Source organism: Gracilimonas tropica DSM 19535 (assembly GCF_000375425.1).
GTDB lineage: Bacteria > Bacteroidota > Rhodothermia > Balneolales > Balneolaceae > Gracilimonas > Gracilimonas tropica.
In genome coordinates this window covers 1-115,343 of record NZ_AQXG01000006.1, presented here as the reverse complement: position 1 = coordinate 115,343, position 115,343 = coordinate 1, and the positions used below count along the sequence as shown (strand labels likewise).

Here is a 115,343-nt window from a genome sequence, read left to right as displayed (position 1 = left end):
CTGAAGGTTTCATGATGAATTCGGCCAATACGGAAGCGTTTCAGGAATTTGGAGAACGAAAAGCAACATATTCGATAAACTCAAATAGACTAAGGGGTGCTGAACCGGATCATCAAAAGAAGAGGGTTTTAGCAATTGGAGACTCGTTTACATTTGGTTTGCTGTTGGATCAACCTGATACCTATCTGAATATACTTCAGGAAAAATTAGATAACACCGGAAAAGACTCAATACAAATTCTGAATGCCGGCATTGGAGGATCAGGTTTGGCAGATTGGCCCGGTTGGTTGAAAGCTTATGGAGCAGATATTGATCCCGACTATCTTGTTTATTTTTTGAATACGGAAGACCTTGAGCGGGCTCTGTCTAAGAATTTATATGTCTTACAGGATAGCTCAGTTATTAAAAGTCAGCGATGGGAGCCTCGGGAGTGGATGTTCAGTTTAGGCAAACAAGCTTGGTATCAGGCTCTGCAGGCCCATTCCCACATGTTTAATCTGTTGGTTAAAGTATTATGGGCGAAGGTCTATTTTGAAGATGTAACCAACAATTTCGATCCTGAAAGGTCAAAAGTAGCGATCCCGGAATGGAGAGAACTAACAATCCAATCAGATTACTCTCTGCGTCTGGGAAAGGAACTGCTTCAAAAATTAAACGATTGGTGTACTGCAAATAATTGCAAACTAATCATTACCACTACCGGCTACTTTTCAATGAAAAACCCACCTGAGCATACATACCGGCTTTATGAGTGGTTGAAGAATGAAAAGGGAAAGTTCCATTTTTTTGATAATACCGCTTGCGTAGATTCAGTGGCAAAAGGCGGGCTTCAGTCCATTACCATTCCAGGGGATTCACATCCTGATGAACAAGGGGCTAAGATCATCGCAGACTGTACGGCAAGAAGGTTATTTGATTACTTTTGACCTTATCTTCGTCCCCGGCCCGTTGGGCTTGAGCTTCTTTCCAGGTTCTTAAGTACCGGAAGTTTTTGGAATAAACTTTGAATTTGAGAACTGTTTACACTCAAACGGAAGAAATAATACTGGAAGTCTCCAAAAGGACGGATCTGAAAAGAAAGATCCCAACATTCCAAATTCCTGCGAAGGGAGAATTCAGAGGGTAAAACCTCACCGGCAATAAAGTCATAACCTAATTCTGTGCTAAACTGCCATTTTGGAGTCAGGTTAAAAGAGATATTAGTGGCACGTAAAGTAGCCGACTTCCGCGCTTCTTGTTCAAAACGATAGGTCCAGCTATAGCTGAAATTCAGAGAAAAGCTCCAGGGTGACCGAATTGGATTGATCGGTTCCAGCCCAAAGCGAGTGTCTATGGGGTGAAAACGGGACTGATTAAAAGGGTCGTAGCGTCTGCGGTATTCGGGGGTAAATACCTCAACACCATTTCCTCCCCTGAACGAAGTACTTGCATTAACGCTAAAGTTCTGAAGCTGAGCCAGTCTTTTCCCGTCTTCAAGGTAAAACCGGTCGATCTGTTGGCCATTTTCATTCCGTTGATAAAAAGAAAAATTTGCGGAAGCACTCAGATTAATTCCCGGGATCGCATTGGAGCTGATAGAAGTATTCAGGTTGCTCAATTTGAGGCTGTCGGCTGCGAAATTATAAGAGCTGCTTAACGACAGGTTGTCGATAAATCGAACCGTATTCTCAGATACTTCTCCGGCAGAATCTCGTTTAACGACTTTTGCTTCAAACAAATTACTCAGCGAAAAATTGATGGAACGTTGTTCTCCTCTGCCGGGACCGCTAAAGATCTCATCCTCGAAAATGGAATAGGTTTGAGTGGCACCCGTAGTGTCGGCTTGAACCGTCCGGTAATATCCCCATCGTTCATCGCTGAAATCGGGGCGGTAAGACAAACTCATTCTTGGACGCATGGTATGTCGAAATCCTTCAATATTACCGATTTTGGCATTTGAAATTCCATACAGCGTAGTGCTAAAACTTAATCCGGTATTAAAATCCCGGGCTGCTTCGAATCCATAGATCTTGTTGGTTTCAATGCGATTGGAGTCTGCATTAAATGTTTTACGAATGGAAGACGGGTACCAATATTCATTCAAATTTACGCTGGCAGATATATTTAGGAACTGGCTTGGGATAAGCTGCCCAACAGAAAGTCCGGCTGTTTGCTGGAACCCAGCCTGTATATAATCCTGATCTCCCGTGGCTTGTTCATAAAGTTCACGATCGGAAAGTGCTTCAAAAAAGGTGATCTCAGAACTGTCAGCATCAATGGGGTCGAAGTCAAAGCGCGATCTCAGGGAGTTATTGTAGCTGAGGCTTATGCTCTCATACCAGGATGATTCTCCGGAAACTCCGGTATTTTTTTGAAAGGGAGAGATCGTTTTCAACCTGAAATTAGCAGAGGGACCACTCACATTGGTGGAATAATTACTGAAATTTTGAACCAACTGTGCATTGGTGCTGAATGTAAAGAGTCCTTCCGGATGCCGGTAGTTATAAGAAACTTTGGAGTTGGAGTTGGTTTCTGCTCTTTCATCAATATCATATGAATTTCGTTGATTGAACTCAGCCGTCCGGAGGTTCACATTCGCTGAAATTGAGGAGTATGGAGACAGATCCTGGTTGTGCTGAATACCCAGTGAGCGCTGTATATTTTCAGTAAAATCGGGATCAGTAGGTTCCAATCCGCGATCGTTTGAATAACCAATACGTAAACTTCCATTGTAAAAATCAGTCCGCCTGTATTGCAACAGCCCATTCAGATAAAAAGTACCGGATGTGTAAATATCCCCATCCAATTGTCCTGTCAGGTAATCATTGAAATATTGAAACCAACCTACGTTTTGCAGCCCCAACCCACGATCGTTCTGTGCCTGAAAAGCATAAGTGGGAGTGAGCAGGCCGGAACGCTTTTGCTCTATATCGGTAGGCACGTATCCAAAAGGAAATACTAACGGGTACGGAATATCCAAAATGTACAACCGGGCATTACTGAAAAACAGCTCTTCTTGATCTACCACTTTCATTTTCTTGGCTTGAATGTAGTAATAAAGGTATTCCGGTGGACAAGTGGAGTACCGGCCGTCTTCGATGAAAACCTCACTTTCATTAATATTCTTGATCTTTGAACCGATCAAATGTCCTTCCGATATCTGCACCTGCGCTGCTTCAAATTTCCCCTTTTTTGTTTTGTAGTTGAACAAGATGCGGGTACTTTTGATCTCTTCATTTCCGCGGGTGAGCACAGGACGTGATAAAGTGTCTTCGGGAGTCAGGGTACGCGCTTCAACTGTACTCCTGTCAATGTCCATGCTGATCTGCCCGGAACGGAGTTCTCCGGCTGAATGCGAAACTTTGGCTTTGCCGTATAACAAAGCCTTTTTACCATCTGTAAAATCAATTATAAGGGAATCAGATGATTGGAACTCAACGGCATCTTCAGGAATATTGCCACCCGGGGAACTCATTTGTTGTGCGGGTTGATCTTGTTGCACCTGAGATGAATCCGAAGAAACAGCGGTACTGTCGGTTTGTTGTGCAAAAGCGGGCAAGGTCATCAAACAAAAAAGGCAAATACCTGAAATGGTTTTGCCTGTATGTAGTTTGATGACAAATGACATGAGCTTAATTAATTAAGAAAAAGAATCGAAGGCCAATCCTGCCGCTCCGAGTAATGCGCTGTCATTACCAAGTTCCTCAGCTATCAATTCAAAGCCTTCTAGAAACGGCTCCATCATATGCTTTCGTATGATTTCCCGTGCAGGCTCAAAGAGAAAATCCCCGGCTTTGGAAACGCCTCCGCTGATCACAAATTTTCGGATGTCCATCATGTGCACATAATTTATAATGGCATATCCCAGCCGATGGCCACTTTTAGCGAGGATCTCAACGGCCAGTTCATTGCCTTCTTTAGCGGCATTTGTAAGATCCAATGGTTCTAACCTTTCAAAGTCTCCGGAGAACTTTTCATACAACGGATTGGAAGGATTTTGGGAAATAAGGTCGGATGCAAAGCGACTTAAAAAGCGCTGGCCAAGGTAAGCTTCAACTGTTCCGCGCGTAACACTGTTTGACAGAGGTCCATGGTAGTCAATGATAACATGACCTAATTCTCCGGCCATCCCTTGAGTTCCTTTAAATAGTTTCTTTTCAAAAATGATACCGCCGCCTACACCGGTTCCCAGTGTGATCATTATAAAACTGTCGAACTGCCGGCCTGCTCCAAAGTGCAGAGATCCAAGTGCTGCTACATTGGCGTCATTTTCTATACGGCACGGCAGATTGGTACGGTCGGTGATCTCTTTAGCGGCATTGACTACCGTCCATCCCGGAAGATTGGGGGGATTTTTTACCGTGGTTTGATCTTTAGATACCATGCCCGGCAGTCCAAGCCCAATTCCGATGATCTCATGGTTTTTAATCAGATCGTTGATGGTATCTCCAATGCGATCCAGCAAAAGGTCTTTACCGAGATTTGCTTTGGTAGGCCGCGTTACCTGATCAATAATTCCTTGTTCACTATCCACAACGGCCGCTTTGATATTTGTGCCGCCAAGATCTACACCAATGGCTTTCATGAAGTTGTCTTTACTATGCTAAGGTTCTTTTACTGAAGACAGAAGATAACAGGCTGACAAGCTCGAACCAAAAGAACCTACTCTTCTTCACGTTTTACTTTATACACCGTTTCACCCGGTTTTCGCATACCATATTCCTCCCGGGCTATTTTTTCAAGGAGAGCCGGATCGTTTTCGAGATCTTCAATTTTAATTTTGAGTTCCTCTGAAAGTTTCTGCAGTTCAAGAGTGCGTTCTTTTAACTCTTTTTTCTGCGTATAAAGATCCCATCTTGTTTTCAGGCTATAAGTGTCTATAAAGGTAAACCATACCACTACAAAAGAAATGAGAAGCAATACCAAAAATGATTTCTTCCAGCGTAATGGATTTAAAAAATGTAGGTTCATTAATTTGCCTGTAGATTTCCCTTTCCCGGTCAAAATACATTAATTTGGTTATTAAGTACAATCGGGTTCGCTATGACAAATAATTATATTTCAGTAGTACTGTTTTTTGGGTTTACAGTTCTGGGTGTTTTTTATTCGGGAAATGGTCTTTCAGCACAATCTGAAGAATGGATCGAAGCCTATTTTAATATGCCGGCTGACCATTCGGTAGCTTTTTCGGGGAATGAAAGTAATGATAGCCATGACCTTATAGGGACCCTGGAAGAACTTATTGACTCGGCCACTACCAGTGTGGATTTGTGCATCTATGATATTGAACATCCCAGAATTGCTAACGCTTTAGCGCGGGCCGCCGGTCGTGGGGTATCTGTGCGGGTGGTAACGGACGACCACAACCGTACAGATGCAGGAGCGATCGACCTTGAAGTTTGGACGACTCTGGCTGAGGCAGGCATTACCTCTATCGACGACGATGGTGATATCTACACCCCTGAAGGAGAGATCATAGATAATGACCTGGTAAACAATAGTTCCGATATGCATAATAAGTTTGCGGTCATTGATTACAAAAGTCCTTCACCCGAAGATGATTTCGTTTGGACCGGCTCCACCAATATGACCTACACCGGAGCATATAACACCAATCATACGCTGGTGATAAAAGACACCGAAGTTGCCCGTGTATATACCGAAGAGTTTGAACAAATGTGGGGTGATGATGACGAAACTCCGGAACACACCCGGGCCGCTTATCACAAAGATAAAACCAATGTAAGTCAGAATGTATTTGATGTGGCCGGAACACGGGTAGAAATCTATTTTGCCCCTGTAAACAGAGATCGCACTAAACCCAGCGTGAGTGAGCGTTTGGTTGAGTTGATTAAGGATGAAGCTCAATACGATATCAATTTTCAGGCTTTTGCCATCACGCCTGACATCCCAATCAGCCGGCAAATGTGGAAACAAACAGCTGATACAGAAATACAGCTTCGCGGCCTTATTGATCCTGCGTTTTACAGTCGGTATGAAAGTGCCGGGGAGATTTGGGGCACTCCTGATGCCACATCGCAGAACCGAAATATCATACCGGCCAAAGAGCTTCGAAAACTTCACCATAAAGTCATCCTTCTTGATGCTGAACATCCCGATTCCGATGATGTGGGCGTTACTGTAGCAGGTTCCTATAATTTCTCGATGAATGCTGAAATGAATAATGACGAAAACACCCTTATCATTTATTCCGATGAGATCACTAACCAGTTTTACCAGGATTTTTCGGGAGCTATGCAGCGTGCTAAAGGGGAATCTTTTCCGCCTGCGCCCCCAGTTGATACCGAGAAATGGTATGATATTTATTCCATCACCGACGGTAGCCGATTCGAAATAGAAATTGTTCCCGGCTTTGGTTACGGTGTTGGATTTTTAGGCGTTGATGTTCCGTCTATTTATGCAGGTGAAGATTCTGCCAGATTTTATTCCGGAACTACAGCCGACTACCTGCAAAATTTGCTGGGAGGCAGGAAGGTACGCATCAAAGGATATGATGGAGGAAAGCCTGAAGCTCACTACAATGCTTATCAGGCGTACATTGAAATGCAGTATGATGACGGACCGGTAAGCCTGAATAAATGGCTTTTGGAAAAAGGATATGGAACCACCTCACAGTTTTACCGCCAACATCCTGATTCTATCGAAGCCTTCAAAAAATATGAAGCAAAAGCACAAAAGAATAGCGAAGGACTCTGGAAGCATCCCAATAAAATTGGCACCAAAGTATTACGAGCCGAGGAAGTGGATACCGGAAACCCGGTAAGCGTAGTATTCCCCATCAACATCAATACTGCTGATGCGGCCACCCTACAGTTGCTGCCGGGAATAGGTCCGGCTTATTCAGAAAGAATTGTAGCCTGGAGGGAAGAAAATGGCAGTTTTAAAAGCGTGGATGAGATCACCAATATCAAAGGTATAGGGCCAAAAACACTGCAAAAGCTGCGTCCGATAACTACGGTGGAATGAAGCTATTTTCTTATCCATTAAAGCTTGTGCTCATAACGGTGATGTCATCGGACTGGTCGGCTTTATTCATGAATTTGAGTACATCCACAATTACATTTATAACCAGTTTATTTGGGTCATTGTCAGCTCTTTTTTGTAAGAAATCTTTGAGTCTCGGCTTTTCGCACATATTGCCATCAATACACATTAAAAATTTCTTCGGCGATATTCATGATAGAATTTCTTGTAAGAATTTTTGTGAGTTGTCATATTGCACCATTTCATTACAGTAAAACAAAAAGCAGATGTGTGAAGGTTGAATTAAATTTCACCATTAATTTTGGTGGATTTTTAACCCACTTTTTAGTTTGTTTAGAATCTATTTTTAACCAATCATCAAGATTATGAAATACGACGTTTCGGAGCGGTACAACAGTGTAATTATCTCCTTTAAGGGTAACCTGATGGGAGGGCCGGATGCCGAAGAATTTCGAGATACTCTTCATGAACTTATTGAAGAGGGTAAAAAAGAGGTGATCGTCGACCTGGGTAAGGTGAAGTTTATGAATTCTTCAGGACTTGGGATCTTGATCGGTGGGATGACCACCATGAAAAATGCAGACGGAGAATTAGTTATCTGTCAGGCTGATAAGAAAATTGAAAGCTTATTGATGGTGACACAGCTTATCAAAGTGTTCAATCACTTTCGTACCCTGGATGAAGCGGTGGACTACTTTCATCAAAAAGCTGATAAATAAAAAATCCTGCACTAACTGAATAATGCAGGATTCTTCAATTTTGTAAACCGACTGAAGTTTGATTCAGCCGGTTTTTTTATGTCTTTTAATTAGTATCGATACTGATCTGATTTGTAAGGACCGGTGATCGGCACACCAATATATTCGGCTTGCTCTTCGGTAAGTGTTTCTAATTCCACACCAATTTTGGACAAATGCAGTCGGGCTACTTTCTCATCCAGTGATTTTGGCAGCACGTGTACACCCGGCTCAAATTCCTCAGGACGATTCCAAAGTGCGATCTGCGCCAGGGTTTGATTGGTGAAGCTGTTACTCATCACAAATGATGGGTGACCGGTAGCATTTCCGAGATTCATCAAACGTCCCTGTGAAAGCAGTACAACCTGCCGGCCGGTTTCGTTGATGGTGAACAGGTCTACCTGTGGCTTGATGTTTTCTTCTTTCGCGTTTTTCTTTAGCCACGCTACATCAATTTCATTATCAAAGTGACCGATGTTTCCAACAATGGCTTTGTCTTTCATCTTAAGGAAATGACGGTTTTTGATGATGTCTTTGTTTCCGGTTGCCGTTACAAAAATATCCCCTTCTTCAACGGCATTATCCATGGTTTTAACTTCAAAGCCATCCATAGCGGCCTGAAGCGCACAGATCGGGTCGATCTCCGTTACAATAACGCGAGCTCCGGCTCCTTGCATAGAGGCAGCGGTTCCTTTTCCGACATCACCGTAACCGGCAATAACGGCTACTTTCCCGGCCATCATGACATCGGTAGCACGTCGGATCGCATCAGCTGCTGATTCGCGGCATCCATATTTGTTATCGAATTTAGATTTGGTGACGGAGTCATTCACGTTGATCGCAGGAAGGCTTAAGGTACCTTTTCGTTCACGCTCGATAAGCCGAAGCACTCCGGTTGTAGTCTCTTCTGAAATTCCATTGATCCCATCTATCAACTCCGGGTAACGATCGAGCACCATATTGGTGAGGTCGCCGCCATCATCCAGGATCATGTTCAAAGGCTGGCCGTCCGGGAAGAAAAGGGTTTGTTCGATCGCCCAGTCAAATTCTTCTTCGGTCATTCCTTTCCACGCATAAACGGGGATACCTGCTTCAGCAATCGCCGCTGCGGCATGGTCCTGAGTTGAATAGATATTGCAGGAGGACCAGGTTACATCTGCACCCAGTTCTACTAAGGTTTCAATCAACACTGCAGTTTGGATAGTCATGTGAAGACAGCCTGCAATGCGAGCTCCTTTCAGTGGCTGCTCGTCTTTATACTCTTCACGAAGAGCCATCAATCCGGGCATTTCAGCTTCGGCAAGTTCAATTTCCTGCCGGCCCCATTTGGCCAGTGAAATGTCTTTTACTTTATAAGGTAGTTTCTCTTGTTTTACTTCTGCCATAATTAGTTATGATGTTTTGTTTTGTTCTATAATTTCTTTGATGTCTTCGTAATCGTTTCCGGTAATTCCCAGCTCAGATTTAATTACATAACCTTGTGGGTCTAAAAATACTTTAAAGGGAATTCCAATGGTGATTACCTCATCACCAACGTTATTATTATCGACTGCAAAGGTAAATTCGTATGGATTATTCTGCTTGAACGTGACAACATCTTCCACGGAATCCGAATTATTCAAATTTACTGCAACCACAACGAAATCGTCAGGATATTCATTCTGCAGGGAATCTAATGCCGGGAAAACCTGCAAACATGGTCCGCACCAGGTTTCCCAAAAGTCAACCATTACCACTTTTCCGGTTAGATCCTGAACAGAAATTTCATTTCCATCCAAATCCTGAAAGGTGGAATTCCATAAAATGGAATCAATTTTTTGGTCATGATCACTTAAATCACGAGGATTGTTTCTTTCGCTGTTGGAACAAGAAATAAGAGTTGGAATCAAAAAAACTAAAAGTAATGCGGGTAGTAAATGTTTCATGTAGACAAACAGGTTATAAATTATACTGTCAAACTCATTAAAGATACGGTTTAGTTTCGTGAATATAGAATTTTTGGCAGCTTGAAATATTCTCTGAATCTAAACATGCTTTTTTGGGTATATATGCGCTATCTTTACCCCCTATGAAGTACGATTTCACAATAGTTGGGGCCGGAATAGTTGGCCTCTCGACGGCTTATAAATTATCACTTAAATATCCCAATGCTTCTATCCTGGTACTCGAAAAGGAGGACAGGGTGGCCGCTCATCAAACGGGGAAGAACTCCGGGGTGGTTCATTCCGGAATCTATTATAAACCCGGGAGTTACAAAGCACGAAATTGTGTGGATGGAAGGCTCCAACTGGTCGACTTTTGCAGGAAGCACGATGTTGCCATGGAAGTATGCGGGAAGGTGATCGTTGCCACCGATGATTCTGAGATCCCAAAACTCAAAGAGATCTACGAACGGGGGTTGAAGAACGAAATCGAAGGCATTGAGCTGATCGATGCCAAACGCCTGCACGAACTGGAGCCGCATGTTAACGGAGTTGCGGCTATACATGTGCCGTGTTCGGGAATTGTAGATTATGCCGGAATGTGCCGCGTGCTTATGCAACTGCTTGAAGAGGGAAATGGGAAAGTACAGTTCAACAGTGAGGTGTCAAATATCTCCAACAAAGGAGATGAAATCGTGATCGTTGCCGGAGGAGAAAAGATCAGGTCTCATTTTCTAATAAACTGTGCCGGATTGTACTCCGATCACGTGGCCAAATTTGCCGGCGTCCATTCGCCGGTTAAAATTGTTCCGTTTAAAGGAGAGTATTACGAGCTTAAACCGGAAGCTCAATACCTGGTAAAAGATCTGATCTATCCTTTGCCGAATCCGGAATTTCCATTTTTAGGCGTTCACTTTACCCGGATGGCTTTGGGAGGTATTGAGTGTGGCCCTAATGCAGTGTTCGCCTTCAAGCGGGAGGGCTACAACAAGCTTTCATTTAATCTGAAAGAAACTACGGAAACCTTCAACTTTCCCGGCTTTTGGAAAATGGCCAGAGAACACTGGCGAATGGGGATTGATGAATACCGCCGTTCTTTTTCAAAAAAGGCTTTTGTTAAAGGTCTTCAAAAATTAATCCCCGCCATTCGTGAGGAACATCTCGAGGTTTCACCTTCCGGAATACGTGCTATGGCGCTGCAGCCAAACGGTGAGATCCTTGATGATTTTTACTTTGAGGTCGTTGACCGGCAAATACATGTGCTGAATGCGCCGAGTCCTGCGGCTACGGCCGGGCTGGCAATTGGAGATGAGATCGTGAGCAGGGTAGAAAAGCACTTCAAATTTCACCAGCCGGCTTAACAATCATTACGGACCGGAATTGAGATCGTAAACTCTGCTCCTCCTTCTTCCGTGTTATGTGCTTTAATAGTTCCACCGGCCTGTCCGATGATCTCGTGGGAGATTGCCAGGCCAAGACCTAAGCCAAAATCGGCACTATTGTTTTTAGTGGTAAAATTCGGCTCAAAGATCTTTGGAAGGATGTCTTCAGAAATACCCGGCCCCGAATCGGAGATGGTCACTATAATGAACCGGTCTTTTGCTTCGGTCTTGATGGTTATTTTCCCCTCACCATTCATGGCATCACATGCATTCACAATAATATTGGTCCAAACCTGGTTGAGGTCGCCCATGTTTGCACAAGTTTTGGGAATGTTATCCAGTTCTAATTCTACATCAACAAACTTTAGCCGGTTACTAAGTACCAGGATGGTATCACGAATGCCCTCCCGGATATCCGCCAATTCTTCCTTGTTTTGATCCTGTCGGCTGTAGCTTTTCAGGCTTTTTACCAGGTTTATGATCCGCTGGGAGGCAATGCGAATATTGTGAATCATTTTACCCGCTTCAAAATGATTGACAAGCGAATTTAGTTCGCCTTTTTTGCGATGTTTGTCAATCAAATCAAGGGCTTCATCAGGCATTTGAGCTAATTTTCTGACGGAAGAACGCTCATGGACCCAGGGGTATTTTTTTTCGATCAGATGCATTCGCTCACGTTGCGTATTGCTATCAGTCGGTTCAGAATGCAATCCTATCTTAAATAGGCGATAGGAATAGTGATTATTCTCAAATTCAGCGTAGATCTCAACCAGGTTTTCGGCCGCCCGCATTAAAGCTGAAGCCGGATTATTCACTTCATGGGCGAAACCGGCTACAAGTTCTCCGAGTGTAGCCATTTTCTCTTGATGAACCAGCATTTGGTGCGTATCCTCAAGTTTTTTGTAAGCAACTTTCAGGTCATTTCGTTCTTTATTTAGCTGCTTACTTAACGCATGTGTTTTTGTTTGAAGACGAAGATTACTTTTATACCGCTGTATCATGTTGTTAAGCATGAGCTGTTGCAACGGGTGCTTAAGCCGGGGATGATCATTTAAATATTGCTCAAATTGTTGGGGACGCATTTTCAGGGCAAGACCTTTTTGGGTGATCCTGGCGCTGGTTAAAGTAGGTTCTCCGGTTGTAAAGGCGATGAGTCCCGCAAAGCTGCCCGCCCCTAATGTTATCAGCACCACTTCAGTGTCATCAGGTTGTGTGCGGGTAAGCTGAATGTTTCCTTCCAGGATCAGGTACATAAAATCCAGCGGCTCACCCTGAGAAAACAAAAGATCGCCTTCCTTAAGTACGGTGACTTGATCTTCAAGCTCCGGAAGCTCATAGATCAGCTTTTTTATGAACCGGAGAATGGTCTCGGTGTCATTTAGCCACGATATACCTTTCGAGGTTTCCATATTTCAGTGATCGGTCATTTTTTTCTTTCGCATGGCCTCGGATAATTTTTCGGCATCCAGGATCTGCATATAGGATAGCAGGTCTTTGCCTTGTTCAATAATGAAGTCCGTGAGTTCATCGCGGACTACCATTTCGAGTTCTTCTTCTGTCCAGGGCTTTGAGATGTAGTGATCGAGGTCAGCTTTGTTGATGGCAAGAATAGTATCATCCTGCCCCGCCTGACCTGTAACCAGTACTTTTTTGCTGATGGAAGTATGGGGGTCGGACTGTAACTCAATGAGCAGGTCTACCCCATTTTTACCCGGCAGCACATGATCACATAATATCAAGCCAATGGTGTGGCCATGATCAAGAACATAATCAATAACCTCTTTCGCTTCTTTTGCTGTATTGGCAGTTTCGATGGGGAAAAACGGCTCAAATTTCTCAAGGTCCTTAACCAGGGCATCCATCACTTCAAGCTCGTCTTCGACAACTAATATGTAAACTTTATGATCCATGATTTTTTAATTTAAGATTAACGGCCAGTAGAACAAGGCATACAAGGTTACTATCAGCAATCCAAAAATACCGATGGCAAACCCGGCCCGGGTCATGTGTTTTGTTTTGAGTGAACCGGTACTCATAGCAATGGCATTGGGTGGTGTGGAAATTGGAAGCATCATTGCAAGGCTTGCACTCACTCCAATAACCAGGCTGATCAGGATGAGACTGAATCCTTCTCCGGCCACTCCGGAAGTAGCCAAACTTACCGCAAGAGGGATAAGCAGGGTGGCTGAAACGGTATTTGAAAGAAAATTCGACATGATGATCGCCACCAGGCTAAATGCTATGATCATGAATAATGCAGAGAAGGCACTCCATTCAATACTGGTGATGATCCATTCTGCCAGGCCGGTACTTTCCATCGAAATGCCCAGTGAGATACCGCCGGCAACCAGCCAAAGGACTTCCCAGGGAAGTTGACGGATGTCGTCTTTATTCAAAATCCCGGTTAAAGAGAGTGCAGCAACAGGAATCAACGCAACGATACTGCTTCCTACGCCATGCAGGCTTTCGGTTATCCAAAGCAGTACAGTTGCAGCAAATACAACATATACAAACAGGGCTGAACCGCTTTTTTGAAAAGAACCTTTTAGATCCATAGGAACTAAACCGGTTTTTGGTTTGAACAACAGCAGAAGGAGTATCCAGGAGAATCCCAGAATTATGAGAACAAGGGGCACTGCCAGCACCATCCATTCGGTAAAAGCGATGTCGATTCCCTGAGTAGAAAGCGCTCCGATCACAACTGCGTTGGGAGGCGTGCCAATGGGAGTGGCAATACCACCGATATTGGCTGCAAAAGGAATGCTTAAGGCTAAGCCAATACGCATAGGATCGTCCAAATCCGTTTTGGCTATAATTGGCAGGATGACAGTCATCATCATTGCTGTGGTCGCGGTATTACTCATAAAAGCTGAAAGCAAGCCGGTAACCAGCATCAATCCAAGAATGATAAATTTTGGACTGGATCCAAATGGTTTAAGCAGAATTCGGGTGAGGTTTTTATCGAGGTCAAACTTGACTGCTGCATCGGCCAGTACAAACCCACCTAAAAAGAGGATGATGATCGGGTTGGCCAAAGTTCCTATAAAATCGGTATAAGAGTTTGGGATATAGGTGGCCGAATTTTCAGGAAATAAGATGCCTTGTTTGCTAAGAAAAAAAACCTGAAGCAAGATCACTAATATAGATGTAGCGTAGATAGGAACCGGTTCAAGCATCCAGAAAACCGCAGCGATAATGAAAATACTGAGAGCTACGTGGCCGGCTTCAGAAAGGCCCGGGATGTGTACGAAAAAGGGGATGATAAAACCCAAAACCCCTAAGAGAATAGCGATTGTTTGTCTTGATAAAGCTTTCATAACACCTGCGTTGAAAGATGATAAGGTTGAGTGAGAACCACATAAAAAATAGCAGCTTTATGCGAACAGATTGTGAAGAAGGGAAGAGAGAATCAAAAATAAAAAAAGCGAAAGGTGATGGCCCTTCCGCTTTTTTAAAAAAATTAATCGAAGGAAAAGGTATTAATTGGCGGATTCCATTTCTACGGTGAATTTTTGAACCAGGTCTGTAACTTTCTGATCATCAACCATTCCACCAATGATGTAATATTCATTGCCGGCGCGAGCTACACTGCGATGATCCATAGTAGCGGTAGGTTGCTCACCCAATTCAACCCATTCGTTCGTATCCAGGCGATACCCGAATACAGTATTTTCGGTGAAAGAAGGTTTCATATTATAACCAATACCATTGTAGTTATAAGGATTGGTTGAGCCTCCCACAAAAACAACCATCTCAACCGGACTTGACACGCCTACGGCAGCCATGCGATATCGAGCCTGACCGGGATGTTGTTTGATGCGCGACCAGTTGATAGTAGTTGGATCTTCGGGATCAATTTCTCCTTTAATACTTCCGGGAGACATATTGAAGATCTGTTCTCCTTCATCAACCACCATTTGAACTCCATCCGACAAGATCATGGTATTACCAACTATTCCGCCTGCATGGCCAAATACCGGAGGTCCTGGGTACGGAGTTGCATGCGACCAGGAGTTGGTTTGTGTATCATACATCTGCACATTGGAAACATTGTTTGTGTTATTCCAACCGCTTACCAGGTAGATATAACGATCTTCAAATACCAGGGAAACGGCATCTTCAACAGGCAACAGCATGTCAGCAACCCGCTCATAGGTATTTGCAGCAGGATCGTATTTGAATACTTCCTGAGTGGAAACTTCTGAGCCATCTTCTGCTACGGTATACCCTCCGAAAATATAGATGGATCCATTCGCATATTCTGCCGTACTTCCCAAACGTCCGATCTCATCCGGTACAACAGGGATCTCTTCCCAGGAGTTGTTGGCGATATCGAAACGTGCAGAGTAGTTGCTTACGTCATCGTATGTTTTCCCCGATTCCAGTCCTAAAAAAGTATACAAGAACCATTGCCCGTCAACCTCAGCGGCAGACACAGCGTTGTTTGAAATTGCCTTTGGCAGAGGTTTGGACTCAGACCATTCTAAAGCTACCTTCTTGGGCGCCTGTTGACAAGAAGCCGCAAAGATCAGTAAAGTTAAAAGTGTGAATAATTTTTTCATTTGTATCACTAAAATGCTCTTATTGTATGTGTTAGTTTTTCAAAGGGAACACCACAATGTTTTTTGTGAATTAAGTGTTCCGTTTTTCGTTAAATTCAAGCTTCAAAGATAAGGTTTTTATATGTCTTTCTTTAAAAATAAAATTGTGTTGGTTACCGGTGGAGCAAGTGGTATTGGCTACCTGATGGGACAAAAATCCCTGCAGCGAGGTGCCCGTAAACTTATCATTTGGGATATTGATGAAGATGCTCTCCTAACGGCGGCTTCCCGGCTTTCGAAAATGGGCTTTGAAGTAGAAACCGATATCGTAGATGTGAGTGAGCCGGCGCAGGTTCAAGAAGCAGCAGATCGCGTTCTGCAAAAACACCCTGTGGATATTCTGTTTAATAATGCGGGAATCGTAAGTGGTAAAAAATTTGATCAGCAATCATCAGATGAGATCAAGAAAACGATGGAGATCAATAGTCTGGGGCTGATGTTTACAGCGAGAAATTTTCTCCCGGCCATGATGGAAAAGGCTTCGGGTTACATTATCAATATCGCTTCTGCAGCAGGACTGACTCCAAATCCCGGAATGTCCGTTTATGCGGCAAGTAAATGGGCAGCCGTGGGATGGTCGGAATCGCTGAAACTGGAGCTTGAGAAAAGTCAAACCGGTGTAAAAGTACTCACTGTGATGCCAAGCTACATCAACACCGGAATGTTTGCAGGAGTTACCGCTCCTTTATTAATGCCCCTGCTCGACCCGGATGATATATCAACCAAAATACTGGATGCCGTTGAACGCGGAAAAGCAAGGTTACGGGAGCCTTTTATGGTGAAATTGACGCCTTTTATCCGGGGGATTTTACCGGCTAAAATATATGACTTCGTGGCCGGTAAAATTTTTGGCGTCTATGATTCTATGAACACCTTTATCGGGCGAAAAAAGAAAGAAGAATGAATCCGGTTGAACTTGTAAAACGGCAGAAAGCATATTTCAGATCAGGGGCGACCAAGTCTGTAGAATTCAGGATGAAACAGCTTGAACTTCTGAAAGAGGTCATCACCAAACATGAACAAGACTTTGTAGATGCGATCTTTAAAGATTTCCGGAAGCCGGAGTTTGAAACCTATGCAACCGAAATCGGAATTATCCACGATGAGATCAATTATGCGCTTAAGAATCTCGAAAACTGGACAAAGAAACAGCGCGTTTCCGGTTCGCTGGTAAACTTTCCTTCCAAAAATTATACCGTAGCTGAGCCCTATGGCTCTGTTTTGATCATTGCCCCCTGGAACTACCCGGTTCAGCTTGCATTGTTACCGGTTGTTGGAGCTGTTGCCGCGGGTAATACGGTGGTTATCAAGCCTTCGGAGCTCACGCCAAATACGTCCTCGGCAATTGCGGGGATCATGAGTACGTATTTTCAGGATAAATTTATTGCGGTGGCGGAGGGAGGAGTTGAAGTCAACCAAAAGCTGTTGGAGCAAGAATTCGATTACATTTTCTTTACGGGAAGTACCCGTGTAGGTAAGATCGTGATGAAGGCTGCTGCAGAGTATTTAACTCCGGTGACTTTAGAATTGGGCGGCAAAAGTCCTTGTATAGTCGATAAATCAGCAAATCTTGAAATTTCAGCCCGTCGAATTGCATGGGGAAAGTTTTTGAATGCCGGACAAACCTGTGTAGCTCCGGATTACATTCTGGTACAGGAGAATTCCAAAAACGATTTGCTGAAGCACCTAAAGTCCGCTATCTGGGATTTCTATGGCGAAGATCCCGGGGAAAGTCCGGATTACCCGCGGATCGTAAATGAGGATCACTTCAACCGGCTGATGGGTTATTTGAAAGAAGGATCGGTTTTTTATGGAGGACAATCAGACAAAAAAGAACGTTATATCAGCCCGACGATATTAACGGATATTGAGCCAAATGCCTCAGTGATGGAAGAAGAAATTTTTGGGCCAATACTTCCGGTTCTTACTTTTAAGGAGATCGAAGAAGCAATTGATATCATCAATAAAAAACCAAAACCTCTGGCATTTTACGTGTTTACTGAGGACGACAAAAATGAATCCTTGTTGATGGAATCATGTTCGTTTGGGGGAGGAGCCGTCAATGATGTGGTGGCTCATCTCGGGAACCCGAATTTGCCTTTTGGCGGCATCGGGAACAGCGGTATGGGGGCGTATCACGGGAAAACAAGTTTCGATACTTTTTCTCACACAAAAAGCATCATGAAAAAAACCTCATGGCTGGATATTCCTTTCAGATATGCCCCGTATGAAGGAAAACTCAAATGGATCAAAAAGATTTTGAAATGAGCAAAGACACGTTCAGAGCTTTTTATGTTGAAGAGCAGGAAGATGGAACTTTTCGCTCGGAGGTAAAGCAGGTTTCGGTAGATTTTTTGCCGGATCACGAAGTGTTGATTGAAGTCGATTTTTCATCCCTGAACTACAAAGATGGCCTTTCTGCATCGGGGAATAAAGGAGTGACGAAGAGTTATCCCCATATACCCGGAATTGATGCGGCAGGAACCGTTTTGGAAGATAAATCCGGTTTTTTTAAGGAGGGCGATTCCGTCATCGTAACCGGACAGGATCTTGGATCAAATACCTCCGGAGGATATGGTCGGTTGATCCGCGTCCCTAAAGACTGGGTGATTTCGATGCCGGAAGGTTTGGATCCAGCTTTGGCTATGCGCTATGGAACCGCAGGTTTTACCGCTATGTACGGTGTTAAAAGGCTACAGCGTGAACTCATTAGCCCGGAAAATGGAAAGGTTTTGGTGACCGGAGCTACGGGGGGAGTGGGATCACTGGGCGTTTTTTTCTTATCGGAAATGGGATATGAGGTGATCGCAGCCACGGGGAAAATGAACAAAGCCGACTTCCTGAAAAGTATAGGAGCATCTGAAGTGATCCATCGCGATGAGGTTTCACAGGTGGATCCTAATTTTTTACTGAGCCGAAAATGGCATGGAGCCATTGAAACGGTAGGCGGTGGAATGCTGGATGCCGTGATCCGCCAAACCGATCATGATGGAGCGGTGGCCTGCTGCGGAAATATTCTTGGGCACAAACTTGAATCAAATATCTACCCATTTATACTGCGGGGAGTGAGCCTGCTGGGAATAGACTCAGCAATCTGTAAAATGCCCATGCGTCTTCAGATATGGGACGCCATAGCTGCAATGGATCATTCAAAACTGCCCGAAAATTTTACAAGAACAGTGGGTCTGGAAGCTCTTTCTGGAGAAGTTCAGGCCATCCTTCAGGGGAAACAATGGGGACGTGTTGTGGTTTCTCACAAGAAATAAAAAACCCGGTTCGGGAGAGTGAACCGGGTTTGAAGCATAAAGCAGCTGTCATACTACTCTATGTAGGGTTATGGGTATTTGTTTGATCTAAGTTCTTTCTCAGGCAGCAAAAGAAGATTTTAGTTCAGCTGCTGCAACAGCTTTACTCAATGAGTTAGAGAGCATATTTTTTGTTACAGGTTTCAATAGGAAATCCACACAATTAAGATCTTCTGCTTTTTGCTTGATGGAAGCACTGTCATCTCCCGACAAAAAGATTACGGGAATGTTGATCTGCTTATCTCTGAGGTTTTGAATGGTTTCGATGCCATTCAGTTCTCCGGATAATTGCACATCCATGATCAATATAGAAGGATCAATATCAAAAATACGATCAATGGTTTCTTCACCGCTCCTTGCTTTTCCCTTCACCTCGTAGCCAAGCATGGAAACTAATTTTTCTTCCACAATGGAAAGAAGCGGATCGTCTTCTACTATCATAACCGTTTTGTCATTCCGCATTTTGTCCTCCCTTAAGGGATTAAAATTTTCTAATAAAATATATTAAAATTTTTTAATGTTATCAATCGGAATGTCTCACAATCGAATAATTATTTTTGTTAGAAGTTGCCTGTAAAATTCAAATAAGTGATATGATCACTCTACATACATTAGCGAAAGACCTGGAAAGCAAGAAGATCGAAGAGCGCCTTAAAGACCTGGTGATCGCATTTCAAAAAATGGAACATGATGCTGAGGATTCGGACCTGCCTTACATAGAGGAGGATGGAAAAAAGTATGTATCGGAGAAAGATATTGAGGAGTGGCTGAGAAAACTTGAAGCAGAAGTTTCCTGGTCAAGATCTTTAAGTGGCGACGGTTGTTATATTGATCCGCAAGATGGAACCATTTGTTAATTGATTACTCAGCTTCGAGTTCCCTTCTCCATTTATTGAGCCACTCAAAGGCCGGCTTCATGCGTGAGCCGTACCAACTAAACCACTCCCCATTTACCAATTCGATCTTGGATGTTGGGCAGGCTTGGCGAATTTCTGCAAAGTGTTTTTCTTTGAAAGGATAAGGTTCACTGCTTAACAAAATGACGTCCGGATTTCGGGTCGCTAATTCCTCTAAAGTGGTTTTTGGGTATCTCTTCTTGTCTCCATAAATATTGGTCAGCTGCCAGGTTTGCATGATATCGTGGATGTAGGTGTCGTTCCCAACACTCATCCAGGGATCTTTCCAAATAAAATAAGCGGCAGATAAGGGACAGCATTCTGGCCGATTCTGAATCAGTTCGTTTATTTCATTAACCAAAGTGTTTGCAGATTTCCTGACGCCCAATAATTCTCCAAGTGATGAAATTTCGAGTAGTCCGTCTTCGATGGTAGCAATTTCAGTGACTCGTACATCCGCATACTTTTGTAATACTTCAATGTCTTCTTTCCGGTTTTCTTCTTTATTACAAAGAATGAGATCGGGATTCATGGCAACGATATCGTCGAGCCTTGGATTCTTGGTACCGCCGATAATCTGTATGTCATTAATTTCGTCTTTGGGATGGATGCAGAAACGGGTTCTTCCTATAGTCTGATCTTTCAAACCCAGATCAATGAGCAGCTCCGTAAGGCTCGGTACTAAAGAAACAATTCGTTTATATGGATGATCAGGCATAGCGATTGATGATGTTTTCGGCTTGGCGACAGTAGCTTCCCCCAAATAAATTGGCATGCACTAAAATAGGATATAGATTGTATAAGTCTTTGCGAAGCTCAAACCCTTCTTCCAAAGGATATTCTGCTTGATAACCTTCATAGAAATTTGCAGAAAAGCCACTGAAAAGACGAGTCATGGCCAAATCCATTTCGCGGTGGCCAAAGTAAACGGCCGGATCATAAATGGATGTCTTCCCGGCTTGAGTAAACATATAGTTTCCGCTCCAGAGATCACCATGAAGTAAAGCAGGTTGTTCATTTGGGAAAACAGATCCAAGCCTGCGATACATGTGTTCGGCATTCCTTAAAACAGATCGGGTAAGTTTTCCGGATTCTATACCCATTTTAACCTGGGGCTCGATACGTTCAATAGCGAAGAAATCGGGCCAATTTGAATGCCGGTTGTTTCGTTGCCTCAACCTTCCGATGAAATTATCATGATCCAGACCAAAAGAATCGGATGAATTTCTATGAAGCCGAGCCAAATGCCTTCCAAATTCAAAAGAAGTATCGTTTTTAGCTTCATCCTCAGAAAGCCATTCCAAGACAAGAAATGAATCTGATTGAAGAATTACAGATGGAATAACAAGCTCTGTATCAGCGGAACCTAATAACTGAAGCCCTTTTGCCTCAGTTGCAAACATTTGATCAGGAGCAGACGCATTCCACTTCACAAAAACAGATTTCCCTGATTCTAACTCTATCCTTGCCGCCCGGTTTATGTCTCCCCCGTGAACCGGAATTGCCTTTCTTATGCCGAGACCAAGTTGCTCTTGAATGGAAGATTTTAGGGCTTCGGGAAGCATGAGTTATTGTTTGATGTGGGGTTGTAATTCTTCGAGTAAAGCATCGCAGCTGCGTTCTAAAACCTGAAACACATTTTCGAAGCCCTGCAATCCGCCATAATAGGGATCGGGAACTTCTCCGGTATCAGGAGTGGGATCGAACGCGCGCATCATTTTAATTTTATGCTCGAACCGGTTCTTGCGATCCAGCTGTTTGATGTTGCTCAGGTTTTCAGAATCCATTGCCAGGATCAAGTCAAATTCCTCAAGATCTGCATATTCAAAACACCGTGCTTTTGAAGGCAAATGGATTCCGTGTTTATTGGCTGTAGCCTGACTTTTACTGTTTGCGGATTCCCCTATGTGATAGGCAGAAGTTCCGGCTGAGTCGATATAAAAGTAATTTTCCAATCCGGCTTCTTTCACTTTATGAATAAATATACCTTCGGCGGTGGGACTGCGACATATATTTCCGAGGCAAACAAATACGAGTTTATATGGGTTTTCAGTTGAAAAGGGGCGTTTAAAGTCTTTTGGCATAATTTTTTGTTGATTTTGATGATGTGGGAAGTTAGCATTTGGGGCTCAGCATTTCACAAAATCATCACAATGAATTAAGAAATTTAAAATAGTCATATGGTGTTGTCGGTAAGTGCCAGATTTTTTTGGTTGAACTCAATACAAGGTTTTCAATGTAATTTTGTATATTTGAGGCTTCAAACTATTCGCCGGAACAAAGTTTTTTATGGCAAAAAAATTCGAAGAAATAAAACAACTAAGTTTTCCTAAATCAGAAGTTGAAACGCTGAATTGGTGGAAGGAGCACAAGATTTTTGAGAAAAGTCTCAAGACTCGTGAAGATGGTATACCTTTCACCTTTTATGAGGGGCCTCCAACAGCTAACGGCAAGCCGGGAATCCATCATGTGATGGCCCGCACCGTAAAAGATATGTTTTGCCGGTATAAAACCTTGAAGGGGTTCCGGGTTCAGCGTAAAGCCGGATGGGATACGCATGGGCTTCCGGTAGAGATCGAAGTTGAAAAAGAGTTAGGGCTTGAGGGCCGTGCGCAGGTTGAGGAGTACGGTATTGAAAAGTACAACGCCAAGTGCCGCGAAAGCGTGCTCAAATACAAAGATCTTTGGGATGAACTCACTTCCCGCATGGGCTATTGGGTGGATCAGGATAACCCGTACATCACTTTTGACAACAAGTATATTGAGTCTGTTTGGTGGGCATTTAATAAGCTCTATGAAAAAGGGTTGGTATATAAAGGCTATAAAATTCAATGGTACTCTCCGGGAAGCGGAACGGTGCTTTCCTCTCATGAGGTGAGCCTTGGCTATAAGGAAACGCAAGATCCGTCCATTTACGTGAAATTCAAGATGGATGGCGAGGATGCATATTTCCTGGCGTGGACAACTACTCCCTGGACTATTGTATCCAACATGGCGCTTGCAGTGAATCCTAATCTCGACTATGTGAAGGTTGGCCATTTTGATGAGACATTCATCATGGCTAAGGACTGTGTAGAAGAAGTGCTTGGTGAAGATCATATTATTCAGGAAGAGTTCAAGGGCTCCGTATTATTAGGGAAGACGTACGAACCGGTATTTGAATTTGCATTCTCAGAATATGAAAAATCTGATGCATGGCGGGTTATTCCCGCTGATTATGTGACCACGGAAGATGGTACCGGTGTGGTACATACCGCTCCTGCTTTTGGTGCAGATGATTATGATTCTTGCCAGAAAGCAGACATACCTATGTTCAATCCTATCGACCGGGATGGAAAGTTTACCGAGAAAGCACCGGATTTTGAGGGGCAATGGTTCAAAGAAGCTGACAAAGACATCGCCCGCGCCATCAAAGAAAAAGGGTTGATGTACAAGCATGAGACCATGGTGCATAATTATCCTTTTGACTGGCGCAAAGGCACCCCGTTGATGTCGTACCCGGTAGAATCCTGGTTTATTGAGACCACCAAGGTGAAAGACCGAATGGTTGAACTCAATAAGAAAATTAATTGGAAGCCCGAAAGTACCGGCAGCGGGCGTTTTGGAACCTGGCTTGAAAATAACGTGGACTGGGCTATTTCCCGCCAGCGTTATTGGGGAACACCGATCCCGATCTGGGTGAGCGATAAAGATCCGGATTATGTAGAATCTATTGGAAGTGTAGCTGAACTGCGCGAAAAAGCAGGCCTGGATGAGGATGAAGAGATCGATCTTCACCGCCCATATATTGATGATCTTACCTGGGAGGCTCCTGATGGGGGCACGATGCGAAGAATTCCGGACTTGCTGGACGTTTGGTTTGATTCCGGCGCTATGCCTTTTGCTCAATGGCATTATCCTTTTGACAATGACCATGATTTTCAGGTGAACTACCCTGCTGATTTCATCGCTGAAGGCGTTGACCAAACCCGTGGATGGTTCTATACCTTGCACGCTCTTGGTACCATGCTGTTCAATGAAGAAGCTTACAAAAATGTAGTTTCCAATGGATTGGTGCTGGATGAGAACGGCGAGAAAATGAGTAAATCGAAGGGGAATTCCGTGGATCCTTTCGAGGTCATTCAGGAGTTTGGCGCAGATACGGTGCGCTGGTATATGATGAGTAATTCTTCTCCCTGGGAGAACCTGAAGTTTAGCGTAGACGGACTCAAAGAAGTTCAGCGTAAGTTTTTCAATACTATTATCAATACGTATTCATTCTTTGCGATGTATGCTAATATTGATGGCTTCAATTATTCCGGAACCGCGATTCCCATTGCTGATCGGCCTGAAATTGATAAGTGGATCATATCCCGGCTGAATTCCACCATTAAAATGGTAGAGGAACATTTTGAGGATTATGAACCTACCAAAGCAGCCCGTGAGCTGGAAAATTTTGTAGAAGAACTCAGTAACTGGTACGTTCGCAGAAACCGGCGCCGTTTTTGGAAAGAAGGAAATACGCTGGATAAGACTGCTGCCTATCAAACGCTCTACGAATGTTTAAACAGCCTCAGTAAGATGATCAGTCCAATTGCTCCTTTTGTTGGAGAATGGCTCTATCAAAGACTGAATAGTGTGACCGGACATGATGAAGAATCCGTACATCTGTCCTTTTTCCCAACGGTGGAAGAAACCGCTATCAATAAAGCGCTTGAGCATAAGATGGAAATGGCACGATTGATCTCATACATCGTGTTGCGTATCCGTAACCAGATCGAGATGAATGTCCGACAACCTTTGGCTCGTATCATCCTTCCGATCAAAGATGAGACGGAACGACAAGCAATTGAGTCGGTTCGGGATATAATATTGGAGGAAGTAAACGTTAAGGATATCCAATTCGTGGATGATGATTCGGGCATTGTTCGAAAATCAGCCAAACCGAATTACCCGGTACTTGGCAAGCGGCTTGGCCCCAAAATGAAAGCCGTTGCTGCCAAAGTAAATCAACTGAGTACCGAACAAATCACACAATTTGAAAAAGAAGGCTTTATCGATCTTGATATAGATGATGAAACCATCCGTATTGATTCGGAAGGACTTGAGATCATTCGAACAGGATTGGAAGGCTGGACGGTAGAAACCGAGCGCGGACTAAGCGTAGCGGTAGATACAGACCTGAGCAAAGAGCTTGTTCAGGAAGGTATTGCGCGGGAATTCGTGAACCGGATTCAAAATATGCGGAAAGAAGCCGATTTTGAAGTAACCGACCGCATTGCCATTGGTTTTACCGGAGGCGAAGGTATTAAAGAAGCCGTTGTTTCCATGAGTGAATACATCAAGAAAGAAACACTGGCAGAAGAGATTCAGATCAAAGAACTTGAAGTTTCTGACTTCACAAAGACTTGGGAAATCGGTGAGGAAGAATGCACCATTTCAATCCGAAGAAATATTAATTCATAAGTACGCAGTTATGGCTACACAAGAATCAAAAAATGACGAAAGAGTTTCTCCTTACACTGACGAAGAGTTGGAGTATTTCCGTGAGATCATCATCAAGAAAATGGAAGATGCGGAAGAGGAATTAAATGCCCTGCAGCGCTCTCTGCGTGAAAGCATGGAAAATTCTTCGGATGAATCAGCCTATTCTTATCATATGGCTGATGCCGGAACAGATGCACAGGAGCGCGAAAAAACGTATATGCTCTACAACCGTACTCGTAAATTCGTCAAATATCTCGATGATGCTCTCAAGAGAATCGACAACAAAACGTACGGAGTTTGCAAGGTTACCGGAAAGAAAATTTCCAAAGGTCGTCTTGAGGCGGTTCCTCATACACAGCTCAGTATCGAAGCAAAACTGAAACGCCGATAAGCTCCGTAGTTTGAACTCAAAAAAACTTCAGGCTCTTTTTGTGCCGGCCGTTATCGTGCTGGTGCTCGATCAGCTTTCTAAATGGTGGATACGAACAACACCCGAATGGCAGAATAAAACGATCATTGACGGTTGGTTGCAGTTCTATTTTACCAAAAATCCAGGCATGGCCCTCGGGATAGATGTACTTTCTACGCCCGTCATCAGCATAATTGCGATCCTTGCCGTTACCGGGATTCTCATCTATATCCTGCGTAATATGGGGGAAGCGAATATGGGATACCTGATCTGTATGGGGTTGATCTTGGGTGGGGCTTTTGGAAACATCTCTGACCGCTTGTTCATGGCGTTGATCATGGATTACGGAGGAGTACTGGAAGGACATGTCGTTGATTTTATTTATTTCTCCCTCCAGATCAACGAATGGACGGTTTTTCCTTACATTTTTAATGTGGCTGATATTGCCATTTCTTGCTCCATCATAACGCTGTTGGTGTTTAACAAGAAATTATTTGTACACCATGATGTGGTCGTCGAGGAAGAGGTAGCCACAAACCAAGATGATTTTTCTCACGATCAGGATATCACTACAGATCAGTCTGCGCCCGAAAACAAGTAGAAGAGAAACCTCACTTTTTTGACTCCCTAAAAATAGGGTCGGTGAGATATAGATAAATTCAGCATATTGAACCCGGTTCAACAAAAAAGAAAGTGAAGCTTAGCTATTCTCTTCCCCTTCAAACGGATAGCGTTGGGTCGAAAAATCAAAGTTGTCTTCGATAGGAACCTGATCTACAATTTCCAGCCCAAAACTTTTGATCCCGATTCTTTTAACAGGATTATTGGTCATCAATTTCAGCTTTCTGATGCCCAGTGAACGCAGGATCTGAGCACCCACTCCGTAGTCCCGGGTATCACTTCTTGGGGTGATGTCCTCCTCGTTCTCCATCACTTTACCCTGTTGTAAAGCTTTCAGGGTTTTAAGCTGATTCACCAGCACAGAACCTCGCTGATTTCGATTCATATAGAGAACGACTCCCTTTCCTTCGCGCTCTACCTGTAACATGGCCTGGTGTAGTTGTTCGCTGGTATCTTTATTTCGGGCTCCAAAAATATCGCCGATCAGGTCAGAAGAATGTACCCGGGTGAGTACAGCTTCTTCTTTGGTCCAGCTGCCTTTGGTGAGGGCAAGATGAATATCACCGGTTAGTTTTTCTTCAAAAGCATGAAGGTTGAAGTCGCCATACATAGTGGGTAATCCAACATCCATTACTTCCTGCACCAAGGTCTCGTTTTCGTTGCGGTAAGCGATGAGATCCTTGATGGTGATGATCTTCATCTCAAATTCTTCCGCCATTTTGACGAGCTCTGGCACACGAGCCATTTCCCCATCTTCCTTCATGATCTCGCAAATGATACCAACGGGTTTCAATCCTGCAAGTCGGGCAAGGTCGATGGCAGCTTCCGTATGACCTGCCCGCCGTAAAACACCGCCTTCAACCGCAAGGAGTGGAAAAACATGTCCCGGCCGACGGAAATCGACCGGTTTGGAATTGTCACTGGCAAGCTCGCGGATGGTATTGGCTCGGTCCGCTGCAGAAATGCCGGTGGTGGTCTTTCGTTTATGATCTATAGAAATGGTGAAGTTTGCCTCGTCCGGATCGGCACCTTCTTGCACCATATGATGCAGGTTCAGCTTATCCGCTTTTTCTTTGGTGATGGGAGCGCAAACAAGTCCGCGGCCATGTGTTACCATCAGGTTGATGGCTTCGTTGGAAACCATTTCAGCGGCCATCAGGAAATCGCCTTCATTTTCGCGGTCTTCATCATCCACTACGATGACGATCTTGCCATTTTTGATGTCTTCAATGGCTTCCGGGATGGTATTAAAATGGAATTCCTGAGTCATGGGTTTTGGTTTGGAGTATGATTCAACTAATTGTCATCCTGAGCGATTGCTAAGTTAGATTCTGAACCATTGTTTAACGCGAAGGATCTCAAATTCTTAATGATGAAAGTTATCAAAGCTTGAGACTCTTCGCGATGACTTTCTTTCCAAAATATTAAAACTAGGCGCTCAGAGTGACAACAAAAAAGGGTTAGTTAATCTTTGCCTTGTTTGTTAGGATTTACATCGGTAACGGCAGATTTCAGCATGCGAATCTTAGTGCCACTGTCAATATCAAGGAGAAACTCATTTTCTTCGATCTTATCCACAATGCCGATGATGCCTGAAGAGGTAACCACTTTGTCGCCCTTTTTCATTTCAGAAACTTTTTGCTGAATCTCTTTTTGGCGTTTGCTTTGCGGACGAATAATAAAGAAATAGAATACCAGGAAAATAGCGCCTAAGAAAACCAGGTTAATGATTCCGGCATTTGGGTCATCAGGATTGCCCATCAAAAATAAAGGTAGAAATTGCATAGTCGTGTTATTGATATGATTTAATTTGTTTTGCTCCGCAAAGATACAAATTCCTGTACTGAAAAATGACGGTAAAGCTCAGGCAGAATTACTTCACAAATTTCATCAAAATCTTGCAAGACCTTTTCAGTATTTCCCGCAAAATCCGCCGAGATAGTAAGTAAATCGACTCGCTGAGTCGTTAAGGTGAAATCAAGATTGATTCTTTTACTTTAATTCTGAATCTGGAAAATCAAAAAAGCCCACTTTTCTCCGTTTTTTAGCTAAAAAGCGACTTCAGAAACTTCTGATGCTTCTCTTTGTTCTTCACAATTAACAGGGGAATTCCGAAAGAGTAATACGTCATTTTATCGGTGAAATCATCCCGCAAAATACTGGTGATTTTTTTGGAAGATTTCGCGCCAACTACGATCAGGTCGGACTGATTACGGACGACTTCATCGTACACATCATCACCTAATCGGCCTTCTTTGTGTAAAGTAAGCGTGAAGTCGATATCATCGGGAATCTCATTTTCCGAAATAAACTGATCTCGTTTTTCCTCCAGGTGATTTTTGATCGTGTCTTTTTCCTCATCGGAAGGCATGTATGGGAAAAAATGAGACGGGTATTTAAAAATATGCTGTGCGATTACCGATCCATTACTGGAATTGGTAAAATGGCGAGCCAACATGAGTGAATGGGCAGATTCTTTTGAAAAATCAACCGGAGCCAGAATGTTATTCATTGCATATCGGCTGGTTTCCGGGACAAACAAGATGGAAGCCGGAACATATTTTACGATACGGCGGGCGATCACGCCTTCGCCCACATAGCCGGTTTTTTTGCCCATCAGCAGGAGATCAGGATCCATGGAATTCATAAGTTCTATAATCTGATCGGTGGGCCGGCCTTCTTTGATGATGACTCGGATCTCGATATCCCCATTTCCAAAATGCCGGTTTACCTTTTCATTAAGCTCTTTTCTGATCACATCCTCGAAATCCTCAGTGGTATCGATGTCTGGAAATAAGTCTGCCATCTCCTGTGCTACATTGCCGGACTCTATTACATGCAAAAAAGAAATGGTTTTGGGTTCAATGACAGATGTTAAAAAATGGGTGTATCCAATCAGGATGTCATCCATTTTGGAAAGATCAAGGCATACAAACCAGTGGTCAAAATTCTTCATAATATTGTACCTCTTATTGATTCTCTTTTTGATGTTTGATGGTCTCTTTTACCAATTTTTTGTAATCCTCGCGCTCTTTGTCCTTCACTTTTTGATGAAGTTCTTTGTACTCGCGGCTGAGCCCCTGGCGCAAACTATAGCACATCAGCAACAGAATGAGTACAAAAGGTAATCCAGTACTAATTGATGCTGTTTGTAAGGCACTTAATCCGCCTCCTATAAGCAAGATCGCGGCAACCAGGCCCTCGGTTTGAGCCCAGAAAATACGCTGTCCCACCGGGGCGTCAAGCTTGCCGCCGCTGGTGAGTCCGTCAATAACGAGTGAACCGGAATCGGAGGAGGTCACAAAGAAGCTGAGGATCAAAACAATGGCGATTACGGAGGTGATCATACCAAGTGGAAATTGTTCAAGGAAAACAAACAGGGCCGTAGCTACATTATTATTCACGGCATCACCAAGATTTCCGATTCCATTCATTTCAAGGTTAATGGCCGAGCTGCCAAAAGCAGACATCCATAAGAACGTTACGATACTTGGAACGATAAGCACTCCCAAAATGAATTCTTTAACGGAGCGTCCTTTCGATATCCTCGCGATAAACATTCCAACGTAAGGCGACCAGGAGATCCACCAGGCCCAATAAAAAATGGTCCACGAACCTTGCCAGTTGGTGCCGGCATACGATTCAGTCCAAAAGCTGAAGGTAGCCACTGAGCTAAAATATCCTCCAAAATTCTGGATAAAGGAATCCATGATAAAGATGGTAGGCCCTACCAGGATCATAAATAACAAAAACAGTGCAGCGATCCGGACATTAAGTTCACTGAGCACCCGAACCCCTTTATCGATACCTAAGACCACGGAAACGGTAGCAACTCCTGTAATCGCAACGATGATGCCAACCTGCAGGAAGATGTTATCAGGTAATCCAAACACATGATTCAATCCGGCACTTACTTGCAGAACACCGAGCCCTAACGAAGTAGCCAGTCCAAATAAAGTAGCCAGTACGGCAAGAACGTCGATCACATCACCCATCCAGCCTTTAATGCGATCTCCGATCAGCGGATAAAAGACCGAACGAAACGACAAAGGGAGTCCCCGGTTGAACGCGAAAAAGCCCAGCGATAAACCCACAACAGCATAAATAGCCCAGGCATGAAAGCCCCAGTGCAAATACGTCAGGTTCATAGCCTGTTGTGCTGCTTCAACGGTTTCTCCTTCAGCCATGGGAGGGGACAGGTAATGGAAAACCGGTTCAGCTACACTCCAAAACATAATGCCAATACCCATTCCGGCGCTGAACAGCATTGCAAACCAAGCCATGGTGCTAAAATCGGGTTCAGCATCTTTACCGCCTAATCGAATGTCTCCAAAACGGCTAAAGGCAATAAAAAGAGAGAAGACAATGAAAACGTTAACGGCTATCACGAACAACCAGCCGGCATTATCGGTGATTGCAGATTGAATAGTGCTGAAAATCTCTTCAGCTTGATCTCCCAATAAAAGAGTAGTGATGATCATTGCTGTGATCAAAAAAACAGACGGCCAGAAAACCGGTTTGTGAATATCAAAATACTTTTTGATGCCTGTTCTTTTACCAGGCTCTTGTTCTTCTCCTCGAATTGCCATGATCGTTTTTTTAGATGTTAAGATTAAGACTAACGACTTTAAAACGGGATTTGAGAAACGGTTGAGAACCACACTAATAGCGTGAATAAATACACCCGAGTAAAATGGTCAGGTTGCTGTCCTTCAATAATTCATGCAACCTTGTATTCATTCGTAAAGTGAACGAAGGTATCGATTATAAAGAGAATGGTGTCATTATAATTCCATAAACACTAATCATAATGATGTTTAGTATCAAGTTCATTATAAACTGTGTTTTGAGGTTTTTAAAAGAAAACGGTCTATACTTTTGAATAAAAGGGAGGATTTTATTTACAAGAGTTGCAATTTCAGTATGAATAGTGTTAATTCAAGATGAATTAAGGGGTTAAAAAGCTACTAATGTTAAAATATACGTTGATAAAAGCTTTAGATGGGGAGGAGCGGGCTGTAAATCGCCTTTGTAATGAATTCCGGCGAATTTCTGTAGCCTATCTTCGCACCAAGGCTAATACAAATACTTTCTTGCTTGATCATTTATACAAGAATATAGATGACCTGGCTTTGGACTGTATTGCGGATTTGTTCGGAAGACAGGATCATTGCTTCAAGGGAATCGAAGACTTCATCAGCAGAGAGGAAGCCGAAAAACTTAGTGAAAGTCAGATTGAGGTTAAGATCAGGCAGCTCATTTTCAGCAAGGTGAATGATGGATTGTATCGAAACTATAAAAAGCTCGATCCTTCTCTTTCACGGATCATCCGAAACCTGAAGCGAACACTGGATGAGGATAAGGTCAGCCGCGCCAGTTACGATGCTAACACCGGGGAGATCTTAACCGGCAATGTTGAACGAAAACTTCCCAAAATCTCGGATGAGATCCTGGAGATCAAACTCTCATCGCGCTATGCTGAGATCAATAACAGTGTAGATGCGGTTCAGTCGCTGGTTGAAATACTTGATGAATCGGAAGCATATGCCCCGCGGTTTAAGCTGATAAATTATGCGGTGATCTTGAGGAAGGTGTCAGCTTACAGGCTTGAAAATGAGGAAGAGCAGGATCAGGATCACCCCGGAAAAAAGCATGATAATGAGACTCTCAAAAAAACACTGCGGCAATGCATAAACGAGGAGAAAAAGCACCTGACCAAAACCTATGTACTTTCAGATAAGCTCAGCAGGGAGCAATTGGATAAATACCTGATGGCTATTGAAGATATCATAATTGCCGATTTTATCTGTGAAATGCCCCGTGAGGGCTATTTTGAGCATGTTGAATTTCATTTTCCGGAGTTAACGTATGATCGATACCGGGCCGATCACCGTCCCATTGTAGAGTATATCACAAAGAAGTTAAGAGGCCGGTTTTTATCTCAAATAAGAAAACAGGAAAATTTCAGCAGATCGTAATATTGGCAATGATAGAAGTATAAGTTAATAAAAAGGACAGTTTTTGAAGAGAATCAGTGAACATACCATTGAGCAGTATATTCGGTTTTCCTATGAATTAAGCACTGCAAAGAAAGAAGAGATCCGAAAGGCAATAGAGGAGTCTGCAGAAGCTAAAAAGATCTATGAATTTTTGGTCAAATATTATCAAGAATTGGATCGCTTATCGGATACACGGACTTCTATTATTTCGCTGAAGGCATTCAGGTATGATTCGAAGGAACCCGGCCCTGTTGTATTGGCTGCCATGACTTCAGAGCAGAAAAAAAGATCGTTAACAACCAAGGCTACCCTGGTTTCAGAAGAATATAAAACGTTGGTAAGGGTACTCGAGAAAGAGGCTGATCACAGTCTCCAATTCCATGTTATTTCCGGGGACTCAGATCGAAGCAGGTACGCAATACTTTCGTTGGTGAATCCGGAAATTGATTTGGTTACGGATCAAAACGGCAAGCTTAAGGATGTTCGAAATTTATCAGATCTGAACTGGGATTCCATTTCATCGATTCTTCGGGTACCGGTGATGCTTGTTGAGGTCGATCCTAAAAAAACAGAAGCGTTCCGTTTGGCAAACCAAGAAAGTGTTGGGTTGGGTTTGCATGGAAAAACTCTGGAAGTTCATCTTTCTGAAGAAAAGACCCGGTTCTCCAGGATGCTGTTGGTACAAGAAGAATATTCAGAATTAAAGGTAATCAACCAACAAAAACTATCCTTCGAGCTGCCAAGTGTTGACAAGGAATGTACACTCTGTTTCTACGAATAAGATATGTATTGAATATTATAGAATTAGCCGGTTTTGGATCCAATAAAAATTGAAAAGTTATTCGAGAAAGTAAGTTCCGAGCTAAAACTTGCAGGATCCGAACGGACACAGCTCTTTTTGATTTACGAATTCTTATCTAGCCTTAACGGTAAGTATCGGGCCTATGACAGTTACATTATTCAGCTGTTTGATGCATTTCCAACCCTGAACCAGCCGTTACTTTTCACCGGAATAAATCCTGAAGAGTTTGCAAGGGTCATCAACGATTGTGAAAAAGTGATCTCCGCCATACCGGAGTTAAAGGAAAAAGAGTTGATGAGGAAAATAGATTTCCTGAAATCAGGGCTTTACCAAATTCATGATTGGTTAGGATTAAAAAACGAGGCAGAACTAAGGAGAGAACTGCTGCCTGCACAAATGGCGACTGGGCAAAAAAGAGGTAAAGAAAAATCAGCAAGTGAAGTTTTAGTACCGGTCGTTGAAACGTCAGGGAATTTTCAGTCAAAAGGACGGTTACGCAGGCTAAAAGTAGAAGTGGTAGGCGCTTCCACATCAGAAAAAGCAGAATTACGACCTGTGTTTGGGGTGATAGGGGCAAACGCAGGGAGTTTGGGTGAGCAAGCGGCAGAAGCGGCGGTGAAGTTGCTCAAAGAAAGTACGGGGAAGCGGAGTTTCTGGAAAGGAACTGCCAGTTTTGAGTTAAGCCATGCATGGCACGCCGGTGATTCTGCGAACCTTGCCTTAAGCGGACTCTTTTATTGTGAAATGCTGCGAGCCGAAAACAGGAGAGAATATTTCAGACTAAATCCCGGCATTGCGATCACAGGAAATATCGATGAACAAGGAAATGTGCTGCCGGTTGATGCCGGGACCATAAGGTACAAGATCGAAGCGGCCTTTTATTCATGGGTTCAGGTGTTGGTAGTGCCCCTGGAGCAGGTTGAGGAAGCCACAAATTACCTTGGTGAACTTGAAAGCGAGTATCCCTCCCGCAATTTGGTACTGAAAGGAGTGGGCCATGTAAGAGAATTATTTTATGACCGAAGGCTCACCATGCACAAGCAACGATCGGTAATCAAACACACCTCCATGCAAATATGGAGACACCGCTACAACTGGGCCTTTCTGCTGGTAGTGTTGGTTTTGTTAGGCGTTATCGGAAGGCTGATTTATGGCCCGGTGGATAGAAATCCTGCATCTATTTTATTTGATGGGAATGTTATGAAAGTCATGAACGAAAGTGGTAAAGAATTGATCGAAATAGAAATGGGGGATTACACTGTTTATTTTGAACATTACTTACCATCTGACCGGAAGAATTTAGTGAGTTTAATAGATGCTAATAACGATGGACAGAATGAAATTTTATGGACAAGTTTTCATGGCCCTGGATATGGAAGGCAAGAGTTAGTACTAGGGAATGTTGACGGAGATACACTATGGACATTTGAATATCAAGAAACATTTGATTACGAGTTCCACCCTTATGCCAATTCAGGACAGCAATATATCGAACTGATTAAAAGTGAAGATGTAGACGGGGATGGTTTAGAAGAAGCTATTATTACTACACGTCATGGGGACTACTTCCCCTCTTTTTTGTTAATTTTAGATGCAAATACAGCAGCTATTAAGAAGAAATATCTACATGCGGGTACAATTAAAGAAGTTCTGGTAACCAATATTGACGTAGACGATGAAAAAGAGCTAATCATTGGCGGGTTGAATAATTCCCTTAAGAAAGCATTCTTAGGAATTTTAGACTATAAATATATATTTGGTCAGGGAGCTGCAATAGATCGGTATAAAACCAGCGGCTATAAAGATGCAGCAGAAATGTTTTATGTGGTATTTCCTAAAACACTACCTATAGAAACCAGTGGGGGAAGAAGAGGTTTTGATACAGCTTTATATAACATATCTGAATTAGCTGATAATGGTTTAAAAGCGATAATTGCGGAAACCCATCATTTAAATGATAAAAGAATAGAGAATAATGCACAGATTTTCTATTCATTTACGGATTCTCTAAGAGTAAAAAGTATTGGAAGCTCTGATATTTATGATGAGTACGCCTGGGAAATTTACGAAAGCGGCCAAACCGATATCCTGGCAGATGGGAAATATTTAGAAACCTTCAAAGACTCCCTTCTCTACTGGAACGGAGAAAGTTTTCAGCATGAGCCTACGATGAATAAAGAATATTTACGGGCGGTTGGGGAGTTAACAGGCGGGAAATAGTCATCAAAAAAAATGACCCTCATAAAATAAATTTTCTGCAGCCCCTAAAAGAGGTAAGGATTGACGGTAGGGTTATGGGTACAAATTCACTGCAAACACACTGTGCAGTGTAGATTTCATTAAAAGCCGAATTCGAAAGAGTTCGGCTTTTTTATGCTTTATAAATGTTGATAAATATTTATTCCATGATACATTTTCCTTTAAAGTAATAGAAAATATTAGCTTTAATGCTTTGCAATTTATACTTGTGAAATGTGGATAAGTATCTTATAATCTGCATGATTGATATTACAGGGTACGACGTGCTTAATTAACCTTAAAACATTTGCTATGAATCGGGTACGTATTGGGATTTTACTTACCGGGGTAATGATACTGTTTTCGCTTACTGCGGAAGCTCAAACTCCCGGCAACCGTTCTTCTTCTCCGGATGAAACCGAAGAGGCTACCAAATATGAACAATATTATGAAGTAGTCCTGGATCGCTCTTTGCGCGAGTATTATGAAAAGGGAACGTATATAGTTGATGTAAAGGCAAGTGTGGAGAGGGTAATGGTAGCCAAGGGCTATGATGTGGTAGAACCCCCTCCTGGTATTGAGCTCGAAAATCTTCCGGGCTTGCCGGTGATTCCCCCAAACCTGCGAAATAGCCAAAATCAGCAGGACAGTTTGAAGATCTCGGGTTTTGATTCAAGCTATAAGCTCACCGGACTGAACGTAAAAGTATTGGTGGATACCTCTTATACAGATGAAGATATTGAGTTTATTGAAGAGGCAGCAGCCATGGTCACAAATGCAGATCTGCTTCGGGGTGATGTGATCACAGTTACCGAAAAGGTGTTTCCGGGAATTGAACGGGATGTTGCCCGGCCTGATGAGGAGATCCAGGCATTAAGAAGAGAGTTGATGGACCAGCAGGATGAATCCCAACAGCAATCAGAGCCCAATATGTTCTTGGGTATCGACTGGAATGATCCCAAACAATTAATGTATGTAATAGCCGGACTCGGGCTTTTATTTATAGGAGCTCTTTTATTTCTTGCATTTCGGAAGCCGGCCAGGGAAGAGCAAAAACTGTCACAATATCCTTATGAACCTAATTTCCCGGCTCAAATACAGGGGAATGGAAGTAGTGCAGATGAAGAAGCTAAAAATGAAGTTCGTGAGATAAAAGGGGACAAGCAGCAGCAATTTGAGAAAGATAAGATGTACATCACCAATGCATGTGTGAGTGACCCCGGTATGGTGGCTGAGCTGATCTCAGGATGGGTTGAAGATGATGAAGACGAAGGAATAGTGCGTGCCGTTCGCCATATCTACAGCGTGGACCATAAGCTGATGGATGTACTTGAAAGTCACCTTGAGGACGAAATATATAATTCTATACAGTTTGGATTGTCCAACATCGATACCATCCCCATCGAAGAAAAAGTGGAGGAAGTGGAACAGTTCAAAAAAAGTATCCAGGGGGTGAAAAAAGAACGCAGAAAGGAAGATTCGGAGTCGAACTTGTTTGATTTCCTGGATCAGTTGTCTAATCAACAGCTTATGCATCTGGTTAAAGGAGAATCCGATGAAATGACCGCGATATTGCTGGCACAAGTAGCGGGAGAACGATCCAGTTATGTATTGCAAAAAATGAAGGATCAAAAAAGGGTGTCCGTGGTATTGAAGATGGGTAAGATCAACAATATCCCCGTTTCTATTTATAAGAAAGTTGCGGCTCATTTCTCATCTAAAGCACTTTCTGTTTCGGATATGAAATTTGTGGCTGCAGATGGAGTGGAGTCTATCCTTTCTACCATCGACAGTATGCCGGTCAGTGAACAGGAAGGTTTTGTAAGCTCTATTGCCGAGCAGGATCTTGAACTTGCCAAAAAGATCAGAAAATACTTTGTGGCGTTCGAAGATATCCCAAAAATGGATGATGAAATTCTTCAGAACAGCATCGAAAGTTTGGAAACCGATAAACTCATTCAGGCTTTATATGGAGCTAAGGATGAAGTGCGGCAAAAAATTCTTCGGGTACGGCCTAAGCGGGAACAGCAACTCATACTCTCAGAATTAGGAAATACAAAAGATCTGAAGAGGGCGGAAGTTGAAAAAGCCAGGAAAGAATTGCTCAGTGAGATCCGTAAGTACCTAAAAATAGCGGGTTAGTATGATGAGAATATTTCTTGGGGCACTTCTTGTTCTGACGATCGGCTTATCAAGCCGGATACTGGCACAACAAAGTGGCAGTGCAGTAGACCGAAATGCTGAAAGTTATATGATGAGGCAGATATCATCTCAGCTTGCCTCTGAACTGAGTGATCTGCCGGTAAGTATTCGAAGGATCGCGGTCTATAAGATGAATTACAATAGCAATCGTTTCAGTAGCGAGTCAATTGCCTATATAAAAGGTGAGATCGAAGCAGTTTTTCGGGAAAATGCTCCGGTTACTGTTGTATCACCTCCTGAATTGGACCCAACGGATAAATTGAAGATCGTGGGTACCGATTCAACATTGAGACTAATGAATATCAAAGGGCGGTCATTAGCTGATATGTCGCCTGAGCTCCTCGAACAAGTGGCTGACAAGTATTCATTATCAGGACTTGTTGAACTCACAGTACAGCGAAAAACGCCGGAGGGAATGATTGTGCAGCTCAGGATGATGAGTCCCCAATCAAGGGAAGTTATCTGGGCCAGAAGTGTGGCAGCTTATCCTGTTGGTTTTCAAGAGAAAGATGATGTTGGTAAAAGAGTTGTGATCAGGTTCGGAACCACTTTAATGAGTAACGAATCCTATTCAACTTCACTGGCGCCTTCAACCGAAACACTTGTAGAAACTACCTCCTTGAATTATAGCTTCAATGTAGGATACCGACAGTCTTTCGATGCGGAAAACAGCGGTTATTTAGGCTTTTACACCGGAATAAATGTCATAAGATCGAATGAAAGCAACGAGTTTGAAGCTAACTTCTGGGAGATCGGCATCTCTTTTGACCAAGCCATATCAGCCAAGAGTGAGTCTATCAATGACTACAGGATCATGCTTGGGGTTGATGCTTCCGTGTGGCTGGTACAAGGCGATAAGGAAGGGAATATGATCTCTTTCAATCCGGCCCTGATGTTTAATATGACCCAAAATATTGGGTTCGAACTTTATGGGCAGTATTTCTTGAGTGACAGATCCATCAAAGGCGCTGATGCCTTGAGCAACACCTATACTTATGGACAATTTGGATATGGAGTGAAAGCGTATGTGCAATTCTAAGTTGATAATACCGGGGTTATTGATGATATCTTTGATCTCTGCCTGTGTGCCCTCAGAAAGTACGGTCAATGAAAACAATGGGGAAAGAAATTACACGCTGGAAGAGCTTCGTCAGCTCAACCAAATGACAACAGGAAACACTGAAGATCAGATCGTTCTCAATTACAAAAATGAAAGCTCGGGGATTCAGATAAGCCTGGATCCTGATCAGGATGAATTCTTTCTTGACCTGAAAGGCATGAAACCGGCAGAAAAGGATACGGTGGTTATAGCCGATTCTACGCTTATTAAAAACAGGGAAAATGATATTCGTGAAGTTCTGTCCAAGTTTAGGAAAGCTCAGGATCTGTTTTACCTCGAAGAATACACCGAGGCCCTGCGTTTGCTTAACGAAACGCTTGAGGTCGCAGAAACAGCAGATGCGTATGCGCTGAAAGGCACCATTCATTTTATGATGGGAAATCAGAATGCAACCCGTGAAAATTGGAATCTCGCCGTACAGATCAATCCTGATCTGCCCATCCCGAGCATTCCGGAGCTTGAAACGATCATTAATGATATAAAACTCGAAGAAGGGATAGAACCTTCTGAAGAACAAAGTCCCGGGGATGCAACCGACGAAGACGGGTCTGAGCAATAAAAAACAGCAATAAGGAGATCAATAATGAGGTTATCATTAACAAATATTCTCGGAGTACTATTTAGCCTTAGTATCCTGGTGTTCGGTGTAACCGAAGTAACCGGAGCTACTGCATATATTGAATCCATTCCGATGTTGTCAGAATATCAGTTCCTTAATATTCCCAGTTTCTTTATCGTGATCGGAGGGGTGCTTAATGCCGTATTCATAACCTATCAGCCGAGGTACGTAGGCAAAGCTTTTTTTAGTCTATTCTATTTTTTCAGCCAGTCTAAAACCAGCGGAAAAGTACTCGAACAAGATCTTGAAAATATTCTGAAATGGAACGAGGATATTCGTGAAAATAAGGTTCAGGCTCTTTCAAATCTGGAAGAAGAGCATCAGGGAGAACTCACAGGTTTCTTATTTTCACTTATAAGTACTAATTACGACAATGAAGAGGTCCGGGATTTTGGATCAAATAATATTGAAGAACATTACTACCGGAATTTGGTGGTAGTTGATGTGCTGAGAGCTATGGGAGGCGCGGCTCCATCATTCGGAATGTTTGGAACCCTCTTTGGTTTGATCGTGATGCTTGGAGAACTTGAAAATCCTTCGGCCATGGGTCCGGGATTAGCAGCTGCTTTAATTACAACACTGTACGGGATCTCTTTGGCTCGGTTCATTTTCTATCCCGTAGCAGAGAAAATTAAGAACGTGGCTCAAATGAATCGTTTCAGGGAGTACTTCATATTAGAGGGCTTGTTATTGATCAATGAAAAAAAATCTTCATTCTATATTAAAGACAAGATGAAGACCTATCTGCAAAGAGATTTCGAAGCGGACGAAGAACTGCAATTGCAAGGAGTGGGGGCTTGATGTGAAGCAGAACGGGGGCTTAGGACGCAATTCAAACGGCAATGGTGTTAATGAGGAAGAGATCCATCAGGAAGATCTTGAGTGGCTTTTGACCTACAGTGATATGATCACCCTGTTGTTAGCTTTTTTTGCTGTGTTGATCGCGGTTTCTCACGTAGATATTAACTTGTGGGAGCAGATGAAACAAGGATTGCGCTCAGAAGTAAATAAACAAGAAAATGTTCAGACTCCCCTGGCTGAGGTAAAGAAAGATCTGGACGAAAAGCTGGCTGAAGAACGTGCTGCAGGACAAGTAAATATCATTTTGGATCGTGACGGAATTAAGCTCTTTTTCAACAGCAGTTCGTTCTACAATTCCGGAGAAGCAGATTTACTGCCCACCGGACAGAATATCATCAACAAGGTAACCGAGGCCATGAATGAACTCGGGTATTATCAGTTCAAAGTTGATGTGGAAGGCCACACCGATAATGTCCCGATCAGCACGGAGCGTTTTCCATCCAATTGGGAACTTTCAGTGGCGCGGGCATCCGGTATCGTAAAATATTTTATTGATGAGGGCATTGCAGGAGATCGTCTGAAAGCATCCGGTTATGCAGATACGCAGCCCGTAGTTCCGCATACCGATTCCCTTGGGAATGATATTATCGAAAACCGTGCACTAAACCGACGGATCGTAATACGAATTTACTACTGATTTCTTATGAGATCCGGAATTTGATTTTTGATACAGTGTAGCGCATCTCCCCAGAATCGTGTGTATTCTAAGTTAACGTGAGTTCGGGATCGCGGAACACTACAGGTTCTTAATTATACATTTAATACACTCAGAGTGATAACAAATGAGAAATATTATCTCAAACTCACGTTATTTATGCTTTCGACTCTGGAGAGTCGATTTACTGTCATCATTAGAACTCATTTCAAAAATGACCGTTATTGGCTTTTTTATTCGAACTGAGTTTACGGGTAAAATATCTTTCCTTGCTTCGCATGATCCACTAAAATTTGTGCCGGTTTGAACCGTGGGCCATATTCTTCAGTAAATGCATTTAGTTTATCCACCACATTCTGTACTCCGGTTTGATCGATATAGCGAAATGGTCCGCCCAAAAAAGGAGGAAAGCCCAAACCCAGAATAGCTCCAAGGTCTCCGTCAGCGGGCGACTTCAAAATCCCTTCTTCCAGGCACCACGCCGCTTCATTGATCATCGTTAAAGCAATGCGCTGCTGAGCGGTTTCCTTATCCGGGTTGGTGCGGCTGGTACCGCCAAAATATTGGTAGATGTCTGAGTTGACCTCCTTCTTTTTACCTTCTGAATAAGAGTACATACCCTTTCCATTTTTTCGGCCTTTGAAACCGGCATCGAGTAATTCCTGTGCCCTGTTTTGGGTGTCCACTCCTCTTTCGGCAAACATGGGCGACATCGTTTCTGCCACATGAGCCCCCACATCAATACCTACTTCATCAAATAATGCCATCGGTCCTACAGGAAAACCAAAATCTTTCATGATCTTATCCAGGAACTCAATGGAGGCGCCTTCTTCCAGCAGTTTCATAGCCTCATTCATATATGGAGCTAAAATTCGGGTAGTATAAAAACCGGGGCCGTCTTTCACCACAATTACATTCTTGCCCTGATTTACTCCAACCTGAAAAGCCGTTTGAATCACCCAATCGGCTGTTTTTTCGGTAGCGATGATCTCGAGCAGAGGCATTTTCTGAACCGGAGAGAAGTAGTGCATCCCAATGATATTTTCCGGTCGTTTAGCCCCTTCCGCAATCTCAGAGATAGGCAGGGAAGAAGTGTTGGAGGCAAAAATGCAGTGATCACCAGTGTTGGCTTCAATCTGCTGAACGATATTTCGTTTGAGTTCCAGATCCTCGAATACCGCCTCAATAACCAGATCTATGGAGCCAAACCCATCATAGGAATCCACGCCGGTGACTTTACTCATGGTCTGATCCCGTTCAAATTCCGTGATAATGCGCTTTTTAACTTTTTCATCCAGTGACTTCCAGATCTCTTTTTCGCCTTTGGCTGCATTTTCAATGGTTTGATCTTTGAGCAGCACCCGGTAGTCTCCTTTGTTCACACTTACATCTGCAATACCGGAACCCATCAGTCCGGCTCCCAGCACTCCGATCTTTTTAACAGGCTTCACCAGGTCAGGCGTAGGGACTTTTTTCGAGGCATTCATCCCAAAAAATAGATTCACCAGGTTGCGGGATTCCTGCGTGGCCCCCAGTTCGCCAAATAAAACCGTTTCGTTCTCCAGTCCTTTGCCGATTCCGTGTTTATATCCATATTCCACAGCATCGATGATCCTGGGCGGAGCCGGGTAATTACCTTTGGTTTGAGCCGCTGTTTGCTTTCGAGCCTGAGAAAATATGATGCTTCGTCCCACCGGATTTCCTTCCAGGATCTTATGCAAAAACGATCGCTTGTCTTTTCTTCCAAACTTCCCTTCTGCAATTTTATGAACACCCTTTATGGCTGCTTTTTCGATGGCATCCTTGTGTGTAATCTCATCAAACATCCCCATTTTTTTAGCCTGACGAGTGTAGATATTTTTTCCCGTCAGCATATACGGGAAGGCATTCTGAAGTCCAATAAGCCTTGGCAAACGCTGCGTGCCGCCGGTTCCGGGGAGAAGTCCCAGTTTGACTTCCGGCAGTGCAAAAACGGTTTTGGAGCTGTCTGAACACACCCGGTAATGACAAGCCAGCGATAACTCTAAGCCACCGCCCATGCAGCTCCCATGCACTGCTACGGCAATCGGTTTAGGGAAATCCGCGATACGATTCAGGATCCGGTGCCCCTTCTTACTGAGCTGCTCAATTTCTTCGGCCGTATCCCGAGCCTGAAACATGTCAATATCCGCTCCCGCAATGAAATTGTCCTTCTTCCCCGAGATCAAGACTGCTCCCTTGAGTTTATCATCCGACTCAAGCTCATCCAAAAAAGCTGAAAACTCTTCGATTAGGCCTTCATTGAGTTTATTCACTTTCTCGCCGGGAAGATCCAGCGTAAGAATAGCGACGGATTCTTTATGGGTGATATTTAAGTAGCTCATGGTTTTATGTTGATTAAAAGTTTTCGGAAAAAGAATTCAGCTGGTTCGTGTTGCAAAGCCCTTAGCTCCAACCTCACCTAAATCCTCTCCTCACCTGCCCCGAGCATTCGTGGGTAAGGAAAGGACTTTTTCGGGGTTGCTTAAAATTCTGAAGCGTATTCATATCTGAGATATATCTAAAGCGTCCTCCTCCTTGCCAAGGAGGAGACAGAGGAGGTCGGGGATGTTGATAAATGTTCATAACGTTTGATTAAGTACGTGTTGAAGGTTTTATTCTCTTACCTATAATGAATTCCAATTTTGCAATAGCAGCATCGATGTCTTCAAAAATTTCTTCGTTTTTAATTCTTATCACTTCAATTGAATTCTTTCTCAAAAAAGTATCTTTGTTTTTATCTCGAACTTTTTGCTCTTTGGAAAGGTGAATTTTGCCATCCACTTCTATAACTAAATTAGCTTTTGGGACGAAGAAATCGACAACATAAGGCCCAAAACCATATTGACGTTTAACTCTTACTCCACATAACTTTTTATTACGAACTCGTTCCCAAAGCATCTCCTCAGCTTCAGTCATATTTTGACGAAGTTCCCTTCTTAGTTGTTTGGTTTTCCGTGGATTTTTAATGCTCACTTTATCTATGGTTTAAAAAAGAATTTAGTTGGTTCAAGTTGCAAAGCCCTTAGCTCCAACCTCACCTAAATCCTCTCCTTCACAAGGAGAGGACTTTATTCGAGATGGATCAAAGTCCAAAAGTAAATTCACAGCATTGATATAATAAACGCGTCCTCCTCCTTGCCAAGGAGGAGACAGAGGAGGTCGGGGATGTTGATAAATGTTCATAACGTTTGATTCTATATTAAAAGCCACCAAAAAATGAAAATTGGAATTTGAACCTTGATAATTATCCAATTATCCCGAATATCTTTCCAGTACAACCGCGTGACCCTGCCCGCCGGCTGCACAAGCTGAGACCAAAGCAAATTCGCCGTCTTCGCGAATCAATCTGTTTGCGGCTGTGGTGACCAACCGAACTCCGGTGGCTCCAAAGGGGTGCCCCAGTGATAGGGAGCCACCCATGGTGTTTAATTTTTCCATGGGAATCTCGCCTACCTTTTGATTTCGGTTCAAGGATGCTTTCGCAAATTCATCAGAGTTCAAAGCTGTCAATACCGACAGCACCTGACCCGCAAAAGCTTCGTGCAGTTCAATCACGTCCATGTCTTTGAGCGACAGCTTCATGGCGTCAAGTACTTTGGGGATGGCATAAGCAGGGCCAAGCAAGAGTTCTTCTCCCGGATCCTGTGATACGAAGTTGTATTCCCGGATGTAGGCTTTGGGTTTCAGCCCCAAATCGAGGGCGGTTTGTTCTTCCATGATGAAGGAAGCCGAAGCACCATCGGTGAGGAAAGACGAATTTCCGGCGGTAACCGTACCATGCGGCTTGATGAACGCCGGCCGCAGTTTTGCGAGCTTTTCGATGGAGGTATCCTCCCGGAAGCCGTTATCATGTTTTACAACATCAAATTTGGGTGGGATTTTAGCGGGAATGAGTTCCTGATCCAGCCATCCTTTTTGGGTTGCTTTGGCTGCCAGTTGATGCGAGCGCAGGGCATACTCGTCCTGATCTTCCCGGCTCACCCCAAAACGTGCCGCCATACGGTCGGCACTTTCGCCCATCACTTCACCCGTGGAAAATTCAGCGATAGCCGGCAGTTCCGGCAGCAAATCTTTGAAGCCAAGTCCTTTAAAGAATTTCAGGAAATCGAGGGGAGATTTGTACTTACGGGCCTCCAATACTTTTTGCCGGAATTTCTTTTTGAACCGAACGGGAATGTCTGACATGGTCTCGGTTCCGCCTGCTAAAATGATTTTGGCCTGACCCGTTCGAATCAAATCAACGCCACTTGCGAGGGCCTGATTGGAAGAGATGCACGCCATGGTGGTGGTGAAGGCGGGAACCGAATTGGGGATGCCGGCTCCAAGTGCGCTTTCCCGGGCCACATTGCTGGTTTTCACTTCCTGTATTACCGTGCCCATGATCACGCGGTCAATATTTTTGGGATCTACGGGATTTCGTGCGATCAGGCCTTCGATGGCCATGCGCCCGAGGTCGTAAGCCATCAGGTCGTTATAGTTTGTGCCCGAACGCTGAAAGGGAATGCGGCAGCCGTCTACCAATACGGCCGTTTTTGGATAGTCTTTGGAAGTACTCATGGGGTTTGATTAGGTTCAAAAACAGTACAATGCAACAGTCGTAAAATGTAAAATCTGGCGATAAGTTAACAGTGTTAACCAATAAATCAATAAAGGTGATTATTTTTCTTTGTCTGTGTTTGAAATGTTCTTATATTTGTCGCCCTTCGAGCAAGTCGGGCGATTAGCTCAGTTGGTTCAGAGCACCTCGTTTACACCGAGGGGGTCGGGGGTTCGAGTCCCTCATCGCCCACAAAAAAGCCAGTTAGGTCTATGATCTAACTGGCTTTTTTTATTTGTGGTGCAAACAAAATAATTTTAAGACACATATTTTGTGAGAGATCCTTTGTACCCAATTATTTCTTTTAATAACCAATAAAATAATGTTGTAGCTGAATCTGCATAGTATAATAACTCATTACTACTTTTGTTGCTCCTGCTAGGATGAGCAATGTAGCCTCTCAAACTATGCCAATTATCTGTTAATAATTTTGGTAAATCTTTTTCTTTGTGAAGCTTTCTAAAAAGTTTTCGGACACTTGGTTTTGAATAATAATCTAAGCTACTATAAATATTGTTCTTTATTGATCGATCTATTTTTGTTGCTTTTAGCTCCTTTTTGGCTTGTTCAATTTTTTCAATATAGCTTGGTGATGGACTAAAATTATTTAAGAAATAAATACTAATAAGCTCTTCAACACCTAAACTTATTACAGTAGCATAAGCATGAACTGACGATACAGATGTATGGATACACCTATTCAAAATTTGATTTATTCTATAGTCTTTTCTAGTTCGTTGAAATAAAATTAGCTGTGACATAAAATCGGATAATGAACTAATATCGGTTTTATGATTTGCTAGAATGGGTGGTTTCATTAGCGAAGAATATTTAACAGAAGTACTATCAGACTTGATCATTATATAGCTCTCATCATTTGATGTAAGATCAACTATAGAGAAATGAATATTGGTTGAGGTAATTATCCGTATGACATCCAGAAAAAAATCGATTTCTGTAAAATCATATCGAAATCTTTTGTCTCTTACCAAAATATCAACCTGATATCTTCCATTTTTTTCATAGAAAATATATTCTAAGCCATAGATAAGAAATCTTGTAGACAAATAATTTTGCTCTCCATCATGATATGTGTGCTGGTAATTCGTTGTTAGTTTTAGTCTGTTTTTAAGTTGAAATGATATTCCATTTTCACTGCTAAATAAATTATTGCAGTATAGCCTTTCAAACTCCCCTTTTACAACCACACCATTCCTTCCTTCATCTCCACTTACATCAACTTGTTTTGAAAAATAGATATTACCTGCTGCGTCTTTTGCATCTAACCTGAAATAGAAATTTTTTTTTATGATTCTATATGGCTTTAATATTTTCCCTCTTTTGATCTTATCCATAAATGGAGTCGCTTTCTCATTTGAAGGAAAGCAAATAAGTTCAAACTTTTTATCCTTATTTAGGCATATTATTCCTTTTCCCGAGTAACACTGTGGGTTTTTATTATTTCCCAGTTGCTTTAAAGTTATTTCAGTGCATTCAATCTGGAATGTTCCTTTCTCATTAAATTCCTGTACTATATCATATGGATCTAAATACATAGAGCTATACTGATTACTTCATTTTTCAATCATTTCTTTGTTCTCTAAGAGAATACTAAAGGGCGATTAACTTAGGGTAATTTCTACCACTAATATTTATAGTTTAGTAAGTCATAGGACAAATAAAAAAAATCAGTTATTAGTAGTCCGTGAATCAGATAACGTTCGTCCGTTCATGGTGGAAAACTCTTTTTGTTTTAGAGAAATGATCAAAAATGAGTCATTCCGAAGATTTATTTCTTACCCATATATACTTGAAGTAAAAGTCTATAGCAAATAAATAAAGCCTTAAACTAAGTTCCATTAATATCCATCCCACAATTCCCTACATTCCTCCAATGAAAAAAATAAGCGCTATAATTTTAGGGATTTGTGTCCTTGTGGGGTGCAGTACTGAAGACCCGTTTTCCGAGCTCAAGGAGAAGGCTGAGGTCTTCGAATTGGGGGGTGCAAAAAAACTTCAGCTTACCAAAGATCCGGGCTTTTCTATCGGTTCGTATGAGACGTTCAATAACATTGGAGATGTCACGGCAGATGCCGAAGGCCGGTTTTTTGTTATCAATAATCATAGGGCACGGATCGAAGTATTTTCAAGGCAGGGTGAGCACCTGAGGAGCCTGGGCCGAAGCGGGAGCGATCCGGGTGAATTTCAAAACCCGGTACAACTTCAAACGGATGCACAATTTTTATATGTTTTCGATAAAGACCTGCAGCAGCTTAACCTGTTTCGCCTGAATGATCTTGAGGTGGAAGGCGCTATTAACCTCAATGCCGCTCATCTTTTTTCAGCAGATTCAATCCAAACGGCCATTCCTTTTACGTTCGAGCTGCTTTCTGAAAACGCTGTAATGGTAGGATTTCGGATCACCAAAAGTCCGCAAGATCAGCAGGAGCTATATGTGAAAGTGGGAAAGGAAGGAAAGTTGATCGGGGAACCGCTGTTCCGATTCAAAGGTAAGAGTCTGTACGTGGATGACACCATGACGACCACCGTGATCATGGAATTACCCTATGCTCCGGAAACCCTAATCAAAACAGGTGCTGATGCTTCGATTTATGTTCTGAATACCTCCGACTTTTTGGTTCGCAAATTGAATCAGGATGCCAAATTTCAGGAAGCCCGGTACTATCCCATGGAAAAACGGCCGCTGAACAAACAGGATGTCGTGGATTCCTACACCAATGTGTATTATCGACGGGCCATTCGCGCGGCTACTTTGCCCGCTACCTGGCCGGCCGTCGATCATTTTCTTACAGACGATGAAGGCCGGATTTGGGTGGCAACCATCATCGCACAACCGGATCAGTTTCGGTGGTATGTATTGGATGATTCCGGGTCACCGCTTTATACTTTTGATCTGCCAAGAATGGAAACCATACTGCTTATCAAGGATCACAGAGTTTATGTAAGGCGATACAATTCCCGCGGGTATTCGGATGAGATCCTGCGTTATCGTTTTGATGAAGATTGACCTGAGCTCAATTAAAAATTCAATGGGAGCTGTAAATCGACTCTCCAGAGTCGATAGTATTAATTGCCTGAAGATTAAGAACATGCGAATCCGGAAATCTGCGCTACTCTATATCTATGCTCGAAATTCAGATTTAGTTGCTTTAAAAAGCATATATGCAGGTTTCAAAAGGATGCTTCAAAAGAGAATATCGTAGAAAAAATTTCAGGTTAATTGAATAATTTAATGAAGGTTTGAAAAATAAATATAGAAGATCAAATAATAGAGATGTAATATTTTAAACTAAAAGTCATAATTAATAATTATATTCATTTTTGTTGGCTATTATTAATAAAAAAGTAAAGACATGGATATTAAATTTGTAAAACGTTCGAATGTAAAGTCGTCTAAGAAAAGAACTTCAAAGTTTAAGCCTTTATTAGATGCGATTGAAAAATTAAAGCCCGGCGGACAAGCGGTTGAGGTGAGTTACAGCAACGAGAAGAACATTAATTCGATGCGAACGGCAGTGTATCAGTTTGGGAAGAAAAATGACATCAAGGTAAAAAGCCGTCGTGATGCCGATAACAAAAAGATCTACTTTTATCGCGATAAGTGATCGTCTTCTTCGACGCCGGCCCATTCAAGGTATTTCTTTCGGACTTCGCTGATGTGGTCGTCGATGGTTTCTTTTTTCCAGTTTGAGGTATCGATCGGCGGGTGAATGTGCGCATTGATGGTTCCGCTTTTGGATAGGAGGGAGCCGCCCAGGCTCAACTCTTGGTTGCCTTCAAAATAGATGGGCACCAGGGGAAAACCGAGGTCGATGGCCATATGAAAAGCTCCTTTTTTGAAGGGGCCAATCACTCCCGGGTGCTTGCGAGACCCTTCCGGAGCCACCATAATGGACAGTTTATCACGCTCGAGGCGGTCATAGGTATTTTGCAGCTTCCGGATGGCCTTCTCACTTTTTTTTCGCTGAATGAAAACCTGTCCCGTGAGCCTTCCCACAATAAAAAAAAGCGGATTGTATTGTAGCTCCCACTTGGCCACAAAACGAATGTGCGGTAAACCAAGCGCGATCATGGTAACCAGATCCAGCGTAGAACTGTGATTGATGGTGTAAATAACCGGCGGTTCAACAGGTTCGCCATGCTGAATGATGTTAAACTTGATGCCGAGAGTCCAAAGCACAGGATAGGCGATAAATGGCCCAAAATTTTCAACAATGAAATTAGTGGCCTTGCCAAAGCTGAGCAGCAGCAAGATGGCGATCATTGGGGTTGAGATGGCAAACATCACAAAGAAAACGAGAATCGCCAAAACACTGCGCAGGTATTCAATGGGAGTGAGTGAGGTTGCCATGTATCGATTTATTTTTGAGCCGAATATAGCAGAACCGCGGGTCGACTGAAAATCAGAAATGGAAAGAATGCTCGAAAGTGTATAATTTTGCGGATCATGAAAACCGTATCTGCTTCAGAAAAAACGCCGGAAATCACCTTAGAGGAATTCAATTCCGTTTGGTGGGCCTGGAACACGCACATGCATACTGTTATTGCCTCTCAGTTTTCTAAAGCATGGAAACCGGATTTCGAGCGAATAGAGATCGACACCCCGGATGAAGATTTTCTTGAAATTGATGTGTGTGAGACCAATTCCAACAAACCGGTGGTGGCGTTGTTTCATGGTCTCGAAGGCTCTACGGACCGGCATTACATGGCCAACCTGATGCGTGAATTGAAGCGCCATGAGTTTTCTTCGGTGGCCGTAAATTTTCGGGGATGTGGCAGTCGGCTCAACGATCAGCGCCGGTTTTATCATTCCGGTGCCACCGACGATTACCGAACAGTTTTCAGATGGATGGAATCCAATTTTCCAAAAAAAGAGATCTATGCGGTGGGCTATTCTTTGGGTGCCAATGCGCTGGTGAAATATCTGGGGGAAGAAGGCCGGCAGAGCAGGGTGCATAAAGCGGTGGCGGTTTCTCCGCCTTACGATCTGAAGGAAGGTTCCATTCGGATGCAGCAGGGAATCAATCGCTTGTATGAATATCGGTTTTTGAAAACACTGGTCGAGAAACTGGAAAAAAAGCGTGAACGCTTTCCTGACCTGCCTGTTTATCAGGGGAATTCTATTTATGAATTTGATGATCAGGTTACCGCAAAACTGCATGGTTTCACCGGCGCTGATGACTATTATCATCAATGCTCCAGCAAACACTTTTATGGGGATGTGAACGTGCCGCTGCTGGTAATTCACAGTAAAGCTGATACACTATGCCCTATTGAATTTGCTCCTTTTGATGACTTAACCGAAAATGCGAAAATTCAAACTTGCTTTACGAATGAAGGCGGACATGTAGGTTTTTTGAGTAACCCGCCGGGCTGGTTGTACCGGGTGATTTTGCAGTGGTTTAAAACAGATTAGTTTTTTCATTCGAGAATAAATATAAATCAGTGTGGGAGAGATTTAGCAAAGGATTGGTTTTATTGAATAGCCTCAAAAGTTGTCATCCAGAGCGCCCCGTAGGTTGTATTCGATATGGTATAGTAAACGCGATGGATCTCAAGGTTTGAACCGGTAAATCGTATTGAACGATGAGATCCCTCGCGTAAAGCAGATCAAACCTTAGCGAAATTTCGCCGACTCGGGATGACAATTTATTAGATATTCGGGGATTTTATAACTCGATCACCAACCCATTACTCAACGCATAAGTGAGATTTGGGATGTCAATGATCGGTTGGGCATCATAAGACATAATAAAACTGATACTCAACGCAATCCTCTTGGTGATATCCATTTCTATCTCCCACTCCAGAATAGAACGCGCTTTGAGAAACTGATTGGGCCGGGCCTGATAATATCCCACTAAAAGAAAAGTGGCCGAATTGCTGAGTTTACCCCGCAGAGAAACGTTACTGGTACTTTTAACAAATTCATTCTCAATGGAAGGTTGATTCGCCAGCTGCCATTCTTCAAATTCATACATCAGTGCAGTGGAAACACTTGCCTGCCATTTCTCCCCGCGATAAAACCGATATTTAATTCCGGCTCCGCCCAAAGCGCGGTTATTTAATCCCAAGTTGTTATTGTACTGATATTGGGTGAATACTTCGGGCGACCATTTCCCCTTCCGCAAAAATGTAGAACGCAAGTGAATGTACCCGCTGCTGATGAGCGAATTGCCATCAATATTCACAAAATTCAGGTTGTTGAGCAGCATGTACGCATGCTTTTTGGAGAAGTATGAAAGATTGGATTCGTTGGTGAACTCGAGCACTCTTTCGTTGTAGCCATTCAGGGAAAGATCGAATTCGAGCTCGCCATGCCATCCCGCAGAATCTTCGGTGGTGCGGACGCTTTCCACATTTAAGAGTTGGGCGTTTAGGGTGGTGGTAAAAAGGGTCATCACAAAAAAGAAGGAGAAACAACGAATCATAAAACTATGTGTACTTGAGTTGGTTGAAAGGTTCAAAGGTACATTATCCCATCTTGTTCCGAAATCGTTCATTGGGTGAAATTGTCCTATCACTCAAACGATTCGTATCTTTGGGTTGTTAAGTTTTCATTCACTCAAATCCATAAAATAAGAACATCACATGGTTATTATTATTGGTGCAGGTCCCATTGGACTTGCCACCGGAATTGCCCTTCAAGAGAAAAATATTGACTTCAAAATTATTGAACGCGGTTGCTTGGTGAATTCGCTGTTCAACTATCCCACCAACATGACCTTCTTTTCAACATCCGATAAGCTGGAGATCGGGAACGTGCCTTTTATTTCGCACGGCTCAAAACCAACGCGAGCCGAAGCTTTGGAATATTACCGGCGGGTGGCAGAGCATTATGAATTGCCGATCAGCTTGTATGAAACGGTGACATCCATGGAAGGCGAAGATGGAAACTTTACGGTTACCACCGATAAAGATGTGTATAAAGCAGAGAAAGTGATCGTAGCAACAGGATTCTACGGTCAGGCGAATATGATGGGCGTGCCCGGAGAAGATCTCCCCAAAGTGAAGCATTATTATGATGAGCCGCATCCCTACGCCTGGCAGAAAGTGCTGGTGATCGGAGGGGGGAATTCCGGGGTGGATGTAGCCCTCGAAACCTGGAGAAGCGGCGCTGAGGTCACGATGCTGTTGAAATATGACGGCATCAAGGAATCGGTTAAATATTGGGTGAAACCGGATATCGAGAACCGGATCAAAAATGGCGAGATCCCGGCTTATTTTAATTCTGAAGTGAAAGAGATCCGCGAGAAGGAAGTGGTGATCAGCACGCCGGAAGGTGAAGTGACATTGGAAAATGATTTTGTGTTGGCGATGACCGGTTATCATCCGAATTATGACCTGATGGAGTCGTTGGGTGTTGAACTCACTGATGATGAAAAGTGCATGCCCGTCTATGATGAAGATAGCTTAGAGACCAAAAGAAAAGGCGTTTACGTAGCCGGTGTAGTGTGCGGCGGTATGGACACAAGCCGTTTGTTTATCGAGAATTCACGTGTGCACGCTGAACAGATTGCCAGCCATATAGCGGAGAATTTATAAGGTATTTTGGCCCTCTATTTAGAACAGGAAGCTGGAGCTTCCGGGACTGCGTTACGAAGGAGGACCTTCGTAACGAGGCTTAGGGCTCGATGTAACCCTGGAAGGGTTGCTTTTTCTCGGTACGTTAATCTCTGAAAATCAAAACGCGGAACTCTGAATCATCGTCTTCGTTTTCTTATCTTTATAAGAAGTTCACGAAGCAAAGATATTTTAAATTATAAACCGAACATCAAAAACAGATAAACATGAAAGTAACAGTTGTTGGAGCCGGTGGGAACGTTGGCTCAACCGTAGTTGACGTACTCGCCCAGCGCGATATTTGCAAAGAAATTGTAGCCGTAGATATTGAAAAGAAGGACGGCGACAAAACCTTTTATCCTTCCAAAGGTCGCGGACTGGATCAGTGGGAGTCGGCCCCGGTTCATCTATTTGACACGCGTATCAAAGGAACGGTGGATTACGCCGACACGGCCGGATCTGATGTTTGTGTAATTACTGCCGGTGTTCCACGTCGCCCGGGAATGAGCCGTGACGATTTGCTCGAGATCAACGCTAACATCGTAAGTAGCGTCAGTAAAGAGCTTGCCAAGCATTCTCCGGAAACCATCATCATCGTAGTTTCCAATCCACTGGACGTAATGGTTCAGGTAGCTAAAGAGGCCAGCGGACTGCCTTATGAAAAAGTAATGGGAATGGCCGGAATCCTCGATACTGCCCGCTACCGTGCCTTTATCGCGGATGAGTTGGATGTATCACCAAAAGACATTCAGGCGTTATTAATGGGTGGTCATGGTGACACCATGGTTCCACTGCCACGTTTCACAACTTTAGGTGGAATGCCGATCACGCACTTCATCAAAGAAGAACGATTGAACGAGATCGTTGAGCGCGCCAAGAAAGGCGGCGGTGAGATCGTTGGCTTGATGGGAACATCTGCATGGTACGCTCCAGGAGCGGCAGCCGCTCAAATGGTGGAAGCTATTCTGCTCGACCAAAACCGCATTTTCCCGGTATGTGCCCACATCGACGGTGAGTATGGAATTGATGACCTCTATATCGGCGTTCCTGTTAAATTGGGAACCGGTGGCGTAAAAGAAGTAATTGAGGTTGAATTAAACGAAAAAGAACAGCAACTTCTGGATGAATCAGCCAAAGCCGTTCGCGGTACTTTGACTGAATTCAGAGAACTAATGAACAAGTAAACACAAATAAAGAGGACTAAGGTCTTCACTACTTGCATTAATCCCTCACGTGAATTCGTTCGCGTGAGGGATTTTTTTTTGAAATAAAGTTTTTAAACTTAGTTGCCCTTGGCACCAACACCCCACGAAATTCAAAAAAGGAACCACTTTTTTGCATTGATCTCCCCTCAAGGGGAGAATTGTTCTTGGTTAAATTCTAGATATAAGCTTGTAATGGCTCTATAATCAACAATCAGCAAGAATAGTCCTCCCTTGAGGGAGGTGCCGACTGAATAGGAGGCGGAGGGTGTTATTTGGGGCTATTATGCTTGCTCTTGCAACCCCATCACTTTCATTTCCAAATACCGCATCACTCCATCCAAATTCCGCTTCACCTCTTTATCTGGAATTCGAATAAATTTAACTCCGTGGGATTCAAGGAGCTCCTGCCGCTTTTCATCAGAGGCTTTATTTTGGGGATTGTCGTGACTGATACCGTCTATCTCCAAAGCAAGAATCAACTCATGGCAATAGAAATCTACGACAAAAGTAAGCATGGGCACTTGGCGATGAAATTGAACTCCAAGTTTTTTTTCGAACCTGCTGCCATAGCAAAACTTCGGATAGGGTCATATTTTTGCGAAGTTTTCTGGCAATGGTTTTCATACTTCGATGATATGGAATGATCTTATTTCGGCTCATAGTAGCTCTTTTTCTTATTTAGGGCTTCTTGGAAGTCATTCCTTATAAAAAAATTTCTGGCAGGTGAAAATTTTGATGCCCCTGGCACCAACACCCCTCACAAACCAAGCGGGAACAGCCGCTTGGTTTGGTCTCCCCTCAAGGGGAGAATTTGTTCTTGGTTGAATTTTAGACATAAGCTTGAAATGGCAGTATCATCATCAATCAGCAAGAATAGTCCTCCCTCGAGGGAGGTGCCGGAGTGAGCGAATGCGAACTCTGGCAGAGGGTGTGAGTTGGGGCTATGTTATTAACTCTTGCAACTCCCACACTTCCACAAAAACCTAACCCACCAAATTTACCAAAACACTTTTCCCATTATCTGTTACTTTCCTGCAGGCAATAAATAATACAATCCAGCTTATGAAATCACTTAGCAAATTTTCTCTTTGGTTTTTCACTTTCACGCTTCTTTTTGTCGTTGGCCTGAATGCCCAGGATGTCCAGGTTCCAGTTATAGAAGATGGACAGGCGCAGATCATTCCTGAATTCGAAAATCCTGAAGACTGGATCCGCCACGACCTTTGGGTGGAAACGGAATTTGATACCGATGGCAACGGCCAACCCGATCGCATGCACGTTTCGGTAACAAGGCCAAAACAAACGGAGTCCGGGGAGCTTAAGCTGCCGGTGATCTATGAAACGAGTCCGTATTATGCCGGCACCGCTCGTCCACCGTACGATTTTTTCTGGAATGTAGAACATGAAGTTGGGGAAGAACCGCCGGCTCGTAAAGCCGGACCTGAAGTTCAACGAAGTGGTCAGCGTCCAATTATTTCTAATTCCCATATAAAAACATGGGTACCTCGTGGATTCATTGTAGTTCACTCCAGTTCACCCGGAACGGGACTTTCACAAGGTTCCCCAACCGTGGGTGGAGATAACGAATCTTTGGCTCCCAAAGCAGTGATCGATTGGTTGAATGGGCGTGCCAATGGTTATACCTCTCCGGATGGAGACGAAGAAGTAGAGGCTTTCTGGACAACCGGTCAGGTTGGAATGACCGGAACTTCTTATAACGGAACCCTTCCTTTAGCAGCTGCGACCACCGGAGTTGAAGGACTTGAGGCCATAATTCCTGTGGCACCTAATACATCGTACTATCACTATTATCGTTCTAACGGGCTGGTACGCTCACCCGGAGGGTATCTCGGGGAAGATGTGGATGTGCTTTTTGATTTCATTTACAGTGGCGCTGAGGAATATCGGGAAAGAAATCGTGCTTTTTACCGGGATTCAATCATTGCAAATGGCATTGATCGCGTGACCGGAGATTACAACGAATTTTGGGCCGGCCGTGATTATTTGAATGATATCGAACCGCTGCAAGCTGCCGTTTTGATGGCTCATGCGTTCAATGACTGGAATGTGATGCCTGAACACAGCTTGCGTATTTATGAGGCTGTTAAAGAAAAAGGCGTTCCATCTATGATCTATTATCATCAGGGTGGACATGGCGGTCAGCCTCCGCTTTGGATGATGAATATGTGGTTTACCCGTTATTTGTTTGATGTAGAAAATGGGGTAGAAGAACTGCCCCGGGCATGGATCACCCGTGAAAATGACGAACGAACGGAACCTACTTCATACCCTGACTTTCCACATCCGGCTGCTGAAGATGTGACATTTTACCTTTCCGGAAATAGTCCGGAACGCGGTGATTTATCCACAGAAAAACCTTCTGATGCCGGAACTGAAACCCTCGTCGATAACGTCTCCTTTGATGGGGCGGCACTGGCGAAAGCAGAATGGACCAATCATCGCTTGATGTATGTGACAAAACCGTTGGCTGACTCCCTGCATATTTCTGGTGAAGCATCCATCACCATAAAACTAGCGAGCAGTAAACCGGCGGCTAATCTCTCGATTTGGCTGGTAGCTTTGCCATGGGAAGAAGGCAGAAGAGCGCAGATCACCGATAATATCATAACTCGCGGATGGGCTGACCCGCAAAATCACGAATCTTTGATGGAAAGTGAGTCGCTTGAGCCCGGTCAATTCTATACCCTGAATTTTGAATTGCAGCCTGACGATCAAATCATTCCTCCCGGGCAGCAGATCGGCTTAATGATCTTTGGCAGCGATCAGGAGTTTACGTTGCATCCCGATCCCGGCACAGAACTCACTGTGGATCTGGACGGCACATCATTAACCTTGCCAATCGTGGGAGGGCCCGGAAATATTAGCTTTAAAAAATAAAATGTATTGAAATAAAAAGGGACTAATTCAATAAAACCCGGCCTTAGAACAAAGAGCGTTAAGAAGATGGTGAAATGAAGCGTTAAGAAAGAAATCATACCGGTGGGAAAATAAGAAGCAGTCTCTGAGCGAGAAGGAGTATTGATTTCTTTTAGCGGAAAGAAGCCAGCTTTAGCTCTTTTTTCGCTCGCCTTGACCTTTTGGTACTTTTGGGTCAAGCCAAAAGTACATGAAGGAACAAAAATTAATTAGTACTAAAGGGAACTTTTGCCTGTCAAGAGGTTTATAGTGTGGCTCAAAATAAGGTATAATTAATAGCTGACAACTTGAAAAGTTTTGAATATGGATTAAAAATGCCCAAAAGATAAAACAGGTTCATTTTCAATTTTTGTCATGGTATTCAATATGATTAAGAAATTATGTTAGCCTAAAAACCGATCCATCAGAATCCGCGCAGCCTTATATGAAGAAATTTCGCCATCCTGAACCTGCCTTCGGATTTGGGTAAGCATGTGCTTTAATTCATCGTTTTTATAAAAAGATCGGTGTAATTCCTGGGTTATCGCTTCATCCAGCCAGTAGTTTGCCTGTTCTTTTCGCTTTTTGTCAAAGAAGCCTTTGGTTTTGGTGTGGCGGACGAATGCATCCACTATTTCCCAGATATCCGAAATGCCTTTTCCGTGAACAGCTGAACAAGTGGCTACTTTTGGGATCCATCCCGACTCAGTCGGTGGAAAAAGGTGAAGGGCGCTTTTGTATTCAGCCATGGCGCGTTTTGCGGCTTCTTCATTTCCGGAATCTGCTTTATTGATGGCGATTGCATCGGCCATTTCCATGATACCGCGCTTGATACCCTGTAGTTCATCCCCGGCTCCGGCCAGCATCAGCAACAAAAAGAAATCGACCATGGAGTGAACCGCCGTTTCCGATTGACCAACGCCCACTGTCTCAATCAAAATGGTATTAAATCCTGCGGCTTCGCAAAGGGTAATGGTTTCCCGGGTACTTTGTGCCACGCCTCCTAAAGAGCCCGATGTAGGAGTTGGACGAACATAAGCTTTTGGATGATTGGAAAGGGTCTCCATACGGGTTTTATCGCCCAAAATACTGCCACGTGTTTTTGAGCTAGAAGGATCCACAGCCAGCACGGCCAGTGTTCGGTTTTGATTTTCTATGATATGATTTCCAAACGCTTCAATAAATGTACTTTTTCCTACACCCGGTACACCTGTAATCCCTATACGTATAGAATTCCCGGAGTACGGCAAACAACCTTCAATGACTTCTTGCGCCAGATCCTGATGCTTCTGTTTTGTGCTTTCGATAAGTGTAATAGCACGACTCAACAACATCCGGTTTCCGGTAAGAATACCATCAATAAATTCATTTTTAGAAGGAAGTGTTCTACTCAAATCAACCTCCAATTTTTAGAAGAAAAGAAAACCGTAGTTTGGGCAGCTTGCCCGAATCTTTTCAGAAAAGTATAAAAGCTTGGATAAGGACGACCGAATGTAGCCTCGGATTTTAATTCGAGGTAAAATGGATTTACAACAGACAAAAATCCCGATAAGGATGACATAAAAACAGATTTAAACAAAACGAAAACATTTATACCAAATTTAGTGCGCCATCGGGTCGTCTCTAACGAGACTCGTCTGACTCGGTTCCTCATTTCCACGGGTTGAATTCCGTGGCTACATTCGGCTATCCCTTCGGGATTTTTTATTTCTCCGGTCCATGAATGATCTTCAAACAATCCCACCTCGTTCCGATGCTCTGCGTCGTAACGGAAGGAAATAAAATCAATCCAATCCATCGGAATAATTTTCTATCAGTACATCTAAAATTTGCTTGGCGGCTCGGGGAATAACCGTTCCGGGCCCGAAGACAGCGGTTACACCGGCATCATACAAATACTGGTAATCTTGCTGGGGAATTACTCCTCCGGCGATCACCATGATGTCTTCACGGCCCTGTTTTTTGAGCTCATTGATGACCTGCGGAACCAAAGTCTTATGTCCACCTGCTAAACTGGAAACCCCTAAAATGTGTACATCATTTTCAACAGCCTGTCGGGCGGCTTCTTCCGGAGTTTGGAACAGCGGACCGATATCTACATCAAAGCCAAGATCTGCGAAGCTGGTAGAGATCACCTTGGCTCCACGGTCGTGCCCATCCTGGCCCATTTTGGCGACCATGATTCTTGGACGCCGCCCGGCAATTTCTGCAAACTCATCGGCACGATTGAGGGCCGCTTTGAAATGATCATCGTCTTTAAGTTCGGAAGAATACACGCCGGAAATGGATTTTATGGTTGCTTTATAACGCCCGAACGATTTTTCCATGGCATCAGAAATTTCACCTAAAGTAGCTCGCTCACGGGCCGCATCAACGGCTAAAGCTAATAAATTTCCATCTCCGCTTTCAGCACATTTCGTGATCGCCTGAAGACAGGACTTAACTTTTTTGTCATCGCGGTCTGCTTTCATCTTGTTGATGCGCTCGATCTGCGATTTTCGCACTTTCTCATTATCCACTTCCAGAATATCGATCTCAGATTTTTCATCTGTGGTAAACTTGTTCACCCCAACAATGGTATCTTGCCCGGAGTCGATGCGGGCCTGTTTCCTCGCCGCGGCTTCCTCGATCCTCATCTTCGGAATTCCCGTTTCAATCGCTTTTGCCATACCGCCAAGCTCTTCCACTTCACCGATCAGCGACCAGGCGCGACGTGCAATTTTATCTGTCAGATATTCCACATAATACGAGCCGGCCCAGGGATCCACCGCTTTGGTAATTCCTGTTTCTTCCTGCAGAAAGATCTGCGTGTTTCTGGCAATGCGGGCAGAGAAATCCGTTGGAAGCGCGATGGCTTCATCCAGCGCGTTGGTATGCAGAGATTGCGTATGTCCCAGCGCCGCAGCCATCGCCTCGATGGTGGTTCGGGCGACATTGTTGAATGGATCCTGCTCGGTGAGACTCCAGCCTGAAGTTTGCGAATGCGTTCGCAGAGATAGGGATTTCTCATTTTTCGGGTTGAAGGACTTCACGATCTTTGCCCACATTAAACGCGCGGCACGCATCTTGGCGATCTCCATAAAATGGTTCATCCCAATGGCCCAGAAAAAGGAGATGCGCGGAGCAAATTCATCCACATCCATTCCGGCTTTTATTCCTGTGCGCAGATATTCGAGTCCGTCTGCGAGGGTGTAGGCAAGCTCAATATCAGAAGTTGCTCCGGCCTCCTGCATGTGATAGCCGCTCACCGAAATAGAATTAAATCGCGGCATGTTTTGCGAGGTATATTCAAAAATATCCCCGATAATTTTCATGGAAGGTTTCGGCGGATAGATGTACGTATTGCGCACCATGAATTCCTTCAGAATATCATTTTGAATGGTTCCGGAAAGTTGCTCCGGTTTCACGCCCTGCTCCTCGGCCGCTACGATATAAAATGCCATCACCGGAATTACAGCTCCATTCATGGTCATGGAAACCGACATTTTATCCAATGGAATTTGGTCGAAGAGGATCTTCATGTCTTCCACAGAGTCGATGGCTACACCGGCTTTCCCAACATCTCCGGATACTCTGGGGTGATCCGAATCATAACCACGATGCGTAGCCAGATCAAATGCTACAGAAAGACCTTTTTGCCCGGCTTTTAAATTTCGGCGGTAAAATGCATTGGATTCTTCGGCAGTGGAAAAGCCTGCGTATTGTCGGATGGTCCACGGACGTACCGCATACATGGTAGAATACGGTCCACGCAGATAAGGTGGAATTCCGGCGGCATAATCCAGATGCTCCAGCTTCTCGATATCGGCTTTGGTGAATTGCGGTTTTACAGGAATTTGTTCCGCGGTTTCCCAAGTTTCCTCTACTTCTTTTTGGGATGATTTTTTTGATGAAAGATCGAGGTCGATGTTTGAAAAATTCTTCTTCATTATGCTTCTCCCTTTTGAAGTTCAACTTCTATATTCAATGGCTCAATTGTTTTTATTTCGATGATATTGCCATTCTGTTCAGCGGAGGAATAATTTTGAATTTTAAAATTTAAATTTTGAATCTTTTCCTCGGGTTGATATTTGTTCACGCCAACAAGTGTCTCATTTTTCTCCTTGTAAGATTCGATTTTATGCTCCCGAGCCTCCCGAATTTCACCTTGAATAAATCCTGATTGCAGACATTCATAAAAACCACCTTTGGCTTCAATTTCCTGAAAGAGTTTCCAGCTTTCTTTGGCGATTTTTTCGGTAAGAGTCTCTATATAATAAGAGCCGGAACCGGGGTCGGTGACTTTATCGAGATAAGCCTCTTCTTGAAGAATAAGCTGCACGTTTCGGGCAATTCGATTGGAAAACTCACTCGGCTCATCAAAATGATAATCGTAGGGAAGAACGGTAAGTCCGTCAGCTCCGCCAAGTACGGCCGACATAGCCTCGGTGGTGGCTCGCAGCATATTATTATGGGCATCGTTTTGGGCTTTGTTCCAGGCGGCCGTTTCGGCATGAACCGAAAAACCGGTGCTTCCTGAACCATACGTTCTCAGCACCTGATTCCACATCAACCTGAACGCGCGGAGTTTTGCAATCTCCGGGAAGTAACTGTTGGCAACGGCGAAATTGAAGTTCAGTTGCTTGCCCTCGCCCGCCAATCCAAGAATTTCATTACCGGCTGCCAGCGCAAATGCGACTTGTTGAACAATTCCTGCTCCCGCATTTCCGCATCCACTCAAATCTACAACATTCGGGAATGGAGAGGCTGAAAGCCGCTGTTCAATCACCTTTTTTGAGACCAATGTCCCCGAAAAAATTCCTTCTTGGAAAGGATCAATGGTAAGCGAAATGTCCAGATTGTTGAAGTCCGGCTTTTGGGATTCAATGAATTCGTTTAATCCTTCTTTTAAAATATCAGAACTAAGTCCGGGGCCGAATTTCAGGCTGATGATGTCAATTTGGATGTCTTTAAGTAGGTTCATTACGTCAGCCGGGGATGAGATCGCATTCGGTTCACCATAAAAAAACAAACCGGATGCGCCATTCTGTAAAGCATTTAACGCCGTTTGGTTTGCAGAAGAGATATCTTTCACCAAGACGGGTTGTAGGATGGTCCACCCGGCTGAATCTCGAACAGGTTTAGGCGGGTGGGAAAGTTCTTCAAGGTCCTCACTTCTATAAAATGGCAGGGCCTCAAGGTTATTTTCAGGATGCCATTTCAGAACATCTTTATAATTTTTGCCTTTTAAATCTTTCTCAATTACGGCCTCCCATTCTTCGATAGAAACCGGAGGAAACTCGTTAAAATGAAGCTCAGCTTTAAAATCTAAAGTATCCAAAACAGCCTAAATAGTTTTATGTGTTGCGATTACAACTGAAAATAAAGAGCAGATAATTCCTTTACTAACTGATGATAAAAAATACGGTTTTAATTAGTAAAAAAGCGCTTTCAATTTGTATATTCAGTACCGATTTTAAACTAAACAAATTTACTTACTCATTGATGGAACAACTTGAGCAACTAATTCCCCCATTAACTCAGCTCACCGAGGACGAGCAAATGTTGAAAGAAGCCGCCGCTGATTTTGCGGAAGCTTCCATTAAGCCTTTGGTAGAAGAAATGGATGAAAAGGCTAAGCTTGATCCCGATCTGGTTAAGCAGTTTTTTGAAATGGGCTTGATGGGTATTGATATTCCTGAGAAATACGCCGGCGGCGGTGGTACTTTTATGATGTCGATCGTGGCTATTGAGCAGATTTCCCGCGTAGATGCTTCTGCGGGAGTGTTTATGGATGTGCAAAACACGCTTGTAAATAATGCTTTTGTGAATTTTGCTTCCGATCACCTTAAAGAAAAATATTTACCGCAATTAGCCACTGAGAAAGTTGGGGCTTATTGTTTATCGGAAGCCGGTTCGGGAAGTGATGCGTTTGCCCTTAAAACAACCGCTAAGGAAGACGGCGATCATTTTGTGCTGAATGGTTCCAAGTTGTGGATCACCAATGCGAATGAGGCTGATATTTTTTTAGTGTTTGCGAACATCAATCCGGAGGAAGGCTACCGGGGCATTACAGCTTTTGTGGTTGAGCGTGACATGAAAGGATTTTCGGTTTCCAAAAAAGAGAATAAATTAGGAATTCGAGCCAGCTCCACTTGCGAAATTTTGTTGGAAGATGTGCGTGTTCCCAAAGAAAATGTATTAGGCGAAGTTGGAAAAGGATATAAAGTAGCCATCGAAACTTTGAATGAAGGCCGAATTGGAATTGGTGCTCAAATGATAGGAATTGCCCAGGGCGCTTTTGATGCTGCTTTGGCTTACATCCAGGAACGTAAACAGTTTGGGAAAGCGATTTCCGAATTTCAGGGCGTTCAGTTTCAATTGGCGCGAATGGCTACCGATATTGAAACTGCCCGCTTGTTGGTGTATAATGCAGCCCGGATCAAAATGTCGGGACAGAAGTTTTTGAAAGAAGCTGCCATGGCTAAATTTTATGCTTCGGAAGTTGCAGAGAAAATAGCTTCTCAAGCCATTGACTTGTATGGCGGCTATGGATATGTAAAGGAATATCCCGTAGAAAAATATTACCGTGATTCTAAGATCGGTAAGATCTACGAGGGTACAACGAACATGCAGCTAAGCACAATTGCTAAGTTGCTACTTCGATGAGTGAGTGAGAAAAGGGGGCTTCGGCCCCCTTTTTATTTTTAGGGTTTTGCAGGATTCCGGTGAAAAATCCCATTTAAAAACCGCTGTTTGTTCAATTCTTTCTGACCAATGGCACAGCGGAAACCAATATCATAGTCGGCAACTTCTGCTAATACTCCCACCCGCCAAAACGTTTGTGTGAAACTTGTTGAGCCGCTGAAACTCCCTCCCCTGATAATCCGGACGCTGCTATTCTCAAGATCGTGAAGACGATCGGGATCTTCATAAAATTGATAATACTGGCCAATCCATTCAAAAGCATTACCACTCATGTCATACAATCCGATCTCATTCGGTTTTTTGCTTTGAACCGGTTGTGTGAAAGGGAGATCATCCAATGAGGTAACTGCATACTTAGGAAGTGAATCTTTTATGTTTGTCCCGGCATATTTAGCCACCTTCCCTCTTGATCTTGCGGCATATTCCCATTCATTTTCTGATGGCAGCCGCCATCCCCAATAACTACAATATGCGCTGGCATCATGCCAGCTAACATTAACTACTGCCCGATTTCCCCTTCCGTACAGGTCATCTTCCGGGAATTGTCGCCCTGTTTGTTTGGCAAAAGCATCGTATTGGGCATATGTAACCTCTGTTTTGCCCATGTAAAAGTCCTTAAGGGCAACTTTATGCAACGGAAGGGCATCAGTATTGGAAGAATCAATAACGTCACCCGCGGTAAACGACCCGCCTCTAATTAATATCATTTCGGGTTTGTCAATGACAGGTGTTTTTTTTAGCATGTTGCACCCAAAAAATTGAAGCGAAAAGAATAATGTTAAGTATGCCGGAATAAGTTTAGTTCTCATACTAATAAGGTAGTAATATTTTCTAAAAAATTTCAGCAAATTGGAATGAAGTTGAACGCAACAAAGTTTTAGTTGGGCAGAATTGTAAATAAAGACTACCTCAAGCATCAAAAAGTTATAATGGATCAAAAATCAGACCAAAAAATATTAGATCAGCTCAAGCAGTGCAGTAAAGATGAAGCCTCATTTTCAAAGTTAAAGGAGTTGTTCGGCGAATTGTATGATCGTTTTATGGAAACCGGAAAGCAGCTTAAGCTTCTGGAGCAAGCCATTAAGCACGATTACGATTCAATACTTATCACAGAATTAAATCTTGAAAAACCGGGCCCTAAAATTGTTTATGTGAATGATGGGTTCACCCGCATGACCGGTTACACCAAAGAAGAAGTACTGGGCAAGACCCCCAGAATTCTTCAGGGCGAGAAAACCGATCGAAAAGTTTTAGACAGGTTGAAAGAAAGGTTGATCGAGGGACAGGCTTTCTTTGGTCACACCGTAAACTATAAAAAAGACGGTACGGAGTTTATCAACCAGTGGGATATTCATCCCCTGACAAACGAAAATGGAGAAATCACTCACTGGGTATCATATCAAAGGGATATCACCGATCGAAAAGAATCGAGTAAATTGGTTTTTGATGCTAATTTAGACTTTGATAATCTCACTGAGGAGTCCAAGAAGACATTTATCGATCTTGATGTTCAGGGAAATCTTACCACCTCCAATAATTCTTTCAAAAATATCCTGGGATATGACGGAGACGAGCTTAAGACCGTGAAGATCTGGGATTTGGTTTCTGATGAAGACAAAGAAGAGGTGAAGTCGTTATTTGCTGATTTTGAGGCAAAACAGATCGAAGAAAAGCCATACACCTGGAATTTCATCAAAAAGGACGGTGAGAAAGTTAAGCTGCAAGGACAAATCAGTTATTTTATCAGTAATGATGAGACTGTGATCCGCATACACTTTGACAATCTCTCTCTTCGTGCCAAGGTTATCGAAACCCTGAAAAAGAAAAGAGAAAAGTTTCAGGATATCGTTGGCAAGAAGGATGAGTTCACCATAAGGTTTGTATCATCCGGAAAGGGAAAATCCGCATGTAAATTTGTTTCAGATAGCTTTACCAAACTCACCGGTATCAGTTCTGATATCGTTTTTGATAAGGGAATACGGGAAGTTGTGCACGCTGATGATATAGCTGAAGTCGAAAAGGCATTAGAAACTGCTTTCAGTGGTACTCCTTCGACCCTTTCCTGCAAATATAAAACAGCGGCCGGGAATTATATATCCGTAATTCAGTCTTTCAAACCTGACTTCAATGAACAGAATGAAGTGGAAAGTGTGAAAGGTGTAGCTATGATAGAATTGGAAGTTGAAAATTAAAAGTACAGTAAGCATCATTCCGATTTTTAAAAGCCTGCTTTATGCGGGCTTTTTCTTTATGTAGAATTATTGAAGCCGTATATTTGGAAAAAAGCAGATATGGATATTCAGGAAAAAGGAAAGCGGATCATAAAAGAATTTGAATTACTTCAAGACTGGCCTGAGAGGTATAAATATATCATCAAGCTGGGAAGTAAGCTTGCCCCGCTCGCTGAGGAAGAAAAAGTGGATGACAATCTGGTAAAAGGCTGCCAAAGCCAGGTTTGGCTCACGGCAAAACAGGAAGAGGATAAGTTGATTTTTGAAGCAGACAGCGATGCAGCGATCACAAAGGGCTTGGTGGCGCTGATGGTACGCTTCTATTCGGGTGAAAGTCCGGAAACGATCATCAATACACAGCCTTTTTTTATTGATGAGATTGGAATGGCCAAGCATTTGTCTCCTACCCGCGCCAATGGGCTTGCATCTATGGTAAAACAGATGAAAATCTATGCTATGGCCTTTAACACCAAAAAAAAGTTATCGTAATCTAATTGTAAGGCTCAGAATATTTGTGTTAATTCTCCATTTCATGGGGATTATCAATGGATATGAGTAGCAAGTTTTCACTTACCGGAATTTCTGATATAGCACTTGGCAAAGATCTGCGATCAGAAGATCAGATCATCGGAAAAAAAGCTGGACTAACAGTGCTCAACTCTGTTTCTTTCTTTCTGGCAGGGGTATCTGTCTTATTTCTCATTGCTTTTCAAATAAATGAATCGGTTTCTCTGACCTGGTTCTTCCTTTCCGAGGCAATTGCTTTCTTATTGATACCCCTTTTAGCGAGGCAGGGGTTTGAAAAATCGGCTAAAATGCTCCTTATTGCTTATGCCGATATCGGTATCGTAATATTGAGTTCCGTATTTGGGGGAGATGCCATGATCCAGGCATTCTTTATCCCTGCTATGGGTCTGTCTATTTTGCTATTCGACAATAAGCAGATCGTTCTTCGGAATATTGGTATCGGGCTTTCCATTGTTTCTTATTTCATTTTGGATTACATCATTTTTGAACGTATAAGTATTTCAGAAAGTGGTTTTTCTTTGGTACGATGGAGCGTTCTTACCGGTTCCTTCGTTACTACCTGGCTTATTTTTAACACATTTTCTCAGTTTAAGGAAAGTGCTGAAAATCAAACCCTGGAACTTTTAGACAAGGAAAAGGAACTAAATCAGGAATTAAGCCTGAAGCAGGAAAAACTGGAAAATTATATACAGCAGCTTGAAGTGGCTACCGAAGAGCTCGCAAAGAGTACTAAGGCAAAGTCAGAGTTCCTTGCTACCATGAGTCACGAGATCCGTACTCCCATGAATGCCATTTTGGGGATGACCCACCTGCTTAAGCAAGACAGTCCGCGTAAAGATCAGGTTGAACCGATCAATATTTTGGACTTTTCAGGAAAAACATTGCTTTCCTTAATAGATGATGTACTGGATTTTTCAAAGATCGAAGCCGGGAAAATTGAATTTGAAGCCATCGAATTTGAACTCAATAAACTGGTGAATGTGATTCTTGAAAGCTTCAGGATTACGGCGAGAAACAAAGGTATTGACATTCAAGCCAATGTAAATGATCAGGTCCCTGACTATCTGATCGGTGATCCGGCACGACTTACACAGATCTTGAATAACCTATTCAGTAATGCTCTTAAATTCACTGAAGAAGGAAAGGTAGAACTCAATATTGAGCTTCTTCAGGATCGGGGTGAAGAAGTGCGGGTTCAGTTTGCTATTTCTGATACTGGCATCGGAATTGAAAAGGAACGCGTTGAAACTATTTTTGAAAGTTTTACCCAAGCCAGCCAAAATACAAAGCGGCTTTTTGGTGGAACCGGTTTGGGGCTCACCATCAGTAAGCAGCTTGCTGAACTGCAAGGCGGTTCTATTTTTGTGGAAAGCGAAAAAGGGGAGGGTAGTACCTTTTTTGTTGAACTAACCTTTGGAAAAGGGAAAGCCAAAGCGGAACAGAGCGAATTAAATGAGGATGAGATAAATGAGAATAGCCTCAGAGGTTTAAAAGTTTTGCTCGCCGAAGACAATGTCGTGAATCAGAAAGTTATGCAGCGGTTTCTGGAACGGTGGAATGTGGAAATGAAAGTGGTTGAAGATGGAATACAAGTTCTGGAAGCCATGGGAGAGACTAATTTTGATGTAATCTTGATGGACTTACAAATGCCAAATATGGATGGGTATGAGGCAACCGAGCAGATTCGGAAATTGGATGATCCCTATAAAAGAAACATTCCGATCATTGCTCTTACAGCTGCTGCACTAAAAGAAGTTCGGGAACAGGTATTTGCTGCAGGTATGAACGACTTTGTTACAAAACCATTCAATCCCGCCGATTTAGAACAAAAGTTGTACAGCTTCACAAAAAAATAGACCTAAAAACCTAACCCTAAGGTCAGTTCAATATATGATCGAGAAAGTTGCCATCCTGAGCGCTTAGCAAGCTATATGAGTACAACTTGTTTGACGCGAAGGATCTCAAACTCACCTTAATTATAATTATGACAAAAGCCACATTTACGTTAAATGTGGCTTTCATCAATCAAGAAGGTTCTCTTCAGTGCAAAGACTATTTCTTGGAGGCTGGTTTAGCCTGTTTGCTCTCGTGTTTTTTTGCTTCAGCTTTATGAGCTTTTTTTTCAGCTGGTTTTTGGGGTTTTTTATCCATTTTTCTACCTCTTGTTATTTCAATTTAAATCTGTTTTTGATTTCCCAACTCAACATTGATTTAGGAATGAATCTTAACAGGATCTAAAATGCGGTACCTCAGGAAGATTTTATATCAGGAATTTTGAAATCCTTTTGTAATAAAAAAGAGCCGCTCCGTATCAGGGAACGACTCTTGGGTTTTCGGGGTACAAATGAAAATCTTAGTTGTCTTCTTGCTCAGTTAATACAATATGAAAAGTTGAACCTTCTCCTTCTCTCGAATTCACTTTTATGATGCCATTATGGAGATCAACAAATTCTTTGACGAGTGGAAGTCCCATGCCTGTACTTATCTCTCCGCGTGTGCCTTGCCTTTGAAGCTTCTTATTTTTTGTAAAGAGTTCCGTCTGAAAATGTTCCGGAATGCCAATGCCGCTATCTGTCACAGACACATGTAATAAACGCGGACTGCCTTCTATTATTTCAGCATCAATGCTGATGGTATCGTTTTTATCGGTAAACTTAAGAGCATTGGATATCAGGTTGCTTAGAATAAGCTTGAACTTTTCTTCATCAATAAAGAAAGAGTTTTTAGCTAAACAATTAAACTCAAGTGTTACCTCTTTAGCGCTGGCCAGGGGTTTGTAGATATCAATCAGATCAGAAATGGATTCACATACCATAACATCCTGGGGGCGGATCTTTGCTTGTTGAATGCTCATGGAATTCTCCATCAACTCTCTGGTATAATGGATCAGCTTTTGGCCGCTTAATCTGATCATGGAAAGAAATTGTTCCAGTTCTTTGCGATCCCCTTCCCACATATTCTCCAAATAATGAACTGCACTGATGATACCGTTTATCGGGCTCTTAATATCGTGATTGACAATTCGAAGGAAATGATCTTTTTCTTTATTTAGCTGCTCCAGTTCTTTCTGTTTTTTACGCAGCTCAAGTCGACTTACTATTTCACCAGATATCGTTTTCAGGGCTTTTTTCTGTCTTTCATTTAGCTTCTTGGGAGTAAAATCAAGTACACAAAGTGCGCCAATTTTCAGCCCGCCGGGTGTGATCAAGGGGTAGCCGCTGTAGGAACGGTATTGCGGGTCGTTGGTGACGAAGCTTTTATCCTTGAAGCGTTCATCCAAACGGAGGTCTTCAACCTCAAAGCTGCTATCTTGAAGAATGGTATACTGGCAAACTGATTCGGATCTGTGCGCACTTTTTACTTCCACATTTCCAAAAGAGGCCTTGGTCCATTGCCGGTCATGATCCAATAAGTTCATTAATGATATTGGGGAGTCCGTAATAATTGCAGCTAATTCTACAAGTGAATCAAATTCATTTTCAGGGAGTGTATCCAGAATATCATACGATTCAAGCTTAGCCTGTCTTTCTTTCTCGTTTTCCGGAATCGGATACTTTCTGTCGGTTTGTTGGTTTAACAGATTATGCATGATCTTAGCTATTATTTAAAGCGCTATGGGGGCCTTTTACCTCCCGTTTAGTAAAGCTGATGATCAAATGACCCTCATCTTCCGAAATGGTCATGTTACCGTGTATTTGTCTTAGCAACACATCTATTAATTCACCTCTCAAGGCATGTTTGGAACCGTTATCAATATGGTAATGCTTGAATATGTTCTTGCCTGTTTCAAGAACTTCAATTCGAATGATGTTGTCATTTTCCTCCAGAAATAATTGCAAACCACCGGAGCTTCCATCATAATAATTGAGGTTGATGTCATTAATACAGGACATAAGTTCGTTAATCAATATTCCGGCCGGTATAGCTTGATTCACATTCAGAATAACATCCTGTAAATCAAATCCTTCAAATATCTGACCGGAGTGTTTAGATCGGAGGTCAAAAACTTTATGGATATAGTCTTTGAAGTTAACATGAGATAAGCTTTCGTTCTGATACAGCAGTTCGTGAATCTTAGCAATGGAGGTGATACGGGATTGTGTTGAACCCAAGAGCTTTTTGGCTTCTTCATCTGTATTGCTTAAAAGTTCCAATTCCAGTAAGCCGGAAATAATTGCCAGGTTATTTTTAACCCGGTGATGTACTTCCCCTAAAAGAATGCTTTTTTCTTCTAATGATCTTTCGATAGTATTTCTGGCCTGAACCTGTTCCGTGACATCAATGGCTTCCAATAAAACGCCATAAATCTCATTCTGATCATTATGAAGCGGCTTGAATACAAAATTCAGATAGCGGGTTACAGTATGTCCTGTTCTGCTGTTATTGAAATAGATCTTTTGTTCATTGAAATGAAACGACTCACCGGAAGCATAGCATGAATCCAGGATCTCCGAGAATCCCTGATCGCTCAATTCCGGCAGGATCTCGTTATTAGGTTTACCTACCAACGTTTTCTTTTCTACAAGCTCCCGATAAGTTTCATTGGCATACGTGTAGGTGTGCTCGGGCCCTTCCATAAGAGCAATTGCTGAGGGGGCTTCATCGAACATATCTTCAAGGTGCAAGCGAGCCGTTTGCTCACTTTCAAGCAATTCAACAATCCGATTCTCAAGTTTTTTGCGTTCTGAGATATCAACATACATCCCATAAATGGCAATTACCTCACCTTCAAACTGCACCGGAACTCCTCCGACCAAAACGGGCACTTCACTTCCGTCTTTTTTGATGCGAATGGTTTCCGTTTGGAAGGTATCTCCTGTCAGGCTTTTCTTGGAGAACTTTTCTCCTTCATTACCCATATGATCAGGTACAATCAGCTCGTTGATGGATTTACCGGTGATCTCATGATTCTTATAGCCAAATATATGTTCGAAACTGCGATTTGCATTTCGGACATTCCCTTCAGCATCAACAAGTACGATTCCAATTGGAGAATTGAAAAATAACTGATTCAGGAGTTCCGAATTACGTCGCCGTTCTACTTCGGCCTCTTTAAAATCGTTTCGGTTTAAACCTCCGCCCACAATATAGTATTTACCATTCTGCTGGAAGCTCGTGCCCCGGATTAAGTAGTGAAGTGTTTTACCTTGCTTGGTAAGGCACCGAGCTTCAATACTTACTTTTTCACCTTTTAGCTCACCTTCTAAGATATCTCTTAAATAATGTTGGTCTTCCGGGTGAACAAGATCCATCACATTGGTACGGGCAAGCTCATCTGCACTGTATCCCAATTCCTGTTCCAGGATCGAATTCCAACGGATCATCTCACCCTCAATACTGAAAACAAAAAAAGCAGTGGGCATGCTTGAGATCGCTAATTCCGTAAAATCTTTTTCTTGTAAAAGCTGCTTCTGTATAACCTTTCGGGATGAAATATCCTTGATGCTGACAATGGTTCTTTCTTCGCCATTTTCCCCATCATAGATCACACTGCTTAGTTCAACAGGGATGTTGTGCCCGTTCTTATGGATGAATTTGAGTTCTCCGGAAAATAAACCCGTTTTTCTTCTTTCCCGTAAAGCTTTGGCATTGTCAGGGGCATGGCTGTCAAAAATAATATCCCGGTGTTTGCCTATCAGTTCTTCCTGAGTATAGCCTAGCATATTACAAGCAGCAGGATTCACAGCCATGATTTCGCCTGTAGGTTTTCCAATGATGGTACCGACAAGAGTGTTATTGAACTGTAATTTATACTGTTGTTCTGAAAACTTAAGTGCTTTCTCTGCTTCTTTCTGCGCTGAAATATCCTTAAAAGCCCAACTTGTGATATGTTTGCCGCCGGTATTGCGGAGCAAACTTACATTCAGTTCTACAGGGAGATGGGTTTGGGAAGAGGTTTTGATTTTCGTCTCTCCCACATGGCTGCCGCTATGGTTGATCATTTTTTGGATCTTAGATACATCAAGTTCAATTTCTGAACCCAGGAAATCACGTATATCGGCATATATGACTTCGTTTCGGGGAAGTCCAATGATATTGCAGGCTACATTATTGGCATCTATGACCACATGATTCTCATCAGATATGAGAATGCCATATAAGGTGTTATTGAAATGCTTTTCAAACTTCTCGCGGGTTTCTCTCAGGTAATTTGTTTTTCTTACCTGTTCACTGATGTCTTCATAAATAAGGACGGCTCCCTGGTTATCTCCAAGAGATTTAACGGCCACCCGGTACCAATTCTCATGCTTAGAAGTATGATTCATGATCTTTGTATCAAAGCTGACCCGATCATTATTCAATACTTCCTTGATGCCTAATAAAAGACGAAGAGCAAAGTCATTGCCCTCCGTCAAGGGAGTCTGTAAGCTTTTTAAGATGCTTTCTTCTAAATAAGGGTGACTCCAATTATTCTCTAACGCTTGACCAGCCTTTTTCCATTGATCGTTAAATGCTATGACTTCTCCCTTGCCATTTAAAATAGCAACCTGTGCCGTCAATGCGGAAAGTATAGCAGAACTGACCTCATCAAGTTCTACCACAGTTTGTATGTTATCGTCTCTTTCGCTATTCATTGTCTTGGCAGGAAACCTGCTTTCATTCTTTATACGGCGATCAAAATAAGGACCAATCAGTACGGATGAATGACGTGAAAAGCCTAATTTTAAAAATAGGTGTTAATGCTTAATGAGAATGATTTTCACGTAGGCTAAAACACCTATATGGTGCTACAGGCTTACAAATGTTTTTCCCTGAAGCGTTGATGTGATAGCTGTCTTGATCTCATCTTCGGAAGGGGCGATGGGTATAACAGCATTTACTCCTGCTTTCAAAAGTGGGTCTACGAACTTTTTCATTTCATAGGGATGAATCACTATCAACGGGGGATCAGAAAATATTTGATTGATCCGTTGAATTTTGTTGGTGGCATTTCGGTACTCCGTGGAAGTATTCAGATCAAATATTACAAGATCCGGATTGCTAACAGAAGTATTAGAAGATTCCCCGAGGATGTCTTTTGGTTCAATGAAAGTTACATGGGCATCAAAATGGACATCAAGAGTGTCCATGATAAGGCTGTTGGTCTGATTCAATTTTGCTATATATGCAATTTGTAGCATGTAACGAACGCGAAGATGAAGGAAGAATAATTCAATGTTAATGTAATTGTAAAACGGTCACAAAAAATCAGTGATTTAGCCTAATTTCAAGAAAAGATTCATAGGTGTTTTTACCTACGTAGTTATCAAAAAGCAAAATAAGCAGAGGTTTTTGCTCCGTGATCCTTTAAAACCGTGAAGTGATTAGCCCAACTACCCACGCAGAATTTATAGATAAGATCCAGTTCCTTAAGCTGTGTTTTACAATTAAAACAACTTAGTATGAAGCTTCTTTGCAACTTTAACCAGCTCCGCTTCATTCACCACGATATTTAAAATACGTTTCTCTTTAGTGAAGGAGATCATGTCGGTCTTGGTTTCCCCAAGCACTGAAAAAATCTTCTCAACGAGATCATTAGCAGCATAAAGCGAACAGCCGATCAATGTGAGCAGCCCTTTATTCTTTTCGATACGGACGGTTCCTACTTCGATCAATTCTTTAGAAAGTTCATCCAATATTTCTTCATCCGTAAGCGCAATGGTCACGGAAGCTTCGGTGGTGTTAACGGCATCTACGGCGAGCCGATGTTTTTCAAGAACACTAAAAACCCTGGTCAGAAAAGAATAACCCATCACCGTTTCGTATGCGCTGATGGTAACGGTGGCTATATTTTCTTTGAATGAAAGCGCCAAAACGTCCAGATCATTTTCCGATTCCCGAACGATCCTGGTTCCTGAATCTTCCGGGTTGAACATATTTTTCACCAATACGGGGATATTGCGTTCCTGAGCCGGTTTTAAGGTAGAAGGGTGTAAGACCTTTGCCCCGAAATAAGCCATTTCGGTAGCTTCAAAATAGCTCATTTCGCTAAGCGGTTTGGCTTCGGGAATGAATCGGGGATCTCCGGTATAAACCCCGCTTACATCCGTCCATATCTCGATGGTTTCTGCCCCTACGGCTCCGCCGATCAAACTGGCCGAATAATCAGAGCCTTCGAATCCAAGGGTGGTGATGGTTTTGTCCGGAGCTTCTCCATAAAAGCCCCCGATGATGGGAGTGAACCCGCTGTCTAATACCGTTTCCAGCGAACCGCAATGCTGATTGATCAACAGCCGGTTGGGATTTGCCTTGCCATATTCAGCATCCGTTTTGATGAGCTTCCGAGCCTCGATATGCTGGGTCATCATGTCCAGCGCTAAACCGCACTGTGCCAAAAGGTAGGATGAAATTTGCTCACCCATTGCGGCAATGGCATCCTTCATTTGTGGGGTAAGTTTATTTTGTCTTTCAGTATAGGTAAGCAGTTTATTTAGTTTGCTGATCTTGGCTGCCGTATTCTTTTCGCAGCTATCTTTGATGAGCTTATTTTTGCCATGTGGATTCTCATCCAGAAAATCTTCAACAATCTTATGGTGACGTTCCTGAATGGATTTGGATATCTCCAGTGCCTCATCCAGTTTTCCTTTTGAGGCTAAATGTGCTGCTTCCACAAGTTGCCGGGTTGTCCGTGCCGTTGCAGAAACTACAACTACCGGCCACTCATATTTTTGGATGATCTGTAATACTTGCTTCCATGTTTTGTGATCGGCCATGGAGGTGCCGCCAAATTTCAGAACGTTGATCTGCATAGAATTTCTTCCTTAAAAATTGCAGTGGAAAATACGGGGAATCTCATCCTATTCCATGTCGAATTCAGGATTATGTTCCTGCTGATGATTCAATATTGCTACTGTTACAAAGCTCTACCAATAATTCCAGATATTCAGGTTCCGAAAGCTCCAGCATCCAATTCATTTAATTTAAATGTTATCATTAAGAGACTTATCCCGAGAAACGGTACCTTTGATTTATGGATAAAAACATTCTACAAGTTGCAGTAATTGGTGGCGGCGCAGCCGGATTTTTCGCGGCTATTTCTGCTAAAACCCACCATCCCGAAGCCAAAGTTACCATCTACGAAAAGTCGAATAAACTGCTTTCCAAAGTGCGGATTTCCGGTGGAGGTCGATGCAATGTAACGCATCATTGTTTTGATATTCGGGAGCTGGTTAAGTTTTACCCACGGGGAGAACGTCCCTTGAAAAAAGCATTTGGCCGGTTCTCGCCCACTGATACCATCGCGTGGTTTGAAAAACGTGGGGTGAAGCTGAAGACCGAATCGGATGGCCGTATGTTTCCTACAACAGACAATTCCCAAACCATTATTGACTGCCTGATGAAGGAAACGCAACAGTTAGGCATCGGGATCAAGACTAAGACAAACATCAAAAAACTGAAGAAAACAGAGGGCGGGTATGAGCTCAGTTTGGACAGGGGAGGCAGGCTCCATGCCGATAAAGTGGTCGTGGCTACGGGCGGAAGTCCGCGGCCTAATGGGTTTGATTGGTTGCGGGAGCTGGATCACGAGATCGAAGAACCGGTGCCGTCCTTGTTTACTTTCAACATGCCGGATGAACCGATCAAAAAGCTGATGGGCATAGCGGCTGATCCCGTTTCGGTAAAGATCATGGGATCAAAATTGCAATCCAACGGCCCCTTACTGATTACTCATTGGGGTATGAGTGGCCCTGCAATATTGAAACTTTCTGCTTTTGGTGCCAGGGAATTGAATGAGAAAAATTATGACTTCAAAGTGCTGGTAAACTGGGCCGGAGAGAAAACAGAGCAGGAAATCCGAGCTATTTTAAAAGAAGTGGCTGGAGAGTATGGAATGAAAATGATCCACAATGTAAATCCCTTTGGATTGCCCGGTCGGTTATGGGAATTCCTGATCGGGAAATTAGAGCTTGGAGATGCTATGATCTGGCAGAATATGGGCAAGAAAAATTTGAACCGTTTGGTGCATTTGCTGACCAACGATGAATATCAGGTTCAGGGAAAAACTACCTTTAAAGAAGAGTTTGTAACCTGTGGCGGAGTCAGCTTACAGGATGTGGACATGAAAACCATGCAAAGCCGTAAATCTCCCAATCTATACTTCGCTGGGGAGGTATTGGATATTGATGGTGTGACCGGTGGCTTTAACTTTCAAGCCGCATGGACGACGGGATACATAGCGGGACAATTGGCTTAACAAGCAAAAATAAAGTACCTTCATGTAGGTTATACTACAAAAAGGAGAAGAGATGAGTGTAATGAGCATCAGAATACCGGACGAGAAGAGAAAAAAGCTGAAGGCAATTGCTTCTTTAGAGGGAAAGTCAATGAGTGGATTGGTTGCTGAGCTGATCGATGAGTACGTAAATGAAGCAATGGATCGACTTGGCGAGGAGCATGATCTGGCCGAAATCATGAAAGTCAGCGAGCCTTCTTTTTCTGAGTGGGATAATGAAGAAGATGAGGTCTATAATGACCTATGATCGCTGGGATATTGTCTTACTCCCTTTTCCATTCACCAATTTACAAACTACGAAGAAGAGACCCGCACTAATCCTTTCTCCAAAAAAATATAATTCAGGGCCAGATGTTTTGGTCATGTTTGTGACCAGCAATTTGAAAGCAAAACCCAAAGTCGGCGATTACAAATTATCAGAATGGAAAGAAGCAGGATTGCCTAAACCTTCAATGATACGAATGAAATTTGCTACAATTCAAAAAAGCCTGATCATCAAAAAAATTGCTCGACTTACAGAAAAGGATCAATCGACTTTGGGTGAAAAGATGAGAGCTTTTTTCGGAATTTAGATTTCGTCAGAATAAATGGAAGGATTGGCTTCACGAAGATTATAAGCGCTACGCATTACCTCTCCATATGCCCCGGCGCTGCGGATTGCCACTAAATCTCCCCGCTCTACTTTTGGGATGGAAATATCTTTCCGGAAGGTATCTGAGCTTTCGCAAATAGGGCCGACCACATCGTATTTTTCTTCCGGTTTTGTGCTCGTCAACACATCAATGCGGTGGGCGGCTTGGTACAGAGCCGGACGGATGAGCTCGGTCATGCCGGCATCTACGATGGCAAAATTTTTGGTCTGTCCATATTTGGTGTACAGCACTTTGGTGATGAGGCTTCCACATTGCCCTACGACAGATCGCCCCAATTCAAAATGCAGTTGCTGGTGGTCTTTAAGCCGGATATGTTTATCAAACAAACCAAAGAAACGCTCGAAATCGGGCACAGAATTATCGTTCGGATGCTCGTAATTAATTCCAAATCCCCCGCCAACGTTGATCACAGAAAGTTCAAAACCCTGCTCTTCAATGTGATCATTCAGCGCATTCGCTTTTTTACAGAGTTCTTCAAACGGCGTAAATTTTTGGATCTGCGAACCGATATGAAAGTGAATCCCGATAAGTTTCAGATGCTCTAATTCTGGCAATTGCTCCAATACAGCATCCAGGTCCGATGCATTGATGCCAAATTTATTCTCATTCAGTCCGGTGGTAATATATTTATGGGTATCGGCTTCTACGTTGGGGTTGAGCCGAAGGGCGATCTTCGCTGTCTTTCCCTGCTTTCCCGCCAGTTCATTCAATACTTCCAGCTCCTGGGGAGATTCACAATTGAAGCAAAAAATGTTATGATTTAAACCAAGCTCAATTTCTTCATCACTTTTTCCAACGCCTGCAAAAGCGATCTCATCCGCAGAAAATCCAGCATCAATGGCCCGCTGAACTTCGCCTCCGCTCACACAATCGGCTCCTAATCCAGCCTCTCTGATTATCTCTAATATTTTGAGTTGATTATTGGCTTTCAATGCAAAATGTACATGATAACCTTTAGAAAGGCCGTGCTTTTTGATCTCATCAAGCGTGGTGTTTAACACATCAAGGTCGTAATAATAGAAAGGCGTTTTTTGGGATTTGAAAAATTCAGTGACTTGTGATGGAAACATCAAAATCTGGATTTAAAATGAATGAGTGAGTTTTGAGCGCAACAAAGATAAGAAAAAAACAGACCTCGTTGCTTTGAAATAAGAGATGCGGACAAAAGAGAATAAACAATGCAATTCAGCTCAAAAAATCGTCCGGGATAATTATTGTGAAAAAGAAAAGTGGCTTTGAAATCAATAAACTCTATCCCCTTATGAGACAGGAAAAAGGGGGTATAAAAAGTTATTCCGGATATCAATTATCCAAAGATTGAAAAATCATAACATTTTACGTTTGCCCAAAAACTAAAAAGCCGGTATCATAGTTGTCAGTTTAAACAATCAGCCTAATCTTGCATCATCAAGAGCGGAGGACCCGAATATGGGGCGAATTCCAGACGGAAAGAGCATCTATCAGCTCCAGCCCGACAGCTAACTTCGCAGGCATTGATAGAAGATTGAGCGTGCCTTGTGCGTGAGCGGTCTTCACATCTGTTAACTAAATTAATACCGAGAAACGCACATGAATTTAAAACAGCAGGATTTCCTACTTTCTGCCAATAAATTTCACATTCCTGATGTGATTGCAGAAAGTCCCGGCATACAGGTTGGGAACCATTTGGTACATTCCATTCTCTTGAGCACCGACCTTGCATACATCCAAAATCTGGAAGCGGATTCTATCATGACCGTAAATCCATTCAACAAATCGAATGAATTGGATAAAGTGATCGTGGATTTCGCTTCAAAACCGGTGTTTTGCGATATAGGTGGCGGCCTTCTCCGTAAAGAACAAACTATTAAGCTCGCAAAGGGAGCTTTTGATGTAGGGGCGGCAGGCGTTGTGATCACCAAACCGACAGCTCCGGAGATCATTAAAAATATTCGGGCTGAAATTGATGGTACTTTAATATATACCGTCATGTTTGACGCGGAACCTATTCAGGATTTGTTGGACGCCGGGGTGGATATCTTTAATATTTCCACCGGGGAGATAACCGTTGATACAGTAGCTGAGATTCGGGATCGATTTCCCGAAATGAAGATCATGGCCAGTGGAGGACCTCATGATTCATCTATCCGGGAGACCATAAAAGCCGGTGCGGATGCCATTGTGTTCAATCCTCCAACTGCAACCGAGATCCTGCGAACGGTATTTGATGAATATCGAAGTCAGCGGGTATAAAAAGCAGAATTTAAAACAACTCTTTAATCGCTCTTTACAGGAAGACTTATTCTGAAAGAGTATCCTCATTAACCATTTAAACCATTGGTATATCCTATGGACGTTTTTAGCGCAGCGCCTCATCACGATGTATTAGTGTTAGTCATACAAGTAGCCATTTTATTATTAGTTGCCCGCACTATGGGCGAAATAGCTCAAAGGCTTAATCAACCTTCAGTAGTTGGAGAGATCCTGGCCGGTATTATTTTAGGGCCTTCCCTGATTGCCGGATTTTTCCCCGGTGTTGGTGAATGGATCATTCCTCAAACAGCAACCCAAGGCTACTTGCTGGAAGTAGTGAGTTTAATCGGAGCAATGTTTCTTTTACTTATAACCGGTCTTGAAACCGATATTCGGCTTATCAAAAGGCATGCCCGGACAGCAATGGGCGTATCCGGTGGAGGAATAATCGTTACTTTTGCAACCGGGTTTGTACTGGGACAAAATTTGCCGGATTTCTTATTAGCCGACACCGGGGAGCGGTTGGTGTTTTCTCTGTTTGTAGCAACCGCCCTTTCCATTTCGGCGATCCCGGTGATCGCAAAAGTACTCATGGATCTCAATTTAATGCGGCGCGATGTTGGTCAAACCATTATTGCAGCAGGTATGAGTGACGATACTATTGGCTGGATCCTGCTTTCTATTGTAGCCGGTATTGCAAGTGGAGAATCGGTAACGGCAGGAAGTGTTTTACAGATCGTGGGTAGTGTTCTTGCATTTATGCTGGTGAGTTTTACCGTTGGCCGCTGGATGGTGAAAAAGCTATTGGCTTATGTACAAGATCAGGTCAAAAGCGCTGATCGGTTGCTGACATTGGTTGTAGTGCTGACGTTCTTATGGGGTGCGATCACTCAGGCATTAAACCTGGAAGCTGTTTTAGGAGCGTTTGTTATGGGGATCTTATTCGGGATGATGCCCCGTCTTCCCGATGAAGTTCACCATAAATTGGAAAGTATTGCTCTTGGAATTTTTGCGCCCATATTTTTTGCGGTTGCGGGTTTAAAAGTAAACGTGATCAACTTATTTGAGCCCCGGCTTCTGATTATCACAGGCATTGTAATACTGATTGCCACAGTTGGAAAGATTGTAGGAACCTACATGGGTGCAAGGTTTATTGGGAAGAAAGATCATTGGACTTCGTTGAGTTTTGGAGCCGGGTTGAATGCTCGTGGAGCAATGGAGATCATTATTGCTACCATCGGGTTGCGGCTTGGAATTCTCTCCCAGGATATGTTCTCCATCATTGTGGTGATGGCCATGGCGACCTCGTTGATGGCACCTTCTGCTTTGAAATGGGTACTCAGTAAAGTAGAGATGGGAGCTGAAGAAGAAGAGCGGCTCAAAAAAGAAGAAATGGAAGCCGGGAGCATTGTGGCTGGCATTCACAGGGTGCTTTTACCGGTACGCCGGCGCGAAACAGCACCCGATAAACGGTCCACGCAATCCCTCGAGTCGCAGATCCTTGCCCGATTGGGACAACAAAATGATCTATCGGTTACCTTGATGACCGTGGCACAAAAAGGCAATAAGCAGGAATGTGAAAAATATCTTGATGAATTGGGAAAAATGTTTGAAGGCATTGAAGTAACTAAAAAAGTAGTTGCGGATGTACAACCTGATAAAGCTATCCTTGAAGAAGTAGAAAAAGATTATGACCTGCTGGTTTTGGGAGCTACAGAAAAAGAACCGGGCCGAAGGCATTTATTCAGCTCTTTTATTGACTATATGGTGCGCGTGGCTCCTTGTCCCGTAATGATCGTTCAGCCTTATGATGATCAGGAGACATGGAATCCGAAGCGTATTTTGGTTCCAACCAATGGCACGGCCGCATCAAATAATGCAGCGGAACTAGCCTTTGCATTGGCACGGAATAATCAATCTTGTGAGGTTACAGGAATGAATGTGATGGAAGCCGAAAGTCGTTCTGAAAGACCCTATCGTTTATCCGGAGAACTTGGTGTAAGTAAAGCAGAGATCGCTAAAGAGTTAGTTGGCGAGCTTAAAGAACGAGGTAATGCTTACAATGTTAATACCGAAGCGGTTGTAGAAAGTGGAGAAGAAGTTGAAGTTGTAGTGAATGATTTTGCAAGAAGGAATGATATTGACCTGATGATACTGGGTACCAATATTCGCCCGGGTTCACATCGGTTATATTTGGGCCCAAGAGTCGAAAATATGCTTGAGGACGCAAAATGTGCCGTGGTAGTTTTTAATACTTAGTTTGAGGATCTCCAAAGGATAGAATCTCTATTACATATATTTTCTTATTCAATCTCGAGTTTTTCCTGAGTTGTTTTCTCAGGTTTTCTTTGCGTGTCAACTTCAGGATTAGTTAAAGAGATCAAAATATTTCCTGGCTGAGGAACCGGAGGATTATCTGTTGTAAATGGCTGAATGGATTTGTCGTTTGTTACGATAAACAGTGGAATCGCATCGTTGCCATGTGTTTCTTTGAAATCCTGAAAGGTAAAAGCATCAGTGAGCTGTGTCGATTTAATGACCTTGCCACTCTGGTACTGTTGTGTGAAAAACTCAAAATTGGCATTTTTTTGGAATAAGATACGTCCTGCCTGTATAATCCCGTCTTCGTTATCATCAGATTTCTTTTTAACGCTTGGCGAAAGTTGGTACACTCTTGAACGGCCGAAGAGTTCTGAAAACCGTATAGCGGTAAGAGCATTTACTTCATCGTTAGGGGTGACGGAAATAAGTTTACCAATACCGTCTAAGTTTAAATGATCGAGGGCAAATTCAGATAACACGTTACCATAATAGGTGTTAAGACCATGTGATTTAGCATTACTGATATTTTTCCAGTTGGAATCTGCAATAAGGGTTTTGCCACCGTGTTTTTCGATTTCGGTGGCTAAATCTATAGCCCAGTTATGGGCACCTATGATCAAAAACCCTCGCGGTACCGGTTTGGCAACGCCCAGTTTTCTTGCTACCCATGGGGCTGTTAATCCATATATGGCCACAGTGCTGATGATGGTGATAAATACAATTGAGATAAGTTGATTAGCTTCTGAGAATCCGTTTTGCATCAATGAAATAGCAAAAATAGATGATATGGAAGCTGCTACAACTCCTCTTGGGGCCATCCAGCATAGAAACAATTTTTCCTTCCAGCTGAGCGGTGAGAAAATGGTAGATAGGTAAACCGCCGCAGGCCTGATCACAACGATCAAAATGGTAAGAAAGGCCAGCATATTCAAATTCAGGTTGCCCAGAAGATTTGTGAGTTCTACCCTTGCTGCAAGTAAGATGAAGAGAGCAGAAAGGAGCAATAGCCTGATGTTTTCCTTGAATTCTACAATATGATGGATCTTGGCAGCTTTCTGGTTTGCCAGCACAACTCCCATCAACGTAGTAGCCCAGAGTCCCGATTCATGCTGAAAAATGTCAGATATGGTAAAGATCAGAACTACGATCATCAGACTTACGGGATTTTGAAGGAAATCCGGTAAAAGATGCTTCTTCAATAAAAGGTACAAAATTCCGGCACCCGCCAGTCCCAAAGCAGAACCAAAAAGAATGGTTTTGAAAATACTCATGAAAGCGAGGCTGGTGGCTTCCGAAAAACCACTGGCCAGGATAACCTCAAAAACCAATACGGCGATCATAGCACCGATGGGGTCTATTACAATGCCTTCCCATTTTAAAATAGATCCAACCTGACCGGAAGGACGCACTTGTCTTAATAAAGGGACAATGACGGTTGGTCCGGTTACAATAAGAATAGCTCCTAATAAAACCGCTAACTCCCATCCAAATCCAAATAAAAAGTATCCTGAAATGGAAGTCAAAACCCAGGTTAACAAAGCCCCGATGCTAACGAGGTTGCCAATAGCTCCTCCTATATTTCTGAGCTCCGAAAACTTTAAACTTAAGCCGCCCTCAAATAAAATGATTGCTACCGAAACGTTGATAAAGGGAGTTAAAAGGTTCCCCATCAATACATCGGGTTTAACCAGACCTAAAACAGGGCCGGCCAAGAGGCCGGATAGCAACAAGAGAAGAATGGCCGGTAACTTCAGTTTCCAGCCCAGCCATTGAGCGCCTACACCAAAAAAAATTACACTAGTAATACCAATTAAAATACTTTCTGTCATAAGGAATTCAGGAGTACCGCAAAGCGATTTAATACATATAAATTTAAATTTATGGAACTGAAGATAACCAAAGTGTGTAACAAGAAACCATTTGAACCTCAATAACATTGATAAATACTTAAGATTAAGCTTAAGTCAAAACATTATGGATTTTACCTCCGGTTATGTTATTATTGAATCTTAACCCGATCGTAATTCAATGAATAAAAGTGCATTAAAAGTTTTATTAAAGGAGCTGATCTGGCTTTTTGCAATTCTTGGAATCTCTGCACTCATAGAATTCTTGATCATTGAGACCTTTGATCTTCATCCTGTTTTAAGTATAAAGCTGCAGGGCTTGATCGGACTGGTGATTATCGGTTACGCCATTCGGATGGGAGCTCGATTGTGGAGGTCTTTTCATTCTTCGGATGATGCCGATCAAGAAGAAAAAGACGCATTGGACGAATTTTAGATATTAATAATTACCTACTGCGAGTTACGGTTCAAAAACCTCAGATATTTATTTAGCAGTTATTATCATAGATTATGAAGCATAAAAAATTAGCAAAAGAATTAGGGCTTTCGGATGTATACGCCATTGCAACAGGTGCTATGTTCAGCTCCGGATTCTTTTTATTACCGGGATTGGCAGCAGCCGAAACCGGCCCTTCCGTTGTTTTAGCCTATTTGGTTTCGGGCATTATTGTACTTCCTACCATGTTCAGTGTTGCGGAGTTGGCAACGGCATTACCACGGTCGGGCGGAACGTATTATATCATTGACCGAAGCCTGGGCCCCATGTTTGGGACCATTGGCGGTTTTGGTTCTTGGTTAGCACTCGTCTTGAAAAGTGCATTTGCCCTGATTGGTATGGGAGCCTATATCGCTATTTTTTATGAAGTGGACATTCTGTACGTAGCGGTGTCACTTACCATCGTGTTTGGAGTTTTGAATATCGTGGGTGCCAAGGAAACTACCTTGCTACAAAAGGTACTTGTAGCTGCTTTGGTAACCATCATGTTCTTTTACATAGTACAGGGTGTGGTCGAAGTATTTTCTTTAGACATTGTGGATATTACGGAAAAACAATTTACCCCGTTCTTCACAGACGGTATTTTTGGATTTTTTGCTACGGTGGGAATGGTCTTCGTTTCGTACGCCGGTCTCACCAAAGTGGCAAGCATCGCCGAAGAGGTAAAAGACCCGGATCGGAATATCCCGCTTGGTATGTTCCTGGCTATCAGTACAGCGGTGGTTGTATATGTGGTTGGTGTTTACATCATGGTTGCCCTGCTGGACCCTCAAGCTTTTCGAGAGGACCTGACCCCTGTTGCAACAGCCGGAGAAGTATTCTTGGATTGGCTTCCTGAACCGGGAGGGTTGATCCTGGTAGTGATTGCTGCAGTAGCTGCGTTTGCATCAACCGGAAACGCGGGTATTATGTCGGCTTCAAGATATCCAATGGCAATGGCACGCGATAAGCTGATCAACAACAAGTTCGCAAATATTGGTAGGTTGGGTACGCCACACTGGTCTGTGATCGCTACCGTGGTATTGATGCTTTTCTTCTTATTAGCTTTTAATGTATCTGAAGTGGCAAAGTTAGCAAGTGCTTTTCAGTTGCTGCTCTTTGGATTGTTGAACCTGGCTGTGATTGTAATGCGGGAAAGTCGTATTGCAGAATATGACCCCGGTTTTAAATCTCCATGGTATCCCTGGGTGCAAATTGCAGGAATGATCCTGTCTATTATTCTCATCTTTGAGATGGGGATTCTCTCTATCTTATTTACGCTGGCTGTTTCAGTAGCGGCTATCGTTTGGTATAAATATTATGCTCAGGAAAAAGTAGAACGCCAGGGGGCGATCTTTCACGTACATGCTCGTCTTGGAGAAAATAAAGATCAGGGCCTTGAAAGTGAGATGAGAGGGATCCTCAGGGAAAAGGGACTACGTCAAGAAGATCCTTACGAAGAAATGGTGTCCCGTGCCAATGTATTAGAATTTGATTCAGACACCAATTATGATACAATCTTTAAGGAATCAGCAGAATGCTTGGCCGAGAAGTTAAACATTACCATAGCTGAACTCGAAAAACTATTTTTAACCTCTGAAGAAAATACAGCCATCCAAATTGCAGATGGGGTCGCCCTGAACCACGCCAGGCTAAAAGAAGAGATTTCACCTGAATTGGTGTTGGTGCGCATTAGGGATGGATATAGCAAAGAGAAGATCAATAACAGAGCAAGCCGGGAGAAAGGGGGGAATAAACTTCATTCCATCATATTCTTTGTTAGTTCAGAAGCAAAAACCGGGCAACATTTACGTATCCTGGCTCATATTGCTGAAATGGTGGGCAGTAAAAACTTTCTGCAACGCTGGATAGTTGCTGAAAATGAAGAGGAGATAAAGGAAATCTTACTTCGCGATGAAAGATTTATCAAGATAACTCTTAATCCTGATGACAGCACGCAGCAATATATCGGTAAGATGATCAAGGAGATTTCCTTCCCGGGACAAAGCCTCATCACCATTATACGTCGCAAAGGGGAGATCAAGATCCCACATGGCATTACCGTACTTCAGGAAGGAGATGAATTGTCAATTATTGGAGAAGTGGAAGACATCAACGAACTAAAAAAAATGCTAAAAGGATAACAGGTTAGCATCTATTGAAAGGGTAACAAACAATCTTGGCAAAATTTCATCCACCCATTGAGAGGTGAAGCCATATGTAACAGCTAACTCTTTTTTGCATTCAGATTTTGGAACTAAACAATAAGTGGTCCGAAGAATTGAAAGTGGTAATCAAGTTTTCGAGGTTGTAGAAATAACTTGACTGGCGTTCAATCGTCAGACGAGATGGGGGTCGTTGGAGAAAATTTGTAGTTAGTACAATATTTGGGCCTGTCAGATATTCGAGTGGGTTCACTCGCCGGACGAATTCTTTTCTTTTTAAAACAAGCAGGAACTCGTCCGACCACTGAAAGGGAATGTAGCTGTCACGAGCTTTTTCTTTCCAACAATCAGGCCGTATAACAACTCAACAAGAAGTGGTTCGACGAATGCAGAGCGTCAAATTGTTCCAAACACTCTATCTTGGAACAGGGATTTATCCAAGCTTCTCCAAGATCTCCTCAAAAGTCAGCGAGTTCTCCTCACTTTCCTTCATATTTCGCAAGGTGAATTTACCTTCATTAAGCTCATTATCCCCTATGATAACCGTATAAAGTGCATTTTCACGATCGGCATCTTTCATCTGCGCTTTCATGGACCGGCCTTTGTAATCCATGGTGGCGGAAAGTCCGGCTTCGCGGGCTTTGGGTAAATGGGTGAGCGCCCAGGTGCGTGCAGCATCGCCAAGGGTGACGAAATATACGTCTACCGTTTTCTCTTCAGCAAGCGAGATGTCTAATTCTTCGCAGGCAATGAGCAACCGCTCCATTCCGGCTGCAAATCCAACAGCAGGCGTGGGCTGACCGCCAATTTCCTCCACCAGCAGATCATAACGACCGCCACCGGCCAGGGCATCCTGTGAACCCAGATCAGGTGAAATAAGCTCAAATGCCGTTCGGGTATAATAATCCATTCCGCGAACGAGATGTGGATCGATCGTGTAATTGATTCCAAGCTGATCCAAATACTGTTGCACTTTTTCAAAATGCTCGGTGGAATCTTCATTCAAATAGTCCTGGATTACCGGTGCACTTTCGATAAACTGTTGATCTTCAGGTTCCTTGGAATCCAAAATGCGCATAGGATTTTTCTCAAAGCGCTTTTGGGAAAGCTCACTCATTTTATCCAAGTTCGGCTTTAAATAACTTCGTAATGCTTCTTTGTAGGTTTCCCGGCTCTCAGGGTCGCCCACAGAATTCAATTTCAGTTCAAAATTGTTGATCCCAACCCGCTGGTATATACGGATCATTAAAGCAATGATCTCTACATCTGCAACCGGGTCGTCACTTCCAATTACTTCTGCCCCAAACTGATGAAACTGACGCTGACGTCCTTTTTGCGGCTTCTCTGCCCGAAACATGGGCCCTATGTAATATAACTTTTGCGAACCGCCCCGCTGCTCCAGGTGGTGCTCAACAAAAGCACGAACCACGGGTGCCGTTAACTCCGGCCGCAATACATAATGACTATCGCCTTTTTCAAAAGCAAAGATCTCCTTCGAAACAATATCCGTCAGCTGACCAATACCTCGCACTATCAGTTCCGTTTGCTCCATAATAGGGGTACGGATCTCTTCAAAATTGAACTTAGCAGCCTCTTCATGAATGATGGTTTCCAATGCCCTCCATTTTGGAGATTCATCAGGGAGAATGTCAACCATTCCAACGTGCGAAGTGTATTTGGGTTTAGCCATGTTTTATTTTTTGCCTTAAAATTTATCCACAAAGAAGATAAGGTTCGTGTGGATGAATTTCTTTACAATAACTACCTTGACAATGTTAAAATTGAACCATTAAATAAAGCCAGTCAACTAATTTAGCTTTACGTTTTACGATATGCAGAAATTACTTAGCCTTTCATAAATGTCATTATCGCAACAAGCTTTAGGCGGGGTTCTTTGGGCTACCGTTGAAAAATTTGGCGGACGAGTATTAAATGTATTAAGCACCATCATTTTAGCCAGGATACTCGTGCCTGAAGATTTTGGTGTAGTGGCGATGGTGGCCATTTTCTTTTCAGTAGCCAATATTTTAATTGATAGCGGGTTTAGTCAGGCTTTGATTAGAGAAGATGAAATCAGTGAGGACGATAAGTCCACAACTTTTTTTATAAATCTAATTACTGCATTGATATTATTTATTGTTCTTTGGATGGGAGCTCCTGCTATAAGTAGGTTTTTTGATGAGCCGGTGTTGCTTGAAATGACCAGGTTCATGGCTTTGACTCCAATATTCTTCTCCATTACGATTGTGCAGCGGGCTTTATATTCTCAGAAAATAAATTTCAGAACACAAGCTATTATTAACCTGATATCAACTTTTCTCAGCAGCGGAAGCGCCATTACGTTGGCTTTCTATGGTTTTGGTGTTTGGGCTTTAGCCACGCAATATGTGTTGATGGCTTTCACTACTTCCTTTCTTTTTTGGGGACTGAATCCGTGGCTTCCAAATAAGTTCTTCAGCAAAGATTCATTTAACAGGCTGTATGGCTTTGGTTCGAAGCTGATGCTTTCGGGACTTATGGATGTTTTTTTCAAGGAGATATACAAAGTGATTATTGGGAGGATTTACAATACATCCCTGCTTGGGTTTTATGTGCAGGCGGAGAACTTCAGAAATGTAGTAACTGAAAACCTGGTTGGTATATTAGTGAGGGTTACTTACCCCGCACTTTCTAAGGTAAAAGGGAATCCCGATCGATTAAAGGATGGATATAAAAAAATCTTAGGAGTTATATCTCTAATGATCTTTCCAGCTATGATTGGGTTAATGATAGTTGCTGAACCTTTAGTAATAACCTTGATAGGAGAGAAGTGGGTTAAAACTGCCCCAATTCTTCAATTACTTTCATTGGTTGGGCTAATCTATCACATGCACGTAATAAACCTGAATATTTTGAAAGTTTTAGGAAGAACGGATCTTATTTTAAAATTACAGATTCTTAAAAAAACTGGGGTTACCATAGCAATCGTAATTGGTCTTTTATGGGGATTTTGGGGATTAATCATAGCACAAGTAGTGAGTTCCTACCTGGCGCTTTACTTAAATATGATGTACACCTCAAAATTGATGAATTACAAAAAAATGGAACAGTTTATGGATGTTTTTCCCATCGTTAGGTTCAGCATTCCGATGGCGATAGCAGTGCTTGGGATCAACTTAATTGGATTCGATTTTGAGTATGTTCGGCTCATAGTATCAATAATAACAGGAGTCATTATTTATACCGCTACTTGTTATTGGATGAAAGCACAACCCTTTAAGGATATGGTTTATATTCTCAGACCCAAGTTTCCAATATTTAACAAAATAAAAATATAAAAAATGATCCCAGTCACTAAACCATTTTTGCCGCCACAAGAGGAATATGAAAAGTTTCTGGAAGGGATTTGGAGCAGGGAATGGATAACAAATAACGGACCATTGGTTCAGGATCTGGAGGAACAGTTAAAAAACTACCTTGGGTTCAGAAATTTGTTATTGGTTGGAAATGGAACCATTGCTCTCCAATTTGCCATAAAAGCATTGGGTATTTCAGGGGAAATCATTACTACCCCATTCAGTTATGTAGCTACAACATCCAGCATTGTTTGGGAAGGTTGCACCCCTGTTTTTGTTGATATCGACTCTGAAACGCTGAACCTGGATCCCAATAAAATTGAACCGGCTATCACAGAAAATACATCCGCTATTCTGGCAACTCACGTATTTGGGAATCCATGCGATGTAGAGGCCATAAAAGAAATCGCGGATAAGCATCAACTCAAAGTTATTTATGATGCCGCTCACTGTTTCGGTACCACTTATAAAGGTAGTTCAGTATTCGAATGGGGAGACATTAGCACCTGTAGTTTTCATGCCACAAAAATATTTCAAACTATAGAAGGAGGGGCAGTTTTTTCTGAAAACCAGAACTTGATGGAGCGCATGTATTTTATGCGAAACTTTGGTCATGATGGCCCCGGTAATTTCAATGGGTTGGGTGTTAATGGCAAAAACTCAGAATTTCATGCAGCCATGGGATTGGTGAACTTGAAGTATGTAGATGATCTTCTTCAGCGCAGAAAGCATCAATATCAGCGATATGAGAAAGAACTGAAGCCTGAATCTATTCAAATGCTCAAACTTACAGATCGGGATGGATTCAATTTTGCCTACTTTTCAGCTGTATTTGAAAGTGAGGCAACAATGAATCGCGTTAAAACAGAGTTAGAAAAAAAGCATATTTACGCCAGAAGATATTTTTATCCCTCATTAAACAATCTGGATTACGTTTCCGGTGAAATGCCTATTTCTGAGTCGGTTTCAGCTCGTGTGTTATGCCTTCCGCTATACCATCAGTTAAAAAAAGAAGAACAGGAATTGGTAATAGAGACTATCAAAAAGACTTTACGGAATGTCTGAACGTATGATTTTTATTCTGGGAAACCCAAGATCCGGCACAACGCTTTTGCGACTAATGCTCACAAATCATCCAGAAATTTGCATACCTCCCGAATGTGGATTCATCCAATGGTGGTATTCAAAATATGGAAAGTGGTCTGAGAAAGACTCAAAAAATGTATCTAAAGTAAAAGAGTTTACCCATAACCTATCCACTTCGAGAAAGATAGAAAACTGGGAATTGGATTATGAAGATATAAAGGCTTCAATTCTTGATCGACAACCTTCATCTTATGCGGAATTGTGCTGTTTGGTCGTAGAAAGTTATGCTCGCCAGCAAGAGAAAGATCCCAAGTATTTAGGTGATAAGAATAATTACTATCTGGATCATCTTAAATTGATAGAATCCATCTATCCTAAAGCAAAATTTATTGCCATTATTCGTGATGGTAGAGACGTGGCTTGTTCTTACAAAGAAATAAAAAAACTGAATACCAATTCACCTTACAAGCCCAAGCTCCCAACCGAAATAAGCGCTATTGCTAAAGAATGGATTGGCAATATTGGGAAATTGGATTCTTTTTTTGAAGAACTTCCGGAAGATCAAAAATTCTGGGTACGATATGAAGATCTAATTTCAACATCCGAAGAAGAGTTAACAAAGATATGCGGATTTCTGAACTTGCCCTATGATGGGAAAATGATACAGTACCATAACGTAGAGAAGCAACAGCAGAAAGAACCTTCTTCCACCTTAGACTGGAAAAAGAAAACATTGAGAAAGCCTGATGCCACTAACATCGGTAATTATCTTGATGAGCTTTCAGAAAATGAAATCCAACGATTTGGCAAAATAGCATCAAAGCAATTAGAAAGATTTGGCTATGAGTGATTCAAAAAGCGAATATGCCGTTAGCATCCGTTTGATGTGCTATAACCATGAAAACTATATCCGTCAGGCTATGGATGGTGTCATGATGCAGGAGACGGATTTCAACGTTGAGGTGGTAATTGGAGATGATTTTTCGCCAGATGACACGCTGAAGATCATCAAAGAGTACGAGAGTACGGAGAAGATTCACATAAAAATATTGCAGCGGGAAAAGGGTGATGCTTATTGGACAGAACGCCAAAAAAGAGGACGACTCTACAACTTTCAGAATATCCTGGAAAACTGTACCGGAAAATACATCGCTTTATTAGACGGAGATGATTATTGGACTGATCCCCAAAAGCTTCAAAAGCAATATAATTTTTTAGAGAATCACCCGGATTGCTCGGTATGTTTTACAGCGGCTCAATTTTATTTTGAGGAAAATTCGGACCGGAAAAAAATATACAGACCCAAAAATGCGGTTTCCCGAAAGAAATATGATCTCCGAGACGCGATCATAAAAGCAGGTGATTTTATGATCACGGCAACCATTTTTTTTCGTCAGAAATATGTGAGTGAAATTCCTGAGTGGGTATTTAATTCGCCGGTTGGCGATCTGCCGCTATCGCTGTTTTTAGGAACAAAAGGTAATTATGGATACATTAATGACATAACTTGTATGTATCGGGTAAATGCATCGGGTTCATGGAGTCAACAAATGAATTTTGAGAAAAGAAGAAAGCAAGTAGTCAAAATTCTGAAAACCTATGATGACTTCAACGCATATACTGACTATAAATACAATAAGCTGTTACAACTTGAAAAGGCACGTGTTCATTTTAACGACAAAAAATCTATTGTAAAGCGAGCTATAGCCAAAACTCCTCCCGGACGAAAAATCAAAGAATGGTTTGATTTATAGCGGTTAAAGTTCAGCCGCTTCCGAAATGATGGTTTGCAATCGGGTTGTCCTGTTTTCCAAAGAAAACTCTTCAATGATTCTTTGTCGGGCTTTGGGTCTTAGTTCTTCTGCGTTGTGGTGAGCTTCTCTTATCAATTCAGCGATTTTATCCGGATCAGGATTTTCTGCAATTAGCCCCGCTTTACCAATTCCATGTGGAATCCCAAAAACGGCACTGCCTACAGGTACACACCCGCACATCATGGCTTCGCATAATACATTGGGAAGGCCTTCGGCGCGCGATAATTGAGCGTAAACTGAACTTTGGCGGTAGATGTTTTCAAGCTCCTGCCTGGGTATTGGGGGTAAAAATTCGAGATTTTTCCCGGGTTGGTATCGTTCTTTTAATTCGGGCACAAGCTGTGGATCTGCACCTACGATTTTGAAAGTATAATCAGGCAGCAATTTTGAAGCTTCAATAAAGAGGTCCCACCCTTTAATGAGCGCAGTCCGGTGATTAGAGCATAATGCAACGGTACTAACTATTTTTTCTCTTTGAAGCGAGCCTGGTTTCCATGCCTTTGGATCATAGCCGGTTGCTAAAGCTTCCCAGTTATTCTTATTAAACCCGGGAATATTTTGTGTAACTCCGTTAGGGTGAGACTCTCCCCAATGTTTAGCAATGGCGTCAGTTTTGATCAAAGTTTTGTCAACGGGCAAAAGAAGAGAACTGTTTTTTAAAACATACTTTCCTAAAGGAGCTCGCCAACTGCTGCAAAAAATACCATAATTCAGCGATTCAATTTTATTGCAGTCAAAACCACCTAACACCGTGATGGATGGAATTCCAAGCCATTTGGAGAAAACAGTGGGAAGAAAAGAATGATAATCTGAAAACCAGCAATAAATGAGATCAGCATCAGGCGTGTTATTGAGCAGCCAAAAAACTTGTTGTACGAAATTTTTCAGCAGAGAAAAACCGGATTTAGATGCTTGAAAATGAAAAACTCTAACTTCCCCGAAAGATTCAAGAATTCGGAGATCTTCTTTTACAAAAGAAGATTCCCCAAAATGGATAAAAAGAATGGTTGGATTTCCGGGCATTTTACCTTGTTGATGGCTAAACTTTACAAAAGTTTAAGGGGGTTTGGTATGAAAACAATAAATAAAGGAATTTCTATTTTAAATGGCGTTATACAATACCTGTAGCTTTTAAAATCTTAGCTATTTTATTGGTAGCGTTTGCTTCCCCGTAAAGTGGTTTCCATGTTGTATTGGGAGAATCTGTAGAAGCTTTTAAAATCTTTTGCTGATTCGGGCCGGTTAGGATATTCCAGTTTCCCTGCAATGTTTCCTTCCACTCAGTCTCCCCTCTCACGGTAATGCAAGGTTTTTTCATCCAGTAGGCTTCCTTCTGCAGTCCACCGGAATCGGTAATCACTTTAAAACTATTTTTGAGTAAAACCATCATTTTGAAATAGGAAACCGGATCAATAAGATGAAGGTTTTTCGGTATTGACACGGTCTTCAATCTCTCTTTATTCCTCGGGTGAACCGGCCATACCACTGGTTTTGAAAGTTCACCAAAAGCTTGCAGAATTGATGTTAAGTTGGCATCATTATCGGTATTGGAAGGCCGGTGAATGGTTGCCAGGTAATAGCTGTCTGCCTCAAAAGGGATTATATCCTGAAGGTTGAACTTTTTATCTGCTATTTCTGAAAAAGTAAGTAATGCATCATACATTACATCCCCGACATTATATACCTGTTTTGTAATGCCTTCTTTAGCAAGTTGGGTAACTCCTTCTTCCGATGAACAAAAGAGAAAATCAGAAGCGTGATCGGTTAGTATCCGGTTAATTTCTTCTGGCATATTTCGGTTAAAACTACGCAAACCGGCTTCCACATGGACTACAGGGATATGTAATTTTGATGCCACGATAGCTCCAGCCAAAGTGGAATTTGTATCACCATAAACTAAAAGCGCTTGGGGCTTTTCAGGAAGATCGAGAATGAAATCTTCAAGCTTTTGAAGCATGATCCCGGTTTGCTTTCCATGAGAACCTGATCCAACTTCAAGATTTACGGAGGGAGTAGGCAAACCAAGTTCTTCCCAAAAAACGGTACTCATCTCATAATCATAATGCTGTCCGGTGTGAATTATTTCTTCTTCTACTCCTGCTTCAGAAAAGGCTTTCGAAACAACGGCTGCTTTCACGAATTGAGGGCGTGCTCCAACGATGGTCAGGATCATAACTCAGGAAGTTAGTTTATCTAATTCGGTACAAATTTGTTCGGTCAGATATTGACGGGAGTATTTTTTTGAGCCCGTGCTTTGGTATGAAGAAACCCCATTTTGCCAATTTTTAAACTGTGAATAGAGTTCTTCTTTAAGCCGGTCTTTTTGGGAATATAAGATGAAAGTACCGGCCTGCGATTCCTCCAATACCGATTTCACATCTCCTTTAACCGGACTTAAGCAGATAATCGGGCGTTTAGCTGCAATATACTCAAATAACTTGCCGGTTAGTATCATTGCGGCATTAGGGGTGTTATTTATAATCAGCAATAAAGCTTCTGATTGTTGCTGTAGGTTTACGACTTCATCATGAGGTACATAATCTTCAACTTCTACCAAATGTTCTAATCCAAAAGCTTGAATGTCATTATGAACGGCACCGTCCACTTTTCCTATAAGCCTTAAGGTGAACTTTTTGGAAAACTCAGAATACTCATCGGAAAGCTCGGATAGTGCTTCCCAAAGTACTTTTGGGTTCCTGGAGGCGGACATCATCCCAATATGTGAAAGAATAAACCTTTCATTGGGAGTATATTTTTCATCACCAAAATCCTCGGCGTCATATCCATTTGGAATCATGCAAATGGGAGTATCGGTCATGTCCTCAAACTCTTCTTTCATAGTAGGACTTACAACCGCAAGTTCATCACAAGCATCTAACACCGATTTTTCTAATTGATGATGCTTTCGCCTGGCAATTGGAGTTAGTTTGAGATCTTCAAAAAAATCGATATTCGTCCATGGATCACGAAAATCAGCAAGCCAGGGTATGGAAAACCTTTCAGCTATTTTCTTTGCAATCAGGTGCATAGAATGTGGCGGCCCGGTTGAAACAATGGCATCAATGCTGTGATCTGACAAATAGTGATTCAGGAATTTGATGGATGGACGTATCCAAAATTTACGGGCGTCCGGGATGAAAAAGTTACCTCGAATCCAAACGGATAATTCCTTGAAAAAAGAAGATTCCTGCCCGGTTTGCATTAAGCCGGCTCCGAGTTTTTCATCCTTTTTTAGACCAACAAATTTTTTGTAGAAGCTGTATGGCTCCCAGATGGGCTGTTTTAAAATTTGGATGTCGTTAGGAATATCTTTTTCTAAAGAGTGATCAATCTCAGGCCGTTCCGGATTAGATGGGGTGTAAATAATCGGTTCCCACCCAAATAAACGCATGTATTTTACGAATTTAACCCAGCGTTGCACCCCGGATCCACCGCTGGGTGGCCAGTAATAAGTGATGATAAGAACTTTTTTATGTGTCACCGGACATTCTGTTTCTGAATCTTCTAAAGCCCCAATACAAAAATATAAGTACTTGAACTATAAGCGCTCCCCAAGCTAATATTACCCCAATTCTATAAGTTTCAGGCATAAAATGAAGTTTTACGGTATGCTCACCAGCAGGAATTTGAAGCCCGCGTTGGAAGTAATTGGTTTTATAGATCAGGATCTCTTCTCCGTCTAAAGTGGCCGTCCAGCCGGCGGGGTAGTAAGTTTCGCTGAGGACTAAAAATCCCGGTTCCGAGCGAGAGACTTCAAGCGTAATTTCCGGCCCGGTATACTCCGTGACCGCTACATTTGAGGTAGTGTCGGATGAAGTTACAAGCTGATCCGAAGTTTCCACAACGGCTGTGTTTGCAAAATTAAGCTGCCCGGGCATTAAATAGTTATAAGCCTGAGCAGGTTCTTGTGTTGTGATCACAGAATCCACAAAAAAGGCTTTTGGAAATACATTTTGGTTTTCAAATACCAGTCCTTGCTCACCACGGAAAACCTGTGTAAATCCGGGAAGTGGGAGCGGCTGAGAATAGGTGACATACTTCACATTCATCAGGTTCAATAATTCAGGATTAAAATTCTGGCTTTGAATATTAAGAGGTCCGTTTCCATACATTACATCCTGGATCACACTCAGCTTGGAAGCCGAATATCCGCCAATAACAGGATAAAAATAAGCAGGCGTGGAGCTGCTGTATGGATCTCGTAACAGAGGCAGAACGCGGTACGGATAGGTGCTGTTTTCAGAAATATGTTCCTGAATCCAGGTGTCGATATCTCTTCGTTGAGATTCCAGGATCGTTTCTGCATTGACATTTCCGCTTACGATGGAATCTTCAGGAATATAGCGTTTATCAACTGCGATCATGTCCACCGCTACGATCAGTATAAATCCGAATAACCCGGCGCTCACCGGTATTTTTCCTGTAAAGGTTAGATAGATCAATCCCGTAGCAATCACGATAATAATGGCAAAACGTAACACATCTGACTTGGCTTTCTCTTCCCGAGCCGGCACCAATTGCGCGTTTACGTAACTTTGAGCACGTTGCTGAACCTGGGGATTGGTAGGCTGAACCTGATTCTGCTGTGCTATCTGATTGGCTATATTTTGAACTTCACCGGGACGGGTAAAATCAGCAGAATTGACCTGAATGAAAAGCAGCACAATCACACCTACTGAGATCCCAATGGGCAAATACAGTTGCTTGAGCTCTTTGTTCTTTTGTGATATAAAATTCACAAACCAGTTCAACCCAAAAACAGCAACGACGGTATAGCAAAAGGCAGTGAATACTAACCAGGTCTCGGGTGCTCTGAATTTGTCGAAATAGGGGATATAATCGAATGCAAACTCGTTTAAAAGGCGGAAGTTTTCTCCCCAAGCAAAAAAGATTCCCAGAGTTCCGGCTGTAAAAAAGGCATAAACTATTCTCCGTCGATCCCGAAGTAAGGCTATCAAAATAAATGGCAGGCTTAAAGCCCCAAGGTAATGCGGGCCGGATGTAAATGATTTAGGTCCCCAATATTCTGGTGATGCGCCACCGAAATAACCGGGTATGATTAATGTGATGGTTTCCCATATACCCTGAGACCACGCAAACGCATAGTCGGTAGTTAGTCCGGTTGTACCACTAAGATTAGAGCCTCCGCGCAGGCTGTAGGAGGCATACTCTTGCATTGCAAAAAGTTTCTCGGCATATCCTAAAACACCCAAAATAGTACCGGAAATAAGTAGTGCGGTAGTAATTCCCCAATCTTTAATCGACTTTTCCTGATACGATTTCCATCCATCAAAAACCCAAAGTATGCCTAATAAGTAATAAAAGTAATAGGTTATTTGGGGATGACCGGCCCGAAGTTCAAGGGTTAGGGCAACGGAGAATAACAGAAAGCCGGAAAGTTTTTTCTTGTGATGGCTTATCAGCCAATATCCGGCAATCAGCCAGGGTATTATGGCAAGCGATTCGAACTTAGAGTTATGTCCCGCAATGATGATTATTGGAATGTAGGTGGTAAGGCTAAACATTAAACTTCCGAAAACACTTACAAGTGATTGAAAGCCAATAAGCACTAACAAGAAGTAAACTCCGGAAAGGAGCACCCAATATTGAAATGCAGGGTAGATGTTACTAAATATTCCTTTAATTCGATCAATATGTGGGACTACCGTTTTCACGGATACCACAAAAGCAGGCATTCCTCCAAACATATTGGTGACCCAAAGCGGTTCGCGGTCGTAGGTTTCCCGGTATTCAATAACGGATTCCGCTGCTGCACGCCACTGGGTGGTATCGTGCCGTTGCAATTCCTTTCCTCCGATAGTAGTAGCGGTAAACAGAAAGAAAGGAATCAAAAATAAGATGGCGAGCGCAATAAGGTGCTGACGCGCATCGGGCATATTTGTAAAAAAATCACCGGTGGCAGTAGAAGGTTGTTTCGACATGAGAGAGAGGTTATTCGATCACTTTTGGAACACGGAAATAATCGCTGTCAGCATCCGGGGCATTTTTCAGCGCATCTTCGTGAGACAGCGGTTCTTTTGCTTCATCCTTTCGGAGACGGCTTTCCAGATCAATAACGTGCTCAAGAGGTTCCACAATGTCGGTATCAAGTTCATCCAAAAGCTCCATATACCCGAGAATTTTATTCATGTCTCCGGCCAGTGAAGTTACTTCCTCTTGATCAAGCTGAAGGCGGGCAAGATTTGCAATGTATTTAACGTCTTTTTCAGTTACTGACATAATTTGAAATCGTATTTTGGTGAGCCCAAATGTAAGAAAGATTGGTTGAAAGATTTAACTCATTTTATTTGGGAAACCGGTAATGAGCCAAGAATGGTATCCATAAAAATTAGGTTCAAAACTTGGCATATTGATGATTTTATGTTCATTTTAGGAAACTAACTTAGAGATATGATAAAAAAGAAAGTAACCATAAAAAATTCAGCCGGACTGCACGCGCGTCCTTCTGCACAACTCGTAAAACTGGCGGGNAAATTTAAGTCAGATTTTTTCATTCACAGTTACGGGTATCGGGTAAACGGTAAAAGTATTTTAGGAGTTATGACGCTGGCGGCGGAACACGGAGCCGAATTGGAATTAGAAGTAGATGGACCCGATGAGGAGGAAGCAATGAAGGCAATTGTTGAACTTATTGACAATAAATTTGGAATGGAAGAAGAATAAATATCCCAAATGATGAAAACTGCCAACATAACCGAAGAGCAAATACACGGGCGAGGTGTAGGTTCTGGCATTGGTATGGGTACAGCGGTATTGATAGATACCCACTCTGCCGAAGTAGAGCCTAATTCGATCTCCACAGAGGCAGTTAAGGTTCATAAGAAAAAATTTATACAGGCGAACAAAACTTTAATTGGAGAGCTGGAGATCATGGCCGGGGACCTGAATGATTCCGGTTCAAAAGAAATTATCGAAGCTCAACTACAGATCATTAAGGATCCTGAGATCGAAAAAAATGTTTCAGGGATCATTGAGGAGAAATTGCTAAGTGTTGAGTATGCAATCTATAGAACTTATTCCAAGTTTATCGAGCGGCTTAAAGAAAGCGGTTCAGAACTATTCAAACAGCGCATTGTTGATCTGGAGGATATCCGGGATCGTCTGGTTGCAATCGTATGTAATCATACCCATAAGCACCCGGTGAAAAAAGGTGATGTTGTTGTAGCTAAAGATCTGAGTCCTACAGAACTGGTTTCATTTCACGAGCATGGCGTTGCAGGCCTTGTGATGGAAAGGGGCGGTCCTACTTCACATGCAGCAATTATTGCAAAATCTTTGGGCTTACCAAGTGTGGTAAGTGCAGAGCATGCAACCAAAAAGATCAAGACTGGTGATAAACTCATTATCGATTCCACAGCCGGAGCCATTACACTTCATCCTGTTGACGGCACTGTAGCCCACTATAAAAAGTTGCAAAAAGAACGGGAAAAACGATTAAGCAAAATTTGTAAAGATGTTTTTGAGACGAAAGATGGCTTCCCGTTCCAGTTAATGGCCAATATTGAGTTTGAGGCAGAACTTCCAAAAGTAAAAGAGTATTCTGCGCGGGGTATCGGATTATTAAGGACAGAAGGACTTCTTTTCGGAAGCCGTATTCGGAAAGGCCGGGAAGAGCAGGAAGTTTTTTATGAAAATATCCTGTCCGGCTCAGAAGGCATTGTAACCATTCGGCTATTTGATGTTGGCGGGGACAAAGGCGTCACTCGGGCGAACAAAGAATCGAACCCTTTTTTAGGATGGAGAGGAGTCCGGCTTTTATTGGATGAAAAACAACTTCTGCATAATCAACTGAAAGCTATTCTTAAGGTTTCCGGTAAATACCCGGGAAGAGTAAGAATTTTGGTGCCTATGGTTTCTACAATGCGAGAAGTGGTGTCTATCAAAAAGGAACTTGATCAAGCTAAAAAAGAAATGCTTGCTGAAGGATGTTCCTTTGATGACGATATAAAACTGGGACTGATGGTGGAAGTGCCAAGTGTTGCTGTAGCCACCAGGAATTTTGCCAAAGAAGTTGACTTCCTGAGCGTAGGAACCAACGATCTGACACAATACACATTAGCCGTGGATCGGGGGAATGAACGAATCTGCGAATTATTTCAGCATTATCATCCATCAGTGCTTCACCTGATCAAAATGGTGTATGATGGAGCCCAACATGAGGAAGTCGGGCTTAGCGTATGTGGCGAGTTAGCCGGTGACCCTGTGGGGGCTGCTTTTCTCATCGGTTTGGGTATCAATGAACTAAGTATGTTGCCTCATTCAATTCCCGGGATCAGTGATTTGTTAACATCTTATAGCAAAAGTGATTTCGAGAAATTTTCTACTGCAGCGCTGAACAGCACTAATGCAGATGAAGTAAAAAACCTTTTCGAGCAGTATTTTAGCTAACCATATTTAATTTATATGGCTATAAGTACCTGCTGACCAGAAAAGCAAAATTTACTGTCCTAAGATTTTTTCGATATCAGCTCGCTCTTTGGGAACACCCGTGAGGTTTTCATATCCCTGTTCCGTTACAATCACATTATCCTCGATACGCACACCTCCGAATTCAAAAAGCTGAGTGAGCTTATCCGCATTTAAAAACTTGGATTGTGTGTCATCTTCTAATGCGGGAATCAGCAATGCGGGCACAAAGTACACCCCCGGCTCGATGGTAATTACCATACCGGGCTGCAGATCTCTTCGAACACGAAGGTATTTAATTCCGGGTCTGTCAATGCGCTCAACCCCTTTGGGGTAACCGCCTACATCGTGGGTGTCAAGACCGAGGAAATGTCCCAATCCATGAGGAAAGAATAGGGCAAAGATGTTGTTTTCCATCAGGTCGTCAACCGAGCCATTAACCAGGCCAATCTCCTTTAAACCTTCCATAATGGTTCGTGATGCACTCATATGCAGATCTTCCATTTTAACACCGGTCTGAACTTGTTCAATGGAGGTATTCAGGGCATTAAGTACGGCGTCATAAACACCAGCCTGAATGGCTGAAAATGTACCATTGGCGGGATAGGTTCGTGTAATGTCGGAGGCATAACCCTGGTATTCATGTCCTGCATCAATAAGAAATAATTCTCCATCTTTTATCTTGCTGTTATTTTCAACATAATGAAGAATGGCGCTGTTTTTACCACCGGCAAAAATACCATTGTAAGCATCCTGCTGAAGGCCGTTTTCATAGTGGATTTTGGTAAACAATGCTTTAAGCTCATATTCATACATGCCGGGTTTTATAGCCTTCATGACCTCAGTGTGAGCAAGGTTATTAATGCTTGCTGCTTTGCGCATGTACTCAAGTTCTTCATCCGTTTTGATGACCCGGCAATAGGTCAACGCATCCTGAAGGGTCTCAATATCTGCTTCAAAACCACGATCAAGATCTTCCACAAGCTCTGCATCTTTCTCATTTAAACAATACACTTTATCGGGTTTGATCTCATTCATCACCGTTAAAATCTCGTTGGTGTAGTGCAAATGATCAGGTTTGTATTGCTGTTGCCAGGCTTCCTGCGATTTCACATAGCCATGCCATACTGCATACTGAGCATCTCTTTTGGGCACGAACAAGTGATATTCCTCCGTTTTCAAATCCAGGATCAGTGCACAATCCGGTTCATTTACACCGGTGAGATACCAAAAATTCGATTCCTGCCGAAAGGGGTACTCATAGTCTGTCTCATTGCGATAAAGGATATCAGAACCCTGGATAAATACAGCTCCGCTTTGGTTTTCTTCGAAAAGTGAAAATAATTTTTTACGGTGGTTATGATGCATCATGAGATTAAAGATCAATTGGAATGAATGTTTTTGGTGCCATAGAGAATAGTAAAATAGCCAACGAATATCGACCTGTTTAGATCACGAAAATTGTAAAAGCAGATCTTTTAACGAAGTAATAACAGAGCTGAAATTATTCGAGAAATCAAGGCCGGCTTCATTGCGCAAATTTACTTGCTGTATACCTTTTGCTGAATGAATTTCAGTATTTGCCGGATGGTTCTCGGCAATCAGGTTCAGGCTGGATGTGAAAAATGCTGTATTTGCCCCTTTATCATTTAAGACACCGTTTAATCTCGTGCCTCCAAAAGGATTTGCAGAAAGGCTCAAACCTATTTTGATGTTATCACTTTGCCCGAATATGCTGTAGTAATGGCTAAGTGCGAATTCTTCGTGAAATCCGTCAAAGTTCAAAAACTTGGTGGGTTGATGAGGATTTCCAAAAAGTAGCTTACACTGATCGATGACAAATGGGCGGATCTCCGGTGATAATGCTGATCCCAAAAACATCCGCTCTTGCCAATATTCTGCCGGGTAATTTCTTTTCTCTTCCGGGAAAAAAGGTTCCGGTATTTCTGAAAGCGCCTCAATTTTGTCGTTCTTGAGGCTATACCAAAAATCTAAAATGCCATTGCTGATAAGCAGATAAGGTGCTTCTACTTTTTGATTGTAGCGGGCTATTTGTATGGCCGTTTTCTCATCCAGGCGGATATCGGGAGCTTTGCATTCCACTAAAAGTAAAGGCTTGAATGCCTGATCATAGCAAATGATATCTGTTCTGGAAGAGGATTTATCACCTGCAAGTTTTACGGGGCTTTCGAAGGAAATCCGGGATCGTGAAACACCTGCTTCGAGAATCAGGTAATCAACGAGAGCCAGTCTTACTCTTTCTTCAGGCCGAATGACAAAGGTTTTCTTAAGAATGGGGTTCCATAGAACCTTCTTTTCATCTCTGTACCTGAATTGCGGATAATGTGCAAGAGCTTTACTTAGCAAAATAAATTGATGTTATGTGTTTTTGGAAATGTAACACATAACATCAAATCGTGAAATTTAAGCTTTTGCAGGTTTTGATTCTTTATCACCGTGTATGCTACGCTTGATAAAGAATTGCTGAATAATTGAAAGTACGTTGAAGACGAGGTAATACAAACTTAGCCCTGCAGCAAAATTATTAAAGATAAAAAGCAGCATAAACGGGAAAATATACTGCAATACCTTCATTTGTCCGGCCATAGGACTGGTTCCCCCACCTCCGCTCATTCCGCCGGTAAGTCGGCTTTGAACGATCATGGCTGCAGTCATCAATAATACAAAACCGGCTATCTGATCTCCTAAAAATGGGATCTCAAAAGGCAAATTGATGATGTAGTCCGGAGCGGAAAGATCATTTGCCCAAAGGAATTCTTCCTGTCTGATCAGGATCGAATTCTGGAAATAGCGCCAAAGTGTGATCAATATTGGGAATTGCAGTAAGTTTGGCAAACAACCTCCTAATGGATTCACCTTATTTTTTCGGTAAAGGTCCATGGTTGCTTTTTGCTGCTTCTGGGGGTCATCTTTATACTTTTCCTGAATCTCTTTCATCTGTGGCTGAAGTTCACCCATGGCAGCCATGCTTTTATAACTTTTATAGGTAAGCGGCGACAGCACCAGCTTCACTAACGAAGCAAATACAATAATTATAACTCCGAAGTTGCCCGCAAATCCTGACATAAATTCAAAAAATGGAATTACCAGCCACCGCACAAAAGGTTCGGAAAACCATCTCAGCCAGCTCCAGCCAATATCTACCATATCGTAAGCGCGCTCATCAACTTTAACGATCTCGCGGTATTTCATCGGTCCCACATAAAGTCGGAAAGAAGAAGCTCCCTGGTCATCCAGGTTTGTTCTCAATGAAGAAGTGTAACGGTGTTCCGTATTCTGATTGTCGATGGACCCGGTTACCTCACCCGTTAAAATGGCGGCATCGGTCTCGGTAGTTGGTTTAATGAGCTGAGTAAAGAACTTGGTTTTGGTAGCTGCCCAGTCAATGCTGCCATTAATGGTCATTTCATCCCGTCCGGCTTCATCAAGCTTGAACTGCTCAAGTTCTCCGCCTGCATACACATAGGCTGCAGTAGCCAATGCATCCTGCGTATGATCCTTTTCTGTAAATCGAAGTGGGGAGGTCCAGCCGAAGTCAATATTTCCTCCAACTATATAATCCTGAAGGCCTATGAATTGAATATCTACATCAATCTCATAGTTACTTCCGCTCAGAAGATACGTTATGGCAACCCGGCGACCATCTTCCAGGCTTAATTCATATCGAATTTCACGCTGCTCACCTTCTGCAAGATTCAAAGATGAGCCACTTGTAATTTGCTCAAACAGAATATTCTGCGTCTCTACATTGTAGTTCTCCACCGATAAAAACCCGATGTTATAGGCGGAACGGGTTGTATCACCGATCAGCTGAACAGGACTTCCATCCCATTTGTCGTATTCATTCAGCAGAAAAGAAGCAGGGCCGGCTCCGCGATTGGTAAATGTAGCCGTGTAGAGTGGAGTAGTTACTTCTATACGCTTCTCTTCCGTAACAGTACCTGTACTGAATAATCCCTGTACTTCAGTGATATTCTCTCGTTGTTCGCGAATCGTTTGTTCTCGAACCTGAGAATCAGAAGAAGGTTCTTGTTCGGGTTGCTCATTTAGAAGGGTATCCTGCTGACTTTGGGCCACTTGCTCGAGGCTATCCTGAATGGCTTGGTCTCGGCGTTGTTGTGCGAGTTCTTCTTCGCTCGGCATGGTGAAGTAGAACCATCCTAGCATCAATAAAAAGATTAAAACAAATCCGGTTGCGGTATTCTTATCCAAAAGTATGCGATTTAAGAGGGTGATTGATTAGCAGTAATGCGCTGACGTAATTCCGTCAGTAATTCAATAACCTGAGGTTGAATAGAGTCAAAAGAAAGGTTAGCGCGCTTTGCCAAAAAAGCATAGTGTAATCCTATGTCAGCAATTTCAGGCAATTCAGTGATGATGTGTTGATTGAGCCGGTATGCCTCACGCAAAAGTCGTTTGGTGCGATTACGTTGAACTGCGGTTCCGGTCTTTTTGGGAGCTATGAAGCCAACAAGATGTTTTCGGCTGGCTTGCGGATAGGTGGCAAAGCGAAGATTTACATCTTTATTTGAAATAAGAGAGGAACTTGAAAACAGTTCCTCAAAATTTCGCCGGCCACGTAAAATGTGAGATTTTGGTAAGGTAAACCTATGTGAACCTGAGCCAGTCAGATTACTTAGCTCCTTTTCTCTCATCACTAACGGTTAACTTATGACGGCCTTTCTTGCGTCGGCGAGCCAAAGCTTTACGTCCATTCTTGGAAGACATGCGCTCGCGAAAGCCGTGCTTATTCTTGCGCTTTTTGTTACTTGGTTGATACGTGCGTTTCATGAATCAGGATATTTTATACGTTCAATTTCTTATCCGAAAAAGGCTTTAAATATAAAGAGAATCTCAGAAAAAACAGAACTATTATTTACAGATAATAACTCTTGTTTCATTTGTGATTTACTTTAAGTCAAAAAAGTGCGTTAATGTATGTAGAATAAGTTTTTTGAGAGTTCAATTTTATTATGAGAGCCTGAAATGATCATCCCGAGAGAACAAAAGATTTTATTGGTAGTGGCTATTCAGTTTTTCGCCGGAATATTTACGGCCGGGGCCCAAACAAGTTCATCTCGAGATGAATTGCTTGCTGACGCATCCCAATATTTCGCATCTTCACAAGAGCAAAAAGCCCTCGATGCATATTTGCAAGTACTTGGATCAGATAAAGATAACTTTGAAGCACTATGGCATGTCAGCTTACTTTATGCCAGAATAGGTTACCGTTTGGGTTCTGATAAAGAAATGTCAGGTCATTATAAAAAATCACTAAAATACGCAGAAAGAACCCTGGAATTATATCCCGATAGTGGGAGGTCTCATTTTGTGTACGCAGTAGCCAATGGCCGGCTTTCGGATATTTCAGGAACAAATGAGCGCTTAAAAAAATCGCATGTTGTGAAAGAACATGCGGAAAAGGCAGTTAAACTGTTACCTGATTACGCCCCGGCTTGGCATTTATTAGGGCTGTGGCATAGCAAAGTAGCAAATGTAGGTTCCGTTGAGAAGTTTACTGCCGGATTGTTTTCAGAAGGGTTACCGGAAGGAGCAAGCAATGAAAAAGCCGAGGCCTGTATTCAAAAAGCTATTGAACTTGATCCTTCCCAGTCTCTGAGGTTCAAGCTAGATTTAGCCCGCCACTATCAAAGAGCCGGAGAAGAACAAAAAGCACGATATCTCCTTAAGGAGGTTGTAAAAATGAATGCCGAGAACAGCATCGACCGCTGGAACCTGAAACGCGCCCGGGAGCTGCTTGAAGAACTTTCTTAAATAAAAAAGGCGGACTAAATGTCCGCCTTACAGCAAAAGTTTACCTGGTTATTCCGGTTTCCAGTCTTTCATTCCATTCCGTATGACTTCCGCCAATCGGGAGACCGGCACGCGATCCTGACTCATGTCATCGCGATATCGGATCGTTACGGTATCTTCGCCCTCTGATTCAACCCCATCAAAATCCACAGTTACGCAGAACGGCGTTCCGGCTTCATCCTGGCGTCGATAGCGTTTTCCGATGGAACCGGATTCATCATACAGTACTGAAAATTCTTCGCGCAGGTCAGCCTCAATCTTATGCGCCAGATCCTGCAGCTTATCTTTTTTGATGAGCGGGAAGATGCCAACTTGTGTTGGAGCTAATTTCGGATTCATTTTCAGCACCGTGCGGGTATCGCCATCTACTTCCTCTTCGCGATAGGCATCACAAAGAACCATCAAAGTCAGTCGGTCTAATCCCACAGACGTTTCGATCACGTAAGGCACAAAGCGCTCCTGGTTTTTCTGATCGTAGTAGTCCAATTTCTTGCCGGAAAATTCGGCGTGCTGACTCAAGTCAAAATCGGTTCGGTTGTGAATGCCTTCCACTTCCTGCCAACCGATGGGATATTTGTACTGAATATCAGCGGCGGCACGTGCATAGTGGGCAAGCTTGTCTTCCGGGTGAGGAGCAGTTCGTAAATTCTCTTCACGAATGCCCATGAATTTATGCCACGCGAGTCGTTTTTCCAGCCATTTTTCATACTCATCTTCATCGGTACCGGGCTTCACGAAATATTGCATTTCCATCTGCTCAAACTCACGCATACGGAATACAAACTGTCGGGCCACAACCTCATTTCGGAAGGCTTTTCCGGTTTGGGCAATTCCAAACGGAATCGTTACCCGAGCAGTGTCAAGCACATTTTTATAGTTCACAAAAATCCCTTGTGCGGTCTCTGGACGAAGATACACGCCATCTTCCTCGGAAGAAGTTGCTCCAAATTGGGTTTTAAACATCAGGTTGAATTGTCGCACTTCGGTCCAGTCAAAAGCTCCGGATTCCGGCGCGCGAATTTCATTCTCCATGATGATCTCGTATAGGTCTTCCGTCAGGCTTTTTCGCGAACCACAGGTATCCAGTTTTTCCTGGATGGCATTCGCTTCTTCGTGCTTGTCGTCATTTCGCAGCTTTTCGATATGTTGCTCAATGATCATATCCGCGCGGTAGCGTTTTTTGGATTGCTTATCGTCGATCATGGGATCGTTGAAGCCACCTACGTGACCACTAGCTTCCCACACTTTGGGGTGCATGAAAATGGCTGCATCCACACCCACAATGTTATCGTGGCGGCGGGTCATCTCCTTCCACCAGGCATCACGGATATTTCGTTTGAGTTCTACACCGAGGGGTCCGTAATCATAGACGGCACTAAGTCCGCCATAAATTTCTGAGGATTGAAAGATGAAGCCCCGCGCTTTCGCCAGCGATACAATTTTATCCAGATTGTCCAAATTCGACATGTGAGTGTGATGTTTGCAATTCAAAAATTCGTTGAACGCCAAAGATACGGAATAGAACATCGAATATGGAACATCCAACAAGGAAATTTAGAAGGATGGGGACAAGGGTAGTAAATGAGTCCTATTTTGAATACCGTTTGAAAGTCATTCCTGCGAAAGCGGGAATCTAAATGCAGTATTCAGATTAGATTTCTTACTCTCCTCCCCGGAAGCAACAGCAAGCTGTTCTTCCAGTCTCTCCAGCGGGACATAGGTACTATCCATTAACTACAATTTCTACTCAAGACAAAAATCACTTCATTAAGAACTTATCTCTCTTAGGAGAGAGGCCGATTTCAGCTCTGCTGTCCCGAGCATTCGGGAGAGAGAGGAAAATGTAGGAAGTAGCTTTGTAGTAAACTAAGAAATAAGCTCAATGTAACTTTCCATATCAAAAGGCTCAGGCGGGGCTGTTTTCTTTAAATACAATGGGTGGTGCGGGTGACCGGCTTTGGAGATTCGGCCTCTTTTGAAAAAAGTGTGATCTTGCCCCTCCATCACTTCATAAATATCCCGCAAACAGCGAGAGAGATAATCCCGCTTTTCGATCAGTGTTCCCCAAGCACACCAGATATCCGCGGAAATACCATCCATTAAAGACGCAATCGCCTCAACATTTTTATCATGGATCTTCTTTTGAAAGTGCTTGTGCATTTTATCGGGATTGGTGGCGCGCTGCGGGTAGAGATTGAACATCAGCCAACCATCGTAACCGTGATCCAGGGCAAATCGAGCAACAGAAGCAACGGTTGGATCGAGATCATTGGGCTTGGCGGTGGATGGATTCACCCCAAAACAAACCAACGGTTTTTTGCCTTCTTGTCCAAGAGAATAACGGGTGAGTGGTTCATCATGGTCATAGATCCAATCTCTGTCAGGAAACATTCAGTGAGTATGTTTTCAGTTAAAAATTTGCGCGCCTGAAGATAAAAGAAATTGGCAGGATTTAGTACTGTCAGACAACATTAACGTTGAGTATTCCGCAGCAAAGCTGAAGGAAAAGAGAGACAGAGAAAGTCCTCCCTTAAGGATGTGCAGAATTTTAGTTCGCTAAAATACACGGAGGGTGTCTGTTGCCATGATCTCGATACCTTGGTAGCAGACACCCACCCGGCTAAAGCCCTCCGAATTTTCGGAGCCTCAGGGGAAGATTATCTTACAAAAGCGAAAAGAATCTAATTCCAAAGAGAACACTTCAATATTCTTTGTTCGATATTGAATATTCGATATTCACTCAATTTCCCCCTACTTTCTCGCATGGCAAAATCATTATCAAAACGGCTTCAATCGCATCTCTCGGCTCAGCTTTCCGATCATTTTGAGGAGGATGCTTTTTTTATTCTTGGGGTGAGTGGCGGGCCGGATTCCATGGCGCTGATGTATTTGTTCTATTTGCTGAAGCAGGATGCGCTTATCGTGCACATCAATTATGGCAAGCGGGGGAAGCAGTCGGACAAAGATCAGGAGTTGGTGGAGCAGATGGCTTTTGCGTGGGGATTTGAGTGTTGTTCAGTTCGACTCAGTCCAAAAGAAGCGGGAAATGAAAACTTCCAGAATTGGGCAAGAAAGCAACGTTATCAAATTTTTCAGGATCTTAAAGTAGATTTCAAAGCAGATGCGATAGTTACCGCCCATCATCAGGATGACCAGGTGGAGACGATCCTCCAGAAGATTCTACGGGGCAGTGCACCCTCGGCGTGGAAAGGTATGGTGATTTGGGATGGGAAGTTATTTCGTCCGCTGCTAACTTTCAATAAAGAGGAGATCCTTGAGTTTTGTGAAGCCGAAGCGATTCCTTATCGCATTGACGAGAGTAATGAGGAATCCGGTTTTGCACGTAATTTCATTCGGAATGAGTTGGCAGAAAAAATGGATGCATTTTTCCCGGGATGGCAACAAAATTTGCTTGCACTGGAAGCCCATGCCAAAGCATATGAAGAAAGTATTAGGATGGTTGCAGACAAGGTCATAAAGAAAAATGCATTGGATATTGAGCGGTTTTCAGATCTTCAGGATGTGCTTAAACCTGCGGTGCTGAAGTTTATTTTGGATGAGATGGGATTGCAGCGGGAATATTCCCGGGGCGAGTTGGAAGAATTGGCTGAAATTGAAAGCCTACAAACCGGGAAAAGTCGAAGGGTAGGTTCGGTTGTGTTTATGCGAGACCGGGATAAGATCCATATTCAACCCAAAACAACACCTGCAACAGTAAATGAGCACATTGAGAAAGCTGAGATTCTGAAAAGCTGGGGTGGGCAGGGAGTTCGGCTCAAAGCAAAAGAAAACCCGGAGGCAAAAGCGGATCTGAAGATTGATCTTCAACAGTTGAAATTCCCTCTCACGCTACGAACCTGGGCGGCCGGTGATGCCTTTCAACCCTTGGGAATGACAGGACATCAGAACGTATCCGATCATCTTACGAACAGAAAACTTCCTGCAATTTCCCGCGAAAAAGCCTTGGTATTGTGCGGATCAGATGGTACTATTTATGCCATTATTTATCCGGCTGAAACAGCTGCCGGGGCGAAAGGTGCAATCGCTGAGCACGCGAAAATAACAGCATCAACAAAAACCATTTTATCGATAAATATAAATTAGCATGAGTTCTCATTTCTACCAGCCTGAAACCGTAACCTGCAATGGAGAAAAGTTTAAGCTCTTTATAACCAAAGAGCAGATCGACGAGCGGATGAAGCAGCTTGGGGTACAACTAAACCGTGATTTTGAAGGCAAAAAACCCATTTTCATTGGCATTCTGAATGGGGCATTTATTTTTCTGGCTGATATCATGCGTCATGTAACGATTCCTTGCGAGGTAGATTTCATGAAACTGAGCAGCTATGGAGATGAGAAAGTGTCTTCCGGGCAGGTTACCGAACTCAAGCATATAGATGCAAAGATTGAAGACCGTCATGTTATTTTGGTGGAAGATATCGTGGATACCGGTCTTTCCATGAATTATATGGTAAAACGGATGCACGAGAATAATCCCGCTTCGGTTTCTGTATGTACTTTGCTTCATAAAAAAGTGGCAACCAAATATGAAGTGCAGCTCGATTATGTAGGTTTCGAAATCCCCGATGCTTTTGTTTTGGGCTATGGGTTAGATTATGCTCAGGAGGGTCGTAATCTTTCCCAAATTTATGTATTGGATAAGGCCTGATTTTTGTAGCCTTTTAGTGCTGAATTTCTATTTTAAGCAATATTAGGTTTCATATAATAGTAATCAGCCGATGTTCGTCACTTTACTTTTCATTTTATTTCAGGTTATCCAGCCTCGTTTTGTGGAGCAGACAACGCTCAAGCAGAGTGCCGACACGCTTATCTCTCAAAACTGGACGATGGATGATGGTTTGCCGGTAAACACGGTAAACAGCATTGTACAAGATCATCTGGGGTATATTTGGTTTACTACCTATGATGGAATTGTTCGGTTTGATGGGCTCGAGTTCAAGGTGTACAATCATTCCAATACACAAGAGATGCCGCAAAACCGGGCGGTGTTCATGCATGTGCAGGAGGGGGTAGGAATTTGGGTTACACTTGAAAACGGTGGCGCTATATTGATAGACGAAAATCATCAATTCACCCACTTTAACGAAAAGGACGGATTTACGAGCAGTAACACCACTCAGATGATGGAAGACAGTCATGGTTGTATGTGGTTTAGTACGTTCGAGGGCTTATACAAATACAACGGTACTGAATTTACCCGAATGATAACCCGAACTACTCCCGAACAAAATAGAATCTCGTTTACTTATGAGGACACCGACGGAACCTTTTGGGTAGCTACGCACGATGGCTTGCTGCATCTGAATGGCAAAAACGTGGAGACGTATAATATTGAAGCAGGAACACCTCAGAACGAGATATTCAGGATTATAAGGCTTACCTCGGGAGAGCTTTTAGTGGGTACGTTTAACGGAGTATATACCGTAAGGGATGGGAAAATGCAGATATCCAGGCAGTTTGAAAGACTTGAGGGGGTTCCTGTTTTTTATTTTTACAATGACCAAAACGTAACCTTGGTAAGTAGCAGTTCCGGGCTTTATGAGTATCGAAATGAGAAACGAAAATTGATGTTCAGGAACAAGATTACGGACATTCAATTCTTTTGGAAAATGGTGAAGGATTCCAATGGCGTAATCTGGCTTATAAATACAAGGGGAGATATTTTTCAATATCGTGACGGAAATCTTATCAACATGGAAGATGCCGGCCAGATTGGAGATTATTATGTAAACAACTATTTCGAGGATCGCGAATCCAATATCTGGATAGCAACCGCCAGAAGTGGAATTCTGCGCTACAAAGCATCTCGGGTACGAACGATAGGCAAGCCGGAAGGCCTTTCCAGTAATAACATTTTGGGCTTGTATGAAGACAGCAGGGGCCGTTTTTGGGTTGGAACCCGCGATGACGGTTTAAATGTGATTGATGGGAATAAAATCACCCAATACCGGGAGGCTGAAATTTTGAACCGGGACATTGTTCATGCCATCCATGAAGATAAAAAGGGAAATATTTGGGTAGGATATTATCAGGGTGGGGTAGATCGGTTTAATGAAGCCGGCATCAAACCATACGATATTGGTTTTGGTGCCGGCTTGAATGATGTTCGGGCCATTTATGTAAGCCGGGATTCTGCCATCTGGCTTGGAACGCATGGCGGTTTGGTGAAATTTGATCCTGTGGATGAAAATCATATTGTTTATAAGAAAGAAGATGGACTCTCGAGCAATCTTATCCGCTACATTGATGAAGACTCGGAGGGCGGTTTGTGGATTGCCACAATGTCGGGCGGAGTGAATTATTTCAAAGATGGAAACTTCACGCATTTCACAAAAAAAGATGGCCTTGCTTCAGATAACATTCGCTCCGTTTATGTTGATGAGCGCGAACCTGAAACCATTTGGGTGGGTACGGAAAACAATGGATTGAGCCGAATCAAAAATGGAAAGATAACTTCGGTCGGAACCGATGAGGGATTGCCCAATCATGTGATTCACTACATTAAAGAAGATGATCGCGGATGGCTATGGATGTCTTCCAATAATGGCATTTTCAAAGTAGATAAAGAACAACTTAATAGGTTTTTAGACGGGGAAAGAGATTTTTTCAATTTGGTGCATTTTGGCCAGACAGAGGGCATGCGTAATCCTGAAGCTAATGGCGCTTTTCAGCAAGGCGGGTTATTAACCAGTAACAATACCTTCTGGTTTTCGACGCAAGAGGGAGTAGCGATTTTTCAAACTGAACCGCAAGGAACTAATGAAATACCTCCAACCGTGATAATAGAAAGGTTGGTAAGCAGTACCGGTGATGTTTTTAGCCCGGATAGTATTTCATTTCGTTCCGGAACAGAGGCTTTTCGAATTGATTTCAAGGCACTGACCTTTGTTTCGCCTGAAAAAACCCGTTACCGTTACCTGCTGGAAGGTTATGATGAGGATTGGCATGAAGTAAAAAATGAACGATCAGTTTTGTATGCGGATGTTCCGGCCGGAGATTATACTTTTAAAGTTTTAGCAGCCAACAGCGATGGGGTTTGGAGTCAGAAAGGCACATCGGTTTCTTTTACTATTTCTCCGGTATTTTACGAGCAAGTTTGGTTTTATCTGCTTGTCGCAGGTTTACTTTTTCTGGGCTATTATGGTGCAACGCAGCTTAGATATAACTACCTGATGCGACAACAGGAAAAGCTGAAGAATATCATTGAAGAGCAGACGGCACAACTTCGGAATGAGAAGAATGAGATCGAAGAGCAAAGCCGGATCATAAAAAAGCAAGCAGGTGCTCTTGAAGAAAGCAATCGTACGAAAGACCGGTTTTTCTCATTGATCGCTCATGACCTTCGGAACCCATTTCAAGCCATCATGGGATACAGTGAGTTTTTACTACAGACCATCAATGAAGTGGATAAAAAGGAGATTGAGGCCGGTTTGCAACATATCCACAGTTCTTCAAAATCATTACTTACGTTGGTTGAGCATCTGTTAGACTGGGCCTCATTGAATACCGGAAAGATCAGGCCAAATCCGGAAGAGGTTGATCTCAGAGAGTTGATCGAGCGAAGTCATCAGTTGTTCGAGCATGTGGCCAGGCAAAAGAAAATTCACTTGACCTATGAGATTGAAGATGAAGGTTATATTCACGCTGATTTGAATATGTTGCAAACGATAGTTCGAAATCTGGTTTCTAATGCTATCAAGTTCACACCGAATAGTGGGGAGGTACGAATCGGCTTGTCCAGGGAAGACAAAAATTATGTGATCAAGATCGAAGACAATGGAATCGGGATGTCGGAAGAATTGGTGAACAAGTTACTTCGCTTAGATTCCAACACCTCACGCTCAGGCACGAATAATGAAAAGGGGACCGGGTTTGGGCTATTGATCTGTAAGGAAATGATCGAACTTCATCACGGACGTCTGAAGATCGATTCTGAAGAAAGAGTTGGTACAAGCTTTACTATTTATTTGCCCGTAAAAGGATTGAAAATTCCGAAAAAGAGAACCCAAAAATATGCTGCAGATTAATGCAGGAAAAAGGTTGCTATTACCCTCGAAAGCTCGCTATATTTGACGTCCTTAAAACGGAGAGGTGGCTGAGTGGCTGAAAGCGCTCCCCTGCTAAGGGAGTATATCTCGAAAGAGATATCGAGGGTTCGAATCCCTCCCTCTCCGCATTAACTACCTAAACCATCATTCATTCCGATTGATGGTTTTTTTTGATAAAGAAAGGAGGGATGAGAAGCCTGTCCCGCTTTCACTCGGGATGGAAGAAACGGAGGCTATTTTGCGGGGAATCCCTCCCTCTCCGCATTAACTACCTAAACCATC

At 42.8% G+C, this 115,343-nt stretch carries 92 protein-coding genes, 2 tRNA genes, 1 pseudogene and 1 riboswitch (1 of these 96 running past the window's edge); of the genes and pseudogenes, 48 read left to right on the top strand and 47 right to left on the bottom strand.

Features of this window, described 5'->3' with window-relative positions; genetic code table 11:
* Nucleotides 1–926 carry the 3' portion of an SGNH/GDSL hydrolase family protein gene (locus tag B151_RS0111125; protein WP_020403710.1) on the top strand. 127 nt of this gene lie to the left of the window's left edge, so 926 of the gene's 1,053 nt are visible here — the last part of the coding sequence; its start codon lies off the left edge, out of view; the stop codon is at nt 924–926.
* Nucleotides 927–928: 2 nt separating this feature from the next.
* Here B151_RS0111125 and B151_RS0111120 read toward each other — a convergent pair whose 3' ends face one another.
* The 3 genes from B151_RS0111120 to B151_RS0111110 form a co-directional block, all read right to left on the bottom strand.
* Nucleotides 929–3,607 carry a putative LPS assembly protein LptD gene (locus B151_RS0111120; RefSeq protein ID WP_157470939.1) on the bottom strand — a complete coding sequence of 893 codons (2,679 nt, stop codon included), beginning with the start codon at nt 3,605–3,607 and terminating at the stop codon, nt 929–931.
* A 12-nt stretch (nt 3,608–3,619) separates the two neighbouring features.
* Entirely contained in the window at nt 3,620–4,564 is a 945-nt protein-coding gene (locus B151_RS0111115; RefSeq protein ID WP_020403708.1) for an ROK family protein, read from the bottom strand.
* Nucleotides 4,565–4,641: 77 nt separating this feature from the next.
* Nucleotides 4,642–4,950, bottom strand: coding sequence for an FtsB family cell division protein (locus B151_RS0111110; protein WP_040516970.1), 309 nt, complete (start codon nt 4,948–4,950; stop codon nt 4,642–4,644).
* A gap of 72 nt (nt 4,951–5,022) precedes the next feature.
* Here B151_RS0111110 and B151_RS0111105 point away from each other — a divergent pair, with 72 nt between their 5' ends.
* Together B151_RS0111105 and B151_RS0111095 are read left to right on the top strand one after the other, a co-directional pair.
* The gene (locus B151_RS0111105) at nt 5,023–6,966 is read left to right on the top strand and encodes a phospholipase D-like domain-containing protein (RefSeq protein ID WP_020403706.1); all 1,944 of its coding nucleotides are present in this window, start codon (nt 5,023–5,025) and stop codon (nt 6,964–6,966) included.
* Between the two features lie 383 nt (nt 6,967–7,349).
* On the top strand, nt 7,350–7,703 hold the full coding sequence (locus B151_RS0111095) for an STAS domain-containing protein (RefSeq protein ID WP_020403704.1): 354 nt from the start codon (nt 7,350–7,352) through the stop codon (nt 7,701–7,703).
* Nucleotides 7,704–7,792: 89 nt separating this feature from the next.
* Here B151_RS0111095 and ahcY read toward each other — a convergent pair whose 3' ends face one another.
* Nucleotides 7,793–9,106, bottom strand: a complete 1,314-nt coding sequence (gene ahcY, locus B151_RS0111090; protein ID WP_020403703.1) for an adenosylhomocysteinase — start codon at nt 9,104–9,106, stop codon at nt 7,793–7,795.
* A 6-nt stretch (nt 9,107–9,112) separates the two neighbouring features.
* Nucleotides 9,113–9,646, bottom strand: a complete 534-nt coding sequence (locus B151_RS0111085; RefSeq protein WP_071594702.1) for a TlpA family protein disulfide reductase — start codon at nt 9,644–9,646, stop codon at nt 9,113–9,115.
* 143 nt (nt 9,647–9,789) lie between these two features.
* On the opposite strand from B151_RS0111085, the gene lhgO reads away from it, so the two are divergent.
* Complete coding sequence (lhgO, locus tag B151_RS0111080) at nt 9,790–11,004, top strand: L-2-hydroxyglutarate oxidase (protein ID WP_040516968.1); 1,215 nt, start codon at nt 9,790–9,792, stop codon at nt 11,002–11,004.
* Here lhgO and B151_RS0111075 read toward each other — a convergent pair.
* From B151_RS0111075 to B151_RS18580, 4 genes are all read right to left on the bottom strand, one after another.
* Nucleotides 11,001–12,434, bottom strand: coding sequence for an ATP-binding protein (locus B151_RS0111075; RefSeq protein ID WP_020403700.1), 1,434 nt, complete (start codon nt 12,432–12,434; stop codon nt 11,001–11,003). The two genes, lhgO and B151_RS0111075, sit on opposite strands and share 4 nt — an antisense overlap.
* A gap of 3 nt (nt 12,435–12,437) precedes the next feature.
* Nucleotides 12,438–12,935, bottom strand: a complete 498-nt coding sequence (locus B151_RS0111070; protein WP_020403699.1) for a response regulator — start codon at nt 12,933–12,935, stop codon at nt 12,438–12,440.
* A 6-nt stretch (nt 12,936–12,941) separates the two neighbouring features.
* Complete coding sequence (locus tag B151_RS0111065; RefSeq protein ID WP_040516939.1) at nt 12,942–14,342, bottom strand: SLC13 family permease; 1,401 nt, start codon at nt 14,340–14,342, stop codon at nt 12,942–12,944.
* A 162-nt stretch (nt 14,343–14,504) separates the two neighbouring features.
* Nucleotides 14,505–15,587 (bottom strand): Kelch repeat-containing protein, encoded by a 1,083-nt coding sequence (locus B151_RS18580; protein WP_020403697.1) that lies wholly within the window; start codon nt 15,585–15,587, stop codon nt 14,505–14,507.
* A gap of 121 nt (nt 15,588–15,708) precedes the next feature.
* Here B151_RS18580 and B151_RS0111055 point away from each other — a divergent pair, with 121 nt between their 5' ends.
* From B151_RS0111055 to B151_RS0111045, 3 genes are read left to right on the top strand one after another with little or no spacing between them, the layout of a single operon-like run.
* Nucleotides 15,709–16,530, top strand: a complete 822-nt coding sequence (locus B151_RS0111055) for an SDR family oxidoreductase (protein ID WP_020403696.1) — start codon at nt 15,709–15,711, stop codon at nt 16,528–16,530.
* Nucleotides 16,527–17,894, top strand: coding sequence for an aldehyde dehydrogenase (locus B151_RS0111050; protein ID WP_020403695.1), 1,368 nt, complete (start codon nt 16,527–16,529; stop codon nt 17,892–17,894). The genes B151_RS0111055 and B151_RS0111050 overlap by 4 nt, the downstream gene beginning before the upstream one ends.
* The gene (locus B151_RS0111045) at nt 17,870–18,892 is read left to right on the top strand and encodes a YhdH/YhfP family quinone oxidoreductase (RefSeq protein WP_020403694.1); all 1,023 of its coding nucleotides are present in this window, start codon (nt 17,870–17,872) and stop codon (nt 18,890–18,892) included. Before B151_RS0111050 ends, B151_RS0111045 begins: the two co-directional genes overlap by 25 nt.
* Nucleotides 18,893–18,991: 99 nt before the next feature.
* Here B151_RS0111045 and B151_RS18575 read toward each other — a convergent pair whose 3' ends face one another.
* Nucleotides 18,992–19,372, bottom strand: coding sequence for a response regulator (locus B151_RS18575; RefSeq protein ID WP_169332211.1), 381 nt, complete (start codon nt 19,370–19,372; stop codon nt 18,992–18,994).
* 152 nt (nt 19,373–19,524) lie between these two features.
* Between B151_RS18575 and B151_RS0111035 the strand changes: the two genes are divergently transcribed.
* Nucleotides 19,525–19,788, top strand: a complete 264-nt coding sequence (locus B151_RS0111035; protein WP_020403692.1) for a hypothetical protein — start codon at nt 19,525–19,527, stop codon at nt 19,786–19,788.
* Between the two features lie 4 nt (nt 19,789–19,792).
* On the opposite strand, the gene B151_RS0111030 is transcribed toward B151_RS0111035, so the two are convergent.
* The 3 genes from B151_RS0111030 to B151_RS0111020 are packed head-to-tail and all read right to left on the bottom strand — an operon-like array spanning nt 19,793 to nt 21,911.
* The gene (locus B151_RS0111030) at nt 19,793–20,545 is read right to left on the bottom strand and encodes a helical backbone metal receptor (protein WP_020403691.1); all 753 of its coding nucleotides are present in this window, start codon (nt 20,543–20,545) and stop codon (nt 19,793–19,795) included.
* Complete coding sequence (locus tag B151_RS0111025; protein WP_020403690.1) at nt 20,538–21,392, bottom strand: fructosamine kinase family protein; 855 nt, start codon at nt 21,390–21,392, stop codon at nt 20,538–20,540. Before B151_RS0111025 ends, B151_RS0111030 begins: the two co-directional genes overlap by 8 nt.
* A gap of 3 nt (nt 21,393–21,395) precedes the next feature.
* Nucleotides 21,396–21,911: a low molecular weight protein-tyrosine-phosphatase gene (locus tag B151_RS0111020; protein ID WP_020403689.1), complete on the bottom strand. Its 516-nt coding sequence runs from the start codon at nt 21,909–21,911 to the stop codon at nt 21,396–21,398.
* Nucleotides 21,912–22,116: 205 nt separating this feature from the next.
* On the opposite strand from B151_RS0111020, the gene ileS reads away from it, so the two are divergent.
* The 3 genes from ileS to B151_RS0111005 are packed head-to-tail and all read left to right on the top strand — an operon-like array spanning nt 22,117 to nt 26,303.
* Nucleotides 22,117–25,272 (top strand): isoleucine--tRNA ligase, encoded by a 3,156-nt coding sequence (ileS, locus tag B151_RS0111015; protein WP_020403688.1) that lies wholly within the window; start codon nt 22,117–22,119, stop codon nt 25,270–25,272.
* A gap of 10 nt (nt 25,273–25,282) precedes the next feature.
* Nucleotides 25,283–25,684, top strand: coding sequence for a TraR/DksA family transcriptional regulator (locus B151_RS0111010; protein ID WP_020403687.1), 402 nt, complete (start codon nt 25,283–25,285; stop codon nt 25,682–25,684).
* 10 nt (nt 25,685–25,694) lie between these two features.
* Nucleotides 25,695–26,303, top strand: coding sequence for a signal peptidase II (locus tag B151_RS0111005; RefSeq protein WP_020403686.1), 609 nt, complete (start codon nt 25,695–25,697; stop codon nt 26,301–26,303).
* Nucleotides 26,304–26,402: 99 nt separating this feature from the next.
* On the opposite strand, the gene ribB is transcribed toward B151_RS0111005, so the two are convergent.
* The 4 genes from ribB to B151_RS0110985 form a co-directional block, all read right to left on the bottom strand.
* A complete protein-coding gene (gene ribB / locus B151_RS0111000) occupies nt 26,403–27,593 on the bottom strand; it encodes a 3,4-dihydroxy-2-butanone-4-phosphate synthase (RefSeq protein ID WP_020403685.1) in 1,191 nt (396 codons plus the stop codon).
* 194 nt (nt 27,594–27,787) lie between these two features.
* Nucleotides 27,788–28,108, bottom strand: coding sequence for a preprotein translocase subunit YajC (gene yajC / locus B151_RS0110995; RefSeq protein WP_020403684.1), 321 nt, complete (start codon nt 28,106–28,108; stop codon nt 27,788–27,790).
* A 259-nt stretch (nt 28,109–28,367) separates the two neighbouring features.
* Nucleotides 28,368–29,279, bottom strand: a complete 912-nt coding sequence (locus B151_RS0110990; RefSeq protein WP_020403683.1) for a universal stress protein — start codon at nt 29,277–29,279, stop codon at nt 28,368–28,370.
* 13 nt (nt 29,280–29,292) lie between these two features.
* On the bottom strand, nt 29,293–30,912 hold the full coding sequence (locus B151_RS0110985; RefSeq protein ID WP_020403682.1) for a BCCT family transporter: 1,620 nt from the start codon (nt 30,910–30,912) through the stop codon (nt 29,293–29,295).
* 381 nt (nt 30,913–31,293) lie between these two features.
* Between B151_RS0110985 and B151_RS0110980 the strand changes: the two genes are divergently transcribed.
* The 8 genes from B151_RS0110980 (at nt 31,294) to B151_RS18565 (ending at nt 40,801) form a co-directional block, all read left to right on the top strand.
* A complete protein-coding gene (locus tag B151_RS0110980; RefSeq protein WP_020403681.1) occupies nt 31,294–32,301 on the top strand; it encodes a hypothetical protein in 1,008 nt (335 codons plus the stop codon).
* Nucleotides 32,302–32,344: 43 nt separating this feature from the next.
* Nucleotides 32,345–33,103 (top strand): hypothetical protein, encoded by a 759-nt coding sequence (locus tag B151_RS0110975; RefSeq protein ID WP_020403680.1) that lies wholly within the window; start codon nt 32,345–32,347, stop codon nt 33,101–33,103.
* A 33-nt stretch (nt 33,104–33,136) separates the two neighbouring features.
* Nucleotides 33,137–35,344: a Lon protease family protein gene (locus tag B151_RS0110970; protein WP_020403679.1), complete on the top strand. Its 2,208-nt coding sequence runs from the start codon at nt 33,137–33,139 to the stop codon at nt 35,342–35,344.
* A 330-nt stretch (nt 35,345–35,674) separates the two neighbouring features.
* Nucleotides 35,675–37,504, top strand: a complete 1,830-nt coding sequence (locus tag B151_RS0110965) for a FliG C-terminal domain-containing protein (protein ID WP_020403678.1) — start codon at nt 35,675–35,677, stop codon at nt 37,502–37,504.
* A gap of 1 nt (nt 37,505) precedes the next feature.
* Nucleotides 37,506–38,603, top strand: coding sequence for a hypothetical protein (locus tag B151_RS0110960; RefSeq protein WP_020403677.1), 1,098 nt, complete (start codon nt 37,506–37,508; stop codon nt 38,601–38,603).
* A 22-nt stretch (nt 38,604–38,625) separates the two neighbouring features.
* Nucleotides 38,626–39,243 carry a tetratricopeptide repeat protein gene (locus tag B151_RS0110955; protein WP_020403676.1) on the top strand — a complete coding sequence of 206 codons (618 nt, stop codon included), beginning with the start codon at nt 38,626–38,628 and terminating at the stop codon, nt 39,241–39,243.
* Nucleotides 39,244–39,267: 24 nt separating this feature from the next.
* Entirely contained in the window at nt 39,268–40,104 is an 837-nt protein-coding gene (locus B151_RS18570; protein WP_020403675.1) for a motility protein A, read from the top strand.
* Between the two features lies 1 nt (nt 40,105).
* Nucleotides 40,106–40,801, top strand: a complete 696-nt coding sequence (locus B151_RS18565; protein WP_020403674.1) for an OmpA/MotB family protein — start codon at nt 40,106–40,108, stop codon at nt 40,799–40,801.
* 266 nt (nt 40,802–41,067) lie between these two features.
* On the opposite strand, the gene fadJ is transcribed toward B151_RS18565, so the two are convergent.
* The 3 genes from fadJ to B151_RS0110925 form a co-directional block, all read right to left on the bottom strand.
* Complete coding sequence (fadJ, locus tag B151_RS0110940) at nt 41,068–43,182, bottom strand: fatty acid oxidation complex subunit alpha FadJ (protein WP_020403673.1); 2,115 nt, start codon at nt 43,180–43,182, stop codon at nt 41,068–41,070.
* 250 nt (nt 43,183–43,432) lie between these two features.
* Nucleotides 43,433–43,813: an endonuclease domain-containing protein gene (locus tag B151_RS18560; protein WP_157470937.1), complete on the bottom strand. Its 381-nt coding sequence runs from the start codon at nt 43,811–43,813 to the stop codon at nt 43,433–43,435.
* 279 nt (nt 43,814–44,092) lie between these two features.
* On the bottom strand, nt 44,093–45,397 hold the full coding sequence (locus B151_RS0110925; protein WP_020403670.1) for an acetyl-CoA C-acyltransferase: 1,305 nt from the start codon (nt 45,395–45,397) through the stop codon (nt 44,093–44,095).
* A 157-nt stretch (nt 45,398–45,554) separates the two neighbouring features.
* Between B151_RS0110925 and B151_RS0110920 the strand changes: the two genes are divergently transcribed.
* A tRNA-Val gene (locus B151_RS0110920) sits at nt 45,555–45,629 on the top strand.
* A gap of 65 nt (nt 45,630–45,694) precedes the next feature.
* Here B151_RS0110920 and B151_RS0110915 read toward each other — a convergent pair.
* Nucleotides 45,695–46,993: a hypothetical protein gene (locus tag B151_RS0110915; RefSeq protein ID WP_020403669.1), complete on the bottom strand. Its 1,299-nt coding sequence runs from the start codon at nt 46,991–46,993 to the stop codon at nt 45,695–45,697.
* Between the two features lie 338 nt (nt 46,994–47,331).
* On the opposite strand from B151_RS0110915, the gene B151_RS0110910 reads away from it, so the two are divergent.
* Complete coding sequence (locus B151_RS0110910; RefSeq protein WP_040516936.1) at nt 47,332–48,465, top strand: 6-bladed beta-propeller; 1,134 nt, start codon at nt 47,332–47,334, stop codon at nt 48,463–48,465.
* A 346-nt stretch (nt 48,466–48,811) separates the two neighbouring features.
* The gene (locus tag B151_RS0110905; RefSeq protein WP_020403667.1) at nt 48,812–49,063 is read left to right on the top strand and encodes a hypothetical protein; all 252 of its coding nucleotides are present in this window, start codon (nt 48,812–48,814) and stop codon (nt 49,061–49,063) included.
* On the opposite strand, the gene B151_RS0110900 is transcribed toward B151_RS0110905, so the two are convergent.
* A complete protein-coding gene (locus B151_RS0110900) occupies nt 49,048–49,809 on the bottom strand; it encodes a lysophospholipid acyltransferase family protein (protein ID WP_020403666.1) in 762 nt (253 codons plus the stop codon). The genes B151_RS0110905 and B151_RS0110900 overlap by 16 nt on opposite strands.
* Before the next feature lie 96 nt (nt 49,810–49,905).
* Here B151_RS0110900 and B151_RS0110895 point away from each other — a divergent pair, with 96 nt between their 5' ends.
* A complete protein-coding gene (locus B151_RS0110895) occupies nt 49,906–50,874 on the top strand; it encodes a YheT family hydrolase (RefSeq protein WP_020403665.1) in 969 nt (322 codons plus the stop codon).
* 253 nt (nt 50,875–51,127) lie between these two features.
* Here the strand turns inward: B151_RS0110895 and B151_RS0110890 are convergent, their stop codons facing one another.
* Entirely contained in the window at nt 51,128–51,889 is a 762-nt protein-coding gene (locus B151_RS0110890) for a DUF481 domain-containing protein (RefSeq protein ID WP_020403664.1), read from the bottom strand.
* A 160-nt stretch (nt 51,890–52,049) separates the two neighbouring features.
* Here B151_RS0110890 and B151_RS0110885 point away from each other — a divergent pair, with 160 nt between their 5' ends.
* Both B151_RS0110885 and mdh read left to right on the top strand, forming a co-directional pair.
* On the top strand, nt 52,050–53,003 hold the full coding sequence (locus tag B151_RS0110885; RefSeq protein WP_020403663.1) for a YpdA family putative bacillithiol disulfide reductase: 954 nt from the start codon (nt 52,050–52,052) through the stop codon (nt 53,001–53,003).
* A gap of 245 nt (nt 53,004–53,248) precedes the next feature.
* Nucleotides 53,249–54,205 (top strand): malate dehydrogenase, encoded by a 957-nt coding sequence (mdh, locus tag B151_RS0110880; protein WP_020403662.1) that lies wholly within the window; start codon nt 53,249–53,251, stop codon nt 54,203–54,205.
* A 302-nt stretch (nt 54,206–54,507) separates the two neighbouring features.
* On the opposite strand, the pseudogene B151_RS20260 reads toward mdh, so the two are convergent.
* Nucleotides 54,508–54,817, bottom strand: a pseudogene (locus B151_RS20260) (endonuclease domain-containing protein).
* Nucleotides 54,818–55,288: 471 nt separating this feature from the next.
* Between B151_RS20260 and B151_RS0110870 the strand changes: the two are divergent.
* Nucleotides 55,289–57,124, top strand: a complete 1,836-nt coding sequence (locus B151_RS0110870) for a Xaa-Pro dipeptidyl-peptidase (protein WP_020403660.1) — start codon at nt 55,289–55,291, stop codon at nt 57,122–57,124.
* 422 nt (nt 57,125–57,546) lie between these two features.
* On the opposite strand, the gene meaB is transcribed toward B151_RS0110870, so the two are convergent.
* The 3 genes from meaB to B151_RS0110850 all read right to left on the bottom strand — a co-directional run bounded on the left by meaB (nt 57,547) and on the right by B151_RS0110850 (nt 62,462).
* Entirely contained in the window at nt 57,547–58,536 is a 990-nt protein-coding gene (gene meaB, locus B151_RS18550; RefSeq protein WP_245550398.1) for a methylmalonyl Co-A mutase-associated GTPase MeaB, read from the bottom strand.
* Nucleotides 58,537–58,926: 390 nt separating this feature from the next.
* Nucleotides 58,927–61,071: a methylmalonyl-CoA mutase gene (gene scpA, locus B151_RS18545; RefSeq protein ID WP_020403657.1), complete on the bottom strand. Its 2,145-nt coding sequence runs from the start codon at nt 61,069–61,071 to the stop codon at nt 58,927–58,929.
* The gene (locus B151_RS0110850) at nt 61,071–62,462 is read right to left on the bottom strand and encodes a methylmalonyl-CoA mutase family protein (RefSeq protein WP_020403656.1); all 1,392 of its coding nucleotides are present in this window, start codon (nt 62,460–62,462) and stop codon (nt 61,071–61,073) included. The genes scpA and B151_RS0110850 overlap by 1 nt, the downstream gene beginning before the upstream one ends.
* Nucleotides 62,463–62,626: 164 nt before the next feature.
* Here B151_RS0110850 and B151_RS0110845 point away from each other — a divergent pair, with 164 nt between their 5' ends.
* Complete coding sequence (locus B151_RS0110845; protein WP_026166619.1) at nt 62,627–63,790, top strand: acyl-CoA dehydrogenase; 1,164 nt, start codon at nt 62,627–62,629, stop codon at nt 63,788–63,790.
* 38 nt (nt 63,791–63,828) lie between these two features.
* Here the strand turns inward: B151_RS0110845 and B151_RS18540 are convergent, their stop codons facing one another.
* Nucleotides 63,829–64,536 carry a formylglycine-generating enzyme family protein gene (locus B151_RS18540; protein ID WP_157470935.1) on the bottom strand — a complete coding sequence of 236 codons (708 nt, stop codon included), beginning with the start codon at nt 64,534–64,536 and terminating at the stop codon, nt 63,829–63,831.
* Between the two features lie 222 nt (nt 64,537–64,758).
* Between B151_RS18540 and B151_RS0110835 the strand changes: the two genes are divergently transcribed.
* From B151_RS0110835 to B151_RS0110825, 3 genes are all read left to right on the top strand, one after another.
* Complete coding sequence (locus B151_RS0110835; protein WP_020403653.1) at nt 64,759–66,021, top strand: PAS domain-containing protein; 1,263 nt, start codon at nt 64,759–64,761, stop codon at nt 66,019–66,021.
* Between the two features lie 99 nt (nt 66,022–66,120).
* Entirely contained in the window at nt 66,121–66,549 is a 429-nt protein-coding gene (locus B151_RS0110830) for a SufE family protein (protein ID WP_020403652.1), read from the top strand.
* A 62-nt stretch (nt 66,550–66,611) separates the two neighbouring features.
* On the top strand, nt 66,612–68,444 hold the full coding sequence (locus B151_RS0110825; RefSeq protein ID WP_157470932.1) for a response regulator: 1,833 nt from the start codon (nt 66,612–66,614) through the stop codon (nt 68,442–68,444).
* Nucleotides 68,445–68,941: 497 nt separating this feature from the next.
* On the opposite strand, the gene B151_RS0110815 is transcribed toward B151_RS0110825, so the two are convergent.
* The 4 genes from B151_RS0110815 to B151_RS0110800 form a co-directional block, all read right to left on the bottom strand.
* Nucleotides 68,942–70,177, bottom strand: a complete 1,236-nt coding sequence (locus B151_RS0110815; protein ID WP_020403649.1) for a GAF domain-containing sensor histidine kinase — start codon at nt 70,175–70,177, stop codon at nt 68,942–68,944.
* A 4-nt stretch (nt 70,178–70,181) separates the two neighbouring features.
* Nucleotides 70,182–73,163, bottom strand: a complete 2,982-nt coding sequence (locus tag B151_RS0110810; RefSeq protein ID WP_020403648.1) for a PAS domain S-box protein — start codon at nt 73,161–73,163, stop codon at nt 70,182–70,184.
* Nucleotides 73,164–73,316: 153 nt separating this feature from the next.
* Nucleotides 73,317–73,709, bottom strand: coding sequence for a hypothetical protein (locus B151_RS0110805; RefSeq protein WP_020403647.1), 393 nt, complete (start codon nt 73,707–73,709; stop codon nt 73,317–73,319).
* Between the two features lie 246 nt (nt 73,710–73,955).
* The gene (locus B151_RS0110800) at nt 73,956–75,317 is read right to left on the bottom strand and encodes an aspartate kinase (protein ID WP_020403646.1); all 1,362 of its coding nucleotides are present in this window, start codon (nt 75,315–75,317) and stop codon (nt 73,956–73,958) included.
* 221 nt (nt 75,318–75,538) lie between these two features.
* On the opposite strand from B151_RS0110800, the gene B151_RS0110795 reads away from it, so the two are divergent.
* The 3 genes from B151_RS0110795 (at nt 75,539) to B151_RS0110785 (ending at nt 77,373) form a co-directional block, all read left to right on the top strand.
* Complete coding sequence (locus B151_RS0110795; RefSeq protein ID WP_020403645.1) at nt 75,539–76,762, top strand: BaiN/RdsA family NAD(P)/FAD-dependent oxidoreductase; 1,224 nt, start codon at nt 75,539–75,541, stop codon at nt 76,760–76,762.
* Between the two features lie 61 nt (nt 76,763–76,823).
* A complete protein-coding gene (locus tag B151_RS19590; RefSeq protein ID WP_157470930.1) occupies nt 76,824–77,048 on the top strand; it encodes a hypothetical protein in 225 nt (74 codons plus the stop codon).
* Nucleotides 77,026–77,373, top strand: coding sequence for a type II toxin-antitoxin system PemK/MazF family toxin (locus B151_RS0110785; RefSeq protein WP_026166617.1), 348 nt, complete (start codon nt 77,026–77,028; stop codon nt 77,371–77,373). Before B151_RS19590 ends, B151_RS0110785 begins: the two co-directional genes overlap by 23 nt.
* On the opposite strand, the gene lysA is transcribed toward B151_RS0110785, so the two are convergent.
* On the bottom strand, nt 77,370–78,524 hold the full coding sequence (gene lysA, locus B151_RS0110780; protein ID WP_020403642.1) for a diaminopimelate decarboxylase: 1,155 nt from the start codon (nt 78,522–78,524) through the stop codon (nt 77,370–77,372). The two genes, B151_RS0110785 and lysA, sit on opposite strands and share 4 nt — an antisense overlap.
* 310 nt (nt 78,525–78,834) lie before the next feature.
* Nucleotides 78,835–78,962, top strand: a riboswitch (cyclic di-AMP (ydaO/yuaA leader).
* A 61-nt stretch (nt 78,963–79,023) separates the two neighbouring features.
* Here lysA and B151_RS0110770 point away from each other — a divergent pair.
* Nucleotides 79,024–79,686, top strand: a complete 663-nt coding sequence (locus B151_RS0110770) for a beta/alpha barrel domain-containing protein (protein ID WP_020403640.1) — start codon at nt 79,024–79,026, stop codon at nt 79,684–79,686.
* Between the two features lie 96 nt (nt 79,687–79,782).
* Nucleotides 79,783–81,945, top strand: a complete 2,163-nt coding sequence (locus tag B151_RS18530; protein WP_051069742.1) for a cation:proton antiporter domain-containing protein — start codon at nt 79,783–79,785, stop codon at nt 81,943–81,945.
* A gap of 44 nt (nt 81,946–81,989) precedes the next feature.
* Here B151_RS18530 and B151_RS0110760 read toward each other — a convergent pair whose 3' ends face one another.
* Nucleotides 81,990–83,837 (bottom strand): cation:proton antiporter, encoded by a 1,848-nt coding sequence (locus B151_RS0110760; protein WP_020403638.1) that lies wholly within the window; start codon nt 83,835–83,837, stop codon nt 81,990–81,992.
* Nucleotides 83,838–84,036: 199 nt separating this feature from the next.
* On the opposite strand from B151_RS0110760, the gene B151_RS0110755 reads away from it, so the two are divergent.
* Nucleotides 84,037–84,291 carry a hypothetical protein gene (locus tag B151_RS0110755; protein ID WP_020403637.1) on the top strand — a complete coding sequence of 85 codons (255 nt, stop codon included), beginning with the start codon at nt 84,037–84,039 and terminating at the stop codon, nt 84,289–84,291.
* 74 nt (nt 84,292–84,365) lie between these two features.
* Entirely contained in the window at nt 84,366–86,474 is a 2,109-nt protein-coding gene (locus tag B151_RS0110750; RefSeq protein ID WP_020403636.1) for an amino acid permease, read from the top strand.
* A gap of 454 nt (nt 86,475–86,928) precedes the next feature.
* On the opposite strand, the gene hisS is transcribed toward B151_RS0110750, so the two are convergent.
* Nucleotides 86,929–88,185 (bottom strand): histidine--tRNA ligase, encoded by a 1,257-nt coding sequence (gene hisS / locus B151_RS0110745; RefSeq protein ID WP_020403635.1) that lies wholly within the window; start codon nt 88,183–88,185, stop codon nt 86,929–86,931.
* 169 nt (nt 88,186–88,354) lie between these two features.
* Here hisS and B151_RS18525 point away from each other — a divergent pair, with 169 nt between their 5' ends.
* Genes B151_RS18525 through B151_RS0110725 form a run of 4 tightly spaced genes read left to right on the top strand, consistent with a single transcriptional unit; the run spans nt 88,355 to nt 92,670 of the window.
* Nucleotides 88,355–89,812 carry a lipopolysaccharide biosynthesis protein gene (locus tag B151_RS18525; protein WP_020403634.1) on the top strand — a complete coding sequence of 486 codons (1,458 nt, stop codon included), beginning with the start codon at nt 88,355–88,357 and terminating at the stop codon, nt 89,810–89,812.
* 3 nt (nt 89,813–89,815) lie between these two features.
* A complete protein-coding gene (locus B151_RS0110735; RefSeq protein WP_020403633.1) occupies nt 89,816–90,895 on the top strand; it encodes a DegT/DnrJ/EryC1/StrS family aminotransferase in 1,080 nt (359 codons plus the stop codon).
* On the top strand, nt 90,888–91,766 hold the full coding sequence (locus tag B151_RS0110730) for a sulfotransferase family protein (protein WP_020403632.1): 879 nt from the start codon (nt 90,888–90,890) through the stop codon (nt 91,764–91,766). The genes B151_RS0110735 and B151_RS0110730 overlap by 8 nt, the downstream gene beginning before the upstream one ends.
* Complete coding sequence (locus tag B151_RS0110725) at nt 91,759–92,670, top strand: glycosyltransferase family 2 protein (RefSeq protein WP_020403631.1); 912 nt, start codon at nt 91,759–91,761, stop codon at nt 92,668–92,670. Before B151_RS0110730 ends, B151_RS0110725 begins: the two co-directional genes overlap by 8 nt.
* A gap of 3 nt (nt 92,671–92,673) precedes the next feature.
* Here the strand turns inward: B151_RS0110725 and B151_RS0110720 are convergent, their stop codons facing one another.
* The 5 genes from B151_RS0110720 to gatC all read right to left on the bottom strand — a co-directional run bounded on the left by B151_RS0110720 (nt 92,674) and on the right by gatC (nt 98,970).
* Nucleotides 92,674–93,753: a glycosyltransferase family 4 protein gene (locus B151_RS0110720; RefSeq protein WP_020403630.1), complete on the bottom strand. Its 1,080-nt coding sequence runs from the start codon at nt 93,751–93,753 to the stop codon at nt 92,674–92,676.
* Between the two features lie 88 nt (nt 93,754–93,841).
* Nucleotides 93,842–94,903 carry a non-hydrolyzing UDP-N-acetylglucosamine 2-epimerase gene (gene wecB / locus B151_RS0110715; RefSeq protein WP_020403629.1) on the bottom strand — a complete coding sequence of 354 codons (1,062 nt, stop codon included), beginning with the start codon at nt 94,901–94,903 and terminating at the stop codon, nt 93,842–93,844.
* A 3-nt stretch (nt 94,904–94,906) separates the two neighbouring features.
* The gene (locus B151_RS0110710; protein ID WP_020403628.1) at nt 94,907–96,211 is read right to left on the bottom strand and encodes a glycosyltransferase family protein; all 1,305 of its coding nucleotides are present in this window, start codon (nt 96,209–96,211) and stop codon (nt 94,907–94,909) included.
* Nucleotides 96,201–98,672, bottom strand: a complete 2,472-nt coding sequence (locus B151_RS0110705) for a YfhO family protein (protein ID WP_020403627.1) — start codon at nt 98,670–98,672, stop codon at nt 96,201–96,203. Before B151_RS0110705 ends, B151_RS0110710 begins: the two co-directional genes overlap by 11 nt.
* A gap of 10 nt (nt 98,673–98,682) precedes the next feature.
* The gene (gene gatC / locus B151_RS0110700) at nt 98,683–98,970 is read right to left on the bottom strand and encodes an Asp-tRNA(Asn)/Glu-tRNA(Gln) amidotransferase subunit GatC (protein WP_020403626.1); all 288 of its coding nucleotides are present in this window, start codon (nt 98,968–98,970) and stop codon (nt 98,683–98,685) included.
* Between the two features lie 171 nt (nt 98,971–99,141).
* Here gatC and B151_RS0110695 point away from each other — a divergent pair, with 171 nt between their 5' ends.
* Nucleotides 99,142–99,414 carry an HPr family phosphocarrier protein gene (locus tag B151_RS0110695; RefSeq protein WP_020403625.1) on the top strand — a complete coding sequence of 91 codons (273 nt, stop codon included), beginning with the start codon at nt 99,142–99,144 and terminating at the stop codon, nt 99,412–99,414.
* Nucleotides 99,415–99,423: 9 nt separating this feature from the next.
* Nucleotides 99,424–101,139 carry a phosphoenolpyruvate--protein phosphotransferase gene (gene ptsP, locus B151_RS0110690; RefSeq protein ID WP_020403624.1) on the top strand — a complete coding sequence of 572 codons (1,716 nt, stop codon included), beginning with the start codon at nt 99,424–99,426 and terminating at the stop codon, nt 101,137–101,139.
* Between the two features lie 51 nt (nt 101,140–101,190).
* On the opposite strand, the gene B151_RS0110685 is transcribed toward ptsP, so the two are convergent.
* The 5 genes from B151_RS0110685 to rpmH all read right to left on the bottom strand — a co-directional run bounded on the left by B151_RS0110685 (nt 101,191) and on the right by rpmH (nt 105,969).
* A complete protein-coding gene (locus tag B151_RS0110685; RefSeq protein ID WP_020403623.1) occupies nt 101,191–102,528 on the bottom strand; it encodes an aminopeptidase P family protein in 1,338 nt (445 codons plus the stop codon).
* Nucleotides 102,529–102,609: 81 nt separating this feature from the next.
* The gene (locus tag B151_RS0110680) at nt 102,610–103,524 is read right to left on the bottom strand and encodes a type I restriction enzyme HsdR N-terminal domain-containing protein (RefSeq protein WP_020403622.1); all 915 of its coding nucleotides are present in this window, start codon (nt 103,522–103,524) and stop codon (nt 102,610–102,612) included.
* A gap of 57 nt (nt 103,525–103,581) precedes the next feature.
* On the bottom strand, nt 103,582–105,390 hold the full coding sequence (yidC, locus tag B151_RS0110675) for a membrane protein insertase YidC (protein ID WP_020403621.1): 1,809 nt from the start codon (nt 105,388–105,390) through the stop codon (nt 103,582–103,584).
* Nucleotides 105,391–105,401: 11 nt separating this feature from the next.
* The gene (rnpA, locus tag B151_RS19585; protein ID WP_020403620.1) at nt 105,402–105,833 is read right to left on the bottom strand and encodes a ribonuclease P protein component; all 432 of its coding nucleotides are present in this window, start codon (nt 105,831–105,833) and stop codon (nt 105,402–105,404) included.
* Nucleotides 105,811–105,969, bottom strand: coding sequence for a 50S ribosomal protein L34 (gene rpmH, locus B151_RS19915; protein WP_071594700.1), 159 nt, complete (start codon nt 105,967–105,969; stop codon nt 105,811–105,813). Before rpmH ends, rnpA begins: the two co-directional genes overlap by 23 nt.
* Before the next feature lie 195 nt (nt 105,970–106,164).
* Between rpmH and B151_RS0110665 the strand changes: the two genes are divergently transcribed.
* Nucleotides 106,165–106,953, top strand: a complete 789-nt coding sequence (locus tag B151_RS0110665) for a tetratricopeptide repeat protein (RefSeq protein ID WP_020403619.1) — start codon at nt 106,165–106,167, stop codon at nt 106,951–106,953.
* A 48-nt stretch (nt 106,954–107,001) separates the two neighbouring features.
* On the opposite strand, the gene B151_RS0110660 is transcribed toward B151_RS0110665, so the two are convergent.
* Nucleotides 107,002–108,459, bottom strand: coding sequence for a glycine--tRNA ligase (locus tag B151_RS0110660; protein ID WP_020403618.1), 1,458 nt, complete (start codon nt 108,457–108,459; stop codon nt 107,002–107,004).
* A 399-nt stretch (nt 108,460–108,858) separates the two neighbouring features.
* On the bottom strand, nt 108,859–109,383 hold the full coding sequence (locus B151_RS0110655) for a DUF1643 domain-containing protein (protein ID WP_020403616.1): 525 nt from the start codon (nt 109,381–109,383) through the stop codon (nt 108,859–108,861).
* A gap of 372 nt (nt 109,384–109,755) precedes the next feature.
* On the opposite strand from B151_RS0110655, the gene tilS reads away from it, so the two are divergent.
* The 4 genes from tilS to B151_RS0110635 all read left to right on the top strand — a co-directional run bounded on the left by tilS (nt 109,756) and on the right by B151_RS0110635 (nt 115,187).
* Nucleotides 109,756–111,096 carry a tRNA lysidine(34) synthetase TilS gene (tilS, locus tag B151_RS0110650; protein ID WP_020403615.1) on the top strand — a complete coding sequence of 447 codons (1,341 nt, stop codon included), beginning with the start codon at nt 109,756–109,758 and terminating at the stop codon, nt 111,094–111,096.
* A gap of 1 nt (nt 111,097) precedes the next feature.
* Nucleotides 111,098–111,661 (top strand): hypoxanthine phosphoribosyltransferase, encoded by a 564-nt coding sequence (gene hpt, locus B151_RS0110645; RefSeq protein WP_020403614.1) that lies wholly within the window; start codon nt 111,098–111,100, stop codon nt 111,659–111,661.
* 70 nt (nt 111,662–111,731) lie between these two features.
* The gene (locus tag B151_RS0110640; RefSeq protein ID WP_020403613.1) at nt 111,732–115,040 is read left to right on the top strand and encodes a ligand-binding sensor domain-containing protein; all 3,309 of its coding nucleotides are present in this window, start codon (nt 111,732–111,734) and stop codon (nt 115,038–115,040) included.
* A gap of 58 nt (nt 115,041–115,098) precedes the next feature.
* Nucleotides 115,099–115,187 (top strand) — tRNA-Ser (locus B151_RS0110635).
* The last annotated feature ends 156 nt before the right edge of the window (nt 115,188–115,343 follow it).

What these genes read in the sequence shown, in the direction of transcription:
- scpA (WP_020403657.1), bottom strand. Translation starts at nt 61,071, where the DNA reads ATGAAGAAGAATTTTTCAAACATCGACCTCGATCTTTCATCAAAAAAA.
- B151_RS0111105 (WP_020403706.1), top strand. Translation starts at nt 5,023, where the DNA reads ATGACAAATAATTATATTTCAGTAGTACTGTTTTTTGGGTTTACAGTT.
- B151_RS0110900 (WP_020403666.1), bottom strand. Translation starts at nt 49,809, where the DNA reads ATGGCAACCTCACTCACTCCCATTGAATACCTGCGCAGTGTTTTGGCG.
- B151_RS0111120 (WP_157470939.1), bottom strand. Translation starts at nt 3,607, where the DNA reads ATGTCATTTGTCATCAAACTACATACAGGCAAAACCATTTCAGGTATT.
- B151_RS18575 (WP_169332211.1), bottom strand. Translation starts at nt 19,372, where the DNA reads ATGATAGTAGAAGACGATCCGCTTCTTTCCATTGTGGAAGAAAAATTA.
- B151_RS0111070 (WP_020403699.1), bottom strand. Translation starts at nt 12,935, where the DNA reads ATGGATCATAAAGTTTACATATTAGTTGTCGAAGACGAGCTTGAAGTG.
- B151_RS19590 (WP_157470930.1), top strand. Translation starts at nt 76,824, where the DNA reads ATGAGCATCAGAATACCGGACGAGAAGAGAAAAAAGCTGAAGGCAATT.
- B151_RS0110925 (WP_020403670.1), bottom strand. Translation starts at nt 45,397, where the DNA reads ATGAGTACTTCCAAAGACTATCCAAAAACGGCCGTATTGGTAGACGGC.
- B151_RS0110910 (WP_040516936.1), top strand. Translation starts at nt 47,332, where the DNA reads ATGAAAAAAATAAGCGCTATAATTTTAGGGATTTGTGTCCTTGTGGGG.
- B151_RS0111010 (WP_020403687.1), top strand. Translation starts at nt 25,283, where the DNA reads ATGGCTACACAAGAATCAAAAAATGACGAAAGAGTTTCTCCTTACACT.
- rpmH (WP_071594700.1), bottom strand. Translation starts at nt 105,969, where the DNA reads ATGAAACGCACGTATCAACCAAGTAACAAAAAGCGCAAGAATAAGCAC.
- B151_RS0111045 (WP_020403694.1), top strand. Translation starts at nt 17,870, where the DNA reads ATGGATCAAAAAGATTTTGAAATGAGCAAAGACACGTTCAGAGCTTTT.
- B151_RS0111115 (WP_020403708.1), bottom strand. Translation starts at nt 4,564, where the DNA reads ATGAAAGCCATTGGTGTAGATCTTGGCGGCACAAATATCAAAGCGGCC.
- ptsP (WP_020403624.1), top strand. Translation starts at nt 99,424, where the DNA reads ATGATGAAAACTGCCAACATAACCGAAGAGCAAATACACGGGCGAGGT.
- B151_RS0110905 (WP_020403667.1), top strand. Translation starts at nt 48,812, where the DNA reads ATGGATATTAAATTTGTAAAACGTTCGAATGTAAAGTCGTCTAAGAAA.
- B151_RS0110660 (WP_020403618.1), bottom strand. Translation starts at nt 108,459, where the DNA reads ATGTCGAATTTGGACAATCTGGATAAAATTGTATCGCTGGCGAAAGCG.
- B151_RS0110870 (WP_020403660.1), top strand. Translation starts at nt 55,289, where the DNA reads ATGAAATCACTTAGCAAATTTTCTCTTTGGTTTTTCACTTTCACGCTT.
- B151_RS0110705 (WP_020403627.1), bottom strand. Translation starts at nt 98,672, where the DNA reads ATGTCGAAACAACCTTCTACTGCCACCGGTGATTTTTTTACAAATATG.
- B151_RS0110735 (WP_020403633.1), top strand. Translation starts at nt 89,816, where the DNA reads ATGATCCCAGTCACTAAACCATTTTTGCCGCCACAAGAGGAATATGAA.
- B151_RS0110890 (WP_020403664.1), bottom strand. Translation starts at nt 51,889, where the DNA reads ATGATTCGTTGTTTCTCCTTCTTTTTTGTGATGACCCTTTTTACCACC.
- B151_RS0111030 (WP_020403691.1), bottom strand. Translation starts at nt 20,545, where the DNA reads ATGCCTGATCATCCATATAAACGAATTGTTTCTTTAGTACCGAGCCTT.
- B151_RS0110795 (WP_020403645.1), top strand. Translation starts at nt 75,539, where the DNA reads ATGGATAAAAACATTCTACAAGTTGCAGTAATTGGTGGCGGCGCAGCC.
- B151_RS0110760 (WP_020403638.1), bottom strand. Translation starts at nt 83,837, where the DNA reads ATGACAGAAAGTATTTTAATTGGTATTACTAGTGTAATTTTTTTTGGT.
- B151_RS18580 (WP_020403697.1), bottom strand. Translation starts at nt 15,587, where the DNA reads ATGAAAAAATTATTCACACTTTTAACTTTACTGATCTTTGCGGCTTCT.
- B151_RS0110785 (WP_026166617.1), top strand. Translation starts at nt 77,026, where the DNA reads ATGAGGTCTATAATGACCTATGATCGCTGGGATATTGTCTTACTCCCT.
- lysA (WP_020403642.1), bottom strand. Translation starts at nt 78,524, where the DNA reads ATGTTTCCATCACAAGTCACTGAATTTTTCAAATCCCAAAAAACGCCT.
- hpt (WP_020403614.1), top strand. Translation starts at nt 111,098, where the DNA reads ATGAGTTCTCATTTCTACCAGCCTGAAACCGTAACCTGCAATGGAGAA.
- B151_RS0111050 (WP_020403695.1), top strand. Translation starts at nt 16,527, where the DNA reads ATGAATCCGGTTGAACTTGTAAAACGGCAGAAAGCATATTTCAGATCA.
- B151_RS0111020 (WP_020403689.1), bottom strand. Translation starts at nt 21,911, where the DNA reads ATGCCAAAAGACTTTAAACGCCCCTTTTCAACTGAAAACCCATATAAA.
- B151_RS0110885 (WP_020403663.1), top strand. Translation starts at nt 52,050, where the DNA reads ATGGTTATTATTATTGGTGCAGGTCCCATTGGACTTGCCACCGGAATT.
- B151_RS0110805 (WP_020403647.1), bottom strand. Translation starts at nt 73,709, where the DNA reads ATGCTACAAATTGCATATATAGCAAAATTGAATCAGACCAACAGCCTT.
- B151_RS0110965 (WP_020403678.1), top strand. Translation starts at nt 35,675, where the DNA reads ATGAATCGGGTACGTATTGGGATTTTACTTACCGGGGTAATGATACTG.
- B151_RS0110835 (WP_020403653.1), top strand. Translation starts at nt 64,759, where the DNA reads ATGGATCAAAAATCAGACCAAAAAATATTAGATCAGCTCAAGCAGTGC.
- B151_RS0111035 (WP_020403692.1), top strand. Translation starts at nt 19,525, where the DNA reads ATGATCACTCTACATACATTAGCGAAAGACCTGGAAAGCAAGAAGATC.
- ribB (WP_020403685.1), bottom strand. Translation starts at nt 27,593, where the DNA reads ATGACTCAGGAATTCCATTTTAATACCATCCCGGAAGCCATTGAAGAC.
- gatC (WP_020403626.1), bottom strand. Translation starts at nt 98,970, where the DNA reads ATGTCAGTAACTGAAAAAGACGTTAAATACATTGCAAATCTTGCCCGC.
- B151_RS0110960 (WP_020403677.1), top strand. Translation starts at nt 37,506, where the DNA reads ATGATGAGAATATTTCTTGGGGCACTTCTTGTTCTGACGATCGGCTTA.
- B151_RS0111065 (WP_040516939.1), bottom strand. Translation starts at nt 14,342, where the DNA reads ATGAAAGCTTTATCAAGACAAACAATCGCTATTCTCTTAGGGGTTTTG.
- B151_RS0110810 (WP_020403648.1), bottom strand. Translation starts at nt 73,163, where the DNA reads ATGAATAGCGAAAGAGACGATAACATACAAACTGTGGTAGAACTTGAT.
- B151_RS0110720 (WP_020403630.1), bottom strand. Translation starts at nt 93,753, where the DNA reads ATGCCCGGAAATCCAACCATTCTTTTTATCCATTTTGGGGAATCTTCT.
- B151_RS0110750 (WP_020403636.1), top strand. Translation starts at nt 84,366, where the DNA reads ATGAAGCATAAAAAATTAGCAAAAGAATTAGGGCTTTCGGATGTATAC.
- hisS (WP_020403635.1), bottom strand. Translation starts at nt 88,185, where the DNA reads ATGGCTAAACCCAAATACACTTCGCACGTTGGAATGGTTGACATTCTC.
- B151_RS0110845 (WP_026166619.1), top strand. Translation starts at nt 62,627, where the DNA reads ATGGAACAACTTGAGCAACTAATTCCCCCATTAACTCAGCTCACCGAG.
- lhgO (WP_040516968.1), top strand. Translation starts at nt 9,790, where the DNA reads ATGAAGTACGATTTCACAATAGTTGGGGCCGGAATAGTTGGCCTCTCG.
- B151_RS18525 (WP_020403634.1), top strand. Translation starts at nt 88,355, where the DNA reads ATGTCATTATCGCAACAAGCTTTAGGCGGGGTTCTTTGGGCTACCGTT.
- B151_RS18540 (WP_157470935.1), bottom strand. Translation starts at nt 64,536, where the DNA reads ATGATATTAATTAGAGGCGGGTCGTTTACCGCGGGTGACGTTATTGAT.
- B151_RS0110665 (WP_020403619.1), top strand. Translation starts at nt 106,165, where the DNA reads ATGATCATCCCGAGAGAACAAAAGATTTTATTGGTAGTGGCTATTCAG.
- B151_RS0111025 (WP_020403690.1), bottom strand. Translation starts at nt 21,392, where the DNA reads ATGCTTCCCGAAGCCCTAAAATCTTCCATTCAAGAGCAACTTGGTCTC.
- B151_RS0110755 (WP_020403637.1), top strand. Translation starts at nt 84,037, where the DNA reads ATGAATAAAAGTGCATTAAAAGTTTTATTAAAGGAGCTGATCTGGCTT.
- B151_RS0110655 (WP_020403616.1), bottom strand. Translation starts at nt 109,383, where the DNA reads ATGTTTCCTGACAGAGATTGGATCTATGACCATGATGAACCACTCACC.
- B151_RS0111055 (WP_020403696.1), top strand. Translation starts at nt 15,709, where the DNA reads ATGTCTTTCTTTAAAAATAAAATTGTGTTGGTTACCGGTGGAGCAAGT.
- B151_RS0110825 (WP_157470932.1), top strand. Translation starts at nt 66,612, where the DNA reads ATGAGTAGCAAGTTTTCACTTACCGGAATTTCTGATATAGCACTTGGC.
- B151_RS18570 (WP_020403675.1), top strand. Translation starts at nt 39,268, where the DNA reads ATGAGGTTATCATTAACAAATATTCTCGGAGTACTATTTAGCCTTAGT.
- B151_RS0110685 (WP_020403623.1), bottom strand. Translation starts at nt 102,528, where the DNA reads ATGATGCATCATAACCACCGTAAAAAATTATTTTCACTTTTCGAAGAA.
- B151_RS0111095 (WP_020403704.1), top strand. Translation starts at nt 7,350, where the DNA reads ATGAAATACGACGTTTCGGAGCGGTACAACAGTGTAATTATCTCCTTT.
- B151_RS0110815 (WP_020403649.1), bottom strand. Translation starts at nt 70,177, where the DNA reads ATGCATAATCTGTTAAACCAACAAACCGACAGAAAGTATCCGATTCCG.
- B151_RS0110895 (WP_020403665.1), top strand. Translation starts at nt 49,906, where the DNA reads ATGAAAACCGTATCTGCTTCAGAAAAAACGCCGGAAATCACCTTAGAG.
- B151_RS0110985 (WP_020403682.1), bottom strand. Translation starts at nt 30,912, where the DNA reads ATGGCAATTCGAGGAGAAGAACAAGAGCCTGGTAAAAGAACAGGCATC.
- B151_RS0110725 (WP_020403631.1), top strand. Translation starts at nt 91,759, where the DNA reads ATGAGTGATTCAAAAAGCGAATATGCCGTTAGCATCCGTTTGATGTGC.
- B151_RS0111110 (WP_040516970.1), bottom strand. Translation starts at nt 4,950, where the DNA reads ATGAACCTACATTTTTTAAATCCATTACGCTGGAAGAAATCATTTTTG.
- wecB (WP_020403629.1), bottom strand. Translation starts at nt 94,903, where the DNA reads ATGATCCTGACCATCGTTGGAGCACGCCCTCAATTCGTGAAAGCAGCC.
- B151_RS0110770 (WP_020403640.1), top strand. Translation starts at nt 79,024, where the DNA reads ATGAATTTAAAACAGCAGGATTTCCTACTTTCTGCCAATAAATTTCAC.
- B151_RS0111075 (WP_020403700.1), bottom strand. Translation starts at nt 12,434, where the DNA reads ATGGAAACCTCGAAAGGTATATCGTGGCTAAATGACACCGAGACCATT.
- ileS (WP_020403688.1), top strand. Translation starts at nt 22,117, where the DNA reads ATGGCAAAAAAATTCGAAGAAATAAAACAACTAAGTTTTCCTAAATCA.
- B151_RS0110955 (WP_020403676.1), top strand. Translation starts at nt 38,626, where the DNA reads ATGATATCTTTGATCTCTGCCTGTGTGCCCTCAGAAAGTACGGTCAAT.
- mdh (WP_020403662.1), top strand. Translation starts at nt 53,249, where the DNA reads ATGAAAGTAACAGTTGTTGGAGCCGGTGGGAACGTTGGCTCAACCGTA.
- ahcY (WP_020403703.1), bottom strand. Translation starts at nt 9,106, where the DNA reads ATGGCAGAAGTAAAACAAGAGAAACTACCTTATAAAGTAAAAGACATT.
- B151_RS0110800 (WP_020403646.1), bottom strand. Translation starts at nt 75,317, where the DNA reads ATGCAGATCAACGTTCTGAAATTTGGCGGCACCTCCATGGCCGATCAC.
- B151_RS0110830 (WP_020403652.1), top strand. Translation starts at nt 66,121, where the DNA reads ATGGATATTCAGGAAAAAGGAAAGCGGATCATAAAAGAATTTGAATTA.
- tilS (WP_020403615.1), top strand. Translation starts at nt 109,756, where the DNA reads ATGGCAAAATCATTATCAAAACGGCTTCAATCGCATCTCTCGGCTCAG.
- B151_RS0110990 (WP_020403683.1), bottom strand. Translation starts at nt 29,279, where the DNA reads ATGAAGAATTTTGACCACTGGTTTGTATGCCTTGATCTTTCCAAAATG.
- fadJ (WP_020403673.1), bottom strand. Translation starts at nt 43,182, where the DNA reads ATGAGCTACTTAAATATCACCCATAAAGAATCCGTCGCTATTCTTACG.
- B151_RS0110640 (WP_020403613.1), top strand. Translation starts at nt 111,732, where the DNA reads ATGTTCGTCACTTTACTTTTCATTTTATTTCAGGTTATCCAGCCTCGT.
- B151_RS18530 (WP_051069742.1), top strand. Translation starts at nt 79,783, where the DNA reads ATGGACGTTTTTAGCGCAGCGCCTCATCACGATGTATTAGTGTTAGTC.
- yajC (WP_020403684.1), bottom strand. Translation starts at nt 28,108, where the DNA reads ATGCAATTTCTACCTTTATTTTTGATGGGCAATCCTGATGACCCAAAT.
- B151_RS0110730 (WP_020403632.1), top strand. Translation starts at nt 90,888, where the DNA reads ATGTCTGAACGTATGATTTTTATTCTGGGAAACCCAAGATCCGGCACA.
- B151_RS0110915 (WP_020403669.1), bottom strand. Translation starts at nt 46,993, where the DNA reads ATGTATTTAGATCCATATGATATAGTACAGGAATTTAATGAGAAAGGA.
- B151_RS0110980 (WP_020403681.1), top strand. Translation starts at nt 31,294, where the DNA reads ATGTTAAAATATACGTTGATAAAAGCTTTAGATGGGGAGGAGCGGGCT.
- rnpA (WP_020403620.1), bottom strand. Translation starts at nt 105,833, where the DNA reads ATGAGAGAAAAGGAGCTAAGTAATCTGACTGGCTCAGGTTCACATAGG.
- B151_RS0111085 (WP_071594702.1), bottom strand. Translation starts at nt 9,646, where the DNA reads ATGAAACATTTACTACCCGCATTACTTTTAGTTTTTTTGATTCCAACT.